The sequence below is a fragment of the Micromonospora sp. HM134 genome, from assembly GCF_007833915.1.
In the GTDB taxonomy this organism is placed as follows: Bacteria; Actinomycetota; Actinomycetes; order Mycobacteriales; family Micromonosporaceae; genus Micromonospora; species Micromonospora wenchangensis.
On the sequence record NZ_CP041061.1, the window covers coordinates 5614351 to 5729016 of the forward strand.

The following is a 114666-nucleotide window of genomic DNA, read 5'->3' on the forward strand; positions in this document are numbered from 1 at the left end:
TCCACCGGGTCCAGGGCCAGTTCGCGGCGCAGCCCCACCGCGGCCTGGCCGATCGTCTCCAGCAGCAGCCACAGCCGGGCGTCGTCGACCGAACGGGCCTCCTTGGCGCTGGCCCTGGCCACCCCGGCCGCCGCCTCCGCCTCGGCCAGCCGGGCCCGCGCCCGGCGCAGCTCGGCGTCGCTGTCGGCGGCGGCGCGGGCGGCCCGGCCACGCTCGGTGGCGAGCAGCTCGTTGGCCCGGCGTTCCCGGGCCTGGGTCTCCCGCAGGCCGCGCTGGAGCTGGCGGTTCTCCTCCCGGAGCTGGCCCAGTTCCTCGCGGACCCGGGCCACCTCGTCGCGGAGCTTCTCCGCCTCCACCCGGGCCACGGCCCGGTCGTGCTCGGCCCGGGTGGCCCGCTGCTCGGCCTCCCGGACCAGCTCGGCGACGACCGCGCTGTCCGCTTCGGCGCGGACCGCCGCGCCGCTGGCGTCGATCAGCTCCCGCCAGCCCCGGGGGCGCACCAGGTAGGCCAGGGCGGCCACCTCGACCGGGTCGGCGGCGGCCGGAGCGGTGCCCTCGACCACGGCCGCGCCGAGGTCACCGGCGTCGGTCAGCACCCGGGCGGTGACCCGCTGCCGGAACAGCGGGTCGGCGGTGAGCTGGGCGGCGATCACCGAGCCGCCGAGCCGGGCCCGCCGGTTGGGGGCGAACTTCGCCACCCGGCGGAGCGGCACCGGCACCTCGTCGGCCGGCAGACCGGGCAGGACCGCCGCGGTGAGCGCCACGATCCGCTGCCGGACCGGCTCGGGCAGGACGGGCTCCGGTTCCGGCAGCGCCGTCTCGGCGGCGTCCGCGTCGGCCGCGCCACCGCCGGACGGGTCCGCGTCGACGTCGTCGGCACCGGCCGCAGCGGCACCGGCCGCCGGCTCCGGGTCGACATCCGGCGGGCCGGCGTCGACCGAGGGCAGGCCGACGTCGGGCGGGACCCCGGGATCGGGCCGGGCCGCCTCGGGCGCCCCCGCACCCAGGTCCCCGCCGGCCCCGGGCGCGGCGGTGGACGACCCCTCCAGCGGGAGGTGGTCGTCGTACGGGTCGGTGAGGGGCATGGGGCAAGTCTCCCACCGCGACCGGGCCCACCGCCGGATGAGTGAGCCGATCTCTCATCCTATGCCGCCCGGGGCCCCTGGGGCTGCGGTGACGGGAGTGTCGCACCGAACGGTTAGCCTGCCGCCCGTGGCACCTGGGGAGTACGTCCAGCAGACCCTGGCCGGCCTGGACCGGTCGGCCGGCGGCGTCGATCCGGCCCTGCCGCTGTACGCGACGACGTTCGTGGTGGTCGACCTGGAGACCACCGGCGGCTCACCCGACGGCGGGGGCATCACCGAGATCGGCGCGGTGAAGGTGCGCGGCGGCGAGGAGCTGGGGGTGCTCGCCACCCTGGTCAACCCGGGGGTGCCGATCCCGCCGTTCATCACCGTGCTGACCGGCATCACCCAGGCCATGCTGGTGCCGGCCCCGCCGATCGAGCAGGTGCTGCCGAGCTTCCTGGAGTTCGTCGCCGACGCCGTGCTGGTGGCCCACAACGCGCCGTACGACGTGGGTTTCCTCAAGGCCGCCTGCGCGAAGCACGGCTACCGCTGGCCCAACCCCCGGGTGCTGGACACGGCGGCGCTGGCCCGGCGGGTGCTCAGCCGCGACGAGGTGCCCAACCGCAAGCTGGGCACCCTGGCCGCCTACTTCCGCACCGCCACCCAGCCCACCCACCGGGCGCTCGACGACGCCAAGGCCACCGTGGACGTGCTGCACGGCCTGATCGCCCGGCTCGGTGGGCACCGGGTCGACACCGTCGGCGAGGCGATCGAGTTCGCCCGCGCGGTCACCCCCACCCAGCGGCGCAAACGGCACCTCGCCGACGGGCTGCCCCGGGGGCCCGGGGTCTACATCTTCCGGGCCGCCGACGACCGGCCGCTCTACGTCGGCACCTCCGGCGACATCGCCACCCGGGTCCGCAGCTACTTCACCGCCGCCGAGAAGCGGGCCCGGATGTCGGAGATGCTGGCCGCCGCCGAACGGGTGGAGGCGGTCCAGTGCGCCCACCCGCTGGAGGCGGAGGTCCGCGAGCTGCGGTTGATCGCCGCGCACGCGCCGCCGTACAACCGGCGGTCGAAGTATCCGGAACGGATGGTGTGGCTCAAGCTCACCGGCGGGCCGTACCCCCGGTTGTCGGTGGTGCGCGGCCTGGCCCCCGGCGACACCGCCTACCTCGGCCCGTTCCGCTCCACCCGGGCCGCCGAGCTGGCCGCCGCCGGGTTCCACGACGCGGTGCCGCTGCGCCAGTGCACCCACCGGCTGTCGCTGCGCACGGTCACGCCGGCCTGCGCGCTGGCCGAGCTGGGCCGCTGCCCGGCGCCCTGCGAGCACCGGATCACCCCGCAGGAGTACGACGACCGCGCGGTCGCCCCGTTCCGCACCGCCACCACCAGTGACCCGCAGGTGGTGGTGGACGCCCTGCTGGCCCGGATCGAGGCGTTGGCCGCCGCGCAGCGCTACGAGGAGGCGGCGGTGGTGCGCTCCCGGCTGGCGGCGGTGCTGCGGGCCACCGTCCGGATGCAGCGGCTGGCCGGGCTGACCCGGATCGCCGAGCTGGCCGCCGCCCGGCCCGCCGCCGGGGGAGGCTGGGAGCTGGCGCTGGTCCGGCACGGGCGGCTCGCCGGGGCCGGGGTGTCCCCGCCGGGCGTCCACCCCCGACCGACGATCACCGCGATCCGGGCGACCGCCGAGACGGTGGAGCCGGGCGGGCACGGGCCGGTGCCCCGGGCCACCGCCGAGGAGACCGAGCGGATCCTGTCCTGGTTGGAACGGCCGGAGACCCGGCTGGTGGAGATGACCTCCGAATGGTCGTCCCCGGTGGCCGGCGCGGGACGGTTCCGCGACCTGCTGGCGAAGGCCGAGGGCGGCGGGTCCCACCAACTCTCGACCGAACGCTCATGAGCAAGTGTCCGATCGGACGACCTCGCCTCGCTTAGTCTGTTAAGGGAGTGCAGTCCTGCCCGTTTCGTGGGCCTGCTTCCGGTTGCCGGCGACGGTGACCGTGGAGCCGGGGTGAGGAGGTGTCCCTCGTGGACGTCGACGCCGGACACGGCGCCGCCCTGGGGGGTGCGCTCCCGGCCCAGCCGGGTGAGCTTCCCCTGGCCCGTCGGCTACGGTCCCTGCTGAGCTGGCCGGCCGGTGACGGCGACCCGGTGACCCAGTTGGTGCGTACCCACCGGGGCATCCATTCGAGCGCGGACGCCTCGGTGCTGCGCCGGGCGTACACGATCGCCGAGAACATGCACCGCGGCCAGTTCCGCAAGAGCGGCGAGCCGTACATCACCCACCCGCTGGCGGTCGCCCAGATCTGCGCCGACCTCGGGATGGACACCACCACCCTGGTCGCGGCGCTGCTGCACGACACGGTGGAGGACACCCGCTACACCCTCCAGGCGCTCAGCGAGGACTTCGGGCCCGAGGTGGCGCACCTGGTCGACGGGGTGACGAAGTTCGACAAGGCGTTCTACGGCAAGGCCGCCGAGGCGGAGACGATCCGCAAGATGATCATCGCGGCCGGCAAGGACGTCCGGGTGCTGATCATCAAGCTGGCCGACCGGCTGCACAACATGCGTACCCTCGGGGTCCGCTCGGCCGCCTCCCGGGAGCGGATCGCCCGCAAGACCCAGGAGGTGCTGGTCCCGCTCTGCGACCGGCTCGGCATCCAGACCCTCAAGCGCGACCTGGACGACGTGGTGCTGCTGCACCTGGAACCCGACGAGCACGCCCGGCTGGCCCGGCACGTGCACGACCGGCCCGGCTGGGACGCCTACCTCGACGACGTGGTGGCCCAGGCCAAGGTGGCGCTGCGCCGCAGCCGGGTCGACGCCGAGGTGAGCGTCCGGCCCCGGCACCTCTACTCGATCTGGAAGGACACCGTGGCCGGTGGGCACGCCGTGCCGTACGACCTGCCCCGGATCGTGATCGTGGTGGACGGCCCGGCCACCGACTGTTACGCCGCCCTCGGCGCGGTGCACGGCCGCTGGCGACCGGTCCCCGGCCGGTTCAAGGACTTCATCGCCTCCCCCAAGAACAACCTCTACCGCTCCCTGCACACCAGCGTCTGCGGCCCGCAGGACCGCACGGTGGAGGTGCTGATCCGCACCCGGGAGATGCACCGCTGCGCCGAGTACGGCGTGGCCGCCGACTTCCGTTTCCCCCGGGCCGCCACCGGGTCCAGCAACACCGACCAGCTCTCCTGGCTGCGCCGGGTGCTCGACTGGGAGCAGGAGGCCCCCGACCCGGCCCAGTTCCTCCAGTCGCTGCGGTGCGACCTGGCCGAGGCGCAGATCCAGGTGGTCGCCGACGGCCGGCAGGTGGTGCTCCCGGCCGGGGCCACCCCGGTCGACCTGGCCTACGAGTTGGGCACCGAGCGGGGCGACCACTGCCTCGCGGCGCGGATCAACGGCCGGCTCGCCCCGCTGGCGTCCGAACTGGACGAGGGCGACGTGGTGGAGATCTACACCGAGAGCGACGCGGAGAGCGGCTTCGAGGCCACGGCGGCCCCGCGTGGGCCCCGCCGCGAGTGGCTCGACTTCGTCAAGTCGCCGCACGCGCAGATGCAGATCAGCCGCTGGTTCACCGAGCACGTCGAGCCCGGCATCTCCATCGCCGACAAGGTCCGCCTCGGGCGGGCCACCATCGGCCTGGCGCTGCGCAAGCACAACCGGGGCCTGGCCAGCGACCTGCCGCTGCTGCGGCTGTCGGAGGAACTCGGCTACCCCGACCTGGAGACCCTGCTGGTCGCGGTCTTCGACCGGGCGGTCGAACCAGACACCGTGGTCCGCCAGCTCATCGACCTGGTCGACCATCGACAGTGAGGCCCTGGCCGGGTGACCGGTCGCCCCGCACCCCACGACACCGCACCGACGGCCTAGCCTGGAGGCCATGATCCTCCGTTCCCGCGCCACCGGCCGGGCCGTCGCGTACAAGGTCTTCTACCGGCTGCCGGTCTCGGTGCGTCGTCGCCTGGTCCGGCTCGCCGGGCCGAAGTACGTGGTCGGCGCGGTGGCCCTGGTCCGGGACAGCGGGGCCGCCGGGGCCGGCCGGCTCCTGCTGCTGCGCCAGCCCCCCGGGCACAGTTGGACGCTGCCCGCCGGTCTGCTCCAGCGCGGGGAGGCCCCGGTCGTCGGCGCGGCCCGCGAGCTGTACGAGGAGTCCGGCGTCCGGCTCGCCCCGGAGCAGCTCCGCCCGGCCGTGCCGAACGCCGTGGTGCACACCCGGGGCTGGGTGGACATGGTCTTCGAGGCGGAGGTGCCCGCCGCCACGACGGAGCTGGCCGTGGACGGCGCGGAGGTCTTCGAGGCGGCCTGGCACCCGCTGGACGACCTGCCCCGGCTGAGCCGGGCCACCGCCAACCTGCTCGGCCACTACGGCATCGGGCCGCAGGCCGGCCAGCCGACGACGTGACCGCCCCGGACGGCCTGTGCGCGGTGGTGCTCGCCGCCGGTGAGGGCACCCGGCTGCGCCCGCTGACCGCCCGGGTGCCCAAGGCGCTCTGCCCGGTCGGCAACGTGCCGCTGCTGGACCGGGCCCTGCACCGGCTCGCCGGGCTGGGCCTGACCGGGCCGGGGCGGGTGGCGGTGAACGCCTGCTACCTGGCCGACCAGGTGGTGACGCACGTCGGCGACCGGGCGCATCTGTCGGTGGAGCCGGGTGACCCGTTGGGCACCGCCGGTGGGCTGGGCAACCTGCGGGACTGGATCGCCGGCCGGGGGGTGCTGGTCGGCAACGCCGACGCGTACCTGGCCGATCCCGGTGCCGCCCCCGGGCCGGACGTCGCGGCGCTGCTGGCCGGGTGGGACTTCCGGTCCGTACGCCTGCTGGGCCGGCCGGCACCCGACCCGCGCGCCCCCGGCACCTTCGACGGGCACGTCTTCACCGGTTTCTCGCTGCTGCCCTGGCACCGGGTGCGGGAGCTGCCGGCCAGCTTCGGTGACCTGGTCCGCACGGTGTGGCGGCCGGCGGAGGCGGCCGGCGAGCTGACCGTGGTGCCGTACCCGGGCACGTTCTTCGACACCGGCACGCCCGCCGACTACCTGGCGGCCAACCTGCACGCCGCCGGCGACGACGCGCTGGTCGCCCCGGACGCCACCGTCACCGGCCGGGCCCGGCACGCGGTGGTCGGCGCGGGCGCGGTGGTACGCGGCGACGTAGAGCGCGTGGTGGTCTGGCCCGGCGCGACGGTCGGCCCCCACGAACGGCTCCGCGACGCGATCCGGGCGGGCGACGGGCTCACCGTGGCCGCCTCACCAGGCGAAGGTTGATCACCGGTGTCAGAATCACCGGCATGCAGCCCTCCGTGCCCCGCATCCCCCTGTCGGTCGGCTACCGGTCGAGCCGTACCGGTCGGGTCGTCTCGCTGCTGGTGCTGGGTGCCCTCCTGACGGTCACCTGCGGTTGTGTCGGCGCGTTCCTCGGGACCGGTCTGAACGCGGCGGGCGGTGACGGCAGCCCGGCGCTGCCGGCGCTCGTCGCGCTGCTGTCGGCCGGGCTGGTCATGCTCCTCGTCGGCCTGCTGGTGACCAGCATCGTGCGCACCGGCGCCTGGCTGGAGGGCAGCCGGCTCACCGTGGTCGGGCTCACCGCCAGGAGCGTCGACCTGCGGTCCGCCCGGTCGGTGTCGCTGCACGCGGCGGCCGTCGCGCATACCGGCGTCTCCGGCGACGGTTCGCTGGTCGCCACCGGCGCGGTCACCCGGACCCCGGTGCTCACCGTCACCGCCGACACCGGCACGGTCAAGCTGGGGCTGCGCAGCAGGGAGAGCCTGCTCATCCCGCCGCCCGAGATGTACGCCCTGGCCGCCGCGCTGGACACCGCCCGCTGCCCGGGGGCGGCCGAGGCGGCGGCCTGGCTGCGTGCCATGGCCGCCGACCCCCGCACCATGCTGCTCTGACCGGCACGCCCGGCCCGGTCTTGATCGACCCGATGTCGCCGATGTAGCGGCCTCCACCCGGCCCGGACAGCGCAATATCAGCCACATCGCGACAGGCCCCGACCCGGCGGCCCGGGGGCGGGTGGGGGCGGGTGGGGGCGGCACTAGCATGGTCAACGACGCCAGGTCGGCGTCGCGCCGGGCACGACGAACGGAGAATCGTCAAGTGATCACCGCGATCGTCCTGATCGACTGCGCCACCGACTCGATCCCCGAGGTGGCCGAGAACCTGGCCAACCTGCCCGGTGTCAGCGAGGTCTACTCGGTGGCCGGGCACGTCGACCTGATCGCCATCGTCCGGGTCCGGGAGTTCGAGCAGATCGCCAAGGTCATCGCCGGCAGCATCTCCAAGGTCCCCGGGGTGCTCAACACCGAGTCGCACATCGCCTTCCGCGCCTACTCCCAGCACGACCTGGAGGAGGCGTTCGCGATCGGCCTGGCCAGCGCCGACTGACCGACGCCGGACAGGCGACGGTGGCCGGCCCGCTGGGGACCGGCCACCGTCAGGTGGTACGGGACGTCAGCTGTTGCCCGGAGCCGGCGTCTCGGTGGTGCCACCCGGTTCCGGCGACTCCGTGGTGCCGCCCGGGGCCGGGGACTCGGTCGTGCCGCCCGGAGCCGGCGTACCGCTGCCACCCGGGCTCGCGGTGCCGCTGGCGCTGGTCTGCGGGACCGGGACGCCCAACTCCTGGGCCAGGGCGACCAGCGCGTCGTAGTGCGCCTGCAACACCGGCAGCGCGTCCTGCGCGAGCTGGACCACCGACTGCTCGGAGCCCTGCGAGATCTCGGTCTGGGTGGCCTGGATGGCCTGCACGTGACCGGCCAGCTCAGCGGTCACCCACGCCTTGTCGAACGCGGCACCGTTGAGGCCGTTGAGCTTGTCGATCACCTTCTGCTGGTCGGCCGTCGGCGCGTTCGGCAGGGTCACGTTCAGCTGCTGGGCGGTGCTCTTCACCGTCTGGTCGAGCTGGGTGTGATCGGTGACGAACTGCTGCCCCAACTGCTTGACCTGCTCGTTCTGCCCCTTCTTCTGGGCCAGGTTCCCGGTGACGATCTCGGCCAGGTTGACCTGGTGCACCGCCTGCAGGTACTGGGTGTCCTGCGCCGACGGCTGCGCGGCGGCCTGCGCGGCAGCCGCGGGGGCCAGGCCGACCACCACCAGCGTGGCCAGCAGTCCCAGGCGTTTGATACCCAACATGTTCCCTCCCCGTTTTTCGTTGGACCGCACGGATACCCGGCTGGCGCGGGTTATTCCTGCGCTTTCCACCCGTTGGTGGCCGGTCACGCCGCCCGCCGACGGTGCGGCCGGCCGGCCGCCGGAACGGACGAAGCGCCCGCCGGAGGACTCCGGCGGGCGCTTCGGCGCAGTGGTACGGGAAGGTCAGCGGCGGGAGTCTCCGCTGCCGATCTCCTCCCGCTCGGGGCGGGGTTCCACCGGCGGGTGCCCCGGCGAGACCGGCGCCTCGACCGGCTTCTCGATCGGGTAGAAGAAGCCCCGGATCGCCGGGCCGAGCGCCCCGAGCCGGTTCATCTTCTTCGGCACCACCCAGCCGACGTAGTCCAGTTCGCCGTGCCCGTGGCCGTCACCGGCGCTGAGCGGCTGGTGGACCTCCTCGAACCGGCCGTCGGGCAGCCGCCGGATGATGCCGGTCTCCACGCCGTGGGCCAGCACCTCCCGGTCGTGCTGCTGGAGACCGAGGCAGATCCGGTACGTGACGTAGTACGCCAGCGGCGGGATGAACAGCAGGCCGATCCGGCCCGCCCAGGTCATCGCGTTCAGGCTGATGTGGAACTTGTCGGCGATCACGTCGTTGGCCCCGGAGAGGGTCAGCACGATGTAGAAGGCGACGGCCATCGCGCCCACCGCGGTCCGGGCCGGCACGTCCCGGGGGCGTTGCAGCAGGTTGTGGTGCCGGTAGTCCTTGAGCTGCCGCGCCTCCACGAACGGGTAGAGCGTGGAGAGCCCGACCAGGATGCCCGGCAGCACGACCGTCGGCCAGAACAGCGGCGGGATGACGTACCCGTTGCCGATCGGGATGTTGATCTCCCAGGCGGGCATCAGACGGGTCGAGCCGTCGAGGAACATGACGTACCAGTCGGGCTGGCTGGCCGCCGAGACCACCCACGCCTCGTACGGGCCGAAGTACCAGATCGGGTTGATCTGGAACAGGCCGCCCATCAGTGCGATCACGCCGAAGACGACCATGAAGAAGCCGCCCTGCTTGAGCGCGTAGCGCGGGAACATCCGCTCGCCGACCACGTTCTCGTTGGTCCGGCCGGGGCCGGGCCACTGGGTGTGCTTCTGCTTGAACACCAGGCCCAGGTGGGCGCTGATCAGCGCGACCAGCAGACCCGGGATCAGCAGCACGTGGGCGATGAAGAACCGGCTGATGATGATCTCACCGGGGAACTCGCCGCCGAAGACCGACGAGGTGACCCAGGAGCCGATCACCGGGATCGACAGCATGATGCCGGAGGCGATCCGCAGGCCGGTGCCGGACAGGCCGTCGTCCGGCAGCGAGTAGCCGGTGAAGCCGGCCAGGAAGCCGACCCAGAACAGCAGCGAACCGATGATCCAGTTGGTCTCCCGCGGCTTGCGGAACGCGCCGGTGAAGAAGACCCGCATCATGTGCACCACGATCGCGGCCATGAACAGCAGCGCGGACCAGTGGTGCATCTGCCGCATGATCAGGCCACCCCGGACATCGAACGAGATGTCCAGGCTGGAGGCGTACGCGGCGGACATCGGGGTGCCCCGCAGCGGGGCGTAGCTGCCGTTGTAGACCACCTCGGTCATCGCCGGCTCGTAGAAGAAGGTCAGGAAGACACCGGTGAGCAGCAGCACGACGAACGAGAAGAGCGCGATCTCGCCGAGCAGGAACGACCAGTGGTCCGGGAAGACCTTGTTGAGCAGCTTGCGCAGCGGGGTGGCGACCTGGAAGCGGTCGTCCACTCCCCCGGCGGCCTTGCCCGGCACCGCTGCTACGTCAAACTTTCGGCGCTTCATGGCCGCTCCCAGAAGTCGGGGCCGACGGTTTCGGTGTAGTCGGACTTCGCCACGAAGAAGCCGTCCTCGTCCACCTCGATCGGCAGCTGGGGCAGCCGCCGGCTCGCCGGGCCGAAGACCGGCCGGGCGTTGTCGGTGATCAGGAACTGGCTCTGGTGGCACGGGCAGAGCAGCCGGTTGGTCTGCTGCTCGTACAGGCTCGCCGGGCAGCCGGCGTGGGTGCAGATCTTGGAGTACGCCGCGTAGTTGCCCCACATGTAGTCACCGTGGCCGACCCGCGAGTTGGCCTGCCGGGACTTCTCCGCGTCGGTCTCCCGCAGGTGGATCAGCAGGGTCGGCGAGTCGGCGTGCTTGTTGCTGACGCCGTGCTCGATGCCGGGGAAGACGGTCAGCTGGCCGCCGGCGCTGACGTCGGCGGGGCGGATCGGCCGGCCGTCCTCGCGGACCAGCCGGATCTTCTTGCCGTCGGCCGGGGCGAAGCCGGTGGTGAACATCTGGTTGTTCTTGTGCGGGTTGGAGATCAGCCCACCGACCAGCGGGGCCGCGGCGACCGCGCCGACCGGCAGCAGGCCGGCGACCAGCGAGACGCCGAGCAGCGGACGACGCCGTACCCCCATCTCGTCGGCGAGGTAGAGCATGGTCTCGCCGGTGATCTTCCGGTCCTCCGCCGAGCCGGGACCGTCGTGCCGGTCCTGGATCGAGACCTCCTTGGGCAGCAGCTTCTTGCCCCAGGTGAGGATGCCGAAGCCGATGCCGAGCAGGGCGACGCCGAGGGTGAGGCCGAGCAGCGGGGTGTACCACTTGTCGCCGCCGCGACCCGGCTCGTACTCCCAGGGCCACCAGATGTAGACCACCAGGAACGCGGTGGCGGCCAGGCCGGTGAGCAGGAACATCGCCGCGACCGTACGGGTCAGCCGGCGCTCGGCCTTGCTGCCCGGGACGACCTGCTCCTCGTAGTGGACGATCTCGATGTCGTCCCGCCGGGCCCCCTCCTGGACGATGTCGAACCGGGAGAGCCGGGGGTCGTGGACGTCGAGCGGCTCCCGGTCCTGCGGGGCGTGCTGCTCGGTCTTGGTGCTCATGCCGTCACCTCGCTACGGGCGGTGCCGGCGCACGGCACCACGGCAATGGTGTTGACGATCCGCCCGGTCACGACTTGCCCGCAATCCACAGGCTCGCGAAGACCAGCGCGACGATGCCCACCAGGAAGATCGCCAGGCCCTCGGTGGACGGACCGTACCGGCCGAGGTTGAAGCCGCCCTGGTCCTGGTCGGCCTTCAGGGTCTCCTGGATGTAGGCGATGATGTCCGCCTTCTGCTCCGGGGTGATCTGGTTGTCGCCGAACACCGGCATGTTCTGCGGGCCGCTGAGCATCGCGGCGTAGATCTGCGCGTCGCTGGCCGGGGCCAGGCTCGGGGCGTACTTGCCGGAGGAGAGCGCGCCGCCGCCACCGCCGAAGGCGTGGCACTGCGAGCAGTTGATCCGGAACAGCTCGCCACCGGTGGCCAGGTTGGCGCCCTCGCGGAGGTTGCCCTGCGGGACCTGCGGGCCCCCGCCGAGCTCCTGGATGTACTGGCCGAGCTGACGCACCTGCTCGTCGGTGAAGACCGGCGGCTTGCGCATGGCCTGCGCCTCCTGCCGGGCCATCGGCATCCGACCGCTGCCGACCTGGAACTCGACCGACGCGGAGCCGACCCCGATCAGGCTCGGGCCACGACCCTCGACACCCTGGGCGTTGCGACCGTGGCAGGTCACGCAGCTCACGTCGAACAGCGCCTTGCCCTCGGCCGCGGCGCCGGTGAGCGGCGGGTTTTCCTGCGCCTGCACGCCGGGGGCGAAGACGGTGTAGGCGCCGCCGGCCAGCGTCAACGCGGCGATCAGCCGGAACGCCGCGCCCAGCCGGCGGCGGCCCCTGCTGCGCGCCGCGGGCCGCCCGCGCAGGCGCGCGAGCAGACCGCGTCGGCGGTCGTTGTCAGAAGTCATGACCTGTGTCCTTAACCGGTTGGACCTTGTCTCAGGGGACGGAGCAGCGGCGCGGAACGTGACACGCCAAGATCACTGAAGCCAGTAGATCATGCCGTACAGCCCGATCCACACGACGTCGACGAAGTGCCAGTAGTACGACACGACGATCGCCGACGTGGCCTGGGCCGGGGTGAACCGGCCCATGGTGGTGCGGATCATGAAGATGATGAAGGCGATGAGACCGCCGGTCACGTGCAGGCCGTGGAAGCCGGTGGTCAGGTAGAACATCGACCCGTAACCGTCTTCGTTGATCTTCACGCCCTCGTGCACCAGGGTCAGGTACTCGTTCGCCTGGCCGAGCACGAAGATCAGGCCCATCACGAAGGTGATCGTGAACCAGCGCCGCAGGGCGTGGACGTCACCCTTCTCGGCCGCGAACACACCGAGCTGGCAGGTCACCGAGGACAGCACCAGGATCACCGTGAAGGTGGTCGCATAGGGGATGTTGAGGACCTCGGTGTGCTTCTCCCACTGCTCCGGCGCCGCCGCGCGGATCGAGAAGTACATCGCGAACAGCGCCGCGAAGAACATGAGTTCGCTGGAGAGCCACACGATCGTCCCGACGCTGACCATGTTGGGCCGCGTCAGAGAGTGGATCCGGCTCTTGTCAATGGCTGGGGCCGCAGTCACGCGGTCATTATTGCCCTTGACCGGGGCGGGCGATCAGCGGGGGGCCAAACCCGGGGAGGGGATGGCCCGATCGTGGCGGTCCGGTTCGCCTGGCCTAGCCTGAAAAGCGTGCTGCACGTCGATTCGATCTTCGCCGCCACCTCGGCGACCCCGCCCACCAGCCTCGCGGCCGGCGGCGTCGAGGTACCGCCGCCGTTCGACATCACCCGGGTCTTCACCGAGACCCGGCTGGACAGCTGGCTCGCCCTGGGCCTGGTCCTCGCCGCCGGCCTCTACCTCTACGGGGTCCACCGGCTGCGGCTGCGCGGCGACCACTGGCCGGTGATCCGTACCGTCTGCTTCCTCGGGCCCGGCCTGGGCGGCATCGCCGCGGTCACCGTCAGTGGGCTGCACGCCTACGACACCGCCCTGCTCTCGGTGCACATGGTGCAGCACATGGTGCTGTCGATGATCTCGCCGATCTTCCTGGCCCTGGGCGCGCCGGTCACCCTGGCGCTGCGCACCCTGCCGGTCGGCCCGCGCAAGCGGCTGCTGGCCGTCGTGCACAGCCGGATCGCCCGGATCTACGGCTTCCCGCTGGTGGCGTTCAGCATCTTCGTGGTCAACCCGTTCGCGCTCTACTTCACCGACCTGTACCGCTACACCCTCGAACACGCCTGGGCGCACGAGCTGGTGCACGCGCACTTCATCATGACCGGCTGCGTGTTCTTCTGGCCGCTGCTCGGGCTCGACCCGCTGCCCGGCCGCTGGCCGTACCCGGCGCGGGCGCTGCTGATGCTGCTGTCGGTGCCGTTCCACACCGTGCTCGGGCTCACCATCATGCAGAGCACCACGCTGTTCGGCGGCGACTGGTACCCGTCGCTGGGCCTGGCCTGGTCCGACCCGTGGAACGACCAGGTGGTCGCCGGCGGCATCCTGTGGGCCGGTGGCGAGTTCGTCAGCGTGACGATGATCGCCGTGCTGGTCGTCCAGTGGATCAAGCAGTCCGAGCGGGAGGCCCGCCGGGTGGACCGCGAGCTGGACCGGCAGGAGGCCCGCGACCGCGCCGCCGAGGCCGCCGCCACCCCGGCCGCGGCCCCCGGAACCCCGTCCTGAGCTGCCGCGACACCCGGTCCGCCGGGGGCCGGCAGGCGGGATGTCGGGTACGCCACACCGCCCGGTACGATCAACGGGCAGCAACGAGGAGTACAGCCCATGAGTGAGCGCAGCGAGCGAGTCAGGCTCAGTGCGACGGTGCCTCATCACGGCACGGAGCGAAGCGGAGTGCCGGCATGAGCGAGCGTCTTTGCACCGTCCTGCTCTACAGCGACGACCCGCAGGTCCGGGACCGGATGCGGCTGGCCGTCGGCACCCGTCCCGCACCCGGCCTGACGATCGAGTTCGTCGAGGCGTCCGACTACGCCGGCTGCGTCCGGCTGGTCGACGACTACGAGATCGACCTGATGCTGCTCGACGGTGAGGCCAGCCCCGGCGGCGGCCTCGGCATCGCCCGCCAGATCAAGGACGACCGGGACGACGCCCCGCCGACCTGCGTGGTCATCGCCCGGGCCGCCGACCGATGGCTCGCCTCGTACGCGCAGGTCGACGGCGTGCTGATGCACCCGCTCGACCCGGTGACCACCGGCACCACGGTCGCCGAGCTGCTGCGTACGCACGCCGCCGCCTGAGTCGCAGACACTCGGCGGCGCCCAGGCGCCCGGGGTGACGGGCGCACCCGTCCACCCGCACCCCACGCCCGCCTCGGGAGGCCCACCATGGGCGATCGGACCTGGCCGCACCTGCTCAACGCGCTGCTGCGCGGCGACGAGCTGTCCACCGCCGACACCGCCTGGGCGATGAACGAGATCATGGCGGGTGCCGCCGTACCGGCGCAGATCGCCGGGTTCGCGATCGCGCTGCGGGCCAAGGGCGAGACCCCGGCCGAACTGGCCGGCCTGGTCGAGGCGATGCTCGGCAACGCGGTGCCGGTGACCCTGCCGGAGGAGCTGCGGCGCACCTCGGTCGACGTGGTGGGCACCGGCGGTGACCTCGCCCACACGGTCAACATCTCGACGATGACCGCGCTGGTGGTGGCCGGCGCCGGCGTCCGGGTGGTCAAGCACGGCAACCGGGCCGCCTCGTCCCTGTGCGGCACCGCCGACCTGCTGGAATTCTTCGGCGTGCCGCTGGATCTCGGCCCGGAGCAGGTGACCCGGTGCGTGGCCGAGGCGGGGATCGGCTTCTGCTTCGCGGCCCGGTTCCACCCCGGGATGCGCCACGCCGGCCCGGTCCGCCGGGAGATCGGCGTGCCGACCGCGTTCAACTTCCTCGGTCCGCTGACCAATCCGGCCCGGCCGCACGCCGGGGCGGTCGGTTGCTTCGACGCCCGGATGGCCCCGGTGATGGCCGAGGTGTTCGCCCGCCGGGGCGACTCGGTGATCGTGATGCGCGGCGAGGACGGCCTGGACGAGTTCACCACCGCCGCGCCGACCCGGGTCTGGGTGGCCCAGCAGGGCACCGTACGGGAGGCCCTGCTGGACGCGGCCGACCTCGGGGTACCCCGGTCCACCCTGGCCGACCTGCGGGGCGGCGACGCGGCCCACAACGCCGCCGTGGCCCGGCGGCTGCTGGCCGGCGAGACCGGCCCGGTCCGCGACGCCGTCCTGGTCAACGCGGCCGTCGCGCTCGCCACCCAGGCCCCGCTGGACGGTGACCTCACCGAGGCGGTCCGTGCCGGCATGGCCCGGGCCACCGAGTCGATCGACTCGGGGGCGGCGGCGGCCGTCCTGGAACGCTGGGTCGACGTCGCCCGCTCCCTCTGACAGCGATGATGTGGGAACGGGTCACCCGGCCGGGCGGTGTGCCGGCCCCGGGCTGGTGGCGGCGCGTCGGGGCCCGGTGCGCCCGGCCGTGCCGTTGGGGCTGACGGGGGCGTGTCGGAGGGGCGTGGGAAACTACACGGGAGTAGTTTTTCCGTTTCCGACGATGGCGGCGATGCCCATCGGCGGGTTCCGGAGCGAGAGGAGACGCCCGTGTCGGACCGCGAGCTCTACTGCGACACCTGCGAGGGCGTTCAGCCGTTCGAGGCGCCGCCGTGCCCCGACGGTCACGGCGTCGACTGTCCCGAGCTGGCCTGCACCGGCTGCGGCGCGGCGGTGCTGATCGCGACCTTCGCCTTCCAGCCCACCCGCCTGGCCGACCGTCGCCGCCGCCCGTCAGCCGGCCGTCACGCGGCCTGACCCTGCGGAGGCACCGCCGGCTCCCGGGTCCCGTCGCGGGCTCCGGCCTGCTGAGCGGCATGACAGGATCACCGGATGCTCCGACTCACGGATTTCATCATCGACTGCCCGGACACGATGCGGCTGGCGGCCTTCTACGCCGCGGTGACGGGTCGCCCGGTCAAGGAGGGCAGCGACGAGGAGTGGGCCGGCATCCGGTTCGGCGAAATCGAGCTGGCCTTCATCAGGGTGGCGGAGTACCGCGCCCCGCGGTGGCCCGACGGCGAGCACCCCAAGCAGTTCCACCTCGACTTCGAAGTCGACGACATCGAGGCCGAACAGCGCCGCGTCCTGACCCTCGGCGCGACCCTGGAGCAGGACTTCGTCGGCCCCGAAGGCTACGGATGGCGGGTCTACACCGACCCCGTCGGTCACCCCTTCTGCCTCTGCCGCAACCGGGGTGTCACCTGGACCGACCAGGGACCCGTCTGGCCCGATCGGCTCAACTGAGCCGAAGCGGCGGTGACAGGTCCGCCGGGACACCGCCACCTCGGCCCCCTGGAGTCGATCACCCGACGACGACGGGCCCGCCTCCCGGGTAGGGAGAGGCGGGCCCGTCGTCGTCGGATCAGTGCTCGGCGGTGCGCCGGGTGCCGGAGTAGTACTCGAAGAGCAGGCCGCAGGCGGCGAAGATGACCAGTACCAGGCCCAGGCCGAGCAGCCAGAACTGCCAGAACACCAGGCCGAGGCCGGCGATCGCGGCGGCCAGCGCCAGCCCGAACGGCCAGTAGCTGCCGGGGCTGAAGAAGCCGATCTCGCCCGCGCCGTCGGCGATCTCACCGTCCGGCCGGTCCTCGGGGCGCAGGTCGATGCGGCGGGAGACGAACCAGAAGAAGCCGCCGCACATCGCGCAGAGCAGGAAGGAGAGCAGCAGAGCCACCGTGCCGACCCACTCGACGTGGCCACCGGAGTCGCCGTACGTCCACGCGCCGTAGAGGGCCGTCGCGCCGAGCAGGAACACGGCGATGATCAGGAAGATACGCCACTCGGTCTTCATGCCGGATACCTCAGTTTCCCGCGCTCGCGGACGCGTCGTCCGGGTTGAAGTTGTCCTTCGTACGACGGGTGTCGAAGGGCTGCGTGGTCTTCGCGTACGGGTCCTGGCCGATGGCGGTCAGCGCCTCCTGCGTCGACTTGCCGTCCCGCTTCGCGGCGAGGAACTGGTCGTACGCCTCCGGGGAGACCACCCGCAGCTCGAAGTTCATGAAGGCGTGGTAGCTGCCGCACAGCTCGGCGCAGCGGCCCACGTACGCCCCCTCGGACTCCAGCTTGGAGACCTCGAACACGTTACGGATCTTGCCGGGCATCACGTCGCGCTTGAACAGCAGCTCCGGCACCCAGAAGGAGTGGATGACGTCGCGGCTGGTCTCCTCGAACCGGATGGACCGGTTGGTCGGCAGCACCAGCACCGGGATGACCTCGCTGGTGCCCAGCACCGACGCGACGGTGTTGGCCTCGGTGCCCTGGCCGTCGCGGTAGTTGAACTGCCAGTTCCACTTGAAGGCGACGACCTCGACGGTGACGTCGGGGTTCTTCGTCGTCCGCACCACGTCGGTCTGGACCACCGCCGTGTAGTAGAAGAGCACGGAGACGATCAGAATCGGCGCGATGGTGTAGAGGAACTCCATCGGCAGGTTGTAGCGGGTCTGCACCGGCAGCTCGTTGCCGCGCTTGCGGTAGCGCACGACGCACCAGAAGATCAGGCCCCAGACGAAGACACCGACCGCCAGGGCGGCGATGCAGGAGGCGATCCACAGGTCGTACATCCGGTGCGACTCGGGGGTGATGCCGCCCTGCGGCCAGCCGAAGCCGTCGACCGAGCGGCCGACGTCACACCCGGTGAGCAGAACCAGCAGCGCAGCTCCGCCGAGACCGAGCCCGGCGAGCCGGCCAGCACCACGCCGCCGACGCACACCGGCTCCGGGGGAAGCACCGTGCCGTACGGCCGACGGCCGTACCTCCGAACTCCTTGCGACCACCTGGTCCTGCCTCCCTAGCGCGCCGCGGTGGGGTATTCCATCAGCACCGACGGCAAAGGCGTCACCGACGGTCGCAGATTACTCGACCATGGCGGGCTCGACGGTCTTGGGGTCAGTGTCCGCCCCCATCGGGGGGTGCCGTCCGCCCCCGACGCGATAGCGTCTGCGGTCGTGAGTGCCCACCCGGTCTACCTGGACGCGGCCACCGCCGCGCCGCTGCACCCGGTGGCCCGGCAGGCGCTGCTGGCCGCCCTCGACGACGGCTGGGCCGACCCCGCCCGCCTCTACACCCGGGCCCGCCGCGCCGGGCAGCTCCTCGACGCCGCCCGCGAGGCCACCGCCGCCACCCTCGGCGTCCGCCCCGACGAGGTCTCCTTCACCCCCAGCGGTACGCACGCCGCGCACTCCGCCGTGCTCGGTGGCCTGGTCGGCCGGCAGCGGGCCGGGGCGACGCTGGTGCACTCGGCGATCGAGCACTCGGCGGTGCTGCACGCCGCACAGCGGCACGGGTCGGCCGGCGGCGTCGCGACCTCCGTACCGGTGGACCGGCTCGGCCGCCTCGACCTGGACGCCTGGTCGGCGGCGGTGCGCTCCCCCGGGGTGGCGCTGGCGACGCTGATCGGGGCCAGTCACGAGGTGGGTACCGTGCAACCGGTCGCCGGGGCGGCCGACGCCTGCGCCGCCGTCGGGGTGCCGCTGCACGTCGACGCGGCCCAACTCGTCGGCCGGATGCCGGTGCCGGCCGGCTGGTCGGTGCTGACCGCCAGCGCACACAAGTGGGGCGGTCCGCCCGGGGTCGGGCTGCTCGTGGTCCGCAAGGGCACCCGCTGGGAGTCGCCGTGGCCGGCCGACGAACGGGAGTTCGGGCGTACCCCCGGGGTGGTGAACCTGCCGGCGGTGGTGGCGGCGGCGGCGAGCCTGCGCGCGGCGGCGGCCGACGCGGCGGCCGAGGCGGCGCGGCTGACGCCCCTGGTGGACCTGATCCGGTCCCGGGTCGCCGCCGAGGTGCCGGACGTGGAGGTGGTCGGCGACCCGGTCGACCGGCTCCCCCACCTGGTGACGTTCTCCTGCCTGTACGTCGACGGCGAGGTGCTGCTGCACGCGCTGGACCGGCGCGGCTTCGCCGTCTCCTCCGGTTCCTCCTGCACCTCCTCCACGCTGCGCCCGTCGCACGTGCTGGAGGCGATGGGGGTGCTGTCGCACGGCAACGTCCGGGTCTCGCTGCACCGGGAGACCACCACGGCGGACGTGGAGCGGTTCCTCGCCGAGCTGCCCGGGATCGTCGCCGAGCTGCGCGCCGACGCCGGCGTGGTGGGCCTGTGACCACCCCGACCGGGCCGGATCACCTTCCGGCCGGCGCGGGCGGCGACGAGGCCGGGCCGGTGGGCCGCCCGACCGGGATCAGCGGCGACGGGACCGCCCCGACCGAGGTGCTGGACTGTCGGGGGCAGCGCTGCCCGCTGCCGGTGATCGCGCTGGCCCGCCGCCTGCCGGAGCTGCCGGTCGGCGCGGTGCTGCGGGTACTCGCCGACGACCCGGCCGCCGCCGTGGACATCCCCGCCTGGTGCCGGATGCGCGCCCAGGAGTTCGTCACCGCCCTCCCCGACGGCCCGGCCTACGACATCCGCCGCACCCGCTGACCCACCCCGCCCCACCCCGCCCCACCCCGCCCCACCCCGCCCCTGTCGATCATGGAGTTATGGTGGTCGGTCTACGGCATTACTGCCGGTTCGGAGGCACCGCAACTCCATGATCGACAGGGGTGGGGGTGTCGATCCGGATCGGGGGAGACGGCGCGGCCGGTGTGGGTGAAGAGCCGTGACGCGCTCTCGGCGGTGGTGCGGGACCGGTCGACATCCTCCCGTCGCGGCTGCCGTGCTCCGCGCCTGCGGGGCCGACCAGCCCGCGATCGACCGGCTCACCGCGCTGGCCACCCGCTCCGGGACCAGGACAGCCGGCCGCTCACAGTCAGGCGAGGTACCGCAGGATCGCCGGGAGCGGGTCGATCGCGATGGTGGTGTCGACCACCAGCCGGGGGCCGATCAGCGGTTCGTACCCCGCGCCGCGCTGCCGGGTCTGCTCCCAGGTCGGGGCGAGCGGGTCGGCGGCGTGCCGGGCCTCGACCCGGCGACGCAGTTCCGCCTCGTCGCCGCAGTACACCTCGATCAGCCGCAGCGGCACCCCGGCCCGCTCGGCCAACTCGAACCAGAGCCCCCGAGTGCCGGCTCCCGGGTTGACCGCGTCGACCACCACGCTGGTGCCCAGCCCGAGCTGCACCTCGGCCAGCCCGGCCAGCGCGTCATAGCCGGCCAGGCCGGGACCATGGCCGGCCAGCCCCGCCCCGTGGCCGGCCAGCCCGTGTCGGGCCAGCGCCCGCTCGATCGGGTCGACCGGCAGCACCGCAGCGCCCAGCGCCACTCCGACCCGCCCGGCGAGGGTGCTCTTACCCACCCCCGGCAGGCCGGCGAACACGACCAGGAGCTGCGTCATGGCACCAGGTGCGGCCGAACGTCCTCGGCGGCGGCCTCACCGTACGACTCGGCCATCCGCTTGACGAACAGGTCACGGCGTACGTCGTACTCCTGGGTGCCGACGGTCTCCAGCACCAGGGTGGCCAGCAGCGAGCCGACCTGGGCGGCGCGTTCCAGGCCGAGACCCCAGGACAGGGCGGCGAAGAAACCGGCCCGGAAGCCGTCGCCGACACCGGTCGGGTCGACGGCCCGGATCTCCCGGGCGATCGGCACCCGGAACGGCTCCGCGTCCCGGGTGGCGATCTCGACGCCGTCCTTGCCGAGGGTGGTGACCCGGACCTTCACCCGCTCCAGGAGCTGGGCGTCGGTCAGGCCGACCTTGCTCTGGAGCAGGGACTTCTCGTAGTCGTTGGTCATCAGGTACTCGGCGCCGTCGATCAGCGAGACCACGTCGTCGCCGTCCATCCGGGCGAGCTGCTGTGACGGGTCGGCGACGAACGCGTAGCCCCGGTCCCGGCACTCGGCCGAGTGCCGGACCATCGCCTCCGGGTCGTTCGCGCCGATCAGCACCAGGTCCAGGCCGCCGAGCCGCTGCGCGACGGGGCCCAGCTCGATGTTGCGGGCCTCGCTCATCGCCCCGGCGTAGAACGAGGCGATCTGGCACATGTCGGTGTCGGTGGTGCAGACGAAGCGGGCGGTGTGCGCCACCTCACTGACGTGCACCGAGTCGCAGTCCACGCCGTGCCGCTCCAGCCAGGAGCGGTAGTCGGCGAAGTCGGCGCCGACCGCGCCGAGCAGGATCGGGCTCAGCCCGAGCTGCCCCATGCCGAAGGCGATGTTGGCGGCCACCCCGCCCCGGCGCAGCACCAGATCGTCCACCAGGAAGGAGAGCGACACCTTGTGCAGCTGGTCGGCGATGAGCTGGTCGGCGAAGCGACCCGGGAAGCTCATCAGGTGGTCGGTCGCGATCGAGCCGGTCACGGCGATCTTCATGTCAACCCTCGGGGTCGGGAGCACGGCGCGGGTCAGCCTACCGGTCGCGCTCGGGCGACGGTCGGGGGTCGGACGACCACCGGCCACCACCTGCTCATCCGCCCGACACGGGCCGGCCACCCCGTGCCGGAGCCCCACCGACGGGCCGGACCGTCCGGCCGGACGGGTGGGCCGGACGCGACGACGGGGCCGTCCCGTGGTGGGACGGCCCCGTCGGGCGCGACGGCCCGCGACTCAGCTGAACGAGTCGCCGCAGGCGCAGGAGCTGCCCGCGTTCGGGTTGTCGATGGTGAAGCCCTGGGCGTCGATCCGGTCGGCGAAGTCGATGGTCGCCCCGGTCAGGTAGGGGGCGCTCATCCGGTCGACGACGACCTCGACCCCACCGAAGTCGGTGACGACGTCACCGTCGAGCGAACGCTCGTCGAAGAAGAGCTGGTACCGCAGGCCGGAGCAGCCACCCGGCTGCACCGCGACCCGCAGCCGCAGGTCGTCGCGGCCCTCCTGCTCGATCAGGGCCTTGACCTTCTGCGCCGCGACGTCGGTGAGGACGACGGAAGTGGGGGCCTGGGCCTCGGTCGGGTCGGTCTGCGCTGGCGTGGTCACGTGGAAATCTCCCTGCGCGGTATGGGTCCGGACACCCTGGCCAACAGCACGTCGCGGCCAGTGATTCCCGGTGTGGTCCACCTCCGATGGTACGCCGCCCCGGCGGAGCCCACCCGGCCGGCGCGATCGCCGCCGCCGGCGGGCCACGGCGGCCCCGGCCGTCCCGGTGGGCTCAACGGCTCCACTGCCGGGCCAGCCGCGCGCCGAGCGCCCGCAGCCCCTCGGCGGGCCGGCCCATCGCCGCCGCCACCCCGCCGCCTTCCTCGCCGCCGAAGTGCTCCACCAGGCTGTACGCCTCGGTCACCCCGGCCGAGGCGGCCTCCCGCCGGCCGGTGCTCACCCGGCCCGCCAGCACCACGCAGGGCACCCCCCGGTCGCGGGCCGCACCGGCCACCCCGGCGACCACCTTGCCGCGCAGCGACTGGTGGTCGAACGACCCCTCCCCGGTGATCACCAGATCGCAGTCGTCCAGCGCGGCCTCCAGGCCGATGGCCCGGCTGACCAGGGCGATGCCGGATTCGCAGCGCCCGCCGAGGGCCAGGATCGCCGCGCCGAGGCCGCCGGCCGCGCCCCCGCCGGGCAGCCCGCCGAGGCCGGGCGGGCAGCCGGGCAGGTCCTTCTCCAGCACCGCCGCCCAGCGTTCCAACGCGGCGTCGAGCAGCAGCACGTCGGCCCGGTCGGCGCCCTTCTGCGGGCCGTAGACGCTGCTCGCGCCGTGCAGGCCGAGCAGCGGGTTGTCCACGTCGGTGGCGGCGACCAGGGTCGCGTCGCGCAGTCGGGGCGTCCCGTCGAGGGCGGCGACGGCGGTCAGCGCCGCCCCGCCGTACGGCAGGGCCCGGCCGGCGTCGTCGAGCGGCGTCGCCCCGAGGGCGGCGAACAGGCCGGCCCCGCCGTCGTTGGTGCCGGAACCGCCCAGCCCGACCACCACCGTCCGGGCCCCGTGCTCGACGGCGGCGGCGACCAGCGCGCCGAGGCCGTACGAGGTGGTGGCCTTCGGGTCGCGTTCGGCGGCGGTCAGCAGGTGCAGCCCGCACGCCTGGGCGCTCTCCAGGTAGCCGACGCCGTCGGCGGTGAGCAGGATCTCACCGGTCACGGGCCGGCCCAGCGGGTCGACCGTCGGCACCGGCACCCGCCGCCCGTCGAGCGCGTCGGCGAGCACCGTGACGAAGCCCGGCCCGCCGTCGGCGAGGGGACGGATGAGCAGCTCGTCGGCGTCGTCGACCTCGCGCCAGCCGGCGGCGACGGCGGCGGCCACCTCCGGGGCCTCCAGGGTGCCGGCGAACTTGTCCGGACAGAGCAGCACGCGCATGCCCCGAGTGTGGCAGGCCACATCGGCGCGGGGCAGTGTGGCAGCCCACACCGGCAGCGGTCGTGCGAACGGCCCGTTGTGGGACCATGAGGACGTGACTTCGACCTGGGTGGAACCCTCCAACACGGCGACCGCGCTGCTGCTCCTCGGCCGCGGCAGCGACCCCGCCACCGAGCGTGGCGTGGAGTGTCCGGGAGACCTGCCGGCGCCGAGCGACCCGGACCTGGTGGCCCGGGCGACGGCGGCGAAGGCCGCGCTGGGCACGAAGGTGTTCGTTCTCGGCCACCACTACCAGCGCGACGAGGTGATCCAGTTCGCCGACGTCACCGGCGACTCGTTCAAGCTGGCCCGGGAGGCCGCGGCCCGCCCGGACGCCGAGTACATCGTCTTCTGCGGCGTGCACTTCATGGCCGAGAGCGCCGACATCCTCACCACCGACGCGCAGCGGGTGATCCTGCCCGACCTGGCGGCCGGCTGCTCGATGGCCGACATGGCGGTGCTGTCGCAGGTCGAGCGGGCCTGGGAGGTGCTGACCGACCTGGGCGTCGCGGCGGACACCGTCCCGGTGACGTACATGAACTCCTCGGCCGACATCAAGGGCTTCGTCGGCCGCAACGGCGGCGTGGTCTGCACCTCGTCGAACGCGAAGCGGGCGCTGGACTGGGCGTACGCGCAGGGTTCGAAGGTGCTGTTCCTGCCCGACCAGCACCTCGGCCGCAACACCGCCGTGCTGGAGCTGGGCTACTCGCTCGACGACTGCGTGCTCTACGACCCGCACAAGCCGCAGGGCGGGCTCACCGCTGAGCAGCTGCGCGACGCGAAGATGATCCTGTGGCGGGGGCACTGCTCGGTGCACGGCCGGTTCACCCTGGACAGCGTGCAGGACGTCCGGGCCCGGGTGCCCGGGGTCACCGTGCTGGTCCACCCGGAGTGCCGGCACGAGGTGGTCACCGCCGCCGACCAGGTCGGTTCGACGGAGTACATCATCAAGGCGATCGAGGCGGCCCCGGCCGGCTCGGCGTGGGCGGTCGGCACCGAGCTGAACCTGGTCCGCCGGCTGGCGCTGGCCCACCCGGACAAGCAGATCATGTTCCTGGACAAGGCGGTCTGCTACTGCTCCACGATGAACCGGATCGACCTGCCGCACCTGGTCTGGGCGCTGGAGGAGCTGGTCGCCGGACGGGTCGTCAACCAGATCACGGTCGACGCGGACACCGCGCACCACGCCCGGGTGGCGCTGGACCAGATGCTCGCGTTGCCGGGTGCCGACACCCCGCCGCCCGCCACCGCCTGATCACCCGAAGTCACCACCGAAGTACGGAAACGTACCGGAATCGCCGGTTCGTTCCCGTACCGGCGCGGTGACCAATTCCTATTTCGTCACGGAGGGCTATGCTGCCGGGGCGACGTACCACGGGGACCGTTTTGGGCCGGCCCCGTTCCGGGTAGCTGGACAGCTCGTACCGGACAGCTGGACAGCATGCCCCATCATCGACTCACCCCGCACCACCCGACACGCGCTGGAGGTTTGCGTTGACGGACGATGTCCTGGTCGTACACGGAGGTACCCCGCTCGAAGGGCGGATCCGCGTGCGCGGCGCGAAGAACCTGGTCTCCAAGGCGATGGTCGCGGCACTGCTGGGCGACTCGCCCAGCCGGCTGTTCGACGTTCCCAGGATCCGTGACGTCGAGGTGGTCCGCGGGCTGCTCGGCCTGCACGGGGTGAAGGTGACCGACGGCACCGAGGACGGCGAGCTGGTCTTCGACCCGTCGAACGTCGAGAGCGCCAGCACCGACCAGATCAACGTGCACGCCGGCTCCAGCCGGATCCCGATCCTGTTCTGCGGCCCGCTGCTGCACCGCCTCGGCCACGCCTTCATCCCCGACCTGGGCGGCTGCCACATCGGCCCGCGCCCGATCGACTTCCACCTCCAGGCGCTGCGCGAGTTCGGCGCGACGGTCGACAAGACCCCCGAGGGCCTGCACCTGTCCGCGCCGAACGGGCTGCACGGCACCAAGTTCGCCCTGCCGTACCCGAGCGTCGGCGCGACCGAGCAGGTGCTGCTGACCGCGGTGATGGCCGAGGGCGTCACCGAGCTGCGCAACGCCGCCGTCGAGCCCGAGATCATCGACCTGATCTGCATCCTGCAGAAGATGGGCGCGATCATCAAGGTGCACACCGACCGGGTGATCGAGATCCAGGGCGTCAAGAAGCTGCACGGCTACACCCACCGGCCGATCCCCGACCGGATCGAGGCGGCGAGCTGGGCGGCGGCAGCGCTGGCCACCCGGGGGCACGTCGAGGTGCTCGGCGCGCAGCAGGCCGACATGATGACCTTCCTGAACGTCTTCCGCTCCGTCGGCGGCGAGTACGAGGTCACCGACGCCCGCCCGCCGAAGCTCGGCGACCCGGGCCAGGAGGGCGGCATCCGGTTCTGGCACCCGGGCGGCGAACTGAACGCGGTGGCGCTGGAGACCGACGTGCACCCCGGTTTCATGACCGACTGGCAGCAGCCCCTCGTGGTGGCGCTGACCCAGGCCCGGGGCCTGTCGATCGTCCACGAGACGGTCTACGAGCAGCGGCTCGGCTACACCGAGGCGCTGAACACCATGGGCGCCAACATCCAGGTCTACCGGGACTGCCTCGGCGGCACCCCGTGCCGGTTCGGCCGGCGCAACTTCAAGCACTCCGCGGTGATCGCCGGCCCGAGCAAGCTGCACGCCGCCGACCTGGTCATCCCGGACCTGCGGGCCGGGTTCAGCCACCTGATCGCGGCGCTCGCCGCCGAGGGCACCTCCCGGGTGTACGGCGTCGACCTGATCAACCGGGGCTACGAGGACTTCGAGGCGAAGCTGGCCAGCCTCGGCGCGCACGTCGAGCGGCCGTAACCAGCCGCGTCCCCCGGCCGGCCCGGACCCCTGCCGTCGTCCCGGCCGACCCGCTCCACCGAGCGCCCGGTGCACCCGTGATGTGCACCGGGCGCCGTCGTATGGCTACCCTTCACCTCGTGCCGTCGCTGTTTCGCCGCAAGTCCGCCGACTCCGACTCCTCCGCCACCGCCCCGGTAGTGACCGAGGAGCCATCCGCCGCGCGCCCCCGGGGCTACACCCCGAGCAAGAAGGAACTGGGCGTCGAGACCCCGAAGCGGCCGGTCGCCGGTCGCCGGCCGGCCGGCCCGACCCGGCCGCTGACCAAGGAGGAGGCCCGGGAGCAGCGTCGCAAGGCGCGCACCGAGGCCGCCGCCGAGTTCCGCCGCGAGGGCGGCCCCCGGGACCGGGGGCCGGAACGGCTGCTCGCCCGCAACGTGGTCGACTCCCGGCGGACCATCGGCACCTGGTTCTTCGGCGGCGCGTTGATCGTGCTGATCGGGTCGAACGCGGCGATGCCGTCGGCGATCCGGCTCGCCTCGAACGTCGTGTGGGGGGCGCTCGCGCTCGGCGTGGTGATCGACTCGGTGCTGATCTCCCGGCGGATCAAGAAGCTGGTGCGGGAACGCCACCCCAACAGCGGCGAGCGGATGGGGTCGCTCTACCTCTACGCGATCATGCGGTCGATCACCTTCCGCCGGATGCGCGCCCCGGCCCCCCGGGTGAACATCGGCGACCCGATCTGACCGACGTCTCCCGACGGCCCCGCCCGGCGGCGGGGCCGTCGTCGTGTCCGGCGGGCCGTCGTCGTGTCCGGCGGGCCCGGACGGCGGGGCGGGAGCGGGGCGGTCAGGACGGGCGGCGCGGGTCGGGGGCCGGGCTCCGGTAGAGCCGGGCCACCACGTCCTCGATGTCCGGTTCGACGATCGAGAGGTCCCGCAGCGCGGCCAGCCCGGCCAGCGCGGACACCACCTCCGCCACCCCCGCCGACTCCAACGCGTAGACCAGCCGGTGGCCGTCCGCCTCGACCCGGTGCAGCGCCGCCCCCGCCGGTTGCGGCGGGACCGCCAGCGGGGCGTCCAGGTCGGCGACGACGAGCCGGCGAGAGCCGTACCGGGCGTGCAGGGCGGCGATCGACCCGTCGTGCACCACCCGGCCGTGGTCGACCACCACCAGCCGGGCGCAGAGCCGCTCGATGTCGGCCAGGTCGTGGGTGGTGAGCACCAGCGTGGTGTCGCCGGCCCGGCCCAGCTCGGCGAGGAACCCCCGGACCGCCTGCCGGCTCACCACGTCCAACCCGATGGTCGGCTCGTCGAGGAAGAGCACCTGCGGGTCGTGCAGCAGCGCGGCCGTCAACTCGCCCCGCATCCGCTGCCCCAGCGACAGCTGGCGTACCGGGGTGGTCAGGAAGTCGTCCAGGTCGAGCAGGTCACGGCAGCGGCGCAGCCGGGCGGCGTGCGCGGCGGCCGGCACCCGGTAGAGGTGCCGCAGCAGGTCGAACGAATCGGCAAGCGGCAGGTCCCACCACAGTTGGGAACGCTGACCGAAGACCACCCCGATCCGCAGCGCCAGCCGGGTCCGGTCGGCGACCGGGCGCAGCCCGCACACCCGGGCCCGCCCCGCCGACGGACTCAGCACCCCGGTGAGCATCTTCAGGGTGGTCGACTTGCCCGCCCCGTTCGGGCCGATGTAGCCGAGCAGCTCGCCGCGCTCCACCCGCAGGTCGATGCCGTCCACGGCGGTGACGGTCCGTTTCTCCCGGCGCAGCCGGCCCGCCTTCACCCGTACCGTGAACTCCTTGCGCAGCCCGTCCAGTTCGATGACGCTCATGACCCCGTACTCCGGTAGTGGCGGATGCCGGTGCGCCAGGCCGCCGCCGCGCCGGCGACGGCGACCAGCGCCACCCCCGGCGCGACCCAGCCGGCCCACGACGGTAGGCCGAGCGGGTCGGCGCGGCCGAGCAGCGCCAGCGCCGGCTGGTAACTGACGAAGGCGAACCCCAGGCCGTACGCGAAGGCGGCCCGGAACCACCCGTCGAAGACGGTCACCGGGTACGTGGTGAAGTCCCGCCCGCCGTAGGTGACCGCGTTGGCCAGCTCACCGGAGTCGACCCACCAGAACGACACGGTGGCGGTGGCCACGAAGACCGAGCCGAAGAAGACCACCCCGGCCAGCGGGGCGACCACCGCCAACACCACCCGGGCCGGGGTCCAGTCGATCCCGGCCGAGGTCAGCGCCACCACCAGCACGCCCACCCCGAACAGGCCCCGGGACACCTTGCGCAGCGGCAGGTTCATCAGCAGCAGCTGGGGCAGCGCGCCGAGCGGGCGGAGCAGCACCGCGTCGAACAGGCCGGTGCGCACGTGCGCGGGCAGCCGTTCGATGTTGCCGACCAGCAGGTCCGCCACGGCGAAGGCGCTGGCCGACAGGCCCACCATCACCAACGTCTCGCGCAGCGTGAACCCGCCCAGCTCCCGCGTCACCCCGTAGATCACCAGGACGGTGACCACGTCGAACACGGTGGCCCCGACGTTGCCCACCAGGTCCAGCAGGAACGACGCCCGGTAGGTGGTCTGCGCGCGGGCCTGCGCCCCGAGCAACGCCCGGTACGCCGCGAACGTCCCACCCGCCCGTGGCTCAACCACCCTGCACCACCAGGTGACGTTCGGCCCGCCGCTGCACCAGCCGGCAGACCGCCAGCACCAGCACCGCCCAGCCGAGCTGGAGCGCGACCAGGCCGACCTGGACCGCCGGCGGGTCCCGCTCCACGAGCACGTCGAGCGGGGTCTGCAGCAGGCTCGGGAACGGCGTGCCGCACCACAGCACCAGTTGCAGCCAGTCGGGCAGGAAGCGCAGCGGGAAGTAGAGCCCGGCCAGCACCCCCGAACCGAGGGTCCACAGCAGCATCGGGCCCCGCGCGTCCTGCCACCAGTAGGCGGTGGCGTTGACCAGGAACCGGCAGCCGAAACAGAGCACCACGGCGGTCACCACCGAGACCACGAAGAGCCCGACCGCCGACCACCGCGACGGCAGGTAGACGTCGAAGAACAGCGGCCCAACCAGGACCGGCGGCAGCAGCCGGGCCAGGGCGGCGTACCCGGCCCGGCCCAGGTCGGTGGCGAGGTAGCTGGTCACCGGATGCACCGGGCGGAGCAGGTCGGCGGCCACGTCGCCGGTACGGATCCGGTCGGCCAGGTCCGTCCAGCCCCAGAGCAGCACGACGGCGATCAGCCCCTGACCCGCCCAGACGAAGGTGGCGAGCTGGGCCCGGTCGTACCCGCCGACGCCCGCGGAACCGGCGGCGGCCAGCAGCACCGCGCAGCGCAGGAAACCGAAAACGATGTTGGTCACGGCCCCGGCCAGGGCCGCCTGCCGGTAGGTGGAGTAGCGCCGGAATCCGGCCCGGGATATGGCCCCGAATGTCCGGAACCATCGGGTAACGTTTGCGCTCGTGGACGGTGCCGCAGTGGCGGTGACCGAGCCCACGCCGTTACCCTCCTTCCGCAGCCCCGCCGTGCCGGACGGGGGACTCTACCGGCATCCCGGGGCGCCCTGCACGACAATTTGCAACGAGGTGACACCGCCGTGAGCGAGCGACGCGAGCCGGGCATCGGGCCGCGCCGCACGCGTGGACCCGGAGCCACCCGGTGACGGGCGGCTGGTCCGACCGCTGGGACGCCCCGGCGGAACCGTCCTGGGTGATCGAACCGACGAGCGAATGGCATCCGCAGTTCCCCGGCCAGCGCTACCCCGGCGACATCGGCTCCCGCTACACCGACCCCCGGGCCCGGGGCACCGCCTCCGGCCGCGCCGAGGTGCCCCCGCTCGCCCCGACCCGCCCCGACGGCACCTACCTCGGCCGGTCCTGGTCCGACCTGGACGACGAGCCGCCCCGCTGGGACGGTCCCCGCGACGAGCGGCACGGCGACCACGACCCGTACCGCCGGCTGGCCGACGAGACGTACCGGGGGCCCGCGGACGACGCGTACCGGGGGCCTGCGGACGACGTGTACCGGCGGCCCGCCGACGAGGCGTACCGGCGGCCGTCGGAGGAGCCGATCTGGCAGCGGGAACGCCGGCCGCCCGCACCCGAACGGTACGACGACCGACCGGCCGACCGGATCAGCTGGTCGGACCGGCGGCGGGGCGGGGCCGAACCGGCACCGACCGGTTGGCACCGCGACCGGGCCGGCACCGACCGGTACGACGGCCCGCCCCGGCAGGAGCGGAGCGCACCCGGCATCACCCCGGTCTCCCCCGGCCGCCCGCCCGTGTCCCCAGCGCCCCGCCACGAGCCGCCCCGCGCCCGCCCCGACCGGTTCACCGAACCGGACCGGCCGCGCGAACCCGACGAGGGCCTGCCGAGGCGGCGTACCACGAGCGAACGCCCCACCACCGACCGCCGCCCCGCCGGCGACCGCCTGGGCGAGGAACGCCTGGGCGGGGACCGCCGACCGGTCGAGGACGGCCGGTCCGTGGACGGCGGCGGTGCCGACCGGCGCTCCGACGCGCCCACCGGGCAGGGCCGCCGCGCCGCCGGCCCCGGTCACCGTGTCGACGACGAGCCGCACCACCGCACCACCGACCGGTACGACCCGTACCCGGCCGGGCCCGCACGGGGCGGGGACCTGCCGACCCGGTTCCGGGAGGACGAGCCGCCCCGGCGGGACACCGACCGACGGCCCGCCGCCCACGGGCACGCGGACCGGTGGCAGCGCCCGCCCCACGACGTCCCGCCGGTCCGCCCGCGCGACGACACCCCGCCCGGCCACCCGCCGCGCCACGACAGCCGGGCGACGACGTCCGCCATCCCCGAGGAGCGGTGGCAGCACCCACGCGGCCACGACGAGCGTCGGCCGGCGCAGCCGTACGAGCCGGCGGCCCGCCACGTGGCGTACCCCGACCTGCGCCCGCCGGACGAGCCGTACCGCGAGCCGTGGGGTCGTACCGGCACCGACCCCCGCCCGACGCGGGAACCGGAGCACGGCCGCGACGGCCGGCCGGCGTACCCCCCACGGCACCCCGCCGAGCCGCCCACCCGCCCCGAGGACCGGCCGGCGGCCCGGACCGCCCCGGGGCACCCCGGCGACCGTCGCCCCGGCGCGGCGTCGCCCCCGGGACGCCCGGACATCGGTACGCCGCCCCTCGACCCACCGCCCGACCACCCGGTGTCCGGGGCACCGGTCTCCGGGCTGCCGGTGTCACCGGCCCCGGTGTCGTCACCGCCCGGCACGAGCACGGCGGGCCCGCCCGCGACCGGTCCGTGGGGTCCCCGCCCCGGTCCTCCGCCGCCGCCGGCCGGCACCCGGCCGGGTGGCTCCGACGCGCCGGCCCCGACGGCCGGCCGGCAGACCCCCCTGCCGCCGGACGCCCCCGCGTCCCCCACCGAGCTGCCCACCCGGAAGCGCCACGCCGCCGGCCGGCCGCCCATCCCCGCCCCGGACCAGGCCACCCCGGTCTCCGCGCCGCCGGCCGCCCGGTTGCACATCGAGTTCCGCCGGCCCCCGGAGAACACGCCACCGGTCGACCGACCAACCGGCCGCCCCCCGGCGACACCCGCCCCCGGTCCCGGGACCGACCGACCCACCGACCCGGGCACCGCCGGCCGTACCCCGACCGCACCCGCCACCGGTTCCGGAACCAACCCGCCCACCGACCCGGGCACCGCCGGTCCACCTACGGCGGCACCCGTCACCGGCCCCGCCCCGGACCCCGCCGGGTACCCCCCGGCGACGCCCGCCACCGACCGGCCCGCCCTGGAGATCACCCCCGACCGGCCGCGCCGGTACGTCCCGCCGGCACCGGAGCCCGGCGGCACCGACCGTCCCGGCAGCGCTGCCCCGACCCCGCCGGGAGGCTCGGCGGCCTGGTTCCGGCCCGGCCGGTCGACCCCCACACCGGCCACCCCGCCGGACCGCACGACGGCGGCCGACCGCACGCCGGGCAGCGCCGCGCCGGACCCGTCCACGGCCGGCCGCCCGGCCACGCCCGGCGGGGCACCGACCGGTGGCACGGACGTACCCGTGCCCCGCTCGCCGGCACCCCCGTCGCACCCCACCGACCCGGGCCGGGTCCCACCGACCGGCACCGGCGACCCGGACCGGTCGCCCACCCCGGCCGGCGGCCCTGCCGCCGCCGAAGGGCGGCCCACCGGCGGAGCCGACACGCACACCGTGGACGGCCCGGCCGACGTCGGAGCCACTGCCGGGGTACCGGGTGCCGGACGTCCCGTCCCGACGGTCCCCGACGCCCCCGATCCGTTCGGCGGAACCGTCCGAACCGCCGGGAGTGGTCTTCCCGCGACGACGGACCCGGCCGCGTTCCTGGACGTGCCGGGCGAGGACACCGCGGAGGACCGGTCCGGTGCGGTGGACGTCGACGCCGGCCGGGACTCCGCTCCGGTCACCCCCGCCGGGCCCGACCCGGCCGGCGACCGTGCCGTCCCGGCCGCCGTGCCCGACCGCACCGTCCCGGTGTCCCCCGCACCCGTCACCGATCCGGTCGACACCGTCCTGCCCGGCACCGCACCGGCCGGCACCATCACGGTCCCACCGGCCGACACCGCCATGCCTCCGCCGGCCGACACCGCCACGGTCGAGACCGGCCCGGTCGGCACCGCCGTGGGACGCACCGACCCGGCACGCACCGGTCCGGTCGGCACCGGGCCGGCGGACCCCGATCCGGCCGGCACCACCACCGAGGACGACGGAGCGGCCCGCACCGACCCGGGCGACACCGCGCCGACCGCCACCGGTCCGGTCGGCCGCAGCACGGAGGACGACGACCCGACCCGCACCGAACCGACCCGCACCGAACCGGACGGCACGGGACCGGACAGCACCGTGACCGTCGGCGCCGGACCAGGCGGCACCGGGACGGCCGGCGGCGATCCGCCGGACCCCGCCCCCACCGTCGGGCTGGTTGCTGGAAATGACGTCGTTGCCCCGGATGTCGTCGGCGTCGGCGCGGTGATGGCGAGCAGCATGACGGGGCTGGCCACGGAGGCCGCCGAACCAGCCGCCAGCGCGACGGAACCGGTCGACGCCACCGACCCGCCGGCGACCGGGGACCGAGCCGGCACCACGGACCGGCCGGCAGGCACCGACCGGACCACCACCCCGGACCGGACCACGCCCGACGACCACCCCACCCGCACGGACCGGCCGGCAGGCACGGACCGGCAGACCAGCGCGGACCGGCCGGCAAGCGCAGACCGGCCGGTAGGTACGGACCGGCAGACCAGCGCAGACCGTCCGGCGAGCGCGGACCGGGTCGGCACCACGCAGCCGCGGGCCGCCGGGGACCGGGCCGCCGCTGCGGGACCGACCACGGGCACCCCGGCCGCGTCCGGGGCCGCCGCGACGGCGGTACGGCAGGTCGACCCGGAGCAGGCGCTCGCCGGCTACCGGTGGCGGCTGGACCCGGAGACCCTGCGCGAGGTGGTCGACGACCCGGCGGAGCTACGGATCATCCGCCGCCGGCTGACCGAGAAGCTCGCCTCGGCCCTGGACAACCGCGCCCGCGCCCGGCTGCTCAGCCTGCGGGCGGTGCTGTCCCGGCTGGTCGACGACCTGGACGACGCGGTGGCCGACGGCCGGCTCGCGTTGACCTACGCGGAGGCGACAGGTGAGCTGCGGCGTACCGCGCTGGCCCGGGCGCGGCTGGCCGAGGCGCTGCGCTGGAAGGGTGAGTTCACCGAGGCCGACCGGCTGTTCACCGAGGCCAACTCGACGGAACTGCCGGACCGGCTGCGCTCGGCGCTGCACGAACACGCCGGCCGGTCCTGCTACGACCAGGGCCGGTTGATCGAGGCGTGTGGACACTTCGAACGGGCCCTGGACCTGCACCGGGCCGAGGACCCGGAGCTGACCGACCGGATCGCGGTGTGCCTGGACGCGGTGTACGCCCACGCGGCGGCCCGGGGCGGCTTCGGGCCGTACCCGCGTAGCCGGGACGAGGTGCGGCACGGCCGCCGTTCCCCGCGCCCCACCCACGACGGCCGGGGTCGCTGGGGGTACGCCGACACCGACGGTGAACTCGTCGTCGACTACCGGTACGTCGAGGCGCAGCCGTTCCACGAGCGGATGGCCTGGGTACGCCGCCCCGACCAGGGCGGGTGGGAGCTGATCGACGAGACCGGCGGCACCCTGCTCGGCCCCGCGTACGCCCGGGTGCTGGCCTTCTCCGACGGCCTGGCCTGGGTGTCGCAGGGCGGCGACGCGGACTGGTCGGCGATCGAGCCCGACGGGACGGTGGTGGTGCCGGCGGGGTTCGAGGAGGTCAGGCCGTTCCGGGCCGGGGTGGCGGCGGTACGCCGGGGCGGCTGGGGGGCGGTGGACCGGCACGGTCGGCTGGTCGTCCCGCCGCGCTACCACGGGATCGACACGACGTTGTCCGACGGTCGCCGGCTCGACGGGTTCACCGACGAGGGGCTGGCCGTGGTGGAGCTGGCCGGCCGGCGGGGGGTGCTCGACCGCACGGGCACCGTGCTGGTCCGGCCGGTGCACCCGGCGTTGGTGATCCACCCGGTGGCGTTCCTGGTCGGCGACGGGATGAACCACTGGGGGGCGCTGGACCGGCGGGGCGAACCGCTGATCCCACCGGTGCACCCCGACTGGGACACGGTGGTGGCGGAGATCGACAGGCTGCTCGCCGACACCCACCCCGTGCTCTGACGCCGGCTGCGCCGACGGGTGCCCGGCACCGGACGGGGCTAGGGTCGGGGCATGGAATTCCGACACCTTGGCCGCTCGGGCCTCATGGTCAGTGAGATCTCGTACGGCAACTGGATCACCCACGGTTCCCAGGTCGAGGAGGAGGCGGCGCTGGCGTGCGTCCGGGCCGCCCTGGACACCGGCATCACCACCTTCGACACCGCCGACGTCTATGCCGGTACGCGGGCCGAGACGGTGCTCGGCAAGGCGCTGGCCGGGGAGCGCCGGGAGGGGCTGGAGATCTTCACGAAGGTCTACTGGCCGACCGGTCCCGGCCGCAACGACCGGGGCCTGTCCCGCAAGCACATCATGGAGTCGATCGACGGCTCGCTGCGTCGCCTCCAGACCGACCACGTGGACCTCTACCAGGCCCACCGGTACGACTACAGCACGCCGCTGGAGGAGACGATGGAGGCGTTCGCCGACGTCGTGCACGCCGGCAAGGCGCACTACATCGGCGTCTCGGAGTGGAAGGCGTCGCAGCTGCGCGAGGCGCACGCCCTCGCCCGGGAGCTGCGCATCCCGCTGGTGTCCAACCAGCCGCAGTACTCGATGCTGTGGCGGGTCATCGAGTCCGAGGTGGTACCCGCCAGCGAGGAGCTGGGCATCTCCCAGATCGTCTGGTCGCCGATGGCGCAGGGGGTGCTGTCCGGCAAGTACCTGCCGGGTCAGCCGCCGCCGGCCGGGTCCCGGGCCACCGACGAGAAGTCCGGCGCGAACTTCATCGCCCAGTGGCTCAACGACGAGGTGCTGACCCGGGTGCAGCAGCTCAAGCCGCTCGCCGAGCAGGCCGGGCTGACCATGCCGCAGCTGGCCGTCGCCTGGGTGCTCCAGAACCCGAACGTCGCCTCGGCGATCATCGGCGCGTCCCGCCCCGACCAGGTGCACGACAACGTCAAGGCCGCCGGGGTGACCCTGGAGACCGACCTGCTCAAGGCCATCGACGACATCGTCGCCCCGGTCACCGAGCGGGACCCGGGCAAGACGGAGAGCCCGGCCCAGCGGCCCTGACCGGCACCGGCCGCACCCCGCCCCGGCCGGTTCCGGGGTGGGGTGCGGTCAGCTCTGCCAGAAGCGGATCAGGGACAGCGCGGTGCCGTAGAGCCACGGCGGCAGCCCCAGCAGGTCGCTGAGCCAGAACACGGCGCTGAAGAACCAGCCGCCGATGCGCGGGTTCCACAGCAGCGCGAACAGCAGGATGAACCCGAACGGCGCGAAGATGTCGTACATCCGGCGGTACTGCGGGCTGAGCCACGGCTGGATCATGTTGCCGCCGTCCAGGCCGGGCACCGGCAGCAGGTTCAGCACGCTCGCGGTGAGCTGGAGGAACGCCAGCAGCGCCACCCCCGCCCAGAACTCGATCGGGCCGCCGGCGTCGATGCCCACCCGCAGCACCACCACCAGCAGCAGGGTGAACAGCACGTTGGTGGCCGGGCCGGCGAGGCTGACCAGGGTGTGCCGCAGCCGGCCCGGGATGGCGTGCCGGTCCACCCAGACCGCCCCGCCGGGCAGGCCGATGCCGCCGAGCAGCACCACCACCACCGGCAGCACGATCGACAGCAGCGGGTGGGTGTACTTCAGCGGGTTCAACGTCAGGTAGCCCCGGTGGGCGATGTCCCGGTCGCCGGCCCGGTAGGCGACCACGGCGTGCGCGTACTCGTGCAGGCACAGCGAGACCAGCCAGCCGGAGACGACGAAGAGGAACACGTCGAACCGGACGTTGCCGACCCCGTTCCAGGTCAGCACGCCGCTGGTGACGAAGAGCGCGACCAGGGCCAGGAAGACCGGGCTGGGCCGGAACGCCGCCCGGGGCACACCGAGCACCAGCGGCTCGCCCCCCGGGCGGTCGCCCGCCATCACTCCGCCGTCGGCAGCAGGCTCATCCGGTAGTCCACCCGGTCGTCCTCGACGAGCGTGACCGCGGTGACGCCGGACGACGCGAGCTCCCGCCAGGTCTGGCCGATCCAGGACTCGGCGTCCGCCTGGCTGCTGAACGTCTCCGCCGGCCCGTCGACCGGTGCGCCGTCCGTGCCCTCGTACCGCCAGCTCCACGCCATGCCGCGTCTCCCCTCGCCGCTCAACCGTCCCCGGGGGACGGATCCCCGCAAGCGTAGTCGGCCGGCACCGCCGCGCACCGCACGCACGCCCCCGCACCCGGGTTCCGCGCAGCGTGACGGGTCCGGGCCGGCGGGCGGGGCCGGGTCGGGCGGCCTTAAGGTACGGGCATGTCCGTTGAGGGGTGGAACACGGTCCTGGTGCTCGGCGGTATCCGTTCGGGCAAGTCGGAGTTCGCCGAGTCCCTGGTGGCCGACGCGCCCACGGTGCGCTACGTGGCGACCTCGGCCGCCGCCGACCCGGACGACACCGAGTGGGCCACCCGGCTGGCCGCCCACCGGGAACGGCGGCCGGGAAGCTGGACCACCGAGGAGACCGCCGACGATCCGCGCCGGCTGGCCGACGTGCTCGCCTCGGCCGGGCCGAACGAGACGCTGCTCGTGGACGACCTGGGCGGTTGGGTGACCGTGCTGCTCGACCCGGCCCACCAGCCGGCCGACGACGTCGCCACCATCACCGAACTGGCCGACGCGGTGCGCGCCAGCGAGGCGCGGATCGTGCTGGTCAGCCCGGAGGTGGGGCTGTCGCTGGTGCCGACCACCCCGCTGGGGCGGGCGTTCGCCGACGCGCTGGGCGCCGCCAACCGGGCCGTCGCGGACGCCTGCGACGCGGTCGCGCTGGTGGTCGCCGGCCAGCCGGCCTGGCTGAAGCCGTCGGCACCGGTCCCGCCGGTCGGCGTACCCACCCGGGCCGCCCCGGTCGACGGGGTGGACGGCACCGCCCCGGCCGCCGTCGCGACGGCCCCGGCCGACGGGCCGCTGCCGGAGGTGCTCACCCCGACCGTGCCGCCGGCCCCGCGGACCCCGGCCGGCACGACCTGGACCACGCCGACCGTGGCGCTGCCGGTGGTCGCCACCGGCCTGGTCATCCAGCCCGGCATGGAACTGCCGATGCCCGACGAGTACGCCGGCCCGCAGGCGGTGCAACGGCTCGGCACCCTGGACCTGCCGGGGGCCGGGCTGGGCGTGCTGGAACGGGTGGTCGAGTTCGCCGCCGCCACCCAGGGCACCCCCACCCCGACGCCGTGGACGGACGTCCGGGTGCTGCTGCTGCACGGCGACCACGCCGGTGGTGTGGCGGCCGGGGCACCGGTCGGCGAGTCGACCCGGCTGGCCCGGCAGGCCCGCGCCGGCCGGGGGGCGCTGGCCCGGCTGGCCGCCGAGAACGGGGCCGGCCTACAGGTGGTGGACGCCCCGCCGTCCGCGCCGATCGAGCACGGGCCGGCGCTGGACGCCGACACCGTCGAGTCGGCGCTGCGCTACGGCTGGCGGCTGGCCGAGGAGGCCGCCGGGGCGGGCGTACGGCTGCTGGTGTTGGGGGCGTGCGGCGCGGGCGCGGAGGCCGCCGCCGCGGCGGTGCTGGTCGCGACGGCCGGCGCGGAGGCCCCGACGGTGCTCGGCCGGGTGCACACCGCCGACGGCGAGATCGACGACGCGGCCTGGATGGTGCGGTGCGCGACGGTCCGCGACGCGCTGCACCGCACCCGCCGCTCCCCGCGCGACGCCAAGGACATCCTGGCCGAGCTGGGCGGCGGTGACGTGGCGGTGGCCTGCGGGGTGCTGCTCGGGGCGACCGCCCGCCGGGTGCCGGTGCTGCTCGACGGGCCGGTCGGGCTGGCCGCCGGCATGGTCGCCCGGGATCTGGCCGGCCAGGCCCGGCACTGGTGCCTGCTGGTCGACCACGGCGGTCACCCGGCGGTCCGGCTCGCCGCCGACGTGCTCGGCCTGACCCCGCTGCTGGATCTGCGGCTCGACCTGGGCGAGGGGGCGAACGCGCTGGCCGCCCTGCCGCTGCTGCGCTCGGTGCTGGCGCTGGCCGGGTCGCTGCCGGCGCACCCGCAGCACGGCGGCCCCGACGACGACGAGGCCACCGGTTCGCCGGCCGCCGCCGCCGCGAGCACCCCCGCCGCCGATCCGGAAACCGCCGCGCCGGTGGCCGCCGGGGACGAGGCGGGGCAGCCCGACGTCACCCCGGAGTTCGCCGAGCCGACCCCGGCCGGTCCGGGGCCGACCACCACCGCCCCCGCCGACGCCGGGCCGGAGCCCGACCCGTCCGGCCGGCGTGCGGGCTGAGTCGGGGCGCGGCGACGGGCTCCGGCTGGCGCTGACCACCCTCACCACCGTCCCGGTCCGGGCCGGGCGGGTCGACCGGGCGACGGCGGGCACCGCGATGGCGCTCGCGCCCCTGGTCGGGCTGCTGCTCGGGGCGGTGCTGGGCGCGGTGCTGCTCGGTCTGGCCGCGCTCGCCCCGCCCCTGGTCGCCGCCGGGGTGACCGTCGCGGCGGCGGCCCTGCTCACCCGGGGACTGCACCTGGACGGGCTGGCCGACACCGTGGACGCGCTGGGCTCCTACCGGCGGGGCACGGCGGCACTGGAGATCATGAAGAAGCCGGACGTGGGCCCGTTCGGCGTGGTCGCGCTGGTGGTCGTCCTGCTGCTCCAGACGGCGACGCTGGCCGAGCTGGCCGGGCGGCCCTGGCCGGCGGTGCTCGCGGCGGTGCTGGCCGGCACCGCCGCCGGCCGGCTCGGGGTGACCCTGGCCTGCCGCCGGGGGGTGCCGGCGGCCCGCCCCGACGGGCTGGGCGCGCTGGTCGCCGGGACGGTCGGGCCGGTCGCGCCGGTCGTCGGCGCGGTCGCCGTCGCGCTGTTGGCGGTGCCGGCCGTGCCGGGCCGACCGTGGCAGGGGCCGCTGGCCGTGCTGGCCGCCCTCGCCGTCGCCACCGGCCTGCTCCGCCATCTGGTACGCCGGCTCGGCGGGATCACCGGCGACGTGCTGGGGGCCGTCGTAGAGGTGGTGACCACGCTGGTCTACCTGGGCTTGGTGCTGTCCGGCTGAGGACGACGCGGCGCGCCGGGTAGCGTTTGCCCCGACAGCACCGGCACGGCCTTCCGGGGGACGACTTGCTCATCACGGACGACTTCCTGCCCGTACCGGTCCCGGAGTCGCTCAGCGCGACCTACCTGGTGCCGGTGGCGGGGTTGCCACCGGTGAGCCCGAAGACGGCGGTACGGGGTCTCGCCGGCCGCCTCGCCGACCCGGTGTACGGCCTGGCCACGCAGATGCTGGACAGTCCGCTGATGTCGGTGGACACCCGGTCGATCGACGAGTTCCCGCAGCTGCCGCCGGACCTGCTCACCGCGTTCGGTGCCACCGAGGCCCAGTTGGGCCGGCTCGCCGCCGCCAGTCACCTGGTGGTGGTGCAGGCCGAGTACCGGCCGGGCTGGCCACCGGCGCACGAGTGGGCGGCCCGCGCGGTGGCCGCCGCCGTCGCCGAGTCCGTCGGCGGTGACGTGGTGGACGTGTTCGGGTTGCAGTTCCTCGACCCGGCGACGGCGCTGCGGTCGCTGCCCGACGCGCAGGGCCGCATCCGGCTGGTCGACTGGGTGCTCGTGCCGTACTCCTCGGACACCGAGGGGTTGTGGTTCACCACCAAGGGGCTGCGCCGCTTCGGGCTGCTGGAGTTGCAGACCCAGGGGGTGCCCGACCACCTCACCCGGGCCTGGGGCGCGGTGCTGACCGGTGCCGCCCGCCGGCTGCTGCGGGACTGGACCGACGGGCTGGCCGGCGAGGAGGTGCCGGCGTTCGTGCAGCTGCCGGTGCTGGCCACGGTGACCGGGCACGACATCGCGGTGGCGTACGGCAACCCGGAGCAGCACGGCGCGACGGCCCCGGTGCTGCTGCGGCTGGAGCTGGACCCGGCGACCGACCCAGACGCCGACTCGTTCCTGAGCCTGCGCCCGCCGCCGGGTCACCCCGGCCCGGACGGACGCTACTACGCGGCGGCCTGCGCGACCCTCTTCTCCGGCATCGAGCCGGACGTCCGGTACGCCCGGTCCGGCGACGCGATGAGCCGGGCCGTCGCCACCGCCCGCGCCGGGCTGGACGACATCCGGGCCCGGTTCCTCGCCGACGGGCTGCCGCCGGAGGCGCAACTGGTGGTCAAGTACGGCCTGCCCGGCGACGACGGCCCCGAGTACGTGTGGGCCGGGGTCAGCTCGTGGGACGCCCCGGAGCGGATCGTCGGGGCCAGCGCCAGCGACGCCAACACCGACCCCACCGTGCGGATCGGCTCCCCGGTCGTGGTGGCGGTCGCCGAGGTCGTCGACTGGGCGGTCCTGGACGGCACCGGCGTCATCGAGGGCGGCTGGACCCAGGCCGTCCTCGACGCGGGCGAACGCCCCCACCCCACCCACTGACCCGCGCGGGTCAGCGGACGGAGGGGGTGACGAAGGGGGGTCGGGTGACCCGCATCTGGGCGCGGCGGCCCCGGATGTCGACCTCGACGAGGTCACCGTCGGCGAGTTTCGGGGTGGTGTCCAGCAGGGCGAGGGCGATGCCCTGCTTGCGGGTGGGGCTGAAGGTGCCGCTGGTGACCGTGCCGACCGGGGCGTCACCGGCGTACACGGTCATCCCGGCGCGCGGGATGGCCCGGTCGACGGCCTCCAGGCCGCGCAGCGTACGGCGGGGGCCGGCGGCCTTCTCGGCGCGCAGCGCGTCGCGGCCCCAGAAGGCCGGCTTGTCCCAGCCCACGGCCCAGCCGGAGCGCCCCTGCACGGGGGTGATGTCCAGGGAGAGGTCCTGCCCGTGCAGCGGGTAGCCCATCTCGGTGCGCAGGGTGTCCCGGGCGCCCAGCCCACAGGCCCGCAGCTCGAAGGCCGCCCCGGCGGCGAACAGCGCGTCCCAGACGGCCACCGCGTCCCCGGCCGGCACCACCAGCTCGTAGCCCAGCTCACCGGTGTAGCCGGTGCGGCAGACGGTCAGCCCGGCACCGGCCAGCGTCGCCGGGGAGAAGCTCATGTAGTCGTGCCCGGTGGGCAGGGCCAGCGCGTCGAGCAGTTCGGCCGAGCGGGGGCCCTGCACGGCCAGCACCGCGTACCGGTCGTGCTCGTCGGTGACCTCGACGTCGGCCGGGGCGGCGGCGCGCAGCCGGCGGACCACCTCGGCGGTGTTCGCCGCGTTGGGGATGAGGAAGACGTGGTCGTCGGCGTACCGGTAGGCGATGATGTCGTCGACCACCCCGCCGGTGGCGTCGTCGCAGCAGAGCGTGTACTGCGCCTTCCCCGCCCCGATCCGGTCCAGGTCGTTGGTCAGGCAGGAGTTGACGAACCGGGCCGCGCCGGGGCCGGTGACCCGCGCCTTGCCCAGGTGCGAGACGTCGAAGACCCCGACCGCCGTCCGGACCGCCGTGTGCTCCCTGAGCACGCCGCCACCGGCGTACTCCAGGGGCATCTCCCACCCCCCGAAGGGGGCGAACTTGGCACCGAGCGCGGTGTGTCGCGCGTGCAGCGGGGAACGGCGCAGCCGGGTCGCGGCGGCGTCGGAGGTCACGTCCGTCATGGGTGGCAACTTACCGCCGGGTGTCCCGCTGGTTAGCATCGGCGGGACCCGTCGGCACTTCGGCGGGACGCACCCGCGCTCCGGCGGGTAGGTTGCCGCCGGAGACCATCACCGCCGGTACGCGACGCCGCGGCCGGCCCGGCCCGCCCGGAGTAGCTTCAGTGACATCGTCCAGCACCACCCTCAGCCTGGTCGACACCGACCCCGCCGAGCTCGCGGTCGACGCGATCGTGATCGGCGTGCACAGCCAGACCACCGGCCCGGACGCCACGAGCGGTCCGGCCGGCACCCTGCTGCTCGCCGACGGCGCGGAGAGCATCGCCGCCGCCTTCGACGGCAAGCTGACCGCGACGCTGGCCCTGCTCGGCGCGACCGGTGGCCCCGGTGAGGTGATCAAGCTGGCCACGCTGGGCACGGTCACCGCCCCGCTGGTCGTGGCGGTCGGGTTGGGTCCGGAGCCGACCGGTGCCGCCCCCGCCCCGGAGACCCTGCGCCGGGCTGCCGGCGCGGCGGTCCGGGCGCTGGCCGGGGCGCCCCGGGTGGCGCTGAGCCTGCCGCTGCCCGACGACGCCGACGCCCCGGCCGCGCTGCGCGCGGTCGCCGAGGGGGCGCTGCTCGGCGGCTACCGGTTCGCCGGTTACAAGACGAAGCCGCAGCCGTCCCGGCGGGAGCCGGTGGCCGAGGTGCTGATCGCCGTGCCGGACGCCGCCGACGCGACCGCGCGGGCCGAGGTCGACCGGGCCACCGCCCTGGCCGGCGCGGTGCGCACCAGCCGCGACTGGGTCAACACCGCGCCGAACGAGCTGCGTCCGCCGGCCTTCGCCGAGGCCGTCGCCACCGCCGCCCGGGCCGCCGGGCTCGACGTCGAGGTGCTCGACGAGGAGCAGCTGCGGGCCGGCGGGTACGGCGGCATCACCGCCGTCGGGCAGGGCTCGGAGGCCCCGCCGCGGCTGGTCAAGCTGACCTGGACCCCGGCCGGCGAGACGAACGGCAAGCGGGTGGCGCTGGTCGGCAAGGGCATCACCTTCGACACCGGCGGCATCTCGATCAAGCCGGCCCAGGGCATGTGGGAGATGAAGTCCGACATGGCGGGCGCGGCGGCGGTCGGCGCGGCGATGCTGGCGATCGCCGCGCTCAAGCCGTCCGTGACGGTGACCGGTTACCTGCCGATGGCCGAGAACATGCCGTCGGGCACCAGCTACCGCCCGGGTGACGTGGTCACCATGTTCAACGGCAAGCGGGTCGAGGTGCTCAACACCGACGCCGAGGGCCGGATGATCCTGGGCGACGCGATGGCCCGTGCCTGCGCCGACGGCACCGACTACCTGTTCGAGACGTCCACCCTCACCGGTGGGCAGGTGATCGCGCTGGGCAAGCGGATCGCCGGGGTGATGGGCACCCCCGAGCTGTGCGAGCGGGTGAAGGTGGCCGGTGACACGGTCGGCGAGCCGGCCTGGCCGATGCCGCTGCCGGACGACGTCCGCAAGGGCATGGACTCGGACGTCGCGGACATCTCGCAGGTCAACGCGGGCATGGACCGGGCCGGCCACATGCTCCAGGGCGGGGTTTTCCTGCGCGAGTTCGTCACCGACGAGGTGGCCTGGGCGCACATCGACATCGCCGGCCCCGGCTACCACTCGGGTGAGCCGACCGGCTACTGGACCAAGGGCGGCACCGGCGTGCCGGTGCGTACCCTGGTGCAGCTGGTCGAGGACGTCGCCGCCAACGGCTGACGCATCCGCGACACGACGACGGGACGCCTCCGGGCGTCCCGTCCGCGTTTCCGGGCCGTCGGCCGGGTGGCCGTCAGTACCGCTCGGGGCGGCGCTTGCGGCGTTCGTTGTAGTCGCGCATCCGCTGCGGGTAGCCCATCAGCCGGACGTCGTAGATCGGGATGCCCAGGGCGTGCGCGAAGCGGCGGGCGCCGTCCGGGCCGTCGATGCGCCGCCGGGTCCACTCGCCGTCGTCGGCGATCATGATGACGGTGGTCTCGGTCATCGTGGTCCGGGGTTCGAGGTACGCCTCGACCCCCCGGCGGGTGCGGGCGAAGTTGGCCAGGTGATCCAGGTCGGCCCGGTCGGCCGGCCGGTCACGGTTGGCCGGGGTCGGCGGTTTGCGTCGCCGGAACAGCGCCACCGGACCACTCCTCTCCCCCGTCCGTCGTCGAGGACGGTGCCAAGAGTACGTGTCGGGGACGTGTCGTTGGGCACCTCGGTACGCGGTCCGGACGGGCAAGTGACAAGATGACCGAGGTGGGGTCTGCCCGTAGCGCCCCGCCGTGACCCCCCGATGCAGCGAAGCGACCAGGGAGTTGGACGTGAGCGAGCCGAACGACGCAACCTTCGACATCGTCATTCTCGGAGGTGGCAGCGGCGGCTACGCGGCGGCGCTGCGTGCCGCCCAGCTTGATCTCTCCGTCGCGCTGGTCGAGAAGGGCAAGCTCGGCGGCACCTGCCTGCACAACGGCTGCATCCCGACCAAGGCGCTGCTGCACGCGGCGGAGATCGCCGACCAGACCCGGGAGTCGGCGCAGTTCGGGGTCAAGGCCGAACTGGTCGGCATCGACATGGCCGGGGTCAACTCGTACAAGGACGGGGTGATCTCCCGCCTCTACAAGGGCCTGCAGGGGCTGGTCGGCGGCAACAAGAACATCACCTTCGTGGCGGGCGCCGGCAAGCTGGTCGGCCCGAACGTCGTCGAGGTGGACGGCAAGCGGTACACCGGCCGCAACGTGATCCTGGCCTCCGGCTCGTACGCCAGGAGCCTGCCGGGCCTGGAGGTCGACGGCGAGCGGATCATCACCAGTGACCACGCGCTGACCCTGGACCGGGTGCCGGCGTCGGCGATCGTACTGGGTGGCGGCGTGATCGGCGTCGAGTTCGCCAGCGTGTGGAAGTCCTTCGGGGTGGACGTGACCATCGTCGAGGCGCTGCCCCGGCTGGTGGCCGCCGAGGACGAGGAGTCATCGAAGGCGCTGGAGCGGGCGTTCCGCAAGCGGAAGATCAACTTCAAGGTCGGCAAGCCGTTCGAGAAGGTCGAGAAGACCGAGAACGGCGTCAAGCTGACCATCGCCGGCGGCGAGACCGTCGAGGCCGAGCTGCTGCTGGTCGCCGTCGGACGGGGCCCGAACACCGCCGACCTCGGCTACGAGGAGCAGGGCGTCAAGCTCGACCGGGGGTACGTGCTGACCGACGAGCGGCTGCGCACCGGCGTGCCGAACGTCTACGCGGTCGGCGACATCGTGCCCGGCCTCCAGCTCGCCCACCGGGGCTTCGCCCAGGGCATCTTCGTCGCCGAGGAGATCGCCGGCCTGAACCCGGCCGTGATCGACGAGGCCGGCATCCCGCGCGTCACCTACTCCGACCCCGAGCTGGCGTCGGTGGGTCTGACCGAGGCGAAGGCCAAGGAGCAGTACGGCGACAAGGTCAAGGTCTACAACTACAACCTCGGCGGCAACGGCAAGAGCCAGATCCTCAAGACCGCCGGTTTCGTGAAGCTGGTCCGGGTCGAGGACGGCCCGGTGGTCGGCGTCCACATGGTCGGTGCCCGGGTCGGTGAGCTGATCGGCGAGGCGCAGCTCATCTACAACTGGGAGGCCTACCCGGCGGAGGTGGCGCAGCTCGTGCACGCCCACCCGACCCAGAACGAGGCGCTGGGCGAGGCGCACCTGGCCCTGGCCGGCAAGCCGCTGCACGCGCACGCCTGACCCACACTCATTCCGCGACGCCGGCGGCAAGCGGGCGAGGATCGCACCAGGCCACGAAGGAGTTTCAGAACATGCCGGTATCGGTCACCATGCCTCGGCTCGGCGAGAGCGTCACCGAGGGCACCGTCACCCGCTGGCTCAAGCAGGAGGGCGAGACCGTCGAGGTCGACGAGCCGCTGCTGGAGGTCTCCACCGACAAGGTCGACACCGAGATCCCCTCCCCCGCCGCGGGGGTGCTGAGCCGGATCGTGGTCGGCGAGGACGAGACCGCCGAGGTGGGCAGCGAGCTGGCCGTCATCTCGGGTGAGGGCGAGTCGGCCGGCGGGGACGCCCCGCAGGCCGGCGGCGAGGCCGACGAGCAGGAGCAGGCCGCGCCGGCCCCCGAGCCGACGGCCGCCGCCGAGGGTACCGGCCCGGAGCCGGAGCAGGAGAAGCCGGCCCGGGAGCAGCCGGCGGCGCAGGCCGCCCCGGCGTCGTCGGGCGAGGGCACCCCGGTGAAGATGCCGGCCCTGGGCGAGAGCGTCACCGAGGGCACCGTCACCCGCTGGCTCAAGCAGGTCGGCGAGACCGTCGAGGTCGACGAGCCGCTGCTGGAGGTCTCCACCGACAAGGTCGACACCGAGATCCCGTCGCCCGTCGCCGGCACCGTCCTGGAGATCAAGGTCCCCGAGGACGAGACCGCCGCCGTCGGCGCGGACCTGGCGATCATCGGTGCGGCGGGCGCGGCCCCGGCCGAGACGAAGCCGGAGCCGGAGCCGAAGGCGGAGCAGCCCAGGGCCGAGGCGAAGCCGGAGCCGGAGGTCACCGAGCCGACCCCGGGCGCGGGCTACAGCGAGCCGGCCGCCGAGACCGAGTCGGCGGCCCAGCCGGCGCAGGCCGAGCGGGCCGCCCAGCCGGCCGCCCCGGCGGCGCCGGCCGCGCCCGCCCAGGGCGGCGGCGACGCCCCCGGTTACGTGACCCCGCTGGTCCGCAAGCTGGCCGGCGAGCACGGTGTCGACCTGGCCTCGGTCAACGGCACCGGCGTGGGTGGCCGGATCCGCAAGCAGGACGTGCTGGAGGCGGCGGAGAAGGCGAAGGCGGCCAAGGCGGCTCCGGCCCCCGCCGCGCAGCCGGCCGCCGCGGCGACCCCGGCCGCACCGGCGGCGAAGCCGCAGCCGAGCGGCAAGCGGGGCACCACCGAGAAGCTGACCCGCATCCGCAAGGCCATCGCCAACCGCCTGCAGGAGTCGCTGCACGAGATGGCGCAGCTCACCACGGTGATCGAGGTGGACGTCACCCGGATCGCCAGGCTGCGGGCGCAGGCGAAGGACTCGTTCCAGCAGCGGCACGGCGTGAAGCTGTCGTTCCTGCCGTTCTTCGCGCTGGCCGCCATCGAGGCCCTGCAGACGTACCCGATCGTGAACGCCCGGATGGACCTCGACGCGGGCACCATCACCTACCCGGACGCCGAGAACCTCGGCATCGCGGTGGACACCGAGCGGGGCCTGCTGACGCCGGTCATCCACAACGCCGGTGACCTCAACCTGGGCGGCATCGCCAAGCGCGTCGCCGACCTGGCCGAGCGCACCCGGACCAACAAGATCAGCCCGGACGAGATCGCCGGGGCGACCTTCACGCTGACCAACACCGGCAGCCGGGGCGCGCTGTTCGACACCCCGATCGTGCCGTCGCCCCAGTCGGCGATGCTCGGCACGGGTGCCGTGGTGAAGCGTCCGGTCGTGGTCAACGACCCGGACCTGGGCGAGGTCGTCGCGATCCGGTCGATGGTCTACCTGGCCCTGTCCTACGACCACCGGCTGATCGACGGCGCCGACGCGGCCCGTTTCCTGGTCGCGGTCAAGGAGCGGCTGGAGGGCGGCAACTTCGAGGCCGAGCTGGGCCTGTAACACCCGCCTGCGCGAGGGCGCCCCGGTCGGTCGACCGGGGCGCCCTCCGTCGTCACGGGGTGCCGGGTACGGCACCCCGGCGGGTCAGCCGCGCAGGGTCTGCTCGGAGACCGTCCAGAGCCGCTCGGCGGCGGCCGGGTCGAGGGCGTACGCGGCGACGCCGGTGCGGGTGCCGGGCTGGTGCGGGGCGGCCTGCTGGCAGTCCTCGAAGTACCGGCCGCCGATCCCGTCGAGCAGCGGCGAGGTGGCGACCAGCACCGAGGTGGCGGCACCCTGCTCGACGGTCTTCCAGTTGGCCGCGCCGCCCCCGCTGGCGGCCCGCATCCGCTCCAGTTCCCCGGCGCTGACGTACCGCTGGAGGTTGGTGCGGATCGCGCCGGGCATCAGCGCGTTGCTGACGATGCCGTCGTCGGCCCAGCGCCGGGTCGCCTCGACGGCGAACAGCACGTTCGCGGTCTTCGACTGCCCGTACGCCTCCCACGGGTCGTACGGGCGCTGCCGGAAGTGGATGTCGTCGAAGACCACCGGGGAGCGCAGGTGCGCCGCGGAGCTGACCGCGACGACCCGGGCCCCGTCGGCGGCGGCGAGGGCGCGGTGCAGCCCGGTGGCGAGGGCGAAGTGCCCGAGGTGGTTGGTGGCGAACTGCAACTCCCAGCCCTCGGGGGTACGCCGTTCGGGCGAGGCCATGATGCCGGCGTTGTTCACCAGCACGTGCAGCGGCCCGTCCCAGGTGGCCACGAAGGCGGCCACGGACGCCTGGTCGGCGAGGTCGAGCGGGGCGACCTGCAGCCGGTCGTTGCCGGTGCTGTCGGTGATGTCCTTCGCGGCGCGTCGACCGGCGTCGAGGTCGCGTACGGCCAGGGTGACGTCCGCTCCGGCGGCGGCGAGGGCGCGGGCGGTCTCCACGCCGATGCCCGAGGCGCCGCCGGTGACCACGGCGCGGCGGCCGGTGAGGTCGATGTCGCGGACCACCTCCAGGGCGGTGGTGCGGGCGTCGAAGGGGGTGTGGACCGGTGTGTCGGTGGTCATGATCCGTCCTTGTCGGTGCGGCGTGGGCCGGGCGGCCCGACCGGTACGATGAGAAGTGGAGGGCCCTCCGTTACGCCTCCGAGCGTAACCGGAGGTTCCTCCGTTTGCCAACCGGTCACCGTGCCGGGCAGGCCCGGGTGGCCGCCGTCACCCCGGAACCGACCCGCCGACGGCCGCCGACACCGCACCGCGCGGTGGCCGCCCACCGGCCCGCCGCACCAGACCCCAGGAGGCGACGTGCCGCCCACCAGCCCCGGCGGCGACACGCCGCCGACCGCCCCGAACCCCGACACACCGCCGGCCAACCCCCGGCCGCTGCGCGCCGACGCGCTGCGCAACCGTCAGCGGCTGCTCGACACCGCCGTACGGGCGTTCTCCCGGCAGGGGCCGGAGGTGACCCTGGATTCGATCGCCCGGGACGCCGGGGTCGGCATCGGCACCCTCTACCGGCACTTCCCCACCCGGGAGGCGCTGGTGGAGGCCGCCTACCGCAACGAGTTGGCCAAGCTCTGCGCCGCCGCCGACGAACTGCTGGCCCGGCTGCCGCCCGCCGAGGCCACCCGGGCCTGGATGGACCGCTTCGTCGACTACCTCGCCACCAAACAGGGCATGGCCGACGCCCTGCGCCTGGTGATCGCCGCCGGCACCAACCCGTACGCGCAGAGCCGGGACCTGCTGGTCGCCGCGCTGACCCGGCTGCTGGCGGCCGGTGTCGCCGCCGGCACGATCCGCCCGGACGTCGACCCGGGTGACGTGCTGGCCGGGCTGGGCGGGATGTCGCTGGCGGCGCAGGGGCCGGAGCAACGGGACCTCGCCGGCCGCCTGCTCGACCTGCTCATGGCGGGGCTGAGCCGGCACTGACGGCGGGGACCGACGCCGGCTGCGGGATTCCCGCCCCGGCCCCACGGCGCGCTGCCAGAGTGGACCGGTGAACGGTGAACGACGGCGCGGCGGGCTCGGCCCGGCGGTGGCCGTCGCACCCGGCGCCCGGGTCGACAAGTTCGAGGTCTTCTTCGACCTGGTCTTCGTCGTCTCGTTCTTCATCATCACCCGGGCCACCGCCGCCGAGATCAGCGGCCGGCAACTGCTGCACGCCGGCCTGGTGCTCGCCGTGCTGTGGTGGTGCTGGGTGGTGCACAGCATGGCCGCCACCCGGCTCCGGCTCGGTGAGGGTTTCGTCCCGGTGCTGATGGTGGCCGCGATGGCCTCCCTGTTCGCGTTCGCGCTGGCCCTGCCGCAGGCGTTCAGCCCGCCGCAGGGGGAGCTTGCCGGGCCGCTGGTGGTGGCGGTCAGCTACGTGGTGGTCCGGGGCGTACACGTGGTGCTGTTCCTGCTCACTGCGCAGGACGACCCGACCGGCCGGCGGCCCCTGTTCCACTTCCTGCCCGAACTGCTCACCAGCACCGTGCTGCTGCTGGCGGCGGCCCTGGTGCCGGTGGCGATCGACGACTCCGACCGGGCCGGCCTCGTCCGCGACGTGCTCTGGATCCTGGTGGTGCTGGTCCAGTACGGCACCGGGCTGATCGCCGACACCTGGAGCTGGGCGGTGACCTCAGCCGAGCACTGGACCGAACGGTACGACCTCATCCTGATCATCGCGCTCGGCGAGTCGATCATCTCGGTCGGCGTCGGCGGCAACGTCCTCGGCAAGCCGGTGACCTGGCCCGGGGTCATCGCCTCCGCGCTCGGCATCGTCTTCACCGCCGCGCTGTGGTGGGCACACTTCGACCTGATCGGCCCGGCTGCCCGGATCGCCCTGCACGCGGCGACCGGCCGTCGTCGCACGACCATGGCCCGGGACGCCTACGCCTATCTCTACCTGCCGATGATCGCGGGCATCATCCTGTTCGCGATCGGCAGTGAGGAACTGGTCCGCGCGGTCACCGATCCGGCCGGCGGGCTCGGCGAGCAGGCCCACGGGCCGGCCGTGCCGCTGTTCTTCGGCGGGGTGATCTGCTATCTGGCCAGCAACATGCTGTTCCAACTGCGCACCCTGCACACGCTGAGCTGGACCCGGGTCGGCACGCTGGTGGTGCTCGCCGCGGCCGTGCCGGTCGCGGCGGGGCTCTCGGCGCTGGGCGGGCTCGCGCTGCTGACCGCCATCTGCGTCGGGTTGGTCACGATCGAGGTGGTGACCATGAGCGGCTCCCGGCAGGCCCTGCGTCGGGCCGTACACGACGAGCGGGCCGACCACGAGGCGCACGAGGCCGCCTGGCGGGCCCGCTGGCACGAGGCGAACCCGGCGGAGGGGCGGCCGGACCCGCCGTAGCCCGGCGGAAGCAGCCTCCCGGCCGGCGGAGCGTACCGGGATTCTCCGGTTGGCAGAATCCGGGCCTGCGGGATGGCCGGGGCGGCCCGCGACGGCGAAGCTGACCTGGTGACCGTCTTCTCGCTCCAGGCCACCCCGACCGACGCGGCGGGTTGGGTCGACCTCGCCCGCCGGGCGGAGTCGGCCGGTTTCGCCGCCCTGCTCGCCGCCGACCACCCGGGTGCCGTGGCGTCCCCGTTCGTCGCGCTCGCCGCCGCCGCATCGGTGACCACCACGATCGGTCTCGGCTCGTACGTGTCGAACCTGGGGGTGCGGGAACCGATCCTGCTCGCCGCCGACGTGGCCACCCTCGACCTGGTCTCCGGCGGGCGGGCCCGGCTCGGTGTCGGTGCCGGCCACACCCCCGCCGAGTGGGCCGCCGTCGGCCGGGTACGCCCCGACGTGGCCGGCCGGGTACGCCGCTGCGTGGCCGTCGCCGAGGCGGTCCGGGCCCTGCTCGACGGCGCCCCGGTGACGGTCGACTCCCCCGACCTGGTGGCGCGGGAGGCCCGGCTGACCTCGCCACGGCCGGTGCGGGAGCGCATCCCGTTGACCATGGGTACCGCCAACTCGACGCTGCTGCGCTGGGCCGGCGCGCACGCCGACGTGGTCGGGTTGACCGGTTTCGGGCGTACCCTCGCCGACGGCCACCGGCACGAGGCGCGTTGGCGGGTCGACCAGATCGAGGCGCAGCTCGCGCACGTGGCCGCCGGTGCGGCCGGCCGGGACGCCCCGCCCGCGCTGGAGGCGCTGGTGCAGACGGTGGTGGTCACCGACGACGCCGGGGCCGCCGCCGCCGAGCAGGCCGAACGGATCGGGCTGACCGTCGCCGAGCTGCTGGCCACCCCGTTCGTGTTGATCGGCACGGTGGACGAGATCGTCGCGGCGGTCGCGGCCCACCGGCGTCGCTGGGGTGTCACCCGCTTCGTGGTACGCCGGGACGCCCTCGAACCGCTCGCCCCGGTGCTGGCCCGGCTGCCCGGTGCCCCACCGGCCCCGGACGTACCGGGGTCCGCCCGACCGTGACCGGCGCGGCCGGGCGCTCAGGGGGCGGGGGTCGCCCCGGTGAGGCCCTGGTAGAAGCGGATCTTCTCGCGCAGGTGGGCGTACTGGCGCTGGAGCAGGGTCAACTGCTCCTCGACCCGGGCGGCGTGCTGTTCCAGCAGTTCCTGCCGGGCGGCGACGGTGTGCTCCCCCGCCCGGGACAGCTCGGCGTAGCGGCACATCTCGGCGATCGGCATGCCGGTGTCGCGCAGGCAGCGGAAGATCACCAGCCAGCTCAGGTCGTCGTCGGTGAAGACCCGACGGCCACCCGAGGTGCGTCCGACGCCGCTGAGCAGGCCGATCTTCTCGTAGTAGCGGAGGGTGTCGAGGCTGAACCCACTGCGCCGGGCGGCCTCCGAGGGCGGGTACATGGGCCGGATGCTACCGCTTGACCTGGAGCGCACTCCAGGTTGAAAACTGGTCGGCATGACGACGACACGGACTCTGGGCCGCAGTGGAATCGAGGTCGGCGCGATCGGCATGGGGTGCTGGGCGATCGGTGGCCCGCTGTGGGGCGACGACGGTCAGCCGTACGGCTGGGGTGAGGTGGACGACGACGAGTCGGTCGCCACCATCCACCAGGCCCTCGACCTGGGCGTCACCCTCTTCGACACGGCCAGCAACTACGGGGCCGGGCACAGCGAGCGGGTGCTCGGCCGGGCGCTCGCCGGCCGGCGGGACGAGGCGGTGATCGTCACCAAGTTCGGCAACCGCAGCGACGAGGCGACCCGGCTGGCGCTGGGCGTGGACGCCAGCCCGGGGTACGCGGTGGCCAGCCTGGAGGGGTCGCTGCGCCGGCTCGGCACCGACCACGTCGACCTCTACCTGCTGCACCTCAACGACCTGCCGGCGTCCGCCGCGCTCGACCTGGTCGACACCCTGGAGGGCCTGGTCACCCAGGGCAAGATCCGGGGGTACGGCTGGAGCACCGACAACCCGGAGTCGGCGGGGGTGTTCGCCGGGGCGGGGCCGCACTGCATCGCGGTCGAACACGACGAGTCGGTGCTGAACGACAACCCGGAGGTGCTCGCCGTCTGCGACACCTTCGACCTGGCCAGCCTCAACCGGGGGCCACTGGCGATGGGCCTGCTCACCGGGGCCACCCGTACGCCGGGCGCGGACGACGTGCGGGGCCGGGCCCCGGAGTGGCTGGTGTGGTTCCGCGACGGCCGGCCCACCCCCGAGTGGTCGGCCCGGGTGGCGGCGGTCCGGGCGGCGTTGACCGCCGACGGCCGTACCCTCGCCCAGGGGGCGCTGGGCTGGCTGTTGGCGCGCAGCCCCCGTACGCTGCCGATCCCCGGGTGCCGGACGGTGGCGCAGGCGCGGGAGAACTTCGCCGCCCTCACCCTCGGCCCGCTTCCGGCCGACGCGTTCGCCGAGGTGGAGCGCCTCCTGGCCGACCTGCGCTCGGCCCCGGCCGGCGACGCGGGCACCCGGTAGGCCCCGCCGCCGCGGGCCCTCTGCCCCTGCCGCCTCCTCGGCCCCAGTCCTCCCGTCTCCCCGGGCGCCCCACCTGCCCCGACTTCTCCACCCCGCCCAGTTCGGTCGCCGGCCCGCCCCCGGTGATCAAGAGGTTTAGGTCAGTTGATCAAGAGGTTCAGGTCAAGTCGAAGATCAACGGTGACGCAAACCTCTTGATCACCGGGGCGAGGCGGTCGGCGGTCGGGCGGCGAGGTGGTCGGCGGTCGGCGGTCGGCGCATCCGATCGGGGGCGCGTAGCCGAAGATGGGGGTATGCGGATCCTGATGGCCGGCGTGTCCGGCTTCCTCGGCACCCGGCTGGTCGACCGCCTCACCGACGACGGGCACCAGGTCACCCGGCTGGTCCGGCGGTCGCCGCGTACCCCCGACGAGCAGCGGTGGGACCCGACCGCCGGGCAGCTCGACCCGGCTGTGGTGGCCGGGGTCGACGCGGTGGTCAACCTGGCCGGGGCCGGGGTCGGCGACAAGCGGTGGACCGACGAGTACCGCCGGGTGATCCGGTCCAGCCGGGTGGACACCACCACCACGCTGGCCGTCACGATCGCCGGGATGCCGGCGGCGGACCGGCCGCCGGTGCTGCTCAACTCCTCGGCGGTCGGCTGGTACGGCAACACCGGTGACCGGGTGGTCGAGGAGGACGCCCCGGCGGGTGAGGGGTTCCTCGCCGACGTGTGCCGGGTCTGGGAGGCGGCGACCCGGCCGGCCGAGGACGCCGGGGTCCGGGTGGTACGGCTGCGGACGGGGCTGCCGCTGCACCGCGACGGGGGACTACTCAAGCCGCAGTTGCTGCCGTTCCGGCTGGGCATCGCCGGCCGGCTCGGCAGTGGACGGCAGTGGCTGCCGTGGATCTCGCTGCGGGACTGGCTGGACGCGACGGTGTTCCTGCTGACCGCCGGGGAGGTCGCCGGCGCGGTCAACGTGGTCGGCCCGAACCCGGTCACCAACGCCGAGTTCACCCGGGAGTTCGCCCGCCAACTGCACCGGCCGGCCATCGTGCCGATCCCGGCGGTCGCCCTGAAGGTCGCCCTGGGCGGTTTCGCCCAAGAGGCGCTGACCAGCACCCGGGTCCTGCCCGCCGTGCTCACCCGGGCCGGTTTCACCTGGACCCACCCCGGGCTGCCCGCCGCCCTGCACGCCGCCCTGCACGACTGACCCGCCGGGGTCGGGGTCGCGGGTCCGACCGGTCGGTCCAGTTCAGGTTGGTAACGTCCGCTCCGTGCCGACTTCCCCGACCCTGGCCGCCGACCAGCCGCCCACCGCCGCCCCGGACGCCGCCCGGGGTCGGCGGGCCGACCTGATCGTGCTGGTCGTCGCCGTGGCGCTGGCGGTCTGGGTGACCAGCGGGCTGTGGCGCGACCCGAACCAGCGGGCGATCACCGTGAACTCCAGCGACCAGGCGCTCTTCGAGTGGCTGCTCGCCTTCGGCGGGCACGCGGTCACGCACGGGGAGAACCCGCTCTTCACCCACCTGCTCAACGTGCCGGACGGGGTGAACCTCGCCGTCAACACCTCGATCACCGTGTACGCGGTGGTCTTCGCGCCGCTGACGTACCTGATCGGGCCGCCGGCGACGTTCCTGGTGATCCTCACCCTCAACCTCGCCGCCACCGCGCTGGCCTGGTACTGGCTGTTCTCCCGGCACCTGGTCGCCAGTCGGCTCGCGGCAGGTGTCGGGGCGCTGTTCATCGCCTTCTCCCCCGGCATGGTCGCGCACGCCAACGCCCACCTGAACTGGACCGCCGGCTGGTTGGTGCCGCTGCTGGTGGCCGGGGTGTTCGCGCTGCGCCGGCCGGGCCGCTGGTTGCGGGGCGGGCTGGTGCTCGGGGTGCTGGTCGCGGTGGCCTTCTCGATCGCCGCCGAGGGGTTGTTCTTCACCGCGCTGGCGGTCGCCGTCTTCCTCGCCGTCTGGGCGCTGCACCCGGCCCGCCGGACGCAGGCCCGTGCCGCGCTGCCGGACTTCCTGCGCGGGTTGGCGGTGACCGCGCTGGTCGCCGGGGTGCTGCTGGCGTACCCGCTGTGGTTGCACTTCGCCGGGCCGCAGCGGTTCCACGGCACCGGCTTCGACCCGGTCATCCACGCCGAGGACATCGCCGCGTTCGGGGCGTACCCGAGCCGGTCGCTGGCCGGGGCGCTGGGTTGGGACACCACGCTGGCGCCCAACCCGACCGAGGAGAACAGCTTCTTCGGGCTGCCGCTGCTGCTGCTCACCGTGGCCTGTTTCGGGTGGCTGTGGCGACGGGCCAGCCCCGGCCGGCGGGCCACGCTGACCGCGCTCGGGGTGACCGCCGTGGTCTTCGCGGTGCTCTCCTGGGGGCCGCTGGCGAAGTGGAACGGGCGACGCACCGGTCAACTGCTGCCCTTCGGGGTGCTGGACAACCTGCCGGTGGTCAACGCCGCCCTGCCGTCCCGGCTGGCTCTGGTGGTGGCGCCGGTGATCGGGGTGCTGCTGGCGTACACCGTCGACCGGTTGCGGGCGACGCCGCCGGGCCGGACGGCGACCTGGGCGTGGCGGGTCGGGTTCGTGGCGGCGCTGCTGCCGCTGCTGCCGACCCCGCTGCTGACCAGCGTCCGCCCGCCGGTGCCGGAGTTCGTCACCGCCGGCACCTGGCGGGAGTACGTCTCACCGGGCGGGGTGCTCACCCCGATCCCGCTGACCCTGGACGTGACCCCGGACGGGCAGCGCTGGCAGGCGTACGCCCTGTCCCACCGGCAGGGCGAGTTCCGGTTGCCCGCCGGCTTCTTCCTCGGCCCCGGCGGCCCGGACGGGCGGGGCCGGATCGGGCCGTCGCCGCGCACCTTCGACACGCTGATGGACCAGGCCGGCCGGACCGGGCTGGTGCCGATCGTCACCGAGGGCAGCATCCGGCTGTCCCGGGCGGACCTGCGGTACTGGGGGGTCGAGGCGGTCGTCCTCCCCGACGAGGTGCACGGGGCCAAGTACGACCTCGACGAGGACGCCCTGCGCCGCACCGCCACCGCCCTGCTCGGCGAGCCCCGCCGGGTGGACGACGTGTGGCTCTGGACGGTTCCCGACGCCTGACCGGTCCGGCCGCCTGCCGGGGGTCACGCAGGGTGGCGCGACGAGGCTCACGGGGCGCGGCGGCGGCGGGCGGGGCTAGGGTGGCAGGGTGAGCGTGACGACTTCCGGGGTGACCGCCGTCCGGGCGGGTGTGGTCGACTACTCGGCCGCGTGGGACGAGCAGCGGCGGCTGCACGAGGCGGTGGTGGCCGGCGAGCGTGGCGACACCGTGCTGCTGCTGGAGCACCCGAGCGTCTACACCGCCGGCAAGCGCACTGAGCCCTGGGACCGGCCGATGGACGGCACCCCCGTCGTCGACGTCGACCGGGGCGGCAAGATCACCTGGCACGGGCCGGGTCAGCTCGTCGGCTACCCGATCGTCCGGCTGCCCGACCCGGTCGACGTGGTCGCCTACGTCCGCCGCACCGAGCAGCTGCTGATCGACGTCTGCGCCGAGTTCGGGCTGACCGCCGGCCGGGTCGAGGGGCGCAGCGGCGTCTGGGTGCCCGACGACGACCGGGGCCCGGCCCGCAAGGTGGCCGCCATCGGCATCCGGGTCGCCCGCGGGGTCACCCAGCACGGCTTCGCGATCAACTGCGACTGCGACCTGTCGTACTACGACCGGATCGTGCCCTGCGGCATCGCCGACGCCGGCACCACCTCGCTGACCGCTGAACTGGGCCGCCCGGTCCCGGTGGCCGAGGTGCTGCCCGTGGTGGAGCGGCACCTGCCCACCCTGCTCGGCTGAGCCGGTGCGGATCGACCTCGTCACCCTCGTCGTCGCCGAGTACGACCCGGCCATCGCGTTCTTCACCGGGGTTCTCGGCTTCGAGCTGGTCGAGGACGCGCCCTCGCTGACCGACGACGGCCGCCCGAAGCGGTGGGTGGTGGTCCGTCCGCCCGGCGCGCAGACCGGCATCCTGCTGGCCCGCGCCGACGGCGAGCGGCAGCAGGCGGTGGTCGGTGACCAGGTCGCCGGCCGGGTCGGCTTCTTCCTCCGGGTCGACGACTTCGACGCCGTCCACCGGCGGATGGTCGACGCCGGCGTGGAGTTCGTGACGCCGCCGCGCACCGAACCGTACGGTCGGGTGGCCGTGTTCCGGGACGTCGCCGGCAACCGCTGGGACCTGCTCGGCCCGGCCTGACCCCGCCACCCCCGCTGCTCCCGCCACCCCCGCCGCTCCCGTTGCCCCGTCGTGCCGCCGCAGATCCACCGGCACCGTATCCGCCACACCGTCGCCCAGCGCCGTCCGCCGCAGCGCCTCTCGGGCCGCTACGCAGCGTAAGAAATCCGCCGGGTAGCACCTACCCCTCTCCCCCACTTTGCTCTGCTGCCCTAGAGGCACCGCATGCGGAAAGTGACCGTCGCGTCGATGGCAGCAGAGCAAAGCGTGGATGGGCAGGTAGGTGGGGCAGGGAGAGGCGGCGGAAAAACCCCTGTTCAGCGGGGTGCGGGCTGATAGGTGGCAAGGATGGGCTCCGCCCACACCCCGCGCCGATCACGGAGAGCAACCAACGGCGACATCGGTAAGGCCACTACCCAGAGTGCAAGCCCGGCGGGCGACCACGGACGGCCGGGAAGACCAGGCGGCCGACGCAGGCCAGCATCGTCGGCACGGCCACCCAGTCCGACCCGGTCAGCCCCACCAACCCCGGGCCAGCCCGGCCCGGGCCCAGCCCGGTCGCGCGGACACTCGGCGGCTCAGGGGGTCAGCCGGTGCAGGTCGCGCGGGAAGGCGGTCACCTCCCGGACGTTGGTCGCGCCGACCAGCCGGGCCACGAACCGCTCCAGGCCGATCGCGAAGCCGCCGTGCGGCGGCATCCCGTGCCGGAAGGCGTCGACATACCCGGCGTACGGCTCGACCGGCTCGCCGCGGGCCGCGAGCGCCGCCAGGTAGTCGGCGTGGCGGTGCAGCCGCTGCCCGCCGGTGACCAGTTCCAGGCCCCGGAAGAGCAGGTCGAACCCGTTCGAGTACGCCGGCCGGGCCGGGTCGGGGTGGGTGTAGAAGGGCCGCTTCGCCATCGGGTACCCGGTGACGAAGAGGAAGTCCGACCCGTGGGTGTCGCGGGCCCACTCCCCCAGCGCCCGCTCGTGGGCGGGGGCCAGGTCGGGTTCGTCGGCGGGCGCGCCGGCGATCCGCAACGCCTCGGTGAAGTGCACGGCCGGGATCTCGGCCGGCACCCCGGGCAGGGTCAGGCCCAGGGTCGCCACCGCGCCCCCGGCCCGGCGGGCCACCTCGGCGAGCATCCCGGCGAGGGTGTCCCGCAGCACCGCCATCACGTCCCGGTGGTCGTCGACGAAGCCCAGCTCGACGTCGAGCGAGGTGTACTGGGCCAGGTGCCGGACGGTGTCGTGCGGTTCGGCCCGGAACACCGGCCCCACCTCGTAGACCCGTTCGAAGACGCCCACCATGAGCTGCTTGTAGAACTGCGGCGACTGGGCCAGGTACGCCGGCCGGCCGAACCAGTCGAGGGTGAACACGTTGGCCCCGCTCTCGGTGGACGACGCGACCACCTTCGGGGTGTGCACCTCCACGAAGTCGCGGGCGTCGAGGGTGGCCCGGAAGCCGGCCACCGCCGCCGCCGCGATCCGCAGGGCCGCCGCGCGGGTCGGGTGCCGCAGCGCCACCGGCGCGTGGTCGAGCTGGGTGGGCAGGGTCGCGGTGAGCGTCGGCCGGTACAGGTCGAACGGGGGCGGCACGGCGGGCGGCCCGAGCGGTCGTACGGTCGGGTGGGTCAGCTCGACCCCGGCGGACGCGGTGCCGTTCGCGGTGACCGTGCCGACCACCTCGACCACCGTCTCCTCGGGCAGCGCCGTCACGGCGGCCCGCACGTCCGGGTCGGTGACCACCACCTGGGCCAGGCCGGTGGCGTCCCGGACGATCAGGAAGGCCACCGACTTGAGCAGTCGGCGGCGGTGCACCCAACCGGCGATCCGCACGGTCGCGCCGGTGCGGGTGGGCAGGTGGGCGGACAGGATGCGTTGCACGGCGGTTACCTCCTCGATCAATCGCAACGCGATCCCCGGGAGGTGTGGGCGAGCGGGAACCTCGCGGTGCCACCACACCTTCGCTCCCGCCGTGGCGGGAGCCTCATTCGTCGCCTTTTCACCGGGGCCAGCCGGGCGGGCTCTACTGGGCGCGCGGACGCGCCGTTCTTCCCGCGGCTCGGGAGGGTCTTCGCGCCCCGGCGTCAGACCGCCTTCCAGCAACCGGCGGCTCTCTGCACTGGCGGGTCGGGGCGTTACTCGGCTCCGTCACAGCTCTGCCGGCACGCTAGCACCCGTTCCGCCGGGCTGTAACGGGCTTTTCCGGCCGCCGGGTGGCCGGTGTCACAAAACCGGTGACGTGACGCCGGTCGCCCGACGTGCATCGATCGCTGCCGTCGGGCGTAGGCTCGGTTTTGTGACGATCGAGCACTCCGCGCCGACGACCCAGCAGGCAGCGCGCTCCGCTACGGTCGCCCCCGAGGGGCGACGGATGCTGCGGATCGAGGCGCGCAACGCCGAGACGCCGATCGAGCGCAAACCGCCGTGGATCAAGGTCAAGGCCAAGATGGGGCCGGAGTACACCGAGCTGCGCGGGCTGGTCTCGCGCGAGGGGTTGCACACCGTCTGCCAGGAGGCCGGCTGCCCCAACATCTACGAGTGCTGGGAGGACCGGGAGGCCACCTTCCTCATCGGCGGCGACCAGTGCACCCGGCGCTGCGACTTCTGCCAGATCGACACCGGCAAGCCGGCCGAGTTCGACGCCGACGAGCCGCGTCGGGTCGCCGAGTCGGTGGCCACGATGGGCCTGCGCTACGCCACCATCACCGGGGTGGCCCGCGACGACCTGCCCGACGGAGGCGCGTGGCTCTACGCCGAGACGGTCCGGCAGATCCACGCGCTGCGCTCCGGCTGCGGCGTCGAGCTGCTGATCCCCGACTTCAACGCCGTCCCCGAGCAGCTCGCCGAGGTGTTCGGGGCCCGGCCCGAGGTGCTCGCGCACAACGTCGAGACGGTGCCGCGGATCTTCAAGCGGATCCGTCCGGCGTTCCGCTACGAGCGTTCGCTCGACGTGATCCGGCAGGCCCGCGCCGCCGGCCTGGTCACCAAGAGCAACCTGATCCTGGGCATGGGCGAGGAGCGGGCCGAGGTCTCCCAGGCGCTGCGCGACCTGCACGGGGCCGGCTGCGAGCTGATCACCATCACCCAGTACCTGCGGCCCACCCCCCGGCACCACCCGGTGACCCGCTGGGTCAAGCCGGAGGAGTTCGTCGAGCTGCGCGAGGAGGCCGAGGAGATCGGCTTCGCCGGGGTGATGAGCGGGCCGCTGGTGCGTTCGTCGTACCGGGCGGGGCGGCTCTACCAGCAGGCGCTGACGGCCCGCCAGGACGCCTCGGTCACCGTCGGCTGACCCCGGGACGCCACCGGGCACGCCTGCGGAGGACCACCGGCACGGCGACGACCGTCGGGCATTCGAGTGTGTCGATCTTCCCAGACCTCGGCGGCACCCGCAAGAGGTGTCCGGCCGCAGCTCGGCGTCGATTCGACGGCGCTGTCCGGGCACGGCGGGATCGTGTTAGATTCCGCCAGCCCTGACCCGCAACTCATCGATGGTGGTGTCTTTGATGGCGCAGCCGCACACGGTTGTCATCGGCGCCGGCCCCGCCGGCCTCACAGCCGCGTACGAGTTGACCCGGCGGCACGCCCCGGTCGACGTGGTGGAGGCCGACGACGTGGTGGGCGGGATCAGCCGCACCGTGGAGCGGGAGGGCTGGCGGTTCGACATCGGCGGGCACCGGTTCTTCACCAAGGTGTCCCGGGTCGAGGCGTTCTGGCACGAGTTGCTCTCCGACGACGACTTCCTGCTGCGCCCCCGGATGAGCCGCATCCACTACCAGGGTCGGCTCTTCGACTACCCGCTGCGGGCCGGTAACGCGCTGCGCAACCTCGGCGTGTGGGAGGCGTGCCGGTGCGTCGGGTCGTACCTGTGGGCGCGGGTGCGTCCGCCGGCCGACCAGAGCCACTTCGAGGGCTGGGTGTCCGCCCGGTTCGGGGCCCGGTTGTACCGGATGTTCTTCAAGACGTACACCGAGAAGGTCTGGGGCATCCCCGCGACGGAGCTACAGGCGGACTGGGCGGCCCAGCGCATCCGCAACCTCTCCCTCGGCGCGGCGATCCGGGGCGCGCTGCTGCCCCAGCGCGGCGGCACCGAGGTGACCAGCCTGATCGAGGAGTTCCGCTACCCCCGGCTCGGCCCGGGGATGATGTGGGAACGCTGCGCCGAACTGGTGGTCAAGGGCGGCGGGACGGTCGAGCTGGAGACGGCGGTACGCACCGTGCACCGGGCGGACGGCCGGGCGGTCGCGGTGACCGTCGACGGCCCGTCCGGTGAGCGGCGGATCGCCGCCGACCACGTGGTCTCCAGCATGCCGATCTCGGCCCTGGTCCGGGCGATGGACCCGCCCGCCCCGGCGGAGGTCCGCGCCGCCGCCGACGCGCTGCGGCACCGGGACTTCCTGACCGTGGCGCTGGTGGTGCCGGCCGAGGCCGGTTTCCCCGACAACTGGATCTACGTGCACACCCCCGGGGTGCAGGTCGGGCGGATCCAGAACTACGGCGCCTGGTCGCCGGAGATGGTCCGGGCCGGCGGCACCTGCCTCGGCCTGGAGTACTTCGTCAACGAGGGCGACGAGTTGTGGTCGACCCCCGACCCGGAGCTGGTCGCGTTCGGCACCGCCGAGCTGGAACGGCTCGGCCTGGTGCGCCCCGGCTCGGTCACCACCGGGTACGTGGTGCGGATGCCGAAGGCGTACCCGGTCTACGACGAGGGCTACGGCGAGGCGGTCGAGGTGATCCGCCGTTGGCTCGCCGAGGCGGTGCCGAACGTGCACCCGGTGGGGCGCAACGGCATGCACCGGTACAACAACCAGGACCACTCCATGCTCACCGCGATGCTCGCCGCGGAGAACATCCTCGACGACGCCGACCACGACGTCTGGGCGGTCAACGTCGAGGAGGACTACCACGAGGAGGGCGGCACCGGCGGCAGCGCCGACGCCGGTCGCGGCGAGGGCGGCACCGGCCGCGCCGCCCCGGTGGTGCCCCGTCCCCGTACCGCGCCGGTCGGGGACCGTTCGCCCACCGGCTGACCACCGCCACGGACGGGCCCCGGCCGACCACCGGCCGGGGATCATCCGTCCTGGCGGCGACCACTAGACTCGGCGGCATGGCAAAGCCCCAGGAGAAGGTGTCGTTCGGCCAACGGCTGAAGCAGATCGGGATGGTGTTCCGGTTCACCGCCAAGCAGGACAGGTGGTTCGCGCCGCTGGCCGCCGGGGCGGTGCTGATCCCGCTCGCGCTGACCGTGGTCGCGGTGATCCTCTGGGGCTGGCTCTGGCTGCCGATCGGCATCCTGTTCGCCCTGCTCGCGCTGCTGATCGTGCTCAACCTGCGGTCCAACAAGGCGATGATGAACGCCGCCGAGGGGCAGCCCGGCGCGGCGGCGCAGATCATGGAGAGCATGCGCGGTGACTGGCGGGTCACCCCGGCGGTCAGCTCCACCACCCAGATGGACATGGTGCACCTGGTGATCGGCCGCCCCGGTGTGATCCTGCTGGCCGAGGGGAACCCGCAGCGGGTGCGGGGCCTGCTGGGCCAGGAGAAGCGCCGGCTGGCCAAGGTGATCGGCTCCGCGCCGCTGCACGACTACGTGATCGGCCAGGGCGAGGGCGAGCTGCCGATCCGCAAGCTGCGGATGACCCTGATGCGGCTGCCGCGCACCCTCAACGGCAAGGACGTCAACTCGCTCGACAAGCGGCTCAAGGCGCTCACCGCCCGGCCGCAGATGCCCAAGGGCGCGATTCCCAAGAACATGCGGCCGCCGGGCCGCGCGTTCCGCCAGACCCGGGGCCGCTGACCCCATCTGGTACGCCTCCGCGAGCCGGGCCCGTCCGTCGGGCCCGGCTCGCGGCGTGTCCGGGGTCAGCGGGCGGGGCGGGGGGCGTCGGCGACGACCGCTCCGGTGAGCCGGTCGTGCAGGCCGCGACGCTGCCCGTCCATGATCAGGGGCGGCACCACCAGGGCCAGGAGCAGGCCGCGCAGGAGCGCCCGGGGTATCCCGAGCCGCCCGCCGTCGGACCAGTCGAGGCAGCGCAGCCGGGTGATCCACATGCCGGGGGTCTGGGCGAAGAGGCCGAGGAAGAAGCCGTACTCGACGATGAGCACCGCCACCGGGGCCCACCCGTCGCGGACCGGGTCGGCGAAGAAGTTCGACACCAGCAGGCAGAGCACCCAGTCGATCACCAGGGCACCGAACCGTCGGCCGAGGCCCGGCGGGTCGAAGGTGGGGTCGGTGGCGGGCGGCACCGGTGCCGCGGCGGGCGGACTCGTCACGGTGGTCAAGGGTAGTCAGCACCGGCCCGGGGCCGCCCCGCAGCCCACCGCCGGGCTCCGGGGCGGCCCCGGGCCGGCTCCGGGGCGGACCAGCAGGTGGACTCCGGGGGCGTTCCCGCAGTCTGTGCAAATTCGGTCTTATCACCCGGAAAAGCGATACAGTGCTTCAGCCGGTATCGTCCGAACGGACAACCCGGCGGGTACTGAGCGGCGCAGATGACGCTCCGCGAGCGGCGTAACACGGCAGAAACATTGGAGACACGGGCGAGCAACCCCACGGTCATAGCGTCGCCAGAGCCCAGCCACCGGAGTGGACGTGCCAGGAGGACGTGTGTTTGCCAATCCCGAGGAACTCCTGCGATACCTCAAGAACGAGGACGTAAAGTTCGTCGACGTACGTTTTTGTGACCTGCCCGGCGTGATGCAGCACTTCAATCTGCCGGTGGAGTCCTTCGACGACAGCGTCTTCACCGACGGTCTCGCGTTCGACGGCTCGTCGATCCGCGGTTTCCAGGCGATCCACGAGTCGGACATGCTCCTGCTCCCGGACGTCGCGACCGCCTTCATCGACCCGTTCCGCGCGCAGAAGACCCTCGCGCTCAACTTCTTCATCCACGACCCGTTCACCCGTGAGGCCTACTCCCGGGACCCGCGCAACGTGGCCAAGAAGGCCGAGGCCTACCTCGCCGCCAGCGGCATCGCCGACACCGCGTACTTCGGCGCCGAGGCGGAGTTCTACATCTTCGACTCGATCCGCCACGAGACCTCGGCGCACCAGTCGTTCTACTACATCGACTCGGTCGAGGGCGCGTGGAACACGGGGCGTGAGGAGGCCGGCGGCAACCGCGGCTACAAGACCGCGTACAAGGGCGGCTACTTCCCGGTGCCGCCGGTGGACCACTACGCCGACCTGCGCGACTCGATCGTGCGTCGGCTGGTCGACGGCGGTTTCACCGTGGAGCGTTCGCACCACGAGGTCGGCACCGCCGGCCAGTCGGAGATCAACTACAAGTTCTCCACCCTGCTGCACGCCGGTGACCAGCTCCAGCTCTTCAAGTACATCGTGAAGAACGAGGCCTGGGCCAACGGCAAGACGGCCACCTTCATGCCCAAGCCGCTCTTCGGCGACAACGGCTCCGGCATGCACACCCACCAGAGCCTCTGGCTCAACGGCGAGCCGCTGTTCTACGACGAGACCGGCTACGCCGGCCTGTCGGACACCGCCCGCTGGTACATCGGTGGCCTGCTGCACCACGCCCCGTCGCTGCTCGCGTTCACCAACCCGACGGTCAACTCGTACCGTCGGCTGGTGCCCGGCTACGAGGCCCCGGTCAACCTGGTCTACTCGCAGCGCAACCGCTCCGCCTGCACCCGCATCCCGGTCACCGGCAGCAACGCCAAGGCCAAGCGGGTCGAGTTCCGGGTGCCGGACCCGTCCAGCAACCCGTACCTCGCCTTCTCGGCGATGATGATGGCCGGCCTGGACGGCATCAAGAGCAAGATGGAGCCGCCGGCCCCGATCGACAAGGACCTCTACGACCTCCCGCCGGAGGAGTGGGGCGACGTCAAGCAGGTGCCGGGCTCGCTGCCGGAGGTGCTCGACGCCCTGGAGGCCGACCACGACTACCTGCTCGACGGCGGTGTCTTCACCCCCGACCTGATCTCCACCTGGATCGGGTGGAAGCGGGCCAACGAGGTCGACCCGGTGCGCCTGCGCCCGACCCCGCACGAGTTCGCGATGTACTTCGACTGCTGAGGTCCGCCCTCGACGGTCACGTTCCACCAGCCGGGCCGGCTCCGCGTTCGCGGGGCCGGCCCGCTGCGTCGCGCCGCCTCCGCACCACACCGACCAGCAGCACCAGCAGCAGCGCGGTCAGCACGATCGCGCCGGGCGCCTTGGTGTACCGGGCGACCGACGTGCCGTCGGGCAGGGTGAGGAAGGCCGCCACCGCCGCCGGCGCCACGAACCAGGTCGTCCGGGTCGCCGACACCGCGAGCAGCAGCAACGGCCCGGTCACGTACCACGGGTGCAGGACCGGGGCGAGCAGCACCGTCGCGGCGAGCGCCGCGCCCGCCGCGCCCAGGGTGACCCGGGGCCGGGCCGCCGCCAGCCGGTGCACCCGCTGCCGGACGTCGTTGAGCCGGCGCAGCGCCGTCCACGCCCGCCACCACAGCACCACCAGCAGCGCCACCAGCGCCAGCAGGCCCACCGCCCGGGTCACCGGCACCGCGTCCGGCCGCCGACCGGCCAGCTCGCCGACGTAGTCGACGACGAAACCCACCGCCGTCGGCGGCGACGTCCACTGCTGCGAGTCACCGCTGCGGGCCAGCCCGGCAACCCAGCCCAACCCCAGGCCGGACAGCGCCGAGACGGCCGCCAGGGTGACCAGGACCGCCCCGGCGAGCCGACCGCCGTCGCGCAGCAGGGCCCGCAGGGTGTACCGGCCGTGCACCGCCGTCAACGCCGCGAACGGCAACACCACCAGCGCGGTCGCCTTCACCGCCACCGCCAGCCCGAACAGCACCCCGGCGACGAGCAGGCCCCGCGTGCGGCCGGGCGACCGCACCAGCACCAGCAGGCCCAGCAGGAGCAGCCCGAGCAGCACCGCGTCGTTGTGCGCGCCGGCCACCAGGTGCACCCCGACCAGCGGGCAGGCCAGCCCCAGCCAGGCCGCGCGCCGGGTGGGCACCCCGGCGGCGCGGGCCAGGCCGGGCAGGCAGAGCGCCGCCAGCAGCACCCCGGCCACCGCGTACAGCCGCAGCACCACCAGGGCACCGAGCAGGGAACCGCCGGCCCCGGCGGCCAGGGCGGCCAGCAGCACGAAGACCGGGCCGTACGGGGCCGGGGTGTCCCGCCAGATCGGCGCCACCGCGTCCACCCACGGGCAGCCGGCCGCCGCCACCCCCACCCGGTACGGGTCGTGCCCGGCCGCGTACGACCAGCCCTGGCAGGCGTACGAGTAGACGTCCCGGCTGGCCAGGGGCGGGGTGAGCAGCAGCGGCAGCGACCACAGCCCGGCGGTGCGGTACGCCCACCCCGTCGACGGGGCACCGGCGCGCAACGCCCACCAGGCCCCCACCATCAGCGCCGTCCCGAGCAGCCAGCAGCCCACGGCGGCCGGGCCGTGCGGCGCGCGCCACGGGCCGGTCGGCGGCACCTCGGGCAGCACCCCGCCCAGCCAGCCGGCGACGGCGAGCAGCACCGCGCCGGTCAACCCGAGGTGGCGTGCCACGCGGGCCCGCCCGCTCGGTGTGCCGGTCTCGGTCACCGGCCACCTCTCCTCAGTCGGCGGGCGCATCCACGGTGGCGGGTCGCCGGCCCGCCCGAGCCGACCGTACCAACCGGACGGCCACCACGATCACCAACAGCGTCATCAGCGGGGCGCCGGGCATCTTGGTGAACCGGGGCAGCCCGGTGCCGTCCGGCAGCACCAGGAACGACGAGATCAACGCCACCAGCGCGAACCACCGGGTCGACCGGTGGGTCGTCGCGGCCAGCACGGCCATCGGCCACAGCCAGTACCAGGGGTGGAACAGCGGCGCGAGGGCCACCGTCGCGGCCAGCGCCAGGCCGGCGTGCCACAGCGGGTCGCGGGTGCGGGCCCGCCACCACAGCCAGACCAGCAGCACCGCCAGCACCAGCATGCCGATCGTCCGGGCCACCGGCAGCGCGTCGACGTCCGCGCCGAACAGGGCCGCGACGTAGCCGGCGGTCTGCCCGACGGCGGTCGGCGGTGACGTCCAGGCGATCACCAGCCCGCCCTGTTCCAGGCCGGCGATCCACCCGAAGTCCAGGCCCGCCGCCAGGGTCGCGCCGGCCACCGCGACCAGCGCGCCGCCGGCGACCGGCAGGCCGTCGCGCAGCAGCGCCCTGATCCGGTACGGCCCGACCAGCGCGGCCAGCACCGCGAACGGCACCACCACCAGCGCGGTCACCTTCACCGCGCCGGCCAGCCCGAGCAGCACCCCGCCGGCCAGCAGCGGCCAGCGCCGGCCCGGATTGGCCGCCACCACCGCCAGACCGGCGACCAGCAGGCCGATCATCAGCGCGTCGTTGTGCGCCCCCGAGACCAGGTGCACGCCGACCAGCGGCGAGGCCAGCGCCAGCCACACCGCCCGCTCCGCCGGTACGCCGCAGCGCCGGGCCAGCACCGGCAGGCAGGCGGCGGTCAGCGCCACCCCGGCCACGGCGAGCAGCCGGAACAGTGCGATGTTGACGGTCAGCGCGGTGTCCGGGTCGAGGCCCCCGGTGATCCGTACCACCGCCCCGGCGATCATCACGAACAGCGGCCCGTACGGGGCGGGGGTGTCCCGCCAGATGTAGGAGATGGTGTCGATCCACGGGCAGGGCAGCGCCGACACCCCCTGCTCGTACGGGTTGATCCCGGCCGCGTAACTCGCGCCCTGGCAGGAGTACGCGTACACGTCGCGGCTGGCCAGCGGCGGCGCGACGAGCAGCGGCAGCACCCACAGCCCGGCGGTGACCAGCGCCCACCGGGTCGACGGCACCCGGTCGCGCAGCGTCCACCACGCCCAGGCCAGCAGCCCGGTGCCGACCAGCCAGAGGGCGAGGATCAGTGGCCCGTGCCGGCTCTGCCAGATGCTGACCGGGGTGGGTCGCAGCTCCGACCCCGGCAGCGCACCCCCGAGGTACGCGGCGATGGCGAGCAGCACCGAACCGGACAGACCGAGCCAGCGGGACAGGTGGTGAGGCACGTCCGTCATGCTGCCAGTAGCGTGGGCGCGGACCGGAGGTGGGCATGCGGGGCAGCAGGGTGGTGGGGTCGGCCACCGTGGTCGCCGTCGTGCTCGCCGGGGGGTGGCTGGCGTCGCCCCCGCTCGGATCGGACCTGTCGGCCCAGGTGGCCCGCGCCGACTTCTTCGCCGCGCACGGCTGGGCCCTGGTCGACCTGCGCTGGTACGCCGGCATCCAGCCGCTCGGCTACAGCCTGGTCTCGCCGCCGCTGATGGCGACCCTCGGGGTACACCTGACCGGGGCGTTGGCGCTGGTCGCCGCAGCCGCCGCGTTCGCCGCCCTGCTGGTGCGTACCCGGGTGCCCCGGCCGCTGCCCGGCAGCCTGGTCGGGGTGCTGACGATCACCGGCAACCTGGTCTCCGGCCGGGTCACCTACGCCCTCGGGGTGGCGTTCGGGCTGGTCGCCCTGCTCGCCCTGACCCTGCCGGACAGCCGTGGCGTTCGCGGGGCCCAGCCGGACGGCCGGGACGGCCGCCGGGCCTGGGGCGGGCGCCGGGTCCGGCCGGACGGCCGGGACGGGCGCTGGACACGGGGCGGGCGGTGGGTCCGGCCGGGCCTGGCGGTGGCCGGTGCGGTGCTGGCGTCGGCGAGCAGCCCGGTGGCGGGTCTGTTCGTCGGCCTGGTCGGGGTGGCGCTGCTGGTCACCCGCCGGTGGGCCGACGGCCTGCTGCTCGGGGTCGCGGCGGCGGTGCCGCTGGCGGTCACCGGGCTGCTGTTCGGTGAGGGCGGCTGGATGAACATCAGCGGCTCCGACACCCTCCGGTCGGTCACGGTCAGCCTGCTGGTGGCGGCGGTGGTGGCGTACCGGCCGGTGCGGGTGGGGGCGTTGCTGTCGGCGGGCGGGGTGCTGGCGGCGGCGCTGGTGCACACCCCGGTCGGGCTGAACGCGACCCGGCTGGTGACGATGTTCGCGCTGCCGGTGCTGGCCGCCGCCGCCCGGCCACCCGCCTGGCTCACCGCCCGACTGCCCCGCCGCCGGGCCGCCCCGAGGTCCGGCGGGGCCACCCGACCGGTCCCGCTGGCCAGCCTGTCCGACGGGACGGGCGCGGTGGTGTTGGCCGTGTTGCTGGCGGTGGTGTGCTGGTGGCTGCCGCCGGTGGTCGCCGCCGACGTCCGCAGCGCCGACGATCCGACCGCCGACCGCAGCTACTTCGCCCCGCTCGCCGCCGAGCTGGGCCGGCGCGGGCTCACCGGGCGGGTGGAGGTGCCGCCGACCCGCAACTACTGGGAGGCCGCACAACTCGGCGAGGTGCCACTGGCCCGGGGCTGGCTGCGCCAGGTAGACATCGGCCGCAACCCGCTTTTCTTCACCACCGTCCCGGGGGCCGGCGGTACCGGTGTGCCGTTGACCGCCGACAGTTACCGGGCCTGGCTGGACGAGTACGCCGTGCAGTACGTCGCCGTCGCCGACGCGCCGCTGTCCTGGGTGGGCCGGGCCGAGGCGGACCTGGTCGGGGCGGGGTTGCCGTACCTGACGGAGGTCTGGTCGGACCGGCACTGGCGGTTGTACGCGGTGACCGACCCGACGCCCCTGGTCGCCGCGCCCGGGGTGCTGGTCCGGCAGGACGCCGCCACGCTGACGTTCCGGACCACCGCCGCCGGCCAGGTCCCGGTCCGCATCCGCCACTCCCCCTGGCTGACCGTCTCCCCCGACGCCACCGTCACCCCCGACGGCCCCTGGACCCTGGTCACCGTCCCCCGCGCCGGCACCTGGACCCTCCACACCTGACCCACCTGACCCACCTGACCCCTGCCCGCGCCCCCTCCCGCCCCGCGCCCGCTCGCGCCCGCTCGTGTTGATCAAGATGTTTGCGTCAGCCTGGTCGCCGTTCCTGCCCCAAACCTCTTGATCACCGCAGAACACCCCCGTCAGGCCGGACGATCAAGAGGTTTGCGTCATCCGCCGCGGTTCACCTGACGTAAACCTCTTGATCAACTCGACTGGGCGGGGGTGGGGGCGGGGGCGGGGCGGGCGCGGACGTGCAGGCGTTCGCCCTGGGGGCCGAAGAGGCTGAGGATCTCGGCCGGCACGTCGAACGGGTTGCCGAACCAGTGCGGGGTGCGGGTGTCGAACTCGGCGACCTCACCGGCGTCGAGGGTGAGGTCGTGCCCGCCGAGCAGCAGCCGGATCCGGCCGGAGAGCACATAGAGCCACTCGTACCCCTCGTGCACCTGTGGGGTCGGCTCCCCCACCGGCACCTGCGGCGGGTACATCATCTTGTACGCCTGGACGCCACCCGGGCGGCGGGTCAACGGCACGATGGTGACGCCGTGCCGGACGACCGGCCGGCGGTGGACCCGGGGATCCCCGATCGTCGGCGTGCCGACCAGGTCGTCCAGTGGCACCCGGTGGAAGCGGGCCAGGGCGAGCAGGAGTTCCAGGGTGGGCCGCCGGCCGCCGGACTCCAGCCGGGACAGCGTGCTGACCGAGATCCCGGTCGCCGCGCCGAGCTGACTCAGCGTCACGCCGCGCTGTTGCCGTAGCGCCCGCAGTCGCGGCCCGACGGTGGTGAGCACCTCGTCCGAGGTGATGTCGCTGTGGTCGTCGGTCACCGCACCAGTTTGCCATTCCGGCAACGATATTTGGCAGAACGGCGATCCGGGCGGACGATCCGGAGCATCGGCGGGACGGACCCGCCCGTGGGGAGGCAGTGGTCATGACGTACCCGGTGGTGCACGACGTGGTGGTGGTCGGCGGCGGCGCGGCCGGGCTCAGCGGCGCGCTGGCCCTGGGCCGGTTCCGCCGCGACGTGGTGGTGGTCGACGGCGGCGCCCCGCGCAACGCCCCGGCCGGCCACGTGCACAACTTCCTGACCAACGAGGGTGTCCCACCCGCCACCCTGTACGCGACGGGCCGGGCCGAGGTGGCCCGGTACGGCGTGACCCTGCTCGACGCCACCGTCACCGCCGCCCACCCGCTCGACGGCGGACCCGCGACCACCGGCGCGGACCCGATCGACAGCGCCCCCGAGCGCACCCGCCCGGCCGGCAACTCGGGGCCGGCGCGGTTCGCGGTGACGCTCGCCGACGGCCGGGTGCTGCACGCCCGGCGGTTGCTGGTCACCACCGGCCTGGTCGACGAACTGCCCGACGTGCCGGGGCTGGCCGGGCGGTGGGGCCGCGACGTGCTGCACTGCCCGTACTGCCACGGGTGGGAGGTGCGCGACCAGGCGGTCGGGGTGCTCGCCACCGGCCCGATGGCCGCCCACCAGGCGCTGCTGTTCCGGCAGCTCACCGACGACGTGGTGGTCTTCACCCACACCGCCGGACCGTTGCCCGCCGACGAGGCGGAGCGGTTGGCCGCCCGGGGCGTCACCGTGGTCGACGGCGAGGTGGCGGAGATGGAGGTCACCGCCGACCGGCTCACCGGCGTACGGCTGCGGTCCGGGCGGGTGGTCCCCCGGGAGGCGCTGGTGGTGGCGCCCCGCTTCGGCGCACGGGCCGCCTTCCTCGCCGGGCTCGGGTTGACCCCGGAGGACTTCGTCGTCGGCGGGCACGCCTTCGGTGACCGGATCACCGCCGACGCCACCGGCGCGACCGGGGTGCCGGGGGTCTGGGTGGCCGGCAACGTCACCGATCCGCAGGCCACCGTCATCGCCGCCGCGGCGGCGGGCCTGAAGGCCGCCGCCGCCCTCAACGCCGACCTGATCGCCGAGGACACCGACCGGGCCGTCGCCGCACGACGCACGACCGCATCCGGGCGGACCGGGACCGGCCACGAGCAGACCGGAGCGGTGGACGACCGGGCCGGGGCCGGGCACGAGCGGACCGGGATCGTGGTCGAGCAGGCCGGGACGGACGGCGGGCGGGCCGACGCGGTGGACGAGGCGACCGCCCGGCACTGGGACGAGTTGTACCGGGGCCGGGAGCGGTACTGGAGCGGGCGGCCCAATCCGCACCTGGTCGACGTGGCCGGGACGCTGCCGCCGGGCACCGCGCTGGACCTGGGATGCGGCGAGGGTGGCGACGCGGTGTGGTTGGCCCGGCAGGGCTGGCGGGTGACGGCCGTCGACGTCTCCACCGCCGCCCTGGAGCGGTCGGCCGCCGCCGTGACCGCCGCCGGGGTGACGGCCCTGGTCGACTTCCAGCGGCACGACCTGGCCCGGACCTTCCCGACCGGGGAGTACGACCTGGTCTCCGCGCAGTTCCTCCAGTCGCCGCTGGAGTTCCCCCGGGCCGGGGTGTTGCGGGCGGCGGCGCGGGCGGTCGCCCCGGGCGGCCGGCTGCTGGTGGTCGAGCACGGGGCGGTGCCGCCGTGGGGCAACGCCGCGCACCACCACACCCGGTTCCCCACCCCGCAGGAGACCCTGGCCGACCTCGACCTCGACCCGGACGGCTGGGACGTCGAACGGCTGGACGCGCCGCAGCGGCAGGCGACCGGCCCCGACGGCCAGACCGGCACCCTGGTCGACCATCTGGTGCTGGTGCGCCGCCGGTAGGGCGGCCCGGTCTCCGTCCACTATGGGGTGAGCCGACCGGAGATCCCCACGGTTGCAGGAATCGCCGGACTACCACCAAAGTAAATCGAGAAGTATTGACGCCCCATTTTCCTTCACGTAGGTTAAGGACCGACAACAGGCCACGGGGGCCTCTGGGAGAACTGTTGGACGACGGCGCAGGCACGCTCTGCCGCCGCACATGCGGGTATCCGCAATTCTCAGCATTGACAGTCGACGTCTCGGTCGAAGGTCGCTCGCTGACCGGCCATGTGCCGCGTCGCGCCATGCCCCCCGCCACCACTTCACGGGAGGAAACCATGCGACACATCGGGACCACACTCGCGGGCCTCGCCCTCGTCGGCACCACCGTCCTCGCCGGCGCCCCGGCCCAGGCCGCAGCGCCCGCCACGACGGAAGCACTGGCCCTGAGCTGCCCCTCCACCGGTGCGCTCTGCCTCTACAAGGACGCCGGCTTCCTCAACATCCTGGACGTGCTCAACGGCAGCGCCAGCCTGGTCAACACCAACGCCGACAACGCGGTCACCTCGGTCCGCAACCGGGGCAACTGCGCCTACAAGCTCTACCGCAACGGCGACCGTTCCGACAGCCCCATCACCGTCGGCCCGCGCACCGAAATCTCCAACCTCGGGACGTTCTGGGGTCTGCAGTGGAACGACTCCATCAGCTACGCGCAGATCTGGTGCTGACCCCCACACCAATCGGAACACCATTTTCCGGCACCTGGAAATAGTGCGGGAAAAGCGTTCCACGACCATTTACCAGGCGGTCGCCATCGGGTGACGCGCTCATTCGGCGTACGCTCAGCCGTCCTCGACGCCGGGGCTCAGACCCCGGCGTCGAGGACGCGTTGCATCGCGGCCCGGGAACGGCGGGCGGTGCGCAGGTAGTCGTCGAGGAACTCACCCGGGTCGTCCGCGCCGAGCAGCCGCACCACCCCGGCCAGCTCCACCCCGTGCCGGGGAAGCTGGTCACCGGCACGGCCCCGGACCAGCATCAACGCGTTACGGACCTGCGCGGCGAGGGTCCACCCGGCGGTCATCGCGACGGCGTCCGCCGGGTCGACCAGCTTGGCGTCCCGGGCCGCCGCGAGCGCGTCGAGGGTACGCGTGCCGCGCAGCTGCGGGTACGCCCCGGCGTACCGGAGCTGGAGCAGTTGCACCGCCCACTCGACGTCGGCGAGGCCACCCCGGCCGAGCTTGGTGTGGGTGGCCGGATCGGCGCCCCGGGGCAGCCGTTCGTTCTCCACCCGGGCCTTGATCCGGCGGATCTCGACCACCTGTTCCCGGGTCAACCCGTCGGCCGGGTAGCGGACCGGGTCGACCATCTGCTCGAACTCGGTGCCCAGGTCGGCGTCGCCGCAGACGAACCGGGCCCGCAGCAGCGCCTGCGCCTCCCACACCCGCGACCAGCGGGCGTAGTACTGGGCGTACGCGGCGAGGCTGCGCACCAGCGGGCCCTGCCGCCCCTCGGGACGCAGGTCGGCGTCGACCCCGAGGGCCGGGTCGGGGGCCGGGGCGCCGAGCAGCCGGCGCAGCTCCTCGGCGATCGCGTGGGCGGTGGCGCTGGCCGTGCTCTCCGCCGTCCCGTCCGGTGGGTCGTAGACGAAGAGCACGTCGGCGTCGGAGAGGTAGTTCGACTCGTACCCGCCGAGGCGGCCGAGCCCGATCACCGCGAACCGCAGGCCGGGCAGCTCCGGTTGGGCGGCCCGGACGGCGCGCAGCGCGGCGGACAGGGTGGCGTCGGTGACGTACGACAGGCCGGTGCCGACCCGGGTGACGTCGGCCAGCGGGCCGGCCGGTGCGCCGCGCTCGGGTCGCGGGGCCAGCCCGCCGGCCCGGCTGAGCACGTCGGCGCAGGCGATCCGGACGAGTTCCCGGCGACGCAGCGCGCGTACCGCCCGGGTCGCCTCGACCGGGTCGGCGTGCCGGGCCGCGGCGGCGGCGAACCCGTCGCAGAGCACCTCCCGGGGCCGGGGGGTCAGCTCGTTCTCCTCGGCCAGCAACCGCAGCGCCTCCGGTTCCCGGGCCAGCAGGTCGGCCGCGTAGCGGGACGTCGACAGCACCCGGGCCAGCCGGCGGGCCACCGGCCCGGAGTCGCGCAGCAGCCGCAGGTACCACGGGGTGCTGCCGAGCTTGTCGGAGACCTGGCGGTAGTTGAGCAGCCCCCGGTCCGGTTCGGGCGCGTCGGCGAACTCGCTGAGCAGCACCGGCAGCAGGGTGCGCTGGATGGCCGCCGTCCGGCTCACCCCGCCGGTGAGGGCCTGGAGGTGCCGCAGCGCCCCGGCCGGGTCGGCGAAGCCGAGGACCTCCAGCCGGTGCCGGGCCGCCTCCGGGGTGAGCCGCAGCCCATCGGCGGGCACCCGGGCCACCGACTCCAGCAGCGGCCGGTAGAGCAGCTTGGCGTGCAGCCGGCGTACCTCGGTGGCGTGGGCGACCCAGTCGGCCCGGAAGCTCTCCACGGCGCTGCGGCCGGGGATGGCGGCGTAGCCGAGCGCGGCGGCCAGCCAGCGCAGCGCGGCCGGCTCGGTCGGCACGGTGTGGGTCCGCCGCAGCGCCTGGAGCTGGAGCCGGTGTTCGACACCGCGCAGGAAGCGGTACCCGCGCAGCAGCGCCTCACCGTCGGCCCGCCCGACGTAGCCGCCGGCCACCAGCGCGCGCAGCGCCGGCACGGTGCCCGGCACCCGCAGCGACTCGTCGCCCCGGCCGTGCACCAGTTGCAGCAGTTGGACGGCGAACTCGATGTCCCGCAGCCCGCCCGGACCGCGCTTGATCTCACGGTCCAGTTCCTTCGGCGGAATGTTGTCGATGATCCGGCGGCGCATGGCCCGTACGTCGGAAACCGCCTCGGGACGCTCGGACGCCCGCCAGACCAGCGGGGCGAGCGCGTCGATCCACTCGCCGGCCAGCGCCAGGTCACCGGCGGCCGGGCGGGCCTTGAGCAGCGCCTGGAACTCCCAGGTGCGGGCCCACCGCTGGTAGTAGGCGAGGTGGCTGGCGAGGGTGCGGACCAGCGGCCCCCGGTTGCCCTCGGGGCGCAGCGCGGCGTCGACCGGCCAGGCGACCAGCCCGCAGACGTGGATCAGCCGGGCGGCGACGGTGGTCGCGGCGGGCAGGTCCTCGTCGGTCGCGGCCACGAAGATCACGTCGACGTCGGAGACGTAGTTCAGCTCGTCGCCGCCGCACTTGCCCATCGCCACCACGGCCAGCCGGGGCCGGGGCGTGCCCGCCGGCAGCTCACCCACCGCGATCTCGTACGCCGCCGCGAGGGTGGCGTCGGCCAGCGCGGACAGCGCCGCCATCACCTGCTCCAGGCCGCGTCCGCCGGTCAGGTCGGCCGCCGCGATCCGCAGCAACGCCAGCCGGTACGCCTGCCGCAGCACCGCCACCGGCGCGGTGGCGGTGGTCAGCCGGCCGGCGAGCGCCAGGTCGAGCCGCCCGTCGGCGGTGGGGGCCAGCCCGTCCGGGGCGGTGCCGAGCACCGTCCACTGCCCGGGGTTGGCGACCAGGTGGTCGCCCAGCGCGGCGGACGCGCCGAGCACGGCGACCAGCCGGCGGCGCAGCCCCGGGTCGGCGGCGAGCGCCGCCAGCAGCTCCGACCCGGTCGCGTCGCCGGCGGCGGTACGGCGTTCGGTCTCCACCATCCGGTGCAGTTGGCGCAGCGCCAGATCCGGGTCGGCGGCCCGGGAGAGCGCGGCCAGCAGGTCGGCCGCCGGCCTGTCGGTGGGTTCCTGCTCGGCGGCCTGCCACAGCCCGAGGCCGTCCGCCCCGAGCAGGTCGGCGGCGCGGACGCCACCGTCGCCCTCGGCGAACCCGTAGCGGGCCAACCGTCCCCTGGTCGGTCTGTTCATCTCAGTGCCCGAGCAGGGGCAGGCTGCGGCGGGTGTCGTCGTCCAGCTCGCCGAGGGCGAGGGCGGCGAACCGGACGGCGAACGGCTGCCACACCTCCTCGACGTCGGCCATCACCCGGTCGCAGGCGGCCACCACCAGGTCCTCGTCGTAGCCCAGCTCGGCGAGCAGTTCGGAGCCACGCGCCCACTCGGCGATCATGGCGGTGTCGCACTCGATGTGGAACTGCAGGCCCCAGGCCCGGTCACCGAGCCGGAACGCCTGGTGCGGGTAGCGGGTCGAGGCGGCCAGCAGGGTGGCGGCCCGGGGCAGCTCGGTGATCTCGTCGGAGTGCCACTGGAGCACGTCCGGGATCAGCGGCACGTACCGGAACAGCAGGTCGCTCTCGGCGGCGTCGCGCCGGCCGACCACCCCCGGGCCCACCTCGGGGCCGGACAGGCTGCGCTCGACCAGGCCGGCGTGCGCGGTGGCGAGCAGTTGCGCGCCGAGGCAGACGCCGAGGGTCGGCACCCGGTGCCGGACCGCCTTGCGCAGCAACCCTTCGAGCTTCGGAAACCAGGGTGCGCCGGGGCTGCCGTCGGGTGTCGGGTAGGCGTGCTGGTCACCGCCGAGCACCACCAGCGCCACGTACCCGGTGAGGTCGTCGGGGATCTCGTCACCGGCGTGCGGACGCAGTACCCGCAGCTCAAGACCCCCTTCCACCAGCCACTCCCCCAGCCGTCGGGGGTCGTCGGTCGGGTCGTTCTCGATCACCAGTGCGGTTCCCACGCCGTCGAGGCTAGCGGGTCCGTCGACCGCCACCGGGAACGCCTCGGCCCGCCCGGCGGGGCGGCTATGCTCGGCCGCTGTGACCGCCGACGATCCGTCCGTCCTGCGCCCGCCCGTCCTGCGGGAAGGTGACACGGTGCTGCTGGTCTCGCCGTCCGGGCCGACCCGGCCGGAGCGGGTGGCCCGGGGCATCGAGCTGCTGACCGGCTGGGGGCTGCGCCCGCAGGTGGCACCGAACGCGTACGCCCGGCGGGGTTACCTCGCCGGTGACGACGCGCTGCGCGCCGCGGACCTGAACGCCGCCTTCGCCGACCCGCACGTGCGCGGGGTGATCTGCACCCGGGGCGGGTACGGCGCGCAGCGGGTGGTGGACCTGATCGACATGGCCGCCGTCCGGCGGGACCCGAAGGTGGTGGCCGGGTTCTCCGACATCACCGCCCTGCAGTTCGCGCTCTGGCGGGGTGCCCGGTTGGCCGGCGTGCACGGCCCCGGGGCGGCCTGGGTGGACGAGCGGACCCCGTTGCGTTCCGCCGAGTCGCTGCACGCCGCGTTGATGACCACCGCGCCGCTCACCGTGACGGCGGTGCCCGGTGAGGAGACGTATCCGGTCCGGGTCCCCGGCCGGGCGGTGGGCCGGCTGCTCGGCGGGAACCTCTGCCTGATCACCGCCACCCTCGGCACCCCGGACATGCCGGACCTGACCGGGGCGGTGCTGCTGGTCGAGGAGGTGCAGGAGCCGCCGTACAAGGTCGACCGGATGCTCACCCACCTGCGCCGCGCCGGGGTGCTCGACGGCCTGGCCGGGGTGGCGGTGGGCCAGTTCACCGACTGCGCGGACGGCTGGGACACCACCGTCGTGGACGTGCTCACCGACCGGCTGGGCGACCTCGGCGTGCCGGTCCTCGGCGGCCTGCCGATCGGCCACGGCCCCGGCCAGCTCACCGTCCCCGTCGGCACCAGCGCCACCCTCGACGCCACCGCCGGCACCCTCACCACCACCCCCGCCGTCCGGTAACCGATCCCCGCCGCTCTCGCCCCGCCCCGGTGATCAAGAGGTTCGCGTCAAGGGAAAGCGCGTTCCTGACCGAAACCTCTTGATCACCGGGGCCGGGGGGTGGAATTTTCAGCTGGCGGACAGGGTCGGGACGGGGGTTTTCCAGGTTCGATGGTCACTGTCGGTGACGTCAACAGCACCACCGACCCATGGAGGACTGATGTCCCGCACGATGTCGAAGAAGCAGCTGCTGGTCGGCCTCGCTGCCGCTGGCGTGCTCGGGGTGGGGATCGCCGCTCCGACGGTGGCCTTCGCCGAGGAGTCGGCGACCCCGACCGCCGGTGTCAGCAGCGAGGCCGAGCCGGGTGCCGACCGGCAGCAGCAGCGCGCCGACCGGCAGAACGAGTTCGCCGAGGCGCTCGCCAAGGAGCTGGGGGTGGACACCGACAAGGTGACCGCCGCCCTGGAGAAGGTGCGTGAGCAGCACCGCCCCAAGGGTGACCGGCCGGAGCGCCCGTCGCCGGAGGACCGGCAGGAGAAGCTGGCCGAGCGGCTGGCCCAGGCGGTCAAGGACGGCAAGCTCACCCAGGAGCAGGCCGACGCGATCACCAAGGCCGTCGAGGCCGGGGTCTTCCCGGGCCCGGCCGGCCGCGGCCACCACGGCGACCCGGAGGGTACGCCCGGCAGGTGACCCGCCTGCGGCCCGCCCGACCCGGCAGGCCGAAGATCGACACGACAGGGCCGAAGTTGCGGTGTCCGGCGCACCGGGACACCGCAACCTCGGCCCCCTGGCGTCAGGCGGCGGTGCCGCCCGAGGAGAACAGCCCGAGGTGGGTGCCCACCGGGTCGCGCAGCAGGGCGAGGGTCAGGCCGCCCGGCGTGGTCCGGGGCGGGGTCAGCACCGTGCCGCCCGCCGCCTCGGCCCGCCCGCACGCCTGCGCCACGTCGGCCACCTCGGCGTAGAGGATCGCGTAGCCGGGTGCGCCCTCGACGAGAGCCCGGATGCCGCCGCCGATGCCGGTCGGCTCCCCCGCCGTGGTCGTCCGGTAGGAACCGCCCCCGGCCGTGCCCTCCTCGGTGAAGGTCCAGCCGAACAACTCCGCGTAGAAGCCCTGCGCCTCGTCCGGCCGGTCGGTGCCGATCTCGAACCAGGTGACGGGTGTGCTGGTCACGCGTTGCCTCCTGTTCCCCCGCCGACCGGGCGGCCGGCGGGCTCGGCAGCCAGCCTCCCGGGTGTCCGCGACACCGTCCTGTCGGTGTTTACCGACCGGTCCGGACACCGATCCGTCAGGCGGCCCGCGCGCCGACCGGTCGGGCGGCCCGCGCCGGGCCGCCGTCAGACCAGGGTCAGCCGGCGCACCCGCTCGGCCGGGACGTCCAGGTCGGCCGGGGAGAACTCCCGGGTCACCCACTCCGGCGACGCCTCGACCCCGACGATCCGGTCGGTACGGAAGCAGCGCAGGCCGGCGCGCAGCCGGCACCAGGCGAGCAGGTACCAGTGGCGGTCGTTGCCGAGGTAGCCCAGCGGCTCGACCTCGCGCGACGAGGACACCCCGCAGCGGTCGGCGTACCGCAGGCGCAGCACCCGGCGGGCGGCGACCGCGTCGGCGACGACGGCCGGGACGGACGTGGCCGGCCCGGAACCGACCAGCAGCACCCGGCCGGCGAGCAGGCGCGCGTCGGCGGCGTCGGCGGCCGGCAGCACCGCGAGCAGTTTGCGCAGCGCCGTGCCGCCGGCCACGGCGAACGGGGTGCCGGCGAGCCGGTGCAGGGCCACCGCCATCGCCACCGCCTCGGTGGCGGTCAGGTTGACCGGCGGCAGGGTGTGCGACCGGTCGACCACGTAACCGCCGGTGCGGCCGGGCTCGGCCCAGATCGGCACGCCGGAACCCTGGAGGGCGACGATGTCGCGTTCGACGGTGCGGGTGCTCACCTCGAACCGGTCGGCCAGCCAGCGGGCGCTGCGCGGCCGAGGCGACACCGCCCGCAGTTCCTCCACCAGGGCATAGAGACGATCCGTCCGGTTCACCCCCGCACGCTACGACGGGGGTACGACACCCTGCCCCCGGTTCAGGCGATGCAGGCGCAGACGATCAGGGCCGCGCCGAAGTGGGTGGCGGCGCTGACCCGGGCCGCCGGGTGCGGCTCGTCCGAGCAGATGACCTCACCGAGCCGACCCGGGGTGAGCAGGTCCAGGACACCGAAGGCGAGCGCCATCACGGCCAGCCCGATCAGCCCGAAGAGCACCGTCGAGGCGAGCCCCTTGGCGAAGTCGTCGTAGCTGGTCACGATCGCGGTGAAGACGATGCCGGCGACGCCGAGCTGGTTGGCGGCCAGCAGCAGCCCCGCGTTGCCGTTGCGGCGTACCCAGATCAGCTCGCGCAGCTTGCCCGGGGTGAGCACGTCGACCAGCACGAAGCCGGCCGCCATCAGCGCCACCCCGACGACACCGAACACGACGCTCTGCCATGCTCCGGTGAGCAGATCTTCCAGCACCGACGGCCTCCCGACCTCCTGCGCCCGGCGGAGGTGCCGGCACGGTGATCGAGACGATAGCGGCACCACGCAACCCCCGACACCCCCCGGACCGGCGCAGAAGCGGGCCGTCCCGCTGCCGGCCCGGGTACGGACGACCCCGGCCGGCGGCGGTACGCGCTACAGCGACAGGTACCGCTGCCGCTCGTACGGGGTGACCTCGCGGCGGTACTGCTCCCACTCGGCCCGCTTGTTGCGCAGGAAGAAGTCGAACACGTGCTCGCCGAGCACCTCGGCGACCAGCTCGGAGCCGGCCATCACGTCGATCGCCTCGGACAGGTTCTCCGGCAGCGCCTCGTAGCCCATCGCCCGCCGTTCGGCGCTGCTCAGCGACCAGACGTCGTCCTCGGCGCCCGGCGGCAGCTCGTAGCCCTCCTCGATGCCCTTGAGGCCGGCACCGAGCATGACCGCGAACGCCAGGTAGGGGTTGGTCGCCGAGTCCAGCGAGCGGACCTCCACCCGGGCCGAGTTCGGCTTGCCGTACGCCGGCACCCGCACCAGCGCGGACCGGTTCAGGTGCCCCCAGCAGACGTACGCCGGGCTCTCGGTGATCCGGTCCGGCAACGCCTGCGGGAACAGCCGCTTGTACGAGTTGACCCACTGGTTGGTGACCGCGGTGTACTCCCGGGCGTGCATCAGCAGGCCGGCGATGAACGACTTCGCCACCTTCGACAGCTTCATCGGGTCGCCGGAGTCGTGGAACGCGTTGCGCTCCCCCTCGAACAGCGACAGGTGGGTGTGCATGCCGCTGCCCGGCTGGTCGGTGAACGGCTTCGGCATGAAGCTGGCCTGCACGCCGGTGGAGAGCGCCACCTCCTTGACCACGTGCCGGAAGGTCATGATGTTGTCGGCGGTGGTCAGCGCGTCGGCGTACCGCAGGTCGATCTCCTGCTGGCCGGGGGCGACCTCGTGGTGGCTGAACTCCACCGAGATGCCGATCCGCTCCAGCGCCAGCACGGCCTGGCGGCGGAAGTCCCGCGCCACGGCGTGCGTGGTGTGCTCGAAGTAGCCGCCGGTGTCCACGGCGGTGGGCACCGAGCCGTCCTGCGGGCCGTTCTCCAGCAGGAAGAACTCGATCTCCGGGTGGGTGTAGAAGGTGAAGCCCTTCTCGGCCGCCTTGGACAGCATCCGACGTAGCACGTGCCGCGGGTCGGCCCAGGACGGGCCGCCGTCGGGCAGCAGGATGTCGCAGAACATCCGGGCGCTCTCGCCGCTGACCCCGCCCTCGAACGGGAACACCTGGAAGGTCGTCGGGTCCGGCATGGCAACCATGTCGGACTCGAAGACCCGGGCGAAGCCCTCGATCGCCGAGCCGTCGAACCCGATGCCCTCCTCGAAGGCCGCCTCCAGCTCCGCCGGGGCGACTGAGACGCTCTTGAGCGTGCCCAGCACATCGGTGAACCACAGCCGGACGAACCGGATGTCCCGCTCTTCCAGCGTACGGAGGACGAACTCCTGCTGACGGTCCACTTCCCCAACCCCTCGCCACGTACGTCCGGCACCGGTCGGCCGGTCCGTCCTGACCGCCCAGTCTTCACCGGCCTGGTTAAGCAGACGTTACGCGACCTGCCGTCGCCCGTCCTGCGGTGTCCCGACGGCCGGATCGACGGGCGGCCCCGCCACCGGCGTCGGGCGGCCCGGGATCGGCGAAAGGGTGGCGGTCGTCTCGTCGGAGCCGCCGGATTGACCGGCTGCCACTGGGGCAAGATGAGGGCATGCCCACCCTGCGTCTGGCCCTGTGCCAGGTCAACCCGACCGTCGGCGACACGGCCGGCAACGCCGAGCTGATCCGCGCCTGGGCCCGTCGGGCCGCCGACGCCGGCGCCCAACTGGCCGCCTTCCCGGAGATGGTGCTCACCGGCTACCCGGTCGAGGACCTGGTCTTCCGTCGTTCCTTCGTCGCCGCCTCGCAGGCCGCGCTGCGGCAGCTCGCCGCCGACCTGGCCGCCGACGGCCTCGGCGACCTACCGGTCGTGGTCGGCTACCTGGACGCCGACGGGCCACCGCAGGTCAGCGGGGACGCCCAGCCGGGGCGGGGGGCCCGCAACGCCGCCGCGCTGCTGCACCGGGGCGGGGTGGTGGCCCACTACTTCAAGCACCACCTGCCCAACTACGGCGTCTTCGACGAGGACCGCTACTTCGTGCCCGGCGACACCCTGACCGTGGTCCGGGTGGGCGGGGTGGACGTGGCGTTGACCATCTGCGAGGACCTGTGGCAGGCCGGCGGCCCGTTCGCGGTGGCCCGGCAGGCCGGCGTCGGTCTGGTGGTCAACATCAACGGCTCGCCGTACGAGCTGAACAAGGACGACGTCCGGCTGCCGCTGGTGCGCCGCCGGGCCGCCGAGGCCGGTGCCCCGATCGCGTACGTCAACATGGTCGGCGGCCAGGACGAGCTGGTCTTCGAGGGCGACTCGATGATCGTCACGCCGGACGGCGACCTGCTCACCCGCGCGCCGCAGTTCGTCGAGCACCTGCTCGTGCACGACGTGGAGCTGGCCGGGGCGGGCCCGCACGCCGCCGACAGCGAGGATCTCGCCGACGGGATGCGGGTGGTACGCCGTACCGTCGAGGAGGTGCCGGCGGCCCCGACCGGGCCGGCGGCCGACGGCGGCACGCTGGCCCCGGTGGCCGACGAGGCCGAGGTGTGGCAGGCACTGGTGCTGGGCCTGCGCGACTACGTCAACAAGAACCGGTTCCCCTCGGTGGTGCTGGGCCTGTCCGGCGGCATCGACTCGGCGGTGGTGGCCGCGCTGGCCGTCGACGCGCTCGGGCCGCAGCGGGTGGTCGGGGTCTCGCTGCCCAGCCAGCACTCCTCGGAGCACTCCCGGGCCGACGCGGAGGACCTCGCCAAGCGCACCGGCCTGGACTACCGGGTCGAGCCGATCCAGCCGATGGTGGACACCTTCCTGGCGAACATCTCGCTGTCCGGGGTGGCGGTGGAGAACCTCCAGGCCCGGGTGCGCGGGGTGATCCTGATGGCGCTGTCGAACCAGGAGGGCCACCTGGTCCTCACCACCGGCAACAAGAGTGAGCTGGCGGTTGGCTACTCGACCCTCTACGGCGACTCGGTCGGCGGTTTCAACCCGGTCAAGGACGTCTGGAAGACGCTGGTCTGGCGGCTGGCGAAGTGGCGCAACGCCGACGCGGCCCGCCGGGGCGAGACCCCGCCGATCCCGGAGAACTCCATCGGCAAGCCCCCGTCGGCCGAGCTGAGCCCCGGCCAGCTCGACAGCGACAGCCTGCCCGACTACGACGTGCTGGACCCGATCCTGATCGGCTACGTCGACGGCGACCTGGGCCGGGCCGGGCTGGTCGAGTCCGGCCACGACCCGGCGGTGGTGGACCGGGTGCTGCGGCTGGTGGACACCGCCGAGTACAAGCGCCGGCAGTCCGCGCCGGGCACGAAGATCTCGATCAAGGCGTTCGGCCGGGACCGCCGGCTGCCGATCACCAACCGCTGGCGCGAGGACGGCTGAGCACCCCGGGCCGGCCGGCTGAGCACCGACGCCGGCCGGCCCCGGTCGGTCGGCGTCGGTCGGTCGGCGTCGGTCGGTCGGCGTCGGTCGGCCGGCGTCGGTCGGCCGGCGTCGGTCGGCCGGCGTCGGCCCGGCGGAGTGAAATCCTGCACTGTTCCCTGCCGTCGACCCGTCGTGCGGTGCGACGATCGCGGCAGAACCCGGGGACCGCGACAGCGGCCTCGAGGAAAGGAGACAGTCATGGTGGAGTCCACCCCGACCGAGGTGACCGCCCTGTACGGCGGGCCGGCCACCCGCCGGGTCCGCACCCGCGACCTGATCGCCGCCAAGGAGCGCGGCGACCGGTGGGCCATGCTCACCTCGTACGACCAGTACACCGCCGGGATCTTCGACCAGGCGGGGATTCCGGCGCTGCTGGTCGGCGACTCGGCGGCGAACAACGTGTTCGGCTACGAGACCACCCTGCCGGTGACGGTCGACGAGTTGCTGCCGCTGGTCCGCGCCGTGGTCCGGGCGACCCGGCACACCCTGGTCGTCGGCGACCTGCCCTTCGGCTCGTACGAGGAGGGACCGACGCAGGCGTTGCGCACGGCGGTGCGGTTCATGAAGGAGGGCGGCTGCCACGCGGTGAAGCTGGAGGGCGGCCGGCGCTGCGCCGACCAGATCGCGGCGATCACCGGGGCGGGCATCCCGGTGATGGCGCACATCGGTTTCACCCCGCAGAGCGAACACACCCTGGGCGGCTACCGGGTGCAGGGGCGCGGCGACACCGCCGACGAGGTGCTCGCCGACGCGCGGGCGGTGGCCGGGGCGGGCGCGTTCGCGGTGGTGCTGGAGATGGTGCCCGGTGAGGTAGCCAAGCGGGTCACCGCCGAACTGGCGATCCCCACCGTCGGCATCGGCGCGGGCCCGGACACCGATGCCCAGGTGCTGGTCTGGCAGGACATGGCCGGGCTGCGGACCGGGAAGGCACCCCGGTTCGTCAAGCGCTACGCCGACCTGGCCGGGGCGCTGACCGAGGCGACCCGGCGCTTCGCCGACGAGGTACGCGGCGGCGACTTCCCCGCCACCGAGCACACCTTCTGAGTACGGGCGGTGGGGCGGTGCCGCCGCCCCACCGCCCTGGAACGAGCCACCGCCCGGGTCGGGCGCGGTCGGCACGGGCGGAGCCGGGCCGGGCACGGGACCGCCCGGATCAGGCGCGGAACCAGCCGGGTCGGGCTGATCGCCGCAGGCCAGGGGCCACCATGGTGCGGCGGGAGCGGCTAGGGTTCCGCCCGTGGATCATGTTCGCTTGTCAACAGTCGTCCTGACCTGTGTCTCCGTGCTGGCCCTCGCGGCGTGCAGCGAGGCGGAACCGTCGACCACGGCCGCGCCGTCGACGTCCGCCACCGCGTCGGCCACCGCTGCCGCCCCGTCGGCCACCACCGACCCGACCACCGGCGGCCCGACCGCCGCCGCCGACCCTTCGGCCGACAAGAAGCTCTGCACGGCGGCCAAGAAGATCGCCGACACGACGAAGGCCGACGTGATGAAGGCCGCGACGTCGGGTGGCGACCCCACGCCGACGATCCGCAAGGCCTACACGGAGATGGCGCAGGAGTTGGCGAAGGCCACCACCGACGCCCCCACCAGCGAGGCGGTCACCGCGCTGGCCGCGTTCGGGGCCGCGTCCGGCCGGGTGGCGACCGCGGCGAACCTGGACACCGCCGCCGACGACCCCGAGTTCCAGAAGACCAGCGCGATGGCGAACGCCGCCTGCAAGAAGGCCGGTGTCGACACCAACTTCTGACCACCACCCCACCGCACACCCCGCCCGCCGCGATCGTGGAGGAACTCGGCCCTCCTGGGGGCACATTCCCTCCACGATCGCGGGCGGAAGGCGGGGAGGTGGGTGGGTCAGAGGTCGGTGACGCGGATGCCGGCGTGGGCCTTGTAGCGCTTGTTGATGGCGATCAGGTTGGCGGTGAACGCCTCGATCTGGTGGGCGTTGCGCAGCCGGCCGGCGTAGATGCCGCGCATGCCGGGGATCCGGGCGGCCAACGCGCCGACGATGTCGACCAGTTCCCGTTCCTCGGTGCAGATCAGCACGTCGAGGTCGATCCGGTCGACCTCCGGATCGGCCAGCAGCGGCGCGCTGACGTGGTTGAACGCCGCACAGACCCGGGAGTCGGGCAGCAGGGCCGCCGCCTGCTGCACCGCGCTGCCCTCGGCGACCGGCAGCGCGTACGGGCCCTGCCTGTCGAAGCCGAGCGGGTTCACGCAGTCCACGACGATCTTGCCGGCCAGCGGTCCGGCCAGCGCGCCGACGGTGGCCGCGTGCCCGTCCCACGGCACCGCGACGACCACCACGTCGCTGCGGCGGGCCACCTCGTCGTTGCCGGCGCCGGTCACGTCGACCCCGGTGGGCAGCCGGGGCAGCGCGGCGATCTCCGCCGCCGCCTCGGCGGCCCGGTCGGCGGAACGGGACCCGATCAGCACCCGCTGACCGGCGCGGGCGAACCGGTAGGCCAGCCCCCGTCCCTGGTCGCCGGTGCCGCCGATGATGCCGACGGTCAGCCCGGACACGTCGGGGAGGGTGCTCGCGTCGTATGCCATGGCGTCATCCTCGCAAACCGCCACGCCACCGGCGGCGCAAGGCGCTGTGACGCTGACCGCCCCGCCGGGGCGGGGCTCAGGCCCGCTCGAAGAGCACCTTGCGGCCGACCGGGTCGGCGGTGACCAGGCGTACGGTGACCCGCTCGCCCAGCGGCAGCTCCCCGGTGCAGCGGGCCCGCACCGGCGGATCGTCCAACGCCACCGTCCCGCCGGGAACCCGGCCGGGCTTCGCCGGGCCGTTCGGGGGCGCGTCGGTGTCCAGCACCGCCGCCGAGAACGTCTCCCCCACCCGGTGTTCCAGCAGCACCGCCTCGGCCAGCTCGATCGCGCCCCGGGTGGCCGTTCCCGCCGTCCGGTCGGTCGAGGCCATCACCTCCGGCAGCCGGGGCAGCGCCGACCGGGCCCACCCGGGCACCTCGCGGCCCTCGTGCAGGGCCAGGCACACCTCCGTGGCGTACCGGTCGGCCAACCGGCGCAGCGGGGCGGTGACATGGGCGTACGCGGCGGCCACCCCGCCGTGTTCCGGCTGCTCCGGCAGCTCACCGTCGAACGCCGTGTACGCCGCACCGCGCATCAGCTCGGCCGCCTGGTCGACGAAGGCGGCGGCCCGGGGCCGGGAGGCGTCCAACCCGGCCAGCACCTCGCCGACCCGTACCCCGTCCGGCCAGTGCACGCCCAGCGGGGCCGCCGCCGCGCGCAGCCGGGCCACCGCCTCCGGCTTCGGGGCGGGCATGGTACGCAGCAGCCCGATCCGGCCGGCCAGCATGATGTCCGCCGCCGCCATCCCGGTGAGCAGCGAGATCTGGGCGTTGTGGTCCTCCATCGGGCCGGGGCCGCGCAGCACCAGCCGCCACCCGTCCCCGTCGGGCTCGACGTCCTGCTCGGGCAGGGGCAGGTTGACCGCGCCCCGGCGCAGGCCACGGGCGGTGAGCAGGGCACCGATCTCGGGCAGCAGCGCGATCGGGTCGGGCAGCCGGCCGGCGTCGGCGGCCACCTGCACGCCCGGGTAGTCCAGCTTGGCGCGGCTGCGTACCAGGGCGCGTTCCAGCCCGACGGCGACGGTGGCACCGTCGACGTCGAGGTCGATGGTCCACAGCACGGCCGCCCGGTCGACGTCGGGCAGCAGGCTGGCCGCCCCCTCGCTGAGGGTGTGCGGATGCAGCGGCACGTTGCCGTCGGGCAGGTAGACGGTCTGCCCGCGCCGCCAGGTCTCCTCCTCCAGCGGCCCGCCGGGGCGGACGTGGGTGGCGACGTCGGCGATGGCGTACCGCACCCGGTAGCCGCCGGGTCGACGGCTGAGGTGCATCGCCTGGTCCAGGTCGCGGGAGGTGGCCGGGTCGACCGTGACGAACGGGACGTCGGTACGGTCGGCCACGGCGGGCGGTGGGGCGTCGGCCGCCTCGTCCGCCTCGCGCTGCGCCGCGGCCGGGAAGCCGTCAGGCAGTCCCAGCTCACGGCGCAGCGCGCCGAAGTCGATGCGGGGCGCGAGCACACGTCGGATGACCACGGGTCAATCCTGGCAGCGTGCCGCGTGATCCGCTCTCCGGCGGGCGGGCCGCAGGCTCCGTACGGTCAGCCGGTGGCCTTGCGGGCGCGCGCCGGTGTGGCGGCCCGCGCCGCCGCCGTCCGCGCGGGCGCCGTACGGGCGGTGGCCTTACGGGCGGTGGCCTTACGGGCGGTCGTGGCCGTGGTCTTCTTCGCCGCCGCCTTGCGGGTGGCCGTCGCGCTGGTCTTGCGGGCCGGTGCCGCCTTCGCGGTCGACTTCGACGCGGGAGCGGTCTTCGCGGTCGACTTGCGGGCCGGCGCCGTCGTGGCCGCCGTGGTCTTCTTCGCCGCCGTGGTCTTCTTCGCCGGTGTCGCCTTCGTGGCGGGCATCGCCTTCTTCGCCGCCGTGGTCCTCTTCGCCGCCGCCGTCTTCGTCGGCGTCGCCTTCCTGGCGGTCGTGGTCTTCGTGGCGGCCGTGCTCCGCGTGCCGGGCATCGACTTCTTCGCGGGCATCGACTTCTTCGCCGCCGTGGCCCTCTTCGTGGCGGTGGTCTTCTTCGCCGCCGCCGTCTTCGTCGGCGTCGCCTTCCTGGCGGCCGTGGTCTTCGTCGCGGCGGTGGTCTTCCCGGCGGCGGTCCGGGCGGTCGCGGTGGTCTTCTTCGCCGCCGCCGCGGTCGTCCGCTTCGCCGCGGTGGCCTTCTTCGCCGCCGTGCTCCGGGCGGCGGCCGTGGTCTTCCTGGCCGTCCCGGCGGTGCTCCGGGCGGCGGCGGTGCTCCTGCTGGCGGCCTTCTTCGCCGGGGCCTTCCTCGCGGTCGACTTCGACGCGGTGCTCCTGGCCGCCGGGGCCTTCTTCGCCGTCGACTTCGAGGCGGGAGCCTTGGTGGCGGTGCTCCTGGCGGCCGGGGCTTTCTTCGCCGTGCCGGTCGCCGTCTTCCGGGCGGTGCCGGTGGACGGGGTCCGGCCCGAGCCGGCGCCCGCCGCGCTCGCCGTCGCCCGGCCGGCCGACGCCTTGCGGGCCGCGGCCGTGGTCGTGGTCGAGCGGCGGGCCGCGGTGCTCCGGGTCGCGCCTGCGGTCCGTTGCGCGGCGGCGGTCTTCGTCGCGGCCGGGCGGGTGGTGGCCTTTGCTGCTTCGGCCATCTCGGTTCCCTCCTTGGGGACATGCTCCCGCGTGCCTCCTCACGGAGGCACGGAGTCCTCGACGCGGGCCGTCCCGCGCCGTTCAGTTGCCCTCCCCGGCCCAGCGGGCATCTTCGGCCTCCCACGCCTCGTTGCGCTCCTGCACCTTCTGCAGGGCGTTCTCCGCGTCGGCAGCCGAGGGATACGGTCCGAGAACGTGCTTGGCAGGGCACACGTCGGCATCGGTCTCGACCCGGTGGTGTCGGGTGCACCAGTAGTAGTGCCCACCACTTCCGCTGTCGTTCATGAGATCACTGTGCACCGGGCGCAGCCCGACCGCCACCGGATCGCCGCAATTGGTCGCGACCACATCCACAGTAGACGTGCTCGGCGGCCTCCGGGGCGAAACCGCGAAATCGACCCTGACCTGCCCGGACGCCGCCGGAACCACCCCGGCGACACCACCGCCGGCCCGGGTTGCGGGGCCGCCGCGACGCCGCGCGGGATGGGCCGGAAAGCCGGTGGTACGACGCCGGACGCCGCCGGCAGAATCGAATACCGTGATCATGACGGGGACGCGTACCCACCGGATCGCCGCCCGGCTGAACCGTCGGCGGTACGCCGTACTCGTCGACCGCCCGTTGGAGTCGACCGGGCCGCAGACGGCGGGAGTGGTGACGGCGGGCGTCCCGCTGCTGCTGACGGTCGGGGTGCCGGCGCTGGCCGGGCTCGGCTGCCGGCTGCTCGTCGCGTACACCCCTTTCCGAATGTCGCGGTCCTGCCCGGGGTGGCGCTGATCGGGTTGGCGGTGGTGCTGCGGCCCCGGCTGGGGCGGCTCGTACGCCGGATGCTGCTCACCCAGCCCGCGCTGACGATGCTCGGTGACGCCGCCGACCTGTTCCGGCCGTCCCCCGCCCGCCGGCACGTCGGGTTGCTGGAGCTGCTCGGCGAGGCGGTGGGCCGCCGGCCGGGACCGCCCGCACCCCGCGGGAGCCGACGGTGACGCTGGACGGGAGCCGGATGGAGCGCCTCGACGCGGAGTTGACCCGGCACTTCGACCGGACGGCCCGGACCGTCGCCTGGTCCGGCTGAACCGTCGTCCGTGGCGTCCACGGTCGGGACGGTCGTCCGGCTGGGGCACGCGGTGGCCGACGGATCCGGGACTTCCGGCCCTACCGCCTGGACCAGGTACTTGGTATCAGCTCGTCCCGCAGTGGACCATCCCTCGGCCTGGTCCTCTTGACGGGACCGCCGGCCGGTCCGGGTCGGCCGGACAGTCCCGATGCGGCGGCCCCGAGTGCGACCGACCCGGGGTGTGTGCGAGCCTCGTCAGACCTCTTGCGGCGCTGCCACCGCCCGCCACCTGGGCGGGACGACGACGATGTCGACGGCGCCGCCCTGTCGAACCGGGAGAACACCACCGTGGCTAGCCTGGACGTCGCCCTGAAGAACGCGATGAGTATCGACGGAGCGATCGGGGTGGCGCTCGTCGACTACAGCAGCGGCATGACCCTCGGCGTGGCCGGCGGCACCGGCGAGATCGATCTGACCGTCGCCGCCGCCGGCAACACCGACGTCGTCCGCGCCAAGATGCGCACCCTGGAGATGCTCAAGATCGAGGACGAGATCGAGGACATCCTGATCACGCTCGGCAGCCAGTACCACCTGATCCGCCCGCTGACCGGCCGCACCGGCAAGGGCCTCTTCCTCTACCTGATGGTGAGCAAGAGCCGGGCCAACCTGGCCATGGCCCGGCACCAGCTGCGCACCATCGAGGAGAGCCTGGAACTGTGACCGCGGACAAGACCGAGACCATCCTGCCCCGCCGTTCCTCCCGCGCCGCCCCCCTGCCCGCCGCCCGGACGCTCCCGCCGTCGCTGGCCGGGGACCGCTCGCTGCCGTACCCGGCGATCAGTCGTGAGTTGGCGGAGTTGCGGCACGAGATCCCCGGGGTGCACGGGTGCGTCCTGGGTGGCGTCGACGGCCTGCTCATCACGCACAACCTGCAGAACGAGGTGGACCCGAACGACCTGGCCGCGCTCGCCGCGACCACCTTCGGCCTCGGCCGGCAGGTCGGCATGCGGCTCGGCCAGGGCGATTTCCAACAGTCGACGGTACGCAACCAGGGCGGCTACCTGAGCGTCTACGCGGTCAGCGAGCAGGCCCTGCTCGCCGTGATCGGCACGGACGCCGTCAACGTCGCCCGGCTGCACCTGCACGCACCGGGGGTGGCCGGCCGGATCGCGGCGCTGCTGACCCGGGTCCCGACGCAGGCCTGACCCACACGGCGGGGGCGCGGCCGAGCACGCCGTGCCCCCGTCCGGCCGGGACGCAGAACCGCGGTAACGGGTGAATCCCGACCTCTGTCCACACTCCACCGCAGCAGCCGACCAGACCCCCTGGAAGTAGTTTTTCCGAAATAATCGTCACTGCCGGGAAATAGTAATCACAGATAGGCCGAAAACGCGCGACACAGCAACGATAATTGACCGTGAAAGTAACTACGTCGACACATGTTTCTGATCAAGTCGACGCATGCCACTCTCCGTACTCGCACAGGCGACGCGGGCCACGCGTCGGCCATTTCTGTTGCTGTCAGGGCTGATCGCGCTGACCGCCCCCCTGGTAGCCACCCCCGCCGAGGCAGAGCGCGCCGCCGGCACCGGTGTCAGCATGCCGACCTGCGCCTGGTCGTCGAAGTACGGGGCGACAAGCCTGAACGCCTACTGGCCGGACACCGCCGCCACCTACTGGTCGACCATCTATCCGGTCACGCCGGGCCTGGAAATCACCCTCTCCGGAGTCTTTCCCGACGCCAGGTACGCGTCTTTCAACGTGTATGACGACAAGCCCACGTACTTCACCCGCAATGGCGTCAGCTCCAGCATGCCGGATTACCTGATCACCCCGGACGCGGGCAGCCAGAACCCGTGGCAGACCGGTGCCGCGCCGGGTGGACGGTTCACCCTCACCATCACCCCCGACGTGGCCTTCGGACAGACCAACCGGATGCCCCTGGCCCGGGAGGACGCCCCGGCCGGCGCGAAGGCGTCGGTCATCTTCCGGGTCTACCTGCCGGCCGGTGGTGACGCGACCGTCGCCCTGCCCACCATGACCCTCACCCTCGACGGGGTGTCGCAGACCCTGCCGCCCTGCTCATCGGGGGGCGGCACCCCCGGCACCACCCCGGCGACCACGAACGCCCGGGAGGCGGGACTGTCCGGCGCAGGCGGTCCGGGTGACGGGCCGGGGCATCCCGGCGGCGGACCGGGCGTACCCGGACACCACCCCGGCGGCCCTGGCCCCGGCGGACCGGGCGGGCCGGGCCATCCCGGCGGCCCTGGCCCCGGCGGGCCTGGCGGGCCTGGTGGGCCCGGGGGGCCGGGCGGACCCGGCGGGCCGGGCGGACCCGGCGGGCCTGGTCATCCCGGCGGGCCTGGGCCTGGTGGGCCGGGCGGACCTGGCGGTCCCGGCGGACCCGGGGGGCCGGGGTTGCCGGAGGAGACCGGGCAGAAGCTCTTCACCCGGACGTCGGAGGTGGAGAACCTCGCCCCCAACCCGGACAACGCCTACCTCGGGACCTGGGTCAGCCCGCCTGCGGCGGACCAGGTGCTGGTGATCCGGGGTCGGGCCCCCCGGGCGGTCGCCGGCAACCATCCGGGCGTCTGGCCGCGCCGGCACGCCGACCTGCGCTACTTCTCGATGTGCACCAACCTCGGCGGCCAGGTCAAGCCCGTCGTGATCAACCGGTTCACCGACGCGCCGGCGAGCCTCGGCTGCCGCTACGACGACGACACCCGCCTCGACCGGCACGGCTACTACACGTACGTGATCGGCCGGGAGCAGCAGCGGACGGCCATCGAGGCGGTCGACGACGCGACCTTCCTGCCGTTCTCCGTCTCGTATCCGGTGGCCCCGCACATGGTGCTGCTGCGGAACCTGCTGCCGGCGGCCGGTTTCCCGCACGCTACCCAGAACGTGCCGATGGACAGCTCGGCGGAGACCGCCGCCACCGTCATGGGGCCGCACTATCCGCTGCTGAAGGTGTGCTCCCTGGCCAGCCTGACCGCTGACGGGGGTCGCGTGTGCACCGCCTGAACTGAACGGACGGGAGCGTCCGGGCGTCGGCGACGCCCGGACGCTCCCGTCGTTCCACCACGACGCGGACACCACGGTCGGATGTTCGACGGCGTGACCTGGCCCGCCAGGCCGGGGGTGTACTCCATTGAGAGTCGCCGACGTCCGATCTGGAGGAACGATGTCCCCGACCGCCCTGCGCGCCCTCGTACCTCTCGCCGTGCTGGCCGCACTGGCCGCACTGGCCGCCTGCGACACCGCGACGCCCGGTCCGGTGGCCGGCACCGGCTCCCCCGGGCCGGTCACCGGTTCGGACGCCGCGTCGCCCCCACCCGGCGGCACGGCCGCCCCCTCCTCCGCCGGCAGCCCGACGCCGACGCGCGGCGCGGCGTCCGCCACACCGGCGGCCACCCGGGCGGCCTGCCCGGTCGGTGCCGCGACCCTCCAACAGGTGTCGGGGCTGGACAGCAGAACGCACCGCATCGACCCCGACCACATCAGGTGCGCCCGGCAGTGGGCGAGCGCCGGGGTGATCGCCGTCGACCCGTCCCAGCAGGGGGACGGGGTGCTGCTGTTCGCGCATTCGGCCGGCGGGTGGAAGAAGATCGGCGAGGGCAGCGCGCTGGAGTGCAGCCCGTACGGCATCCCGAAGGAGATCGGCGACCAGGTCGGCTGCCGCGACCACGACTGATTCGGACACTACGGCCGGCCTCTCGGCAGCGGGTGGAGTCAACCCGGCACGCGACGGCGACCCTGCGGAGGCCGGCAGGGGTCAGTCCAGGTCCCCGCGTCGAGTGGCGATCCACGCCTCGACGTCTTCGGCGAGCCAGACGTTGCCCATCTGGAGGCTGGCTACCGGCTCAGGGAAGTCCCTGCGGTTGGTGATCTGGTAGACGCGCTGCCGGGAAACGCCGCCGAGCATGGTCCGGATCTCCCCGGAACCCACCAACCGCAGCTTCTTCCCCATGACGCTGACGCTAGGCACACGTCGACTAGGCATGTATCAACTTGATGGAGGCTTAGTTACCAGACGCTCTAGTCGTCTACTCTTTACGCATGACTAGAGTCAAGTGGTTCCAGCGCACCCACCGACCGGTGGACGTCGTCACGGTCGAACCCGCCGCCACCCCGAGCGGTCCGGATGCGCGGCGGCGGACCGACCGGTCCACCGTGCCGGCCGCAGAACTGCGGACGATAGCCAACGCCGGCGTCTGGCGCTGGGCCAGGATCGCCATGCGCTCCAGTCGGAGGTGAGCCGCGCCCATGCCACAGAAGCCGGCCGAGCCTCCGTTCTCCGTACTGATGGCCGGTTACGTCGTCGACTTCCACCACCGCTCCACCTGCACCAAGTGCTCCGACGAAGGGTGCCCGCGACTGGCCACGGCAGGCAGGACGCTACGCGCCTGGCGGGACAGGGAGCACCGACGTGAAGCCCGGTGACGTGCTGCATCTGACCCGCGCGGCAGGCCCCCAGTTCGTCCGCCCGGTCTTCGTCCGCCTTATCAAGATCCGCACAGAACCATGCGCCTACCACGGCTGGACGTGGCTTGACGGCTATCGACTGGACGAGAAGGGCAATGCGGTGGCCCGCCGGGAGTTGTACGTCTTGAAGGAAGGAGTGCGGGTCGTGTCGTCGCACCCCATCACGACAACTCGCGAAGCAGGTGGCTCAGCGCCGCGATCGAAGCTCTGAGCTGGTGGGCGACGGACGAGTCGACCTGTACGCCGGATTAAGATCACGATAGACCCGCTGACCAGGGGCGGAGCCCGGAGACAGCCGTTGTAGGCCGTCGCCAGGCCGTCAGGGAGTCGTAGGCCAGCCCGACGAGGCCCTACGCCAGTGGTGACACTGGGCCTCCTGGTCACTGATACCGAGCCGGCCCGAGACGACCATGTGGTTACGGAACGGCAGCCAGCCACGCTGCGGTGATGCACAGGTCGTCGACGGTCCAGCGGCCAGCGTGCTCACCGTCGCGGAGAAGCCGCCGCACCGACGGCAGATCAGCAGTCGGTGGAACATCGAGGACGACGAGTCCGAACATGCCCACCCCGCTCACGTTCAGCCGGGCGAAGTCAGCCAGCACAGCATCCTGGAAGTGTTCAGGATGATCGTCGTCAGGTGCCCAGACGCGGATCGCGCAGTAGCCCGAGGCCGCGATCTTTTCTTTCACCCACCACTGGCCGTCGCCGTCGCGCTCCACCCGGAAAACGTCATGCTTCGCAGCGTCGAACGCGCCCCATGGTGCCCACGGCAACCGCACCCGATCCGGTGCTACCCGTTCTGCACCCATCCCCAGGCTCGTCGCATTGCTGCCAGGCGGCATGAGGAACCACACCTGGACCCACCCGTCGGGCAGATTGGGCATCAACCTTCTCCTTCTCGGTGGCCGGTCGGTCTTCGACGCCCTGAGTAGGCGGGGCCACCTGTCGTGAGAACGACACCGGACCAAGCAGCTACGCCACCCGAGTTTGGCCTCTGGGGCGTGGCCGTGTCACGGGCGCGGCCCCAGAGCCCCAGCAGGGTTCCCGAACAAATCGTCGATCGCATTGCGGGTGCGTTCCTCGCTGGCCGGCATCAGGTGGGTGTAGACGCGGAGGGTGAACCCGGGGTCGGCGTGGCCGAGGTACGACGCGAGCGCCTTGATGCTCTCCCCCGCGTCGAGCAGCGACGAGGCGTAGAAGTGGCGTAGCGCGTGCATCCCGGTGGCCCGGGTCGGCGTGATGCCGGCCGCCACGACAGCCGGTCGCCAACTCTTGTTGTCGAAGGTGCGCCGGTTGATCGCACCCCGCCGGGTGGTGGTGAACAGCAGCGGCACCGTGACCCGCTCGGCGTCGGCCGGGTTCTCCCACGGCAGGGTGAGCGGCACCGGGGCGAAGTCGTCGAGGTGCTGGCGCAGCACCTGGGCGACGGAGTCGGGCAGCGGCACCCGGCGGTCCCGGTCGTTCTTGGGCAACCCGAAGACGAGCCGGGAGCGGACGAGCTTGACCTGACGCGAGACGTGCACCCACCCCGCATCGAGGTCGATGTCGTCGACGCCGAGCCCCAGGATCTCGCCCTGCCGCAGCCCGCAGCCCGCGCCGAGGTCGACCATCGGGCGGTACCGCTGGGCGAGGCCACCGCGGATTGCTGAAACCTGTTCGTACCGCCACGGCACCACCCGACGTTGCACCGGTCGCGGTGGGGTGACCGACTTTGCCGAACACGGGTTCTTGGCGATCCGCTCGTCGTCGACGGCCGCGCCGAGGATGGTCCGCAGATGGGCGAAGACGACGGCCCGGGTTGCCGGGGCCAGCTTGCCGACCATCGCGGCATCCCATTCCCGGACGTGCCCCGGCTTGATCTCGGCCAGTTTCCGCGCGCCGAAGAACGGGAGCAGGTGTTTCCGTACCCGGAACTCCGTGCTCTCCCGGGTCGACTCGTCGAAGGATCGGGTACGGAGCCAGGTTTCGGCGTACTCGGCGAAGGTCATCCGGCCGGCGACCGGGTCGACGTAGGAGCCCCGGAGCTTGTCCGTCTCTGTCGACACGAGAAACGCGTCAGCTTCGCGCTTGGCCCGGTCGGGGTAGGACTTCTTCCGTTCCCTGCCGTCCGGCCCGATGTACCGCACCCGGTAGCGCAGCCCTTTGCCGAACAGGTTCGTCTTGACCCGCTCCCGTCGCCCGCCCGGGTGGTGAATGGTCTTGTACCAGCGATCCTCGACGTGCCCCATCAGGCCGCCGCCTGCGCGCGTACCCAGGCCCGGACCGTCTCCGGTTCGTACCGTAGGTGTCGGCCGACCCGGGCGGCCGGCGGACCGTATTTGACCTTGCGCCAGCGGTACAGCGTTTCCTGCGGCACCCGCAGGTAGGCCGCCACCTCCCGCACCGTCCAGAGCCCATCGTTCACCACCATCATTGCCCCTCCCCCGTTGTGTCGCCCGTTCCTGTTGCTGATCCGTCGTTGGGGAGCTGCGCGGCGCGGTCCTTGGCGGCGAGCAGTTCGGAGCGCCAGCGGGCACGTTCGCTGATCGACCGCAGCAGCCGGTGAGCCATGGCCGGTACGTCGGGGTCATCGGGTCGGGCGAGTTCCCAGGCGTGCCGGACCGGTTCGACGGTGGCGCCCTGGTCGTCGACCCCGTCAAGGCCGACCGTGACACCGAGCAGCGACCGCACCCAGGCCCGGACGTCGTGCTTGTGGTCGCTCAGCGTCTTGCCGGACCAGTCGCGCGAGATGAGGATGCGCCGGCCGCCGATGCCGAGGGTGTCCCGCTGGTGGACCTTGCCCTTGCACCGGCCCGGCTTGAGCTTCGCGTTCGCCTTCTTCGGTTGGACGCCGTAGAGCAGCCAGTTCGCACACCGGTCGGTGCAGGGCGTGACGCGCAGTTCCCGCCACAGCCGGTCGAGGTGCTTGCGTTGCCGGTCGGTGGTCGCCTTGTGCACGTCGCCGGTGTGCTTGGTGATGTACTTCGTGACGTACCGGATGGTCCGTTCCGCGTCGGTGGTGCCGGGCATGACGCCCCGCGCGTCGACCTGGGTACCGAAGCGCACGACGTGCACCGGTTCCGCGTGCGGGTCGTCGTCGATGGCGTCGAGCGCTTCCGTCCAGGTGGTCAACGGCTCACGGGTGTCCGGGTCGACCCACGCCGCCGCCTGCTCGTCCCATACCGGGGGTCGGTCGGCGGTGTAGCGCTGGAGGTCGGCCGCCGGCCACCACACCTGGTGATAGGTCGCGGCGGCGACGGTGCGGAGGGTGTCGCGGGGGATGGTGCCCCGGATGGCGAAGTGGGCGTGCGGGGCGAGTCGGCGTTGTGGCTCGACGCAGCCGGCGTACTGGACGTTCCAGCCCTCGCAGCGGCGTAGGTTCTGCCAGAACCGGTCGAGGAGGCGGGGGAAGTGGACGGCGTCCCAGGCGGCGCGGCGGTAGTCGTACCGGTCGGGGTTGACCGGGGTGCCGTCGGGGCGGACGGGGCCGTAGGAGTCGAGGGTGAGGGTCAGCCACATCGACGGCCGGTAGGTAGTGCCGTCCGCAGCGGTGTACGTCCTGCCGACCGTGCGCCGCTCGACCTTGCGGCGTGGCAGTTCGGGAGCATCCTGCCGCCGCCGGGTCGACCGCTTCCGGCGCGGGCCGGTGTCGTCGTCGCCCTGGTCGTCGTCGCCGGTCGCGTGCGGCGGGGCGACCCGACCCCGGAGCCCTTCGGCCGCAATCGCCTCTTCCACCTCGCGGATCGCGTCGTCGAGGTCTTCGACCTGGTCCCACTGGCACGCCCGCGATGCCTCGTCACGGGAGAACTCCAAGTGCCCGCGCAGCAGAATCAGCGCCTTCTGTTCCTCGGTCGCCGGTTCCGGCGGTGGCAGGGGTTCGTCGTCGCGGTGCCAGCCCTCGCGAATCTGGGCCTGCCGCAGTCGGCGGTTCTTCTTGGCGCACGGGGCGCACTTGTCTTCCCGGGTGGCCCCGCAGGGCAGGTCGATGACCTCGGTCAGGCCGGTGTCGAGGTCGGTGCGGCGCATGGCGAGGGGGCGCACGCAGACGCCGTACTCGGCGGCGATCTCCTTGAGGACATCGACCGAGCGGGGTAGCGCCATGCGGGCCGCCCGCGACCCCGGCCGAGGAGGCGCAGCCGGGGTCGGGGCGACGGGTTCCAGGCCCGGCAGGGTCGGAGTGGTCATCGGCCCACCCCCGCCGTGAGCGGAATGCGGTGGTTCCGGGTGCGGGTGCGCCGGTACTGTCCGGGCTCACCAGCAACCCGAGTGGCGAGGTCGACATGAGCGACGATGACGGTACGACGGTGCTGTGGCGTCCGACCGGGCCGGAAGAGTTGGATCTCGTCCGCGAGTCCGGATGGCGGGCGTGGCCGCCGCGTCTGCCTGATCAGCCGATCTTCTACCCGGTCCTGAACGAGGACTACGCGGTGATGATCGCCCGGGACTGGAACGTGCCCGCGTCCGGCGTCGGTTACGTCGCCCGCTTCCGGGTGGAGTCGGAGTTTCTGCGCCGGTACCCGGTCCAGCAGGCCGGCGGGAAGACCATCCTGGAGTTGTGGGTTCCGGCTGAGGAGCTGGGCGAGTTCAACGCGCACATCGTCGGGTTGATCGAGGTCGTGCACGAGTTCCGGTAGCCGCCGGCCGGCGGCGAGGGTGGCGGTCATCGGATGATCCCGACGACGTGCGGCCGGTTCGAGGGGACAACGCGCGGAGGCAGCACCGCCGCCGGGGCAGAGATGGCAGCCGGAACCGGGACAGCCGGCGGCACGGGGTCAGCCGGGCGCTCGGGTTCGGTGGTGGCCTGCTCAGGCACTCCGTACCAGTCGCCCGGGGGTTGGTCCGGTTCGGGAGCCGGCGGCACGGCGGGGGCGTTGGACAGGACGACCTTGACCAGGGCGAGGAACGCCAGGGACGGCACGGCCGCCACGGTCCAGCCCCACACCGACGGTTCGGCTTCGGCGACCTGGGCGGCGAGGGAGAGCAGTGCGAACGCGACCAGGAGTGAGCCGACCAGGCCGACGGGCCGACCCGTGCGACGTCGGGCGCGCAGTTCCAGGCCGAGGTAGATGGTCATGAGTTCGACGGCTACGGCGTTGGCCCAGCCGATCCAGTCGGGTTGGCCGTGGGCGACGGACAGGTCGTGGACGTGGGTGAAGGCGGCAGCGCCGGCCATGGTGCCGATGGCGAGCAGGATCACCAGGCGTACGGCGGTTTCGGTGCGTGCGGTCATCGCCACTCCTGCATCGGCTTCTCGCGGATGGTCAGGTCGATGCGGATACGCCGGTCGGCCATGTCGGGGCGGCGGTTGACCATGTGCGCGAGGCCGTGCAGGGCGGCGGCGGTCTGGTCGGCGGGGCCGACGAGCCGGATGCGCAGCGGACGCCGGAGCCGGTTGATGACGCGGGCAAGGGTGGTCATGGCGGTTACCTCCGGGCCGGTCGGATGTCAGTGCGGATGTAGTCGGGAGGGGTGCCGAGCGTGGCGACCGCTTCGGAGAGGCAGCGCCACAGCGCCCACGCCTCATCGGGGGTCAGAGACATCCGCCGCCGGCCCGCCCCTACGGCCAGATAGACGGGGTACGGGTCGGGTCGGTCGGGGTCGACGCGGACGGACACGGCGGTGACCGGTTCGGGGATACGCAGCCGGTAGAAGCGCCGGCCGTCGGTCGGGCCGGTCATCGGGGTTCGCCCTGGTCGGCGTCGAGGATGGTGCGCAGCGCGTCGGGCAGCAGCGGCCCGCGTCGGGGCCGGGGCAGCGCCGGCCGGACCGGTTCCGGGGTGGACTCGCGGCCGACCTGGGCGAGGATGTCCGCCGCGTCGGCCGGGGCCGGGTACCGCTGGGCCAGGTCGCGGATGTCGTCGTCGCTGACGTAGGAGAACCGGACCCGCATCGGTTCCGGGGTGCCGTCGAGGATCACGTACCCCACGCCTTTGGCCCATCGGGGCATCTGGTCGGCGAGGGCACCCCGGTTGCGGGCACCGTCACCCAACACGAGATCAACCTGAGCGGCTTCGGTGAGGCCGAGGGCGATGCGGGTCGGGAACAGGTCCCGGAACGGCAACACCTCCTTGCGCGGGTCCTGCAACGCGGCCACCACCAGCACCCCGACCCCGGCACCCTGCGACAGCAGCAGCCCCAGCGAGCCGGCGATGCGCTTGCGGAGGTCGACGTCTTGCAGGTACGCGGTCAGTGCGGCCATCTCGTCGATGACGACCACGACCAGGGGGTCAGCCTCGGTCGGCGTGTGCACCCGCACGGTGCCGGCGAGCCGGGTCTGACGCTCCCGCATCACGGTCACGGCCTCGTCGAGGAGATCGGCCATGGCCTCGAACGACTTGCAGGCGAACCGGGCGAACAACGGCCGACCCATGGCGAACTCCATCCCGCCCTTGGGGTCGATCACCCACAGCCGCACCAGGCCCGACGTGATGCCACCGGCCAACGAGCGGACCAGCGACCACAGCACCGAGCCCTTCCCGGAGCGGGTGGCCCCACCGATCAGCACATGGGTGGCGAGCAGGTGCAGCGACCAGGTCCCCAGGTCCTCCCGCCGCGCCAACGGCAACGCCGTGAAGTCGGGGACGGCCGGGGTGTCGAACGGCGGCACCACCGGCCGCAGCGCATCGGTACGGACGAGCACCAGGTAGACCAACGTCGGCCGATCCCGGAACCGCAACCGGTCCACCCAGCCGAGCAGCAGCCCCCAGTAGCCGGTACGGGTCGGCGGGCTGTCGGGCCGCTCGGAGTAGACCCGGGCGTGCCGCCGGCCGAAGGCGTACGCGAGGTTCGCGGTGACCTGTTGGAAGTCGGCCGGGGTCTGCCCCCGGACCATGCGCACGGTCAGCACGTCCAGGGCCTGATCCGAGCGCACCCGCAGCAACTGCGGCAGGACCGGCAGGTGGTCATACGTTGCGGCCAGGCCACACAGGGTCATCGCCTCGTGCCAGGCCCGCCGGTAGACGACGACCTGACGGAACCGGCCGAGCAGCGGCCCGGCGCACCACCGCCACCAGGACGCCTCATCACGCCACCGCCACAACGCCGACACCGCCGACGCCAGCACCAGCGGCACCACCAGACCCGGCCAGCCATGGTCGGCGTGGAGGACGACGGCGGCCACGACCAGGCCCACCGTGATCGGGTGACGCAGGCTCCACCAGCAGAACCGGGCGGCCCAGCGCAGCACCAGGCCGAGCACGACCAGCCACATCGGCAGGACGAACCGCTTCGGCCGGACCACCATCAGATCCCCGGCGGTCACCATCACCACCCCGCCACGAGGCCGGCGCATCATCGCCTACCACCGCGCAGCGACACGAACCGGCCCGACGCATCCCGGACCGGAGGAAACGGAAGAACTAGCTGACCCACACAGCCGGCACACCGACCGTCGGCACCGGTGGCCGGGTCGAACCGGGACTGACACACCTCGCACCGAGGCGAAGCCGGGGCAGCCGAACGCCTACGCTTGGACACGTCACTACCTCTCTCGACAGAGCAGGGGAAAGAGACACCAAGGGGGCGGGGCTGCCGTCCGCCAAGACCAGACAGCCCCGCCCCCAACCTTCAGCGGCTACGCCGCCGCCTTCTTCGCCACACCCGCCGGAGCACGCATCCCGGTCGCCCGCAGCGAGTACGCCATCCGGTTGTTGTTGGTCACGTACGGCGTGACCGTCATGCCCTCGAACTCCACCGCCTCGAACGGCGCACCCGTCGGCGGCACCGGCTGGTAGTCGGCGGAGATCTTGACCGTCGTCTCCCGGGAGCGCTTGCCAAGCTCCGGGTCCAGGTCCATCACCCGCACCTGCCACACCCGCTGACCGGTCAACTTGTCCTTCGCCGGGCTACGCCGCCCGGTCTTCTCGTCGTAGTCCTCGACCTCACCCAGGGACTCGGGGACCAGGGCGCACCCCGCCGGGAAGACGTCCTCACAACGCACGGCGAACCTCGTACCGCCACGCAGAGCCATCGCTCAACCTCCAAGTTGTTGGCATGTCTGCCAAGCGAGACTCCAAGGTAGGCGCAACTTGGCAGACATGTCAACAACTTGGAGTAACAGGCTGTAGCGGCCCCACTGCGCCCGCGAGCCCCCTCGGAGGCAATTAAATCGCTGCATGGTGGATTTCTGTTCGACGCGCAGACTTTCGCGCCCTCAACTTCCGCGCTGCAAATCGGTGCCAACCGATGATGATGATCTTAGGTCTGCGGGAATAAGACTTTTTCCTGCTCAGGTGGGCTAAGTTTTGGATTAAACAAATTGAACTCCCGCGACTTATGAGAGCCGCTTTTTGGAGCACCCAAACCAGCCGGAAACTGCGCCAAGAAAGACTCTTGATGTCCCAGCCTGGCACTGTCCCAGCATGGCACTGTCCCAGCTCAGGCGGGGTGCGCTGCCGCCCCTCGTGTGATGCGCTTCTCACTTTTTAGAATTGACGCTCCTGCCTGCCGAACCGCTCCACCCCCCGGCTACCATCAACAGGGCGAGCGCCCGCCAGTAGGCGAATTCCGCCTGGCATTGAAGGAGGAAAAAAATGACCGAGATCAACTTTTCGGTGAAGGTGCACCCTCAGGTTGTGGTGCAGATCGTGGTGGTGATCCTCGTCGTCCTTGGGATCGGCGGCTGGATGGTCTAGCCGTTTCCTGCTGGATCACTGCTACGGCGAGACGATCGCAGTCGTTGTCAGCCCAGCATGCGCGACCACTGCTGGCTCCCACGCGAGCACCCGGGGTTAACGAGTTCACGGTCCAGACCCTGACGGGGTTGAGCAAGGCGCTGAAGAGGCCCGTCGGGTTCGCGGCTGCCCGGACTAGGGCGTCAGCTCATCGACGAGGGCGCGGATCTTATCCGTAACCCTGGTGCCCGGGGGATGCAGAGGCACGAGGCTACTTCGTAGCGCCGCCACCAAAGCCGTTGGAGATCATCGAGGTCAGGGCGTGTGCTCTGGCCTCGATGATGTTCATGCGTGCTTGGTATTCGGCGGGTTCGCGGTGTGCGGCTTGGCTGGTGACTTGGCCGGGCCATTTGCGGTAGAGCAGGCCGTATTCGCGGGTGAAGTAGCCGGCGGTGACGGCGTTGGCGGCCAGGAGCAGGCCGGTGTCTTCGGAGGCGGGAAGGGCCATCCAGCCGCCGAGGGCGAAGACGAGATCCCGCCGCAGGCACAGGGTCGCGGGGTGGACGGATGCCCGGTAGTCGTTGGCCTGCCAGAAGGCCAGGACCGCGCCCCGGTCGATGACCCCGCCGGCCGGGTCCTTGTCCCATCCGGCGGTCGACCCGTCGGGCAGCAGGTCGAGTACCCGCGAGGTGGTCCACCCGATCTGTTGGTGCGCGTCGAACGCGGCGATGTCCCGCCCGAGCGCGCCGGGGGTCAACTGGTCGTCGGCATCGAGAACCTTGATGAGTTCCCCGTCGACACGAGACAGCGCAAGGGTCCGAGCAACACCAGGCCCACCCGGTCGGCCGGTGCCGAGGCTGATCCGTGGGTCGTCGGGCAGGACGTCGGCCAGGGCTCCGGTCTGTCCGTCTTCCTGGACGAGCCATTGCCAGTCCCACCCCGGCGGCATCTCCTGCTTGGCCAGCGATGCGTACGCGCCAGCCAGGTATTCGATGCTGGGCGCGTGGACCGGGGTGATGACCGAGACGAGCTGCGTCAAGTTTTCCACCGCTGGAGTTTGTGGGAGTAGACAAGCTCGGTCCGGTCCCCCGGCATCACCACGTCAGCCACCTCGACCACCCGGCCGGTGGTGTCGACGGAGGTCTTGCGCACGGTGAGCACGGAGACGCCCGGGTCGATGTCCAACAGCTCGGCCTCATCCGGCGACGGGGGCCGGGCGCGGATCTCGTCGTCGATGCGGTCCAGCTCGATGCCGAGGGTGTACAGCTGGTGTTGCGTGCCGCCGGGCCAGGGTTCCTTGCTGGCGTCGAGCAGGTCCGGGTTCGCGGCGACCAGGTCGTAGGGCAGGTATGAGTACGACACGGTCAGCGGCGCGTTCTCGTGCCGCGAGGATGTCCAGTAGACCCGGCGCAGCAGCGGCGCACCCGGCTCGACCTGGAGGGCCGCCGCCATCTCGTCATTGGCGTCGACGCGGGTGTACTCGGCGTGGAACTTAAGGTCATCGACGGTCAGGCCGGTGTCGTGTTCGGTCGCGCCGGTCTTCAACCGTTCGTCCTCGTCGAGCAGGACCCGGTCCTTCTCCCACTGGTACCGCTCGGTGTTGCGGCGGCGTACCCGCTGGCGAGGTGCCCGCACGTAGGTGCCGCGCCCCTGCTCCGCGCGGACCAGGCCCCATTCGCGGAGCTGCCGGATGGCGTTGCGGACGCTCGTGCGGGACAGCCCGGACGACTCGGCCAGCTCGGTTTCGCTCGGCATCAGCGTCCCGGGGGCAAGCTCCCCGCTCATGATCTTCGCCCGCAACTCTTCGGCGAGTTGCAGGTAGCGAGGGCGCCAGTCCCGGCCATGCACACCGGTCACCGTACCCCCTAGACGTTCCAACGTCTGCCAGGTGGTCCCCCCAGCCGGCCGCTCTGGCACCGCCGGCACCACCACCGCCCCTGCTCGCGGGGGCTGCCCACGACGCCCACCAGGACCACGCGCCCCAGCACCCCGCCGGCCGTTGGTGTTCACCGATTCTCTCCCGTCCGCCCGCGCCGCCTGTTCGCTGCTTGCATGGCTTGTCGGGCGTGGGTCAGTTCCTCGATGAGCCGGTCGACGTGGTTGAGCGTCAGGAGCACGGTTTGCGTGGTGCCGTAGTGGGTCGCGTCGAGCTTGATCGCCGGGTCGCGGCGGGTGAACCGGTCGATGAGCAGTTGCAGACTCACCCACCCGGTCCCCTCCCGCCCGATCGTGGCCAGGTACCCCCGGTGCATCGGATCGTTCGGCCCACAACCCCGGCACCACGGCGGACACACCACCGGCCGAGGCGACGCCGGCCCCCGCCGGTTCATCATCGGGAAGCCGTCACTCATCGCCGGCCCCCTGCCCGCCGGCCTGCGCCAGCAACCCGCGCAACTGCTCCACCAGCTCGGCCGCTTCCGGCAGCGACAACTCCGCCCAGGCGTTCCCCGCCCGACACGACGCGTGCACGCACACCAGCGGAGCACCGGGAGTCTCCGCACTGATCAGGTACGTAACGACGAGCCCACTCGCCCGCTTCTCACCGACCCGCAGCATGTGGCCGCGATGACGACGGGCCATGTGCGCCATCACCGGCGGCACCAGATAGCCGCATCGCTCCGGCGTACACCAGTCCGGGTGACTCGTGACCGGGGCCGGCTTGCTCGGGCGGGTCATCGTGTCCACCGCCCGCCGTGGCCCCGGTGCGCCTGCGCCACCGTCATCAACGGCGCGTACCGCAGCACGGGCAGTTCCCGCGTGACGTCGACCGACCACCACGGCGTAGGGCCGGTCGATCCGCCGGACGACGCCGACGGCGTGTTGCCGCTGGTGGTCGGGATCGGCGTACATCGGCGGGGCCACCAGGACGACAACCAACCGCGTCGACGATGAGAGCCGGACATCGCACCTCCACAGGTAGACGAGGAACCGGCGGCCGACCACGAACTAGGTTGTGGCCGACCGCCGGCCCGGATGAAGGCACGGCGCACCGTCCGACGCCGGACGGGTCGGGTATCGCCGAGCCAACTTGTCTACGCGGCTACCGCAACCGGTCCCTCAGGACGCCGCGCATAGATGCGGCCAGGGCCGACACCGCGACCACCCCTGACACGAGCCGTCACCCCGGCCGCACACCAGGAAACGTATCTACAAGTGGACGAGTTGTCTAGACGTCGAAACACGTCGCTTGCTTGGCACTTGGTACAACAAGTGCCAGGTACGGTGAACAGGTGCCCACCCCGCACTACGGACAACCCCGCTACCGCACCATCGCCGACGAACTCAGAAGGCGCATCGAGAGTGGTGCCATCCCGCCGGGAGCACTCTTGCCGGCCGAGAGCGCGCTTACCGCTGAGTTCAGAGCAGCGCGCGGCACAGTTCGTCAAGCCATCGCCGCACTGCGCGAGGCAGACTTGGTGGTCACCGATCACGGGCGCGGGACATACGCCACGCCCCGCCGAAACGCGTCAGAGCAGGACGGGTGTTCCGAGACGGAAACGCAACAGCGCCAAGTCGCTGCGGACGCGGAGCTGGCAGCTCTTTTCGCTGTCGATGTAGGCACGGCACTCTTGGAACAGCAGAGCCTCACTCGAACAAACGGAGCCGTCAGAACAGTCGTCAGAACCTACCGACTGATTCAGACGGCCCCTTTATCATAGAAATATGCATTTTCGAAACCCGAATCGGATTGAAACACCACCGCTGTCGCGTCTAATACTCTGCTATCGGGAGTTTTCAGATCAAGCATTCCGCACGAAGGTGCTGCCGCTCATTGTAAGCACGGAAGCTTGGACCTCGCGAAAATCAGCGCGCCCCGCGAAGGCATCGGAATTTCCTTAAACTATGGATTAGCCGATAGAGCCAATCCAGCCCGCCTACCGTTTCTGCGGGTAATAAAGCTTGCGGAATCTCCCACGTCGTGGTTGGCAGCTAAGAACTCCTGAAGCTCTCCGTGACGAAACTCGTAACTAAGGCCCGAAATCCTCATCAACCCGGCTGACTGAGCCCAGTCCAAAAAGCGACCAACAAAGAAAGGCAGGCCGAACTTGGCCCAAGTCACATACGCCGCAATTAGATAATGGACTGCCGACGAGGAATACAGCCAGCCAGAGAAGGCCAGCAGCCCCAAAAGGAGACCGCCAGTGAAGCCAATCATCTCGCCGATGTAAATCCCGTAAAACAAGCCAGCGAGCACGGCGCCCATTAGCCCGTAGACAATGTCGTAACGCAGAGGCGCACGAGGACCCGAATCACTAGCCCGGTCAGAAGAGTCACCCAAAGCGATCAGCAAAGACCCCAGGAAGATTAAAACTCCTATCGATAGGCCATACCACGGCTTGAAAGATCCCGCGACTCCCCCCAGGATGGCGAACAAGATCCCGACCACAACAATCACGAGCGCCCTGGGGTTACGCAGTCGCTCAAGCCTGAGGCGAGATGGACGGCGAGCACGGCTTGGACCAACCCGAGCGATTAGCATCACCAAGAGAAGGTAGTTCGAAAAAAAGATCCCAATATCAAGCCACGACCACGATCCCTCCTCTTCCCAGAAAAAGCCGAAGTTGTTTACAGTGCCATACACCAGAAACGGAATATGACACATGAGCCAGAAAGAGTACTTGTACGTACGCGAAAAAGCTCGTTCGGGGACAAGATCGAGGAGACGATGCAAGACAATTTGCGAAGTTGGATTCTGACCAGTTGTCATCATACTCGCCAGGGTACGCAGGTAGCGTTGAGCCACATCCGGGGAGTATCGCTTCGTTGCATGTAGACGAGTCCTCGCCTGGACATAACTCTCCAACAACAGGCTTCCAACTCTGCTGGAATAGTCATCCTGCGACTCCCTCACTCGACGACCGTCAACCTTAACGACCTCAAAAGGGAGAAGTTCGCTAGGATCACCGCCAGTTAGATAGAACTGAACAGCCACCGAGAGTTTCCAGGGATTACACAGTAGCTTTTTTATCGCATTCGAACCAGACCCTCGCAGCTTCACAAATACAGTCGACCACGCCTCTTCGTCAATCCCCTTCGGACAGTGCATCGAGATGTACTCGGTAACCTGAGGAACAGTTAAGGGCTTGAGCAAGATCTCATCGGCATCCCGTATGCCACGCCTCAAACGACCGTAGTACGCGGAACCTGACCGACATATGACAACTAATCGAACGCCAGGGGTCTGGGCGATGTAGTCGTTAATCTTCACAACAACTTCCAGAGCCCTGTCGCCAATTCCTTCCGAATCGAGTTCGTCTAGGCCATCCAGGATAGGGATTACAATCCTTCGACGCAACAGCGTTGTACAAATCTCTCGGGAAAGGCGATACCTCTCGGCCAACTGCCCAGCCAACCACTCGTAGGCATCAAGGTCCGAAGACCATGCCGCGAGGTTGAAGTAGACAGGAACCCCGATGTCGCCACCGCCCTCAGAAGAGTTGCCGCCTCGTTCACGCTTTTGTAGCAAACCGACGAGAAGCGACCGCGCTAACACAGTTTTTCCACTTCCCGGCTCTCCTAGTATTACTAGTCGACCCCGAGTTTGCTCAAGGAAGAACTCCGTCACGTCTCCGAGGTTCCCACCCCTAGACACAGTCCGGCTACTGGCACGAGACTTCACACGACGGCCTGGGCTTGAGAGGGAGAATCGAACCGCCGCGGGCCGCGAGTCGAGTCGATCCGTAGCAAGCAAGCGAGCCAATTGAGATCCTTCGCCTCGAAGGATCTCATCGGAGAGTCTCTCAGCTACCTCGTCTAGATGCTCTTTGGATGGATAACGAGCAGACCGCCACTTTTCCATGAAGGTGAGTAGCACTCCAAGCGCGCCCACCGATAATGCCAGGATATTTGCCCATCCAACCTTGCTGTTGAAGCGTGCAGCATCGTGCCGTTCAAGCCACGCCGCTCCAGGTACCCAAGCTGCCGCTAATACAAGAAAAACCACTGCAATGGTCCGGCCAACACGTCCAAACCACACATTCCGCGACAGCTTCCCAGCCAAAGCCTCATCATCCAATTCTTTGGCGACCAGCAAGCCGACAAGCCCGCAACGTCGCGTTTAGACACTCAAGCCGACTTAGGTGATGTATCGACAGCCCGGATACGATACCAGCACCGTCCACCTCGTGCGTAGCAGCGCTACAGCATCCGGACCTCCCAGCGAAACATGCAGGGGCATATACGCCAACGGCTAAATTTGCTGAATTCCTCTTTATTTGATCAAGGCACCGCGCTCCGCGCGGTGCGGGGCGGCAAGCCCGGCCGGCGGCAATCCGCCCCGGACGCCTACGGCACCGGGGCGGTAAGCCGCCGACAGCCGCCGGGACACCGCCCCACCAACCAGAGGAACCAGACCCGGCGAGGCCGTGACGGAAGCCGGCGGGTCGACCTGGTCGCGTGGTCGGGGCTTCCGGCTGCCGCGCCAGTCCAACCCCGGGACTGGCTTGCCACCGGCTCATCCCATTGCGGCACCCAGCCCCACGGCCAGGACGTGCCCGACCCTCCCCCGCAGCCGCCGGCCCCTACCCGGAAACCCACGTGCCGGGCCCGTAGAGGTCCCCACGACAGCGCAGCGCGGCCGACTCGAAGCGAGCTGAGCCAGCGCTCAGGGCGTCTCCAGGGCGTCAGGGCGTCCACAGGGCGTCAAATGCCGGCCAATGTTGACCAAGAACGACCATCGACGCCCGGACATAGAACCAGCTCAGAGCCTTGATCACGGCTCTGAGCTGGTGGGCGACGGACGAGTCGACCTGTACGCCGGATTCTGTGCGCGGCGCGTACCCCTCGCGGGGTCCGCACCGGCGGCGGCCATCCATCTCGGCCTGCCGTCGCCGACAGGCTCCTGCGGCCTACCCGCAGACATCGGGCGGGCAGCCCTCAAGCGTCTGCGCCGGGTCGTCAGCTTGCGGTGACGGCCCTTGCTTGGCCTTGCTCCGGGTGGGGTTTACCGAGCCACCCCGGTCACCCGGGGTGCTGGTGGGCTCTTACCCCACCGTTTCACCCTTACCGTCCCCGAACGGGGTCGGCGGTCTGTTTTCTGTGGCACTGTCCCGCGGGTCGCCCCGGGTTGCCGTTAGCAACCACCCTGCCCTGTGGAGTCCGGACGTTCCTCGGCGGCGGGCCGCAGCCCGCCGACGCGACCGCCCGGTCGACTCGTCCGTCGCATTCCCATCTTAACGGCGCGGCGTCCCGCACAGATCTCACCCCGGGCCGGGCCGCGACGAGGCCGAAAATGGTACGCGGCTGAGCCGGTGGAGGGGCTCTGATCAGGGCCTACTAGCCTCTGGGCACCATGGACCTCTCCGATGCCGTACTGCTGGTCGTCGCCGGTCTCGCCGCGGGCACGGTGAACGCGGCGGCCGGCGGTGGTTCGCTGATCACCTTCCCGGCGATGATCGCGGTGGGCATCCCGCCGGTGGCAGCGAACGTCAGCAACTCGGTGTCGGTCTTCCCGGGCTACGCGGCGAGTGTGGCGGGCAGCCGGATGGACCTGCCGCCCCGCCGGACGCTGTGGCCGTTGTTGCCGACGGCGGTGCTCGGCACGGGGGTCGGCTGTCTGCTCCTGCTGGCCACCCCGGCGCGGGCGTTCGACCTGGTGGTGCCGTTCCTGGTGCTCGGGGCCACGGCGGTGCTGGCCTTCCAGGGGCCGTTGCGCCGGCTGGTCGGGCATCCGGCCGAGCTGGGCCCGCGCCGCCGTACCCTCACGGTGCAGGCGATGGTCGCGGTCGGCACGGTGTACGGCGGCTATTTCGGCGCGGCGCTCGGGGTGATGCTGGTGGCCGGCCTGGCCCTGGTGCTGGACGCGACGCTGGCCCGGGTGTCGGCGGTGAAGAACCTGCTGTCGGCCGTGGTGGGGCTGACCACGCTGGTGGTGTTCGCCCTGTTCGGGCCGGTCAACTGGGCGGCGGTCGCGGTGGTCGCGCCGGCCACGATGCTCGGCGGGTACGTGGGGGCGCGGGTGACCCGCCGGTTGCCGCCGGTGGTGCTCCGGGCGCTGATCGTCTGCTTCGGTACGGCGATCGGCCTCTACCTGCTCTGGCGGGCGCTGGGCTGAGCGACCACGGGGCCGCTCAGTACGCCTCGCCGACCGGTTCCTCGGGGGCGTGTTCGGCCTGCCGGGCGGCCCGGTTCCACCGGGACCAGAGCAGCCGTTCGCCGTAGCCGGCGGCCATCAGGTGCGCGGAGGCCAGGTAGACCAGCAGGCCGACGGCGAGCACCCCGAAGCCGACCCAGAACGGCAGCGCCAGCCCGTGCTCGGCGAGCTTGCCGGAGAGGATCGGGGCGGGTGCGGCGGCCCCCCAGCGGACCAGGTTGAACGCGCCCGTGGCGACCCGCCGGTCGGCGGAGCCGAGGCCGAGGGCCAGGTCGGTGAGGTTGGCGTTGGCCAGGCCCATGCACAGGCCGGCGACGACGAGCACCACCAGCGACTCGACGGTGCCGGCCGACGTGGCGAAGAGGACCATGCAGGCCAGCAGGCCGACCAGCGCCACCCCGACGGTCTGCACCGCGCCGATCCGGTGGGCGAGCCGGTGGCCGATGAGCAGGATGCCGGCCGCCAGGCCGAGGCCCCAGCCGGTGAACGCGAGGCCGAGGGGGATGACGTCGAGGCCGAGGAAGAGCGGCGTGTAGCCGAGCACCACGAAGAAGACGAAGTTGTAGGCGGCGGTGACCACGCAGAGGGTGATGAACGCCGGCCGGCGGTAGGTGGCGAAGATCTGCCCCAGCCGTACGGGCGGCTGCCGGTGGGTCGGCTCACGGAGTTTGCGGGCGGCCACCAGCAGGGCGAGCACCATGAACATGCCGCAGACGAAGAACGGCAGTCGCCAGCTGATCTCGCCGAGCAGGCCGCCGATCAGCGGTCCGACGGCGAAGCCGAGCCCGAGCGCGGTCTCGAAGAGGCCGACCACCCATTCCCGGTCGTTGGCGAGGTTGACCAGGACCACCATGGCGGTGGCGAAGAACATCGCGTTGCCCAGCCCCCACACGCCGCGCAGCACCGACAGTTGCACGATGTCGTTGCTGAACGAGGCGGCGATGGCGGCGAGACCGACCACCGAGACGCCGGCGACGAGCACCGGCTTGAAGCCGAAGCGTCCGCTGGCCAGGGTCGCCGGGATCATCCCGACGGCCATCACCGCGATGTACGCGGTGAACAGCAGTTCGACCTGCCAGGCGGTGACGCCGATCGCGGTGCCGATGGCGGGCAGGATGGGGTCCACCACGGCGATGCCGGCGATGGCGAGGAAGGCCACCAGCGTGGTGGCGTAGATGGCACTGCGGTGGGGCTCGGTTCGCCGGTCCACTCCGCCTCCTGTCGGGCCGAAGCCGCGGATAGCTGTATCGTACAGGTAATTCCGTTGTATCATACAGCTATGAGTGACGACCAGGCGAAGCGAACGGAGTCGGACGAGGCCACCCTCGGCCGGATCGAGACCGAGGTCGCCCTGTTGATGCGGCTGGGCGAGGCCACCCGCCGGGCCACCGGCAGCGCCGAGCACCGGGTCCTCGACCGGGCGGCGTACGTGATCCTGCGCCACCTGGACGCCACCGGCCCGCAGAACGTCTCGGCGCTGGCCGCCCGGCTCAACCTGGACGGCTCCACGGTCACCCGGCAGGTCTCGGCGCTGCAACGCGACGGCCTGATCGCCCGCGCCCCCGACCCGGCGGACGGCCGGGGCACGGTGATCTCCCCCACCCCCGCCGGCCTGCACCGGATGGCCGCCGTCCAGGCCGCCCGGACCCGGCTCTACGGCGACATCCTGGCCGACTGGTCCCCCACCGACCGGGACACCCTGGCCACCCTCCTGAGCCGGCTCAACCAGGCCCTCGACTCCCGCACCCGCCGCCGCTGATCCCACCCCGCCCGCCCCCGCGCCCAGCCCTGGTGATCAAGAGGTTTACGTCACCTCCACACCGAAAGTTGACCCAAACCTCTTGATCACCGCCCCCCACCGGGCCGGAGGGTGGCCCGACGGCCGAGTCGGTCGCGTGATCAAGAGGTTCGGGTCAGTTCCCGGCGGAATGTTGACGCAAAGCTCTTGATCACCGGGGCGGGACGCCCGGGGCACCCCGCCCGGGGCGGGTGCCCGGCGCAACCCACCCGGGGGCGGGCCCCGGGAGCGACGGGCTCCCGGGGCGCGGGGTCAGGCGACCGGCTCGCGGGCGGAGTCGGCGTCGCGGTCGGGGCCGGGGGTGACGCGGGGATCGCCCTCGTCGGCGAAGTAGTCGTCGGGCGTGGTGCCGTCCACGCCCTCGGCCACCTTCGCCCCCCGCAGCACCAGCGTGACCAGCGCCGCCACCACCAGGTTCACCAGCACGGCGACGA

At 73.0% G+C, this 114666-nt stretch carries 109 protein-coding genes and 1 other RNA gene (2 of these 110 cut by a window edge); 56 read left to right on the top strand and 54 right to left on the bottom strand.

The window, feature by feature from the left end:
- Positions 1-1085, bottom strand: partial view of an NYN domain-containing protein gene (locus tag FJK98_RS24170; protein ID WP_145921041.1) — the 5' portion only. It extends 502 nt beyond the left edge of the window; 1085 of the gene's 1587 nt are visible here — the first part of the coding sequence; it begins with the start codon at positions 1083-1085; its stop codon lies beyond the left edge, outside the window.
- Positions 1086-1212: 127 nt separating this feature from the next.
- Here FJK98_RS24170 and FJK98_RS24175 point away from each other — a divergent pair, with 127 nt between their 5' ends.
- From FJK98_RS24175 to FJK98_RS24200, 6 genes are all read left to right on the top strand, one after another.
- The gene (locus FJK98_RS24175; protein WP_145921042.1) at positions 1213-2970 is read left to right on the top strand and encodes a DEDD exonuclease domain-containing protein; all 1758 of its coding nucleotides are present in this window, start codon (positions 1213-1215) and stop codon (positions 2968-2970) included.
- A gap of 128 nt (positions 2971-3098) precedes the next feature.
- Positions 3099-4886 (top strand): bifunctional (p)ppGpp synthetase/guanosine-3',5'-bis(diphosphate) 3'-pyrophosphohydrolase, encoded by a 1788-nt coding sequence (locus FJK98_RS24180; protein WP_145922965.1) that lies wholly within the window; start codon positions 3099-3101, stop codon positions 4884-4886.
- Between the two features lie 67 nt (positions 4887-4953).
- Entirely contained in the window at positions 4954-5475 is a 522-nt protein-coding gene (locus FJK98_RS24185) for an NUDIX hydrolase (RefSeq protein ID WP_145921043.1), read from the top strand.
- Entirely contained in the window at positions 5472-6332 is an 861-nt protein-coding gene (locus FJK98_RS24190) for a sugar phosphate nucleotidyltransferase (protein WP_145921044.1), read from the top strand. The genes FJK98_RS24185 and FJK98_RS24190 overlap by 4 nt, the downstream gene beginning before the upstream one ends.
- Before the next feature lie 23 nt (positions 6333-6355).
- Complete coding sequence (locus FJK98_RS24195; RefSeq protein ID WP_145921045.1) at positions 6356-6961, top strand: hypothetical protein; 606 nt, start codon at positions 6356-6358, stop codon at positions 6959-6961.
- Positions 6962-7166: 205 nt separating this feature from the next.
- Positions 7167-7454, top strand: a complete 288-nt coding sequence (locus FJK98_RS24200) for an Lrp/AsnC family transcriptional regulator (RefSeq protein WP_088644676.1) — start codon at positions 7167-7169, stop codon at positions 7452-7454.
- Positions 7455-7520: 66 nt separating this feature from the next.
- On the opposite strand, the gene FJK98_RS24205 is transcribed toward FJK98_RS24200, so the two are convergent.
- The 5 genes from FJK98_RS24205 to FJK98_RS24225 form a co-directional block, all read right to left on the bottom strand.
- Positions 7521-8198 (bottom strand): DUF4142 domain-containing protein, encoded by a 678-nt coding sequence (locus FJK98_RS24205; protein WP_088644675.1) that lies wholly within the window; start codon positions 8196-8198, stop codon positions 7521-7523.
- Between the two features lie 183 nt (positions 8199-8381).
- Positions 8382-10007, bottom strand: coding sequence for a cytochrome bc complex cytochrome b subunit (locus FJK98_RS24210; RefSeq protein ID WP_088644674.1), 1626 nt, complete (start codon positions 10005-10007; stop codon positions 8382-8384).
- A complete protein-coding gene (locus tag FJK98_RS24215; protein ID WP_145921046.1) occupies positions 10004-11089 on the bottom strand; it encodes a ubiquinol-cytochrome c reductase iron-sulfur subunit in 1086 nt (361 codons plus the stop codon). Before FJK98_RS24215 ends, FJK98_RS24210 begins: the two co-directional genes overlap by 4 nt.
- Positions 11090-11156: 67 nt before the next feature.
- Positions 11157-11990: a cytochrome c gene (locus tag FJK98_RS24220; protein ID WP_145921047.1), complete on the bottom strand. Its 834-nt coding sequence runs from the start codon at positions 11988-11990 to the stop codon at positions 11157-11159.
- A gap of 72 nt (positions 11991-12062) precedes the next feature.
- A complete protein-coding gene (locus FJK98_RS24225) occupies positions 12063-12662 on the bottom strand; it encodes a heme-copper oxidase subunit III (protein ID WP_088644671.1) in 600 nt (199 codons plus the stop codon).
- 108 nt (positions 12663-12770) lie between these two features.
- Here FJK98_RS24225 and FJK98_RS24230 point away from each other — a divergent pair, with 108 nt between their 5' ends.
- The 5 genes from FJK98_RS24230 to FJK98_RS24250 all read left to right on the top strand — a co-directional run bounded on the left by FJK98_RS24230 (position 12771) and on the right by FJK98_RS24250 (position 16369).
- Positions 12771-13757, top strand: coding sequence for a cytochrome c oxidase assembly protein (locus tag FJK98_RS24230; protein WP_145921048.1), 987 nt, complete (start codon positions 12771-12773; stop codon positions 13755-13757).
- Between the two features lie 176 nt (positions 13758-13933).
- On the top strand, positions 13934-14329 hold the full coding sequence (locus tag FJK98_RS24235; protein WP_145921049.1) for a hypothetical protein: 396 nt from the start codon (positions 13934-13936) through the stop codon (positions 14327-14329).
- Positions 14330-14416: 87 nt separating this feature from the next.
- Complete coding sequence (gene trpD, locus FJK98_RS24240; RefSeq protein WP_145921050.1) at positions 14417-15463, top strand: anthranilate phosphoribosyltransferase; 1047 nt, start codon at positions 14417-14419, stop codon at positions 15461-15463.
- 210 nt (positions 15464-15673) lie between these two features.
- Positions 15674-15880, top strand: coding sequence for a hypothetical protein (locus tag FJK98_RS24245; protein ID WP_145921051.1), 207 nt, complete (start codon positions 15674-15676; stop codon positions 15878-15880).
- A 75-nt stretch (positions 15881-15955) separates the two neighbouring features.
- The gene (locus FJK98_RS24250; protein WP_145921052.1) at positions 15956-16369 is read left to right on the top strand and encodes a VOC family protein; all 414 of its coding nucleotides are present in this window, start codon (positions 15956-15958) and stop codon (positions 16367-16369) included.
- A gap of 118 nt (positions 16370-16487) precedes the next feature.
- Here the strand turns inward: FJK98_RS24250 and FJK98_RS24255 are convergent, their stop codons facing one another.
- Both FJK98_RS24255 and coxB read right to left on the bottom strand, forming a co-directional pair.
- A complete protein-coding gene (locus tag FJK98_RS24255; protein ID WP_088644665.1) occupies positions 16488-16916 on the bottom strand; it encodes a cytochrome c oxidase subunit 4 in 429 nt (142 codons plus the stop codon).
- 10 nt (positions 16917-16926) lie between these two features.
- Positions 16927-17898 (bottom strand): cytochrome c oxidase subunit II, encoded by a 972-nt coding sequence (gene coxB / locus FJK98_RS24260; RefSeq protein WP_088644664.1) that lies wholly within the window; start codon positions 17896-17898, stop codon positions 16927-16929.
- A gap of 171 nt (positions 17899-18069) precedes the next feature.
- Between coxB and FJK98_RS24265 the strand changes: the two genes are divergently transcribed.
- Complete coding sequence (locus FJK98_RS24265) at positions 18070-19221, top strand: cysteine desulfurase family protein (protein WP_145921053.1); 1152 nt, start codon at positions 18070-18072, stop codon at positions 19219-19221.
- Positions 19222-19298: 77 nt separating this feature from the next.
- Complete coding sequence (locus FJK98_RS24270; protein ID WP_145922966.1) at positions 19299-19538, top strand: sulfurtransferase TusA family protein; 240 nt, start codon at positions 19299-19301, stop codon at positions 19536-19538.
- A gap of 328 nt (positions 19539-19866) precedes the next feature.
- Here FJK98_RS24270 and FJK98_RS24275 read toward each other — a convergent pair whose 3' ends face one another.
- From FJK98_RS24275 to FJK98_RS24290, 4 genes are all read right to left on the bottom strand, one after another.
- A complete protein-coding gene (locus FJK98_RS24275; RefSeq protein ID WP_145921054.1) occupies positions 19867-20388 on the bottom strand; it encodes an ATP-binding protein in 522 nt (173 codons plus the stop codon).
- Positions 20385-21362: a carbohydrate kinase family protein gene (locus tag FJK98_RS24280; RefSeq protein WP_145921055.1), complete on the bottom strand. Its 978-nt coding sequence runs from the start codon at positions 21360-21362 to the stop codon at positions 20385-20387. Before FJK98_RS24280 ends, FJK98_RS24275 begins: the two co-directional genes overlap by 4 nt.
- Positions 21363-21596: 234 nt before the next feature.
- Positions 21597-21965 (bottom strand): iron-sulfur cluster insertion protein ErpA, encoded by a 369-nt coding sequence (erpA, locus tag FJK98_RS24285; RefSeq protein WP_088644658.1) that lies wholly within the window; start codon positions 21963-21965, stop codon positions 21597-21599.
- A 172-nt stretch (positions 21966-22137) separates the two neighbouring features.
- Positions 22138-23274, bottom strand: a complete 1137-nt coding sequence (locus tag FJK98_RS24290; protein WP_145921056.1) for a glycerate kinase — start codon at positions 23272-23274, stop codon at positions 22138-22140.
- A gap of 94 nt (positions 23275-23368) precedes the next feature.
- Here FJK98_RS24290 and nadA point away from each other — a divergent pair, with 94 nt between their 5' ends.
- From nadA to FJK98_RS24305, 3 genes are all read left to right on the top strand, one after another.
- Complete coding sequence (gene nadA / locus FJK98_RS24295; RefSeq protein ID WP_145921057.1) at positions 23369-24568, top strand: quinolinate synthase NadA; 1200 nt, start codon at positions 23369-23371, stop codon at positions 24566-24568.
- A 239-nt stretch (positions 24569-24807) separates the two neighbouring features.
- Positions 24808-26163, top strand: coding sequence for a UDP-N-acetylglucosamine 1-carboxyvinyltransferase (murA, locus tag FJK98_RS24300; protein WP_145921058.1), 1356 nt, complete (start codon positions 24808-24810; stop codon positions 26161-26163).
- Positions 26164-26264: 101 nt separating this feature from the next.
- A complete protein-coding gene (locus FJK98_RS24305) occupies positions 26265-26888 on the top strand; it encodes a DUF3043 domain-containing protein (protein WP_145921059.1) in 624 nt (207 codons plus the stop codon).
- 103 nt (positions 26889-26991) lie between these two features.
- Here the strand turns inward: FJK98_RS24305 and FJK98_RS24310 are convergent, their stop codons facing one another.
- Genes FJK98_RS24310 through FJK98_RS24320 form a run of 3 tightly spaced genes read right to left on the bottom strand, consistent with a single transcriptional unit; the run spans position 26992 to position 29628 of the window.
- A complete protein-coding gene (locus FJK98_RS24310) occupies positions 26992-27972 on the bottom strand; it encodes an ATP-binding cassette domain-containing protein (protein WP_145921060.1) in 981 nt (326 codons plus the stop codon).
- The gene (locus FJK98_RS24315; RefSeq protein WP_145921061.1) at positions 27969-28787 is read right to left on the bottom strand and encodes an ABC transporter permease; all 819 of its coding nucleotides are present in this window, start codon (positions 28785-28787) and stop codon (positions 27969-27971) included. The genes FJK98_RS24310 and FJK98_RS24315 overlap by 4 nt, the downstream gene beginning before the upstream one ends.
- Positions 28780-29628: an ABC-2 family transporter protein gene (locus FJK98_RS24320; protein WP_145921062.1), complete on the bottom strand. Its 849-nt coding sequence runs from the start codon at positions 29626-29628 to the stop codon at positions 28780-28782. Before FJK98_RS24320 ends, FJK98_RS24315 begins: the two co-directional genes overlap by 8 nt.
- Positions 29629-29789: 161 nt before the next feature.
- Here FJK98_RS24320 and FJK98_RS34340 point away from each other — a divergent pair, with 161 nt between their 5' ends.
- Positions 29790-34817 (top strand): WG repeat-containing protein, encoded by a 5028-nt coding sequence (locus FJK98_RS34340; protein WP_240762307.1) that lies wholly within the window; start codon positions 29790-29792, stop codon positions 34815-34817.
- 51 nt (positions 34818-34868) lie between these two features.
- Positions 34869-35867: an aldo/keto reductase family protein gene (locus FJK98_RS24330; protein WP_145921063.1), complete on the top strand. Its 999-nt coding sequence runs from the start codon at positions 34869-34871 to the stop codon at positions 35865-35867.
- A gap of 48 nt (positions 35868-35915) precedes the next feature.
- Here FJK98_RS24330 and FJK98_RS24335 read toward each other — a convergent pair whose 3' ends face one another.
- Both FJK98_RS24335 and FJK98_RS24340 read right to left on the bottom strand, forming a co-directional pair.
- Positions 35916-36713: a site-2 protease family protein gene (locus FJK98_RS24335; protein WP_145921064.1), complete on the bottom strand. Its 798-nt coding sequence runs from the start codon at positions 36711-36713 to the stop codon at positions 35916-35918.
- Positions 36713-36913: a hypothetical protein gene (locus FJK98_RS24340; protein ID WP_145921065.1), complete on the bottom strand. Its 201-nt coding sequence runs from the start codon at positions 36911-36913 to the stop codon at positions 36713-36715. Before FJK98_RS24340 ends, FJK98_RS24335 begins: the two co-directional genes overlap by 1 nt.
- A gap of 168 nt (positions 36914-37081) precedes the next feature.
- Between FJK98_RS24340 and FJK98_RS24345 the strand changes: the two genes are divergently transcribed.
- The 3 genes from FJK98_RS24345 to FJK98_RS24355 all read left to right on the top strand — a co-directional run bounded on the left by FJK98_RS24345 (position 37082) and on the right by FJK98_RS24355 (position 41167).
- Positions 37082-39043: a bifunctional adenosylcobinamide kinase/adenosylcobinamide-phosphate guanylyltransferase gene (locus tag FJK98_RS24345; RefSeq protein WP_145921066.1), complete on the top strand. Its 1962-nt coding sequence runs from the start codon at positions 37082-37084 to the stop codon at positions 39041-39043.
- Positions 39033-39806, top strand: coding sequence for an adenosylcobinamide-GDP ribazoletransferase (gene cobS, locus FJK98_RS24350; protein WP_145921067.1), 774 nt, complete (start codon positions 39033-39035; stop codon positions 39804-39806). The genes FJK98_RS24345 and cobS overlap by 11 nt, the downstream gene beginning before the upstream one ends.
- Before the next feature lie 65 nt (positions 39807-39871).
- A complete protein-coding gene (locus FJK98_RS24355) occupies positions 39872-41167 on the top strand; it encodes a DUF2314 domain-containing protein (protein ID WP_145921068.1) in 1296 nt (431 codons plus the stop codon).
- Positions 41168-41177: 10 nt separating this feature from the next.
- On the opposite strand, the gene gcvT is transcribed toward FJK98_RS24355, so the two are convergent.
- Complete coding sequence (gene gcvT / locus FJK98_RS24360) at positions 41178-42308, bottom strand: glycine cleavage system aminomethyltransferase GcvT (RefSeq protein ID WP_145921069.1); 1131 nt, start codon at positions 42306-42308, stop codon at positions 41178-41180.
- 161 nt (positions 42309-42469) lie between these two features.
- On the opposite strand from gcvT, the gene FJK98_RS24365 reads away from it, so the two are divergent.
- Positions 42470-44041, top strand: coding sequence for a leucyl aminopeptidase (locus FJK98_RS24365; RefSeq protein WP_145921070.1), 1572 nt, complete (start codon positions 42470-42472; stop codon positions 44039-44041).
- 73 nt (positions 44042-44114) lie between these two features.
- On the opposite strand, the gene FJK98_RS24370 is transcribed toward FJK98_RS24365, so the two are convergent.
- The gene (locus tag FJK98_RS24370; protein WP_145921071.1) at positions 44115-44444 is read right to left on the bottom strand and encodes a hypothetical protein; all 330 of its coding nucleotides are present in this window, start codon (positions 44442-44444) and stop codon (positions 44115-44117) included.
- Positions 44445-44586: 142 nt separating this feature from the next.
- On the opposite strand from FJK98_RS24370, the gene lpdA reads away from it, so the two are divergent.
- Both lpdA and sucB read left to right on the top strand, forming a co-directional pair.
- A complete protein-coding gene (gene lpdA / locus FJK98_RS24375) occupies positions 44587-46014 on the top strand; it encodes a dihydrolipoyl dehydrogenase (RefSeq protein WP_194822468.1) in 1428 nt (475 codons plus the stop codon).
- Between the two features lie 71 nt (positions 46015-46085).
- Positions 46086-47900: a 2-oxoglutarate dehydrogenase, E2 component, dihydrolipoamide succinyltransferase gene (gene sucB / locus FJK98_RS24380; protein ID WP_145921073.1), complete on the top strand. Its 1815-nt coding sequence runs from the start codon at positions 46086-46088 to the stop codon at positions 47898-47900.
- An 84-nt stretch (positions 47901-47984) separates the two neighbouring features.
- On the opposite strand, the gene FJK98_RS24385 is transcribed toward sucB, so the two are convergent.
- Positions 47985-48929: an SDR family NAD(P)-dependent oxidoreductase gene (locus FJK98_RS24385; RefSeq protein ID WP_145921074.1), complete on the bottom strand. Its 945-nt coding sequence runs from the start codon at positions 48927-48929 to the stop codon at positions 47985-47987.
- A 237-nt stretch (positions 48930-49166) separates the two neighbouring features.
- Here FJK98_RS24385 and FJK98_RS24390 point away from each other — a divergent pair, with 237 nt between their 5' ends.
- The 3 genes from FJK98_RS24390 to FJK98_RS24400 all read left to right on the top strand — a co-directional run bounded on the left by FJK98_RS24390 (position 49167) and on the right by FJK98_RS24400 (position 52263).
- A complete protein-coding gene (locus FJK98_RS24390) occupies positions 49167-49790 on the top strand; it encodes a TetR/AcrR family transcriptional regulator (protein ID WP_309236799.1) in 624 nt (207 codons plus the stop codon).
- Positions 49791-49857: 67 nt separating this feature from the next.
- A complete protein-coding gene (locus FJK98_RS24395; RefSeq protein WP_145921076.1) occupies positions 49858-51198 on the top strand; it encodes a low temperature requirement protein A in 1341 nt (446 codons plus the stop codon).
- A 108-nt stretch (positions 51199-51306) separates the two neighbouring features.
- Positions 51307-52263 carry an LLM class flavin-dependent oxidoreductase gene (locus tag FJK98_RS24400; protein ID WP_145921077.1) on the top strand — a complete coding sequence of 319 codons (957 nt, stop codon included), beginning with the start codon at positions 51307-51309 and terminating at the stop codon, positions 52261-52263.
- A 17-nt stretch (positions 52264-52280) separates the two neighbouring features.
- Here the strand turns inward: FJK98_RS24400 and FJK98_RS24405 are convergent, their stop codons facing one another.
- The gene (locus FJK98_RS24405; protein WP_145921078.1) at positions 52281-52652 is read right to left on the bottom strand and encodes a MerR family transcriptional regulator; all 372 of its coding nucleotides are present in this window, start codon (positions 52650-52652) and stop codon (positions 52281-52283) included.
- A gap of 55 nt (positions 52653-52707) precedes the next feature.
- On the opposite strand from FJK98_RS24405, the gene FJK98_RS24410 reads away from it, so the two are divergent.
- The 5 genes from FJK98_RS24410 (at position 52708) to FJK98_RS24430 (ending at position 57926) form a co-directional block, all read left to right on the top strand.
- Positions 52708-53721 (top strand): aldo/keto reductase, encoded by a 1014-nt coding sequence (locus FJK98_RS24410; protein WP_145921079.1) that lies wholly within the window; start codon positions 52708-52710, stop codon positions 53719-53721.
- A 293-nt stretch (positions 53722-54014) separates the two neighbouring features.
- Positions 54015-54914 carry a TIGR01777 family oxidoreductase gene (locus FJK98_RS24415; RefSeq protein WP_145921080.1) on the top strand — a complete coding sequence of 300 codons (900 nt, stop codon included), beginning with the start codon at positions 54015-54017 and terminating at the stop codon, positions 54912-54914.
- Positions 54915-54978: 64 nt separating this feature from the next.
- On the top strand, positions 54979-56802 hold the full coding sequence (locus FJK98_RS24420; protein ID WP_145921081.1) for a DUF2079 domain-containing protein: 1824 nt from the start codon (positions 54979-54981) through the stop codon (positions 56800-56802).
- A gap of 88 nt (positions 56803-56890) precedes the next feature.
- A complete protein-coding gene (lipB, locus tag FJK98_RS24425) occupies positions 56891-57529 on the top strand; it encodes a lipoyl(octanoyl) transferase LipB (RefSeq protein ID WP_145921082.1) in 639 nt (212 codons plus the stop codon).
- A gap of 4 nt (positions 57530-57533) precedes the next feature.
- Positions 57534-57926, top strand: coding sequence for a VOC family protein (locus tag FJK98_RS24430; protein ID WP_145921083.1), 393 nt, complete (start codon positions 57534-57536; stop codon positions 57924-57926).
- 557 nt (positions 57927-58483) lie between these two features.
- On the opposite strand, the gene aspS is transcribed toward FJK98_RS24430, so the two are convergent.
- Positions 58484-59770: an aspartate--tRNA(Asn) ligase gene (aspS, locus tag FJK98_RS24435; protein WP_145922968.1), complete on the bottom strand. Its 1287-nt coding sequence runs from the start codon at positions 59768-59770 to the stop codon at positions 58484-58486.
- A 358-nt stretch (positions 59771-60128) separates the two neighbouring features.
- Between aspS and lipA the strand changes: the two genes are divergently transcribed.
- The 3 genes from lipA (at position 60129) to FJK98_RS24450 (ending at position 63683) form a co-directional block, all read left to right on the top strand.
- A complete protein-coding gene (gene lipA, locus FJK98_RS24440; RefSeq protein ID WP_145921084.1) occupies positions 60129-61178 on the top strand; it encodes a lipoyl synthase in 1050 nt (349 codons plus the stop codon).
- A 214-nt stretch (positions 61179-61392) separates the two neighbouring features.
- On the top strand, positions 61393-62916 hold the full coding sequence (locus FJK98_RS24445) for an NAD(P)/FAD-dependent oxidoreductase (protein ID WP_145921085.1): 1524 nt from the start codon (positions 61393-61395) through the stop codon (positions 62914-62916).
- Between the two features lie 77 nt (positions 62917-62993).
- Positions 62994-63683 carry a DUF4191 domain-containing protein gene (locus tag FJK98_RS24450; RefSeq protein ID WP_145921086.1) on the top strand — a complete coding sequence of 230 codons (690 nt, stop codon included), beginning with the start codon at positions 62994-62996 and terminating at the stop codon, positions 63681-63683.
- A 65-nt stretch (positions 63684-63748) separates the two neighbouring features.
- On the opposite strand, the gene FJK98_RS24455 is transcribed toward FJK98_RS24450, so the two are convergent.
- Positions 63749-64159 (bottom strand): RDD family protein, encoded by a 411-nt coding sequence (locus tag FJK98_RS24455; RefSeq protein ID WP_145921087.1) that lies wholly within the window; start codon positions 64157-64159, stop codon positions 63749-63751.
- A gap of 331 nt (positions 64160-64490) precedes the next feature.
- On the opposite strand from FJK98_RS24455, the gene glnA (FJK98_RS24460) reads away from it, so the two are divergent.
- Positions 64491-65915 carry a type I glutamate--ammonia ligase gene (gene glnA / locus FJK98_RS24460; RefSeq protein ID WP_088644628.1) on the top strand — a complete coding sequence of 475 codons (1425 nt, stop codon included), beginning with the start codon at positions 64491-64493 and terminating at the stop codon, positions 65913-65915.
- A gap of 16 nt (positions 65916-65931) precedes the next feature.
- Here glnA (FJK98_RS24460) and mptB (FJK98_RS24465) read toward each other — a convergent pair whose 3' ends face one another.
- Both mptB (FJK98_RS24465) and mptB (FJK98_RS24470) read right to left on the bottom strand, forming a co-directional pair.
- Positions 65932-67428, bottom strand: a complete 1497-nt coding sequence (mptB, locus tag FJK98_RS24465; protein ID WP_240762309.1) for a polyprenol phosphomannose-dependent alpha 1,6 mannosyltransferase MptB — start codon at positions 67426-67428, stop codon at positions 65932-65934.
- Positions 67429-67441: 13 nt separating this feature from the next.
- A complete protein-coding gene (gene mptB / locus FJK98_RS24470; protein ID WP_145921089.1) occupies positions 67442-68884 on the bottom strand; it encodes a polyprenol phosphomannose-dependent alpha 1,6 mannosyltransferase MptB in 1443 nt (480 codons plus the stop codon).
- A 35-nt stretch (positions 68885-68919) separates the two neighbouring features.
- On the opposite strand from mptB (FJK98_RS24470), the gene FJK98_RS24475 reads away from it, so the two are divergent.
- Positions 68920-70644: a hypothetical protein gene (locus tag FJK98_RS24475; RefSeq protein WP_145921090.1), complete on the top strand. Its 1725-nt coding sequence runs from the start codon at positions 68920-68922 to the stop codon at positions 70642-70644.
- Between the two features lie 203 nt (positions 70645-70847).
- On the opposite strand, the gene FJK98_RS24480 is transcribed toward FJK98_RS24475, so the two are convergent.
- Positions 70848-71468: a helix-turn-helix domain-containing protein gene (locus FJK98_RS24480; RefSeq protein ID WP_240762311.1), complete on the bottom strand. Its 621-nt coding sequence runs from the start codon at positions 71466-71468 to the stop codon at positions 70848-70850.
- A gap of 104 nt (positions 71469-71572) precedes the next feature.
- Here FJK98_RS24480 and FJK98_RS24485 point away from each other — a divergent pair, with 104 nt between their 5' ends.
- On the top strand, positions 71573-73354 hold the full coding sequence (locus tag FJK98_RS24485) for an FAD-dependent oxidoreductase (protein WP_145921091.1): 1782 nt from the start codon (positions 71573-71575) through the stop codon (positions 73352-73354).
- Between the two features lie 317 nt (positions 73355-73671).
- A complete protein-coding gene (locus FJK98_RS24490) occupies positions 73672-74061 on the top strand; it encodes a peptidase inhibitor family I36 protein (RefSeq protein ID WP_145921092.1) in 390 nt (129 codons plus the stop codon).
- Positions 74062-74198: 137 nt separating this feature from the next.
- Here FJK98_RS24490 and FJK98_RS24495 read toward each other — a convergent pair whose 3' ends face one another.
- Both FJK98_RS24495 and FJK98_RS24500 read right to left on the bottom strand, forming a co-directional pair.
- A complete protein-coding gene (locus FJK98_RS24495; protein WP_145921093.1) occupies positions 74199-77222 on the bottom strand; it encodes a bifunctional [glutamine synthetase] adenylyltransferase/[glutamine synthetase]-adenylyl-L-tyrosine phosphorylase in 3024 nt (1007 codons plus the stop codon).
- 1 nt (position 77223) lies between these two features.
- Entirely contained in the window at positions 77224-77988 is a 765-nt protein-coding gene (locus FJK98_RS24500; RefSeq protein WP_145921094.1) for a type 1 glutamine amidotransferase, read from the bottom strand.
- Between the two features lie 79 nt (positions 77989-78067).
- On the opposite strand from FJK98_RS24500, the gene FJK98_RS24505 reads away from it, so the two are divergent.
- Entirely contained in the window at positions 78068-79003 is a 936-nt protein-coding gene (locus tag FJK98_RS24505; protein WP_145921095.1) for an LD-carboxypeptidase, read from the top strand.
- A 199-nt stretch (positions 79004-79202) separates the two neighbouring features.
- Positions 79203-79673, top strand: coding sequence for a hypothetical protein (locus FJK98_RS24510; RefSeq protein WP_145921096.1), 471 nt, complete (start codon positions 79203-79205; stop codon positions 79671-79673).
- A 103-nt stretch (positions 79674-79776) separates the two neighbouring features.
- Here the strand turns inward: FJK98_RS24510 and FJK98_RS24515 are convergent, their stop codons facing one another.
- The 4 genes from FJK98_RS24515 to glnA (FJK98_RS24530) all read right to left on the bottom strand — a co-directional run bounded on the left by FJK98_RS24515 (position 79777) and on the right by glnA (FJK98_RS24530) (position 82987).
- Complete coding sequence (locus tag FJK98_RS24515; RefSeq protein ID WP_145921097.1) at positions 79777-80154, bottom strand: VOC family protein; 378 nt, start codon at positions 80152-80154, stop codon at positions 79777-79779.
- Between the two features lie 164 nt (positions 80155-80318).
- A complete protein-coding gene (locus FJK98_RS24520; RefSeq protein ID WP_145921098.1) occupies positions 80319-81011 on the bottom strand; it encodes a YafY family protein in 693 nt (230 codons plus the stop codon).
- A gap of 41 nt (positions 81012-81052) precedes the next feature.
- Positions 81053-81478 (bottom strand): DUF350 domain-containing protein, encoded by a 426-nt coding sequence (locus FJK98_RS24525; RefSeq protein ID WP_145921099.1) that lies wholly within the window; start codon positions 81476-81478, stop codon positions 81053-81055.
- A 159-nt stretch (positions 81479-81637) separates the two neighbouring features.
- On the bottom strand, positions 81638-82987 hold the full coding sequence (gene glnA, locus FJK98_RS24530; RefSeq protein ID WP_088644813.1) for a type I glutamate--ammonia ligase: 1350 nt from the start codon (positions 82985-82987) through the stop codon (positions 81638-81640).
- Between the two features lie 245 nt (positions 82988-83232).
- Here glnA (FJK98_RS24530) and FJK98_RS24535 point away from each other — a divergent pair, with 245 nt between their 5' ends.
- From FJK98_RS24535 to FJK98_RS33355, 3 genes are all read left to right on the top strand, one after another.
- Entirely contained in the window at positions 83233-84993 is a 1761-nt protein-coding gene (locus FJK98_RS24535; RefSeq protein WP_145921100.1) for an NAD+ synthase, read from the top strand.
- A gap of 240 nt (positions 84994-85233) precedes the next feature.
- On the top strand, positions 85234-86079 hold the full coding sequence (panB, locus tag FJK98_RS24540; protein ID WP_145921101.1) for a 3-methyl-2-oxobutanoate hydroxymethyltransferase: 846 nt from the start codon (positions 85234-85236) through the stop codon (positions 86077-86079).
- Between the two features lie 208 nt (positions 86080-86287).
- Positions 86288-86785 (top strand): hypothetical protein, encoded by a 498-nt coding sequence (locus tag FJK98_RS33355; protein WP_168222545.1) that lies wholly within the window; start codon positions 86288-86290, stop codon positions 86783-86785.
- 107 nt (positions 86786-86892) lie between these two features.
- Here the strand turns inward: FJK98_RS33355 and npdG are convergent, their stop codons facing one another.
- The 4 genes from npdG to FJK98_RS34345 form a co-directional block, all read right to left on the bottom strand.
- Positions 86893-87591, bottom strand: a complete 699-nt coding sequence (gene npdG, locus FJK98_RS24555; protein ID WP_145921104.1) for an NADPH-dependent F420 reductase — start codon at positions 87589-87591, stop codon at positions 86893-86895.
- Positions 87592-87667: 76 nt separating this feature from the next.
- The gene (locus FJK98_RS24560) at positions 87668-89098 is read right to left on the bottom strand and encodes an RNB domain-containing ribonuclease (protein WP_145921105.1); all 1431 of its coding nucleotides are present in this window, start codon (positions 89096-89098) and stop codon (positions 87668-87670) included.
- A 65-nt stretch (positions 89099-89163) separates the two neighbouring features.
- Positions 89164-90213, bottom strand: coding sequence for a hypothetical protein (locus tag FJK98_RS33710; protein ID WP_205789187.1), 1050 nt, complete (start codon positions 90211-90213; stop codon positions 89164-89166).
- A gap of 82 nt (positions 90214-90295) precedes the next feature.
- Complete coding sequence (locus tag FJK98_RS34345; RefSeq protein ID WP_240762313.1) at positions 90296-90760, bottom strand: hypothetical protein; 465 nt, start codon at positions 90758-90760, stop codon at positions 90296-90298.
- Here FJK98_RS34345 and FJK98_RS24575 point away from each other — a divergent pair.
- From FJK98_RS24575 to FJK98_RS24600, 6 genes are all read left to right on the top strand, one after another.
- Positions 90759-90989, top strand: a complete 231-nt coding sequence (locus FJK98_RS24575) for a hypothetical protein (protein WP_145921106.1) — start codon at positions 90759-90761, stop codon at positions 90987-90989. The genes FJK98_RS34345 and FJK98_RS24575 overlap by 2 nt on opposite strands.
- Positions 90980-91195, top strand: a complete 216-nt coding sequence (locus FJK98_RS24580) for a hypothetical protein (protein ID WP_145921107.1) — start codon at positions 90980-90982, stop codon at positions 91193-91195. Before FJK98_RS24575 ends, FJK98_RS24580 begins: the two co-directional genes overlap by 10 nt.
- A 419-nt stretch (positions 91196-91614) precedes the next feature.
- Positions 91615-91986, top strand: coding sequence for a hypothetical protein (locus FJK98_RS24585; RefSeq protein ID WP_067306011.1), 372 nt, complete (start codon positions 91615-91617; stop codon positions 91984-91986).
- Positions 91983-92471 carry a roadblock/LC7 domain-containing protein gene (locus FJK98_RS24590; RefSeq protein WP_240762315.1) on the top strand — a complete coding sequence of 163 codons (489 nt, stop codon included), beginning with the start codon at positions 91983-91985 and terminating at the stop codon, positions 92469-92471. Before FJK98_RS24585 ends, FJK98_RS24590 begins: the two co-directional genes overlap by 4 nt.
- A gap of 256 nt (positions 92472-92727) precedes the next feature.
- Complete coding sequence (locus tag FJK98_RS33715) at positions 92728-94290, top strand: hypothetical protein (protein WP_145921108.1); 1563 nt, start codon at positions 92728-92730, stop codon at positions 94288-94290.
- A gap of 160 nt (positions 94291-94450) precedes the next feature.
- Positions 94451-94960: a hypothetical protein gene (locus FJK98_RS24600; protein WP_145921109.1), complete on the top strand. Its 510-nt coding sequence runs from the start codon at positions 94451-94453 to the stop codon at positions 94958-94960.
- Between the two features lie 81 nt (positions 94961-95041).
- On the opposite strand, the gene FJK98_RS24605 is transcribed toward FJK98_RS24600, so the two are convergent.
- Positions 95042-95236, bottom strand: a complete 195-nt coding sequence (locus FJK98_RS24605) for a DNA-binding protein (RefSeq protein ID WP_228543537.1) — start codon at positions 95234-95236, stop codon at positions 95042-95044.
- A gap of 89 nt (positions 95237-95325) precedes the next feature.
- Here FJK98_RS24605 and FJK98_RS24610 point away from each other — a divergent pair, with 89 nt between their 5' ends.
- Both FJK98_RS24610 and FJK98_RS24615 read left to right on the top strand, forming a co-directional pair.
- Positions 95326-95523, top strand: a complete 198-nt coding sequence (locus tag FJK98_RS24610) for a hypothetical protein (RefSeq protein WP_145921111.1) — start codon at positions 95326-95328, stop codon at positions 95521-95523.
- Positions 95524-95695: 172 nt separating this feature from the next.
- Complete coding sequence (locus tag FJK98_RS24615) at positions 95696-95962, top strand: hypothetical protein (RefSeq protein WP_145921112.1); 267 nt, start codon at positions 95696-95698, stop codon at positions 95960-95962.
- A 205-nt stretch (positions 95963-96167) separates the two neighbouring features.
- Here the strand turns inward: FJK98_RS24615 and FJK98_RS24620 are convergent, their stop codons facing one another.
- The 4 genes from FJK98_RS24620 to FJK98_RS24635 form a co-directional block, all read right to left on the bottom strand.
- Entirely contained in the window at positions 96168-96635 is a 468-nt protein-coding gene (locus FJK98_RS24620; RefSeq protein ID WP_145921113.1) for a DUF4265 domain-containing protein, read from the bottom strand.
- A 126-nt stretch (positions 96636-96761) separates the two neighbouring features.
- A complete protein-coding gene (locus tag FJK98_RS24625; RefSeq protein ID WP_145921114.1) occupies positions 96762-97979 on the bottom strand; it encodes a site-specific integrase in 1218 nt (405 codons plus the stop codon).
- Entirely contained in the window at positions 97979-98161 is a 183-nt protein-coding gene (locus FJK98_RS24630; protein WP_145921115.1) for a helix-turn-helix domain-containing protein, read from the bottom strand. Before FJK98_RS24630 ends, FJK98_RS24625 begins: the two co-directional genes overlap by 1 nt.
- Positions 98161-99915 carry a replication initiator gene (locus FJK98_RS24635; protein ID WP_145921116.1) on the bottom strand — a complete coding sequence of 585 codons (1755 nt, stop codon included), beginning with the start codon at positions 99913-99915 and terminating at the stop codon, positions 98161-98163. The genes FJK98_RS24630 and FJK98_RS24635 overlap by 1 nt, the downstream gene beginning before the upstream one ends.
- A 95-nt stretch (positions 99916-100010) precedes the next feature.
- Between FJK98_RS24635 and FJK98_RS24640 the strand changes: the two genes are divergently transcribed.
- Complete coding sequence (locus tag FJK98_RS24640) at positions 100011-100364, top strand: hypothetical protein (RefSeq protein ID WP_067306043.1); 354 nt, start codon at positions 100011-100013, stop codon at positions 100362-100364.
- Positions 100365-100390: 26 nt separating this feature from the next.
- Here the strand turns inward: FJK98_RS24640 and FJK98_RS24645 are convergent, their stop codons facing one another.
- From FJK98_RS24645 to FJK98_RS34350, 9 genes are all read right to left on the bottom strand, one after another.
- Entirely contained in the window at positions 100391-100960 is a 570-nt protein-coding gene (locus FJK98_RS24645) for a DUF2637 domain-containing protein (RefSeq protein WP_145921117.1), read from the bottom strand.
- Positions 100957-101148 (bottom strand): hypothetical protein, encoded by a 192-nt coding sequence (locus tag FJK98_RS24650; protein WP_145921118.1) that lies wholly within the window; start codon positions 101146-101148, stop codon positions 100957-100959. Before FJK98_RS24650 ends, FJK98_RS24645 begins: the two co-directional genes overlap by 4 nt.
- A 5-nt stretch (positions 101149-101153) precedes the next feature.
- The gene (locus FJK98_RS24655) at positions 101154-101408 is read right to left on the bottom strand and encodes a hypothetical protein (protein WP_145921119.1); all 255 of its coding nucleotides are present in this window, start codon (positions 101406-101408) and stop codon (positions 101154-101156) included.
- Positions 101405-102994 carry an FtsK/SpoIIIE domain-containing protein gene (locus FJK98_RS24660; protein ID WP_145922971.1) on the bottom strand — a complete coding sequence of 530 codons (1590 nt, stop codon included), beginning with the start codon at positions 102992-102994 and terminating at the stop codon, positions 101405-101407. The genes FJK98_RS24655 and FJK98_RS24660 overlap by 4 nt, the downstream gene beginning before the upstream one ends.
- A gap of 309 nt (positions 102995-103303) precedes the next feature.
- A complete protein-coding gene (locus FJK98_RS24665) occupies positions 103304-103699 on the bottom strand; it encodes a transcriptional regulator (RefSeq protein ID WP_104113758.1) in 396 nt (131 codons plus the stop codon).
- A gap of 914 nt (positions 103700-104613) precedes the next feature.
- Positions 104614-105390: a glycosyltransferase gene (locus FJK98_RS24670; protein ID WP_240762319.1), complete on the bottom strand. Its 777-nt coding sequence runs from the start codon at positions 105388-105390 to the stop codon at positions 104614-104616.
- Positions 105378-106199: a GntR family transcriptional regulator gene (locus FJK98_RS24675; protein ID WP_145921121.1), complete on the bottom strand. Its 822-nt coding sequence runs from the start codon at positions 106197-106199 to the stop codon at positions 105378-105380. The genes FJK98_RS24670 and FJK98_RS24675 overlap by 13 nt, the downstream gene beginning before the upstream one ends.
- 149 nt (positions 106200-106348) lie before the next feature.
- Positions 106349-106546, bottom strand: coding sequence for a precorrin-4 C11-methyltransferase (locus tag FJK98_RS24680; RefSeq protein WP_240762321.1), 198 nt, complete (start codon positions 106544-106546; stop codon positions 106349-106351).
- Between the two features lie 139 nt (positions 106547-106685).
- Positions 106686-107219 (bottom strand): hypothetical protein, encoded by a 534-nt coding sequence (locus tag FJK98_RS34350; protein WP_240762323.1) that lies wholly within the window; start codon positions 107217-107219, stop codon positions 106686-106688.
- Positions 107220-107572: 353 nt separating this feature from the next.
- On the opposite strand from FJK98_RS34350, the gene FJK98_RS24690 reads away from it, so the two are divergent.
- Positions 107573-108001, top strand: a complete 429-nt coding sequence (locus FJK98_RS24690; RefSeq protein ID WP_168222546.1) for a GntR family transcriptional regulator — start codon at positions 107573-107575, stop codon at positions 107999-108001.
- A gap of 182 nt (positions 108002-108183) precedes the next feature.
- Here FJK98_RS24690 and FJK98_RS24695 read toward each other — a convergent pair whose 3' ends face one another.
- A complete protein-coding gene (locus FJK98_RS24695) occupies positions 108184-109908 on the bottom strand; it encodes an NACHT domain-containing protein (RefSeq protein ID WP_168222547.1) in 1725 nt (574 codons plus the stop codon).
- 1170 nt (positions 109909-111078) lie between these two features.
- Positions 111079-111497: RNase P RNA component class A (gene rnpB / locus FJK98_RS24700), an RNA gene on the bottom strand.
- A 136-nt stretch (positions 111498-111633) separates the two neighbouring features.
- Between rnpB and FJK98_RS24705 the strand changes: the two genes are divergently transcribed.
- Positions 111634-112395, top strand: coding sequence for a sulfite exporter TauE/SafE family protein (locus FJK98_RS24705; protein WP_145921125.1), 762 nt, complete (start codon positions 111634-111636; stop codon positions 112393-112395).
- Between the two features lie 16 nt (positions 112396-112411).
- Here the strand turns inward: FJK98_RS24705 and FJK98_RS24710 are convergent, their stop codons facing one another.
- On the bottom strand, positions 112412-113644 hold the full coding sequence (locus tag FJK98_RS24710; RefSeq protein ID WP_145921126.1) for an MFS transporter: 1233 nt from the start codon (positions 113642-113644) through the stop codon (positions 112412-112414).
- A 69-nt stretch (positions 113645-113713) separates the two neighbouring features.
- On the opposite strand from FJK98_RS24710, the gene FJK98_RS24715 reads away from it, so the two are divergent.
- On the top strand, positions 113714-114193 hold the full coding sequence (locus FJK98_RS24715) for a MarR family winged helix-turn-helix transcriptional regulator (RefSeq protein ID WP_145921127.1): 480 nt from the start codon (positions 113714-113716) through the stop codon (positions 114191-114193).
- A gap of 291 nt (positions 114194-114484) precedes the next feature.
- Here FJK98_RS24715 and mctP read toward each other — a convergent pair whose 3' ends face one another.
- Positions 114485-114666: the 3' end of a monocarboxylate uptake permease MctP gene (gene mctP / locus FJK98_RS24720; protein WP_145921128.1), read on the bottom strand. It continues 1474 nt past the right edge of the window; 182 of the gene's 1656 nt are visible here — the last part of the coding sequence; its start codon lies beyond the right edge, outside the window; the stop codon is at positions 114485-114487.

What these genes read in the sequence shown, in the direction of transcription:
- FJK98_RS24185 (WP_145921043.1), top strand. Translation starts at nt 4,954, where the DNA reads ATGATCCTCCGTTCCCGCGCCACCGGCCGGGCCGTCGCGTACAAGGTC.
- FJK98_RS24195 (WP_145921045.1), top strand. Translation starts at nt 6,356, where the DNA reads ATGCAGCCCTCCGTGCCCCGCATCCCCCTGTCGGTCGGCTACCGGTCG.
- FJK98_RS24205 (WP_088644675.1), bottom strand. Translation starts at nt 8,198, where the DNA reads ATGTTGGGTATCAAACGCCTGGGACTGCTGGCCACGCTGGTGGTGGTC.
- FJK98_RS24210 (WP_088644674.1), bottom strand. Translation starts at nt 10,007, where the DNA reads ATGAAGCGCCGAAAGTTTGACGTAGCAGCGGTGCCGGGCAAGGCCGCC.
- FJK98_RS24215 (WP_145921046.1), bottom strand. Translation starts at nt 11,089, where the DNA reads ATGAGCACCAAGACCGAGCAGCACGCCCCGCAGGACCGGGAGCCGCTC.
- FJK98_RS24220 (WP_145921047.1), bottom strand. Translation starts at nt 11,990, where the DNA reads ATGACTTCTGACAACGACCGCCGACGCGGTCTGCTCGCGCGCCTGCGC.
- FJK98_RS24235 (WP_145921049.1), top strand. Translation starts at nt 13,934, where the DNA reads ATGAGCGAGCGTCTTTGCACCGTCCTGCTCTACAGCGACGACCCGCAG.
- trpD (WP_145921050.1), top strand. Translation starts at nt 14,417, where the DNA reads ATGGGCGATCGGACCTGGCCGCACCTGCTCAACGCGCTGCTGCGCGGC.
- FJK98_RS24250 (WP_145921052.1), top strand. Translation starts at nt 15,956, where the DNA reads ATGCTCCGACTCACGGATTTCATCATCGACTGCCCGGACACGATGCGG.
- FJK98_RS24255 (WP_088644665.1), bottom strand. Translation starts at nt 16,916, where the DNA reads ATGAAGACCGAGTGGCGTATCTTCCTGATCATCGCCGTGTTCCTGCTC.
- FJK98_RS24275 (WP_145921054.1), bottom strand. Translation starts at nt 20,388, where the DNA reads ATGACGCAGCTCCTGGTCGTGTTCGCCGGCCTGCCGGGGGTGGGTAAG.
- FJK98_RS24280 (WP_145921055.1), bottom strand. Translation starts at nt 21,362, where the DNA reads ATGAAGATCGCCGTGACCGGCTCGATCGCGACCGACCACCTGATGAGC.
- FJK98_RS24290 (WP_145921056.1), bottom strand. Translation starts at nt 23,274, where the DNA reads ATGCGCGTGCTGCTCTGTCCGGACAAGTTCGCCGGCACCCTGGAGGCC.
- FJK98_RS24305 (WP_145921059.1), top strand. Translation starts at nt 26,265, where the DNA reads ATGGCTACCCTTCACCTCGTGCCGTCGCTGTTTCGCCGCAAGTCCGCC.
- FJK98_RS24310 (WP_145921060.1), bottom strand. Translation starts at nt 27,972, where the DNA reads ATGAGCGTCATCGAACTGGACGGGCTGCGCAAGGAGTTCACGGTACGG.
- FJK98_RS24330 (WP_145921063.1), top strand. Translation starts at nt 34,869, where the DNA reads ATGGAATTCCGACACCTTGGCCGCTCGGGCCTCATGGTCAGTGAGATC.
- FJK98_RS24335 (WP_145921064.1), bottom strand. Translation starts at nt 36,713, where the DNA reads ATGGCGGGCGACCGCCCGGGGGGCGAGCCGCTGGTGCTCGGTGTGCCC.
- FJK98_RS24340 (WP_145921065.1), bottom strand. Translation starts at nt 36,913, where the DNA reads ATGGCGTGGAGCTGGCGGTACGAGGGCACGGACGGCGCACCGGTCGAC.
- FJK98_RS24345 (WP_145921066.1), top strand. Translation starts at nt 37,082, where the DNA reads ATGTCCGTTGAGGGGTGGAACACGGTCCTGGTGCTCGGCGGTATCCGT.
- gcvT (WP_145921069.1), bottom strand. Translation starts at nt 42,308, where the DNA reads ATGACGGACGTGACCTCCGACGCCGCCGCGACCCGGCTGCGCCGTTCC.
- sucB (WP_145921073.1), top strand. Translation starts at nt 46,086, where the DNA reads ATGCCGGTATCGGTCACCATGCCTCGGCTCGGCGAGAGCGTCACCGAG.
- FJK98_RS24385 (WP_145921074.1), bottom strand. Translation starts at nt 48,929, where the DNA reads ATGACCACCGACACACCGGTCCACACCCCCTTCGACGCCCGCACCACC.
- FJK98_RS24405 (WP_145921078.1), bottom strand. Translation starts at nt 52,652, where the DNA reads ATGTACCCGCCCTCGGAGGCCGCCCGGCGCAGTGGGTTCAGCCTCGAC.
- FJK98_RS24410 (WP_145921079.1), top strand. Translation starts at nt 52,708, where the DNA reads ATGACGACGACACGGACTCTGGGCCGCAGTGGAATCGAGGTCGGCGCG.
- FJK98_RS24415 (WP_145921080.1), top strand. Translation starts at nt 54,015, where the DNA reads ATGCGGATCCTGATGGCCGGCGTGTCCGGCTTCCTCGGCACCCGGCTG.
- FJK98_RS24445 (WP_145921085.1), top strand. Translation starts at nt 61,393, where the DNA reads ATGGCGCAGCCGCACACGGTTGTCATCGGCGCCGGCCCCGCCGGCCTC.
- FJK98_RS24450 (WP_145921086.1), top strand. Translation starts at nt 62,994, where the DNA reads ATGGCAAAGCCCCAGGAGAAGGTGTCGTTCGGCCAACGGCTGAAGCAG.
- mptB (WP_145921089.1), bottom strand. Translation starts at nt 68,884, where the DNA reads ATGACGGACGTGCCTCACCACCTGTCCCGCTGGCTCGGTCTGTCCGGT.
- FJK98_RS24475 (WP_145921090.1), top strand. Translation starts at nt 68,920, where the DNA reads ATGCGGGGCAGCAGGGTGGTGGGGTCGGCCACCGTGGTCGCCGTCGTG.
- FJK98_RS24485 (WP_145921091.1), top strand. Translation starts at nt 71,573, where the DNA reads ATGACGTACCCGGTGGTGCACGACGTGGTGGTGGTCGGCGGCGGCGCG.
- FJK98_RS24490 (WP_145921092.1), top strand. Translation starts at nt 73,672, where the DNA reads ATGCGACACATCGGGACCACACTCGCGGGCCTCGCCCTCGTCGGCACC.
- FJK98_RS24495 (WP_145921093.1), bottom strand. Translation starts at nt 77,222, where the DNA reads ATGAACAGACCGACCAGGGGACGGTTGGCCCGCTACGGGTTCGCCGAG.
- FJK98_RS24510 (WP_145921096.1), top strand. Translation starts at nt 79,203, where the DNA reads ATGTCCCGCACGATGTCGAAGAAGCAGCTGCTGGTCGGCCTCGCTGCC.
- FJK98_RS24535 (WP_145921100.1), top strand. Translation starts at nt 83,233, where the DNA reads ATGCCCACCCTGCGTCTGGCCCTGTGCCAGGTCAACCCGACCGTCGGC.
- panB (WP_145921101.1), top strand. Translation starts at nt 85,234, where the DNA reads ATGGTGGAGTCCACCCCGACCGAGGTGACCGCCCTGTACGGCGGGCCG.
- npdG (WP_145921104.1), bottom strand. Translation starts at nt 87,591, where the DNA reads ATGGCATACGACGCGAGCACCCTCCCCGACGTGTCCGGGCTGACCGTC.
- FJK98_RS33710 (WP_205789187.1), bottom strand. Translation starts at nt 90,213, where the DNA reads ATGGCCGAAGCAGCAAAGGCCACCACCCGCCCGGCCGCGACGAAGACC.
- FJK98_RS24575 (WP_145921106.1), top strand. Translation starts at nt 90,759, where the DNA reads ATGACGGGGACGCGTACCCACCGGATCGCCGCCCGGCTGAACCGTCGG.
- FJK98_RS34345 (WP_240762313.1), bottom strand. Translation starts at nt 90,760, where the DNA reads ATGATCACGGTATTCGATTCTGCCGGCGGCGTCCGGCGTCGTACCACC.
- FJK98_RS33715 (WP_145921108.1), top strand. Translation starts at nt 92,728, where the DNA reads ATGCCACTCTCCGTACTCGCACAGGCGACGCGGGCCACGCGTCGGCCA.
- FJK98_RS24600 (WP_145921109.1), top strand. Translation starts at nt 94,451, where the DNA reads ATGTCCCCGACCGCCCTGCGCGCCCTCGTACCTCTCGCCGTGCTGGCC.
- FJK98_RS24605 (WP_228543537.1), bottom strand. Translation starts at nt 95,236, where the DNA reads ATGGGGAAGAAGCTGCGGTTGGTGGGTTCCGGGGAGATCCGGACCATG.
- FJK98_RS24610 (WP_145921111.1), top strand. Translation starts at nt 95,326, where the DNA reads ATGACTAGAGTCAAGTGGTTCCAGCGCACCCACCGACCGGTGGACGTC.
- FJK98_RS24620 (WP_145921113.1), bottom strand. Translation starts at nt 96,635, where the DNA reads ATGCCCAATCTGCCCGACGGGTGGGTCCAGGTGTGGTTCCTCATGCCG.
- FJK98_RS24625 (WP_145921114.1), bottom strand. Translation starts at nt 97,979, where the DNA reads ATGGGGCACGTCGAGGATCGCTGGTACAAGACCATTCACCACCCGGGC.
- FJK98_RS24630 (WP_145921115.1), bottom strand. Translation starts at nt 98,161, where the DNA reads ATGGTGGTGAACGATGGGCTCTGGACGGTGCGGGAGGTGGCGGCCTAC.
- FJK98_RS24635 (WP_145921116.1), bottom strand. Translation starts at nt 99,915, where the DNA reads ATGACCACTCCGACCCTGCCGGGCCTGGAACCCGTCGCCCCGACCCCG.
- FJK98_RS24640 (WP_067306043.1), top strand. Translation starts at nt 100,011, where the DNA reads ATGAGCGACGATGACGGTACGACGGTGCTGTGGCGTCCGACCGGGCCG.
- FJK98_RS24645 (WP_145921117.1), bottom strand. Translation starts at nt 100,960, where the DNA reads ATGACCGCACGCACCGAAACCGCCGTACGCCTGGTGATCCTGCTCGCC.
- FJK98_RS24650 (WP_145921118.1), bottom strand. Translation starts at nt 101,148, where the DNA reads ATGACCACCCTTGCCCGCGTCATCAACCGGCTCCGGCGTCCGCTGCGC.
- FJK98_RS24655 (WP_145921119.1), bottom strand. Translation starts at nt 101,408, where the DNA reads ATGACCGGCCCGACCGACGGCCGGCGCTTCTACCGGCTGCGTATCCCC.
- FJK98_RS24660 (WP_145922971.1), bottom strand. Translation starts at nt 102,994, where the DNA reads ATGGTGACCGCCGGGGATCTGATGGTGGTCCGGCCGAAGCGGTTCGTC.
- FJK98_RS24665 (WP_104113758.1), bottom strand. Translation starts at nt 103,699, where the DNA reads ATGGCTCTGCGTGGCGGTACGAGGTTCGCCGTGCGTTGTGAGGACGTC.
- FJK98_RS24705 (WP_145921125.1), top strand. Translation starts at nt 111,634, where the DNA reads ATGGACCTCTCCGATGCCGTACTGCTGGTCGTCGCCGGTCTCGCCGCG.
- FJK98_RS24715 (WP_145921127.1), top strand. Translation starts at nt 113,714, where the DNA reads ATGAGTGACGACCAGGCGAAGCGAACGGAGTCGGACGAGGCCACCCTC.